This is a genomic window from Pandoraea oxalativorans, assembly GCF_000972785.3.
In the GTDB taxonomy this organism is placed as follows: Bacteria; Pseudomonadota; Gammaproteobacteria; order Burkholderiales; family Burkholderiaceae; genus Pandoraea; species Pandoraea oxalativorans.
The window spans coordinates 286,698-402,040 of record NZ_CP011253.3 but is presented as its reverse complement, the minus strand read 5'-3'; the positions used below and the strand labels follow the sequence as shown (position 1 = coordinate 402,040).

107 protein-coding genes, 1 tRNA gene and 4 pseudogenes (2 of these 112 cut by a window edge) are annotated in these 115,343 nt (G+C 63.4%); 72 read left to right on the top strand and 40 right to left on the bottom strand.

The window, feature by feature from the left end; genetic code table 11:
• Window positions 1–466, top strand: partial view of a hypothetical protein gene (locus MB84_RS01810; RefSeq protein ID WP_211279334.1) — the 3' portion only. The gene continues 65 nt to the left of window position 1, outside the view; only the last 466 of its 531 coding nucleotides appear in the window; its start codon lies off the left edge, out of view; the stop codon is at window positions 464–466.
• Window positions 467–601: 135 nt separating this feature from the next.
• Here MB84_RS01810 and MB84_RS01805 read toward each other — a convergent pair whose 3' ends face one another.
• Window positions 602–967, bottom strand: coding sequence for a hypothetical protein (locus MB84_RS01805; protein WP_046290525.1), 366 nt, complete (start codon window positions 965–967; stop codon window positions 602–604).
• Between MB84_RS01805 and MB84_RS29740 the strand changes: the two genes are divergently transcribed.
• The 4 genes from MB84_RS29740 to MB84_RS01790 all read left to right on the top strand — a co-directional run bounded on the left by MB84_RS29740 (window position 966) and on the right by MB84_RS01790 (window position 4,712).
• Window positions 966–1,199, top strand: a complete 234-nt coding sequence (locus MB84_RS29740) for a hypothetical protein (protein WP_157122610.1) — start codon at window positions 966–968, stop codon at window positions 1,197–1,199. The two genes, MB84_RS01805 and MB84_RS29740, sit on opposite strands and share 2 nt — an antisense overlap.
• The gene (locus tag MB84_RS01800; protein WP_245725461.1) at window positions 1,196–2,830 is read left to right on the top strand and encodes a TolC family protein; all 1,635 of its coding nucleotides are present in this window, start codon (window positions 1,196–1,198) and stop codon (window positions 2,828–2,830) included. Before MB84_RS29740 ends, MB84_RS01800 begins: the two co-directional genes overlap by 4 nt.
• Window positions 2,827–4,173, top strand: coding sequence for a multicopper oxidase family protein (locus MB84_RS01795; RefSeq protein ID WP_046290524.1), 1,347 nt, complete (start codon window positions 2,827–2,829; stop codon window positions 4,171–4,173). Before MB84_RS01800 ends, MB84_RS01795 begins: the two co-directional genes overlap by 4 nt.
• 113 nt (window positions 4,174–4,286) lie before the next feature.
• Entirely contained in the window at window positions 4,287–4,712 is a 426-nt protein-coding gene (locus MB84_RS01790) for a cupredoxin domain-containing protein (protein ID WP_046293305.1), read from the top strand.
• A 59-nt stretch (window positions 4,713–4,771) separates the two neighbouring features.
• Here MB84_RS01790 and MB84_RS01785 read toward each other — a convergent pair whose 3' ends face one another.
• Together MB84_RS01785 and MB84_RS01780 are read right to left on the bottom strand one after the other, a co-directional pair.
• On the bottom strand, window positions 4,772–5,356 hold the full coding sequence (locus MB84_RS01785; RefSeq protein ID WP_046290523.1) for an IMPACT family protein: 585 nt from the start codon (window positions 5,354–5,356) through the stop codon (window positions 4,772–4,774).
• A 15-nt stretch (window positions 5,357–5,371) separates the two neighbouring features.
• Window positions 5,372–6,241, bottom strand: coding sequence for a PhzF family phenazine biosynthesis protein (locus MB84_RS01780; RefSeq protein ID WP_046290522.1), 870 nt, complete (start codon window positions 6,239–6,241; stop codon window positions 5,372–5,374).
• 382 nt (window positions 6,242–6,623) lie between these two features.
• On the opposite strand from MB84_RS01780, the gene MB84_RS01775 reads away from it, so the two are divergent.
• Window positions 6,624–7,343 (top strand): pirin family protein, encoded by a 720-nt coding sequence (locus MB84_RS01775; RefSeq protein ID WP_046290521.1) that lies wholly within the window; start codon window positions 6,624–6,626, stop codon window positions 7,341–7,343.
• 186 nt (window positions 7,344–7,529) lie between these two features.
• Here the strand turns inward: MB84_RS01775 and MB84_RS01770 are convergent, their stop codons facing one another.
• Both MB84_RS01770 and MB84_RS01765 read right to left on the bottom strand, forming a co-directional pair.
• Window positions 7,530–8,024 (bottom strand): 6-carboxytetrahydropterin synthase, encoded by a 495-nt coding sequence (locus tag MB84_RS01770; RefSeq protein ID WP_084009560.1) that lies wholly within the window; start codon window positions 8,022–8,024, stop codon window positions 7,530–7,532.
• Window positions 8,025–8,028: 4 nt separating this feature from the next.
• Window positions 8,029–9,285 carry a GTP-binding protein gene (locus MB84_RS01765; protein WP_046290520.1) on the bottom strand — a complete coding sequence of 419 codons (1,257 nt, stop codon included), beginning with the start codon at window positions 9,283–9,285 and terminating at the stop codon, window positions 8,029–8,031.
• Window positions 9,286–9,852: 567 nt separating this feature from the next.
• Between MB84_RS01765 and MB84_RS01760 the strand changes: the two genes are divergently transcribed.
• The 5 genes from MB84_RS01760 to alkB all read left to right on the top strand — a co-directional run bounded on the left by MB84_RS01760 (window position 9,853) and on the right by alkB (window position 14,034).
• Entirely contained in the window at window positions 9,853–10,272 is a 420-nt protein-coding gene (locus MB84_RS01760) for a copper resistance CopC family protein (protein ID WP_084009981.1), read from the top strand.
• Window positions 10,272–11,261 carry a copper resistance D family protein gene (locus MB84_RS01755; RefSeq protein ID WP_046290519.1) on the top strand — a complete coding sequence of 330 codons (990 nt, stop codon included), beginning with the start codon at window positions 10,272–10,274 and terminating at the stop codon, window positions 11,259–11,261. Before MB84_RS01760 ends, MB84_RS01755 begins: the two co-directional genes overlap by 1 nt.
• A gap of 97 nt (window positions 11,262–11,358) precedes the next feature.
• Window positions 11,359–12,621, top strand: a complete 1,263-nt coding sequence (gene ada / locus MB84_RS01750; RefSeq protein ID WP_245725460.1) for a bifunctional DNA-binding transcriptional regulator/O6-methylguanine-DNA methyltransferase Ada — start codon at window positions 11,359–11,361, stop codon at window positions 12,619–12,621.
• A complete protein-coding gene (locus tag MB84_RS01745; protein WP_084009559.1) occupies window positions 12,618–13,349 on the top strand; it encodes a 2OG-Fe(II) oxygenase in 732 nt (243 codons plus the stop codon). Before ada ends, MB84_RS01745 begins: the two co-directional genes overlap by 4 nt.
• Before the next feature lie 25 nt (window positions 13,350–13,374).
• On the top strand, window positions 13,375–14,034 hold the full coding sequence (gene alkB / locus MB84_RS01740; RefSeq protein WP_046290517.1) for a DNA oxidative demethylase AlkB: 660 nt from the start codon (window positions 13,375–13,377) through the stop codon (window positions 14,032–14,034).
• Between the two features lie 45 nt (window positions 14,035–14,079).
• Here the strand turns inward: alkB and MB84_RS01735 are convergent, their stop codons facing one another.
• Entirely contained in the window at window positions 14,080–14,700 is a 621-nt protein-coding gene (locus tag MB84_RS01735; RefSeq protein WP_046290516.1) for an NAD(P)-dependent oxidoreductase, read from the bottom strand.
• A 71-nt stretch (window positions 14,701–14,771) separates the two neighbouring features.
• On the bottom strand, window positions 14,772–15,515 hold the full coding sequence (locus MB84_RS01730) for a DsbA family protein (protein WP_046290515.1): 744 nt from the start codon (window positions 15,513–15,515) through the stop codon (window positions 14,772–14,774).
• Between the two features lie 155 nt (window positions 15,516–15,670).
• Between MB84_RS01730 and MB84_RS01725 the strand changes: the two genes are divergently transcribed.
• Complete coding sequence (locus MB84_RS01725; protein ID WP_046290514.1) at window positions 15,671–16,591, top strand: LysR family transcriptional regulator; 921 nt, start codon at window positions 15,671–15,673, stop codon at window positions 16,589–16,591.
• A gap of 312 nt (window positions 16,592–16,903) precedes the next feature.
• A complete protein-coding gene (locus MB84_RS01720; RefSeq protein WP_046290513.1) occupies window positions 16,904–18,616 on the top strand; it encodes an acid phosphatase in 1,713 nt (570 codons plus the stop codon).
• Window positions 18,617–18,703: 87 nt separating this feature from the next.
• Here MB84_RS01720 and MB84_RS01715 read toward each other — a convergent pair whose 3' ends face one another.
• Window positions 18,704–19,159: a MarR family winged helix-turn-helix transcriptional regulator gene (locus tag MB84_RS01715; protein ID WP_046290512.1), complete on the bottom strand. Its 456-nt coding sequence runs from the start codon at window positions 19,157–19,159 to the stop codon at window positions 18,704–18,706.
• A gap of 196 nt (window positions 19,160–19,355) precedes the next feature.
• Here MB84_RS01715 and MB84_RS01710 point away from each other — a divergent pair, with 196 nt between their 5' ends.
• The 6 genes and pseudogenes from MB84_RS01710 to MB84_RS01685 all read left to right on the top strand — a co-directional run bounded on the left by MB84_RS01710 (window position 19,356) and on the right by MB84_RS01685 (window position 24,435).
• Entirely contained in the window at window positions 19,356–21,041 is a 1,686-nt protein-coding gene (locus tag MB84_RS01710; protein ID WP_046290511.1) for an FAD-dependent monooxygenase, read from the top strand.
• Between the two features lie 27 nt (window positions 21,042–21,068).
• Window positions 21,069–21,272 (top strand): hypothetical protein, encoded by a 204-nt coding sequence (locus tag MB84_RS01705; RefSeq protein ID WP_046290510.1) that lies wholly within the window; start codon window positions 21,069–21,071, stop codon window positions 21,270–21,272.
• A gap of 102 nt (window positions 21,273–21,374) precedes the next feature.
• Window positions 21,375–22,787 (top strand): MFS transporter, encoded by a 1,413-nt coding sequence (locus tag MB84_RS01700; RefSeq protein ID WP_084009557.1) that lies wholly within the window; start codon window positions 21,375–21,377, stop codon window positions 22,785–22,787.
• 107 nt (window positions 22,788–22,894) lie between these two features.
• Window positions 22,895–23,686, top strand: a pseudogene (locus tag MB84_RS01695) (NYN domain-containing protein); the annotation flags it as partial.
• A 102-nt stretch (window positions 23,687–23,788) separates the two neighbouring features.
• A tRNA-Val gene (locus tag MB84_RS01690) sits at window positions 23,789–23,865 on the top strand.
• 273 nt (window positions 23,866–24,138) lie between these two features.
• Entirely contained in the window at window positions 24,139–24,435 is a 297-nt protein-coding gene (locus MB84_RS01685) for a hypothetical protein (protein ID WP_046293300.1), read from the top strand.
• A gap of 179 nt (window positions 24,436–24,614) precedes the next feature.
• On the opposite strand, the gene MB84_RS01680 is transcribed toward MB84_RS01685, so the two are convergent.
• Window positions 24,615–25,514 carry a LysR family transcriptional regulator gene (locus MB84_RS01680; protein ID WP_046290508.1) on the bottom strand — a complete coding sequence of 300 codons (900 nt, stop codon included), beginning with the start codon at window positions 25,512–25,514 and terminating at the stop codon, window positions 24,615–24,617.
• Window positions 25,515–25,658: 144 nt separating this feature from the next.
• Between MB84_RS01680 and MB84_RS01675 the strand changes: the two genes are divergently transcribed.
• The 7 genes and pseudogenes from MB84_RS01675 (at window position 25,659) to MB84_RS01645 (ending at window position 34,255) form a co-directional block, all read left to right on the top strand.
• Window positions 25,659–26,345, top strand: a complete 687-nt coding sequence (locus MB84_RS01675; RefSeq protein ID WP_046290507.1) for a glutathione S-transferase family protein — start codon at window positions 25,659–25,661, stop codon at window positions 26,343–26,345.
• Window positions 26,346–26,434: 89 nt separating this feature from the next.
• Complete coding sequence (locus MB84_RS01670; protein ID WP_046293299.1) at window positions 26,435–27,412, top strand: pyridoxamine 5'-phosphate oxidase family protein; 978 nt, start codon at window positions 26,435–26,437, stop codon at window positions 27,410–27,412.
• A gap of 516 nt (window positions 27,413–27,928) precedes the next feature.
• Window positions 27,929–28,777: pseudogene (locus tag MB84_RS01665) on the top strand (DMT family transporter).
• Window positions 28,778–28,893: 116 nt separating this feature from the next.
• Window positions 28,894–29,790 (top strand): LysR family transcriptional regulator, encoded by an 897-nt coding sequence (locus MB84_RS01660; protein WP_046293298.1) that lies wholly within the window; start codon window positions 28,894–28,896, stop codon window positions 29,788–29,790.
• A 175-nt stretch (window positions 29,791–29,965) separates the two neighbouring features.
• Complete coding sequence (argG, locus tag MB84_RS01655) at window positions 29,966–31,300, top strand: argininosuccinate synthase (RefSeq protein WP_046290506.1); 1,335 nt, start codon at window positions 29,966–29,968, stop codon at window positions 31,298–31,300.
• 242 nt (window positions 31,301–31,542) lie between these two features.
• On the top strand, window positions 31,543–32,943 hold the full coding sequence (locus MB84_RS01650) for an HdeD family acid-resistance protein (protein WP_046290505.1): 1,401 nt from the start codon (window positions 31,543–31,545) through the stop codon (window positions 32,941–32,943).
• A gap of 139 nt (window positions 32,944–33,082) precedes the next feature.
• The gene (locus MB84_RS01645; RefSeq protein WP_052652853.1) at window positions 33,083–34,255 is read left to right on the top strand and encodes an alpha/beta fold hydrolase; all 1,173 of its coding nucleotides are present in this window, start codon (window positions 33,083–33,085) and stop codon (window positions 34,253–34,255) included.
• 266 nt (window positions 34,256–34,521) lie between these two features.
• Here the strand turns inward: MB84_RS01645 and MB84_RS31560 are convergent, their stop codons facing one another.
• The 5 genes from MB84_RS31560 to MB84_RS01620 form a co-directional block, all read right to left on the bottom strand.
• Complete coding sequence (locus MB84_RS31560) at window positions 34,522–34,692, bottom strand: DUF6726 family protein (protein ID WP_306592201.1); 171 nt, start codon at window positions 34,690–34,692, stop codon at window positions 34,522–34,524.
• Window positions 34,693–34,981: 289 nt separating this feature from the next.
• Complete coding sequence (locus MB84_RS01635; RefSeq protein WP_046290503.1) at window positions 34,982–35,263, bottom strand: DUF1653 domain-containing protein; 282 nt, start codon at window positions 35,261–35,263, stop codon at window positions 34,982–34,984.
• Between the two features lie 109 nt (window positions 35,264–35,372).
• On the bottom strand, window positions 35,373–36,164 hold the full coding sequence (locus MB84_RS01630; RefSeq protein ID WP_046290502.1) for a bestrophin-like domain: 792 nt from the start codon (window positions 36,162–36,164) through the stop codon (window positions 35,373–35,375).
• A 222-nt stretch (window positions 36,165–36,386) separates the two neighbouring features.
• A complete protein-coding gene (locus MB84_RS01625; protein WP_046290501.1) occupies window positions 36,387–36,884 on the bottom strand; it encodes a GNAT family N-acetyltransferase in 498 nt (165 codons plus the stop codon).
• Entirely contained in the window at window positions 36,871–38,955 is a 2,085-nt protein-coding gene (locus MB84_RS01620) for an ATP-dependent helicase (RefSeq protein ID WP_046290500.1), read from the bottom strand. Before MB84_RS01620 ends, MB84_RS01625 begins: the two co-directional genes overlap by 14 nt.
• A gap of 254 nt (window positions 38,956–39,209) precedes the next feature.
• Between MB84_RS01620 and MB84_RS01615 the strand changes: the two genes are divergently transcribed.
• The 3 genes from MB84_RS01615 to MB84_RS01605 all read left to right on the top strand — a co-directional run bounded on the left by MB84_RS01615 (window position 39,210) and on the right by MB84_RS01605 (window position 41,454).
• Complete coding sequence (locus MB84_RS01615; RefSeq protein ID WP_046290499.1) at window positions 39,210–40,148, top strand: DUF72 domain-containing protein; 939 nt, start codon at window positions 39,210–39,212, stop codon at window positions 40,146–40,148.
• 197 nt (window positions 40,149–40,345) lie between these two features.
• The gene (locus MB84_RS01610; protein WP_046290498.1) at window positions 40,346–40,918 is read left to right on the top strand and encodes a hypothetical protein; all 573 of its coding nucleotides are present in this window, start codon (window positions 40,346–40,348) and stop codon (window positions 40,916–40,918) included.
• A gap of 2 nt (window positions 40,919–40,920) precedes the next feature.
• Window positions 40,921–41,454: a hypothetical protein gene (locus MB84_RS01605; RefSeq protein ID WP_046290497.1), complete on the top strand. Its 534-nt coding sequence runs from the start codon at window positions 40,921–40,923 to the stop codon at window positions 41,452–41,454.
• 70 nt (window positions 41,455–41,524) lie between these two features.
• Here MB84_RS01605 and MB84_RS01600 read toward each other — a convergent pair whose 3' ends face one another.
• From MB84_RS01600 to MB84_RS01585, 4 genes and pseudogenes are all read right to left on the bottom strand, one after another.
• A complete protein-coding gene (locus MB84_RS01600; protein WP_046290496.1) occupies window positions 41,525–42,994 on the bottom strand; it encodes a catalase in 1,470 nt (489 codons plus the stop codon).
• 254 nt (window positions 42,995–43,248) lie between these two features.
• Window positions 43,249–44,406, bottom strand: a pseudogene (locus tag MB84_RS01595) (cysteine desulfurase family protein); the annotation flags it as partial.
• 142 nt (window positions 44,407–44,548) lie between these two features.
• On the bottom strand, window positions 44,549–46,057 hold the full coding sequence (locus MB84_RS01590) for a sensor histidine kinase (RefSeq protein ID WP_046290494.1): 1,509 nt from the start codon (window positions 46,055–46,057) through the stop codon (window positions 44,549–44,551).
• A gap of 22 nt (window positions 46,058–46,079) precedes the next feature.
• Window positions 46,080–46,778: a response regulator gene (locus MB84_RS01585; protein ID WP_046290493.1), complete on the bottom strand. Its 699-nt coding sequence runs from the start codon at window positions 46,776–46,778 to the stop codon at window positions 46,080–46,082.
• Window positions 46,779–46,922: 144 nt separating this feature from the next.
• Here MB84_RS01585 and MB84_RS01580 point away from each other — a divergent pair, with 144 nt between their 5' ends.
• The 4 genes from MB84_RS01580 to MB84_RS01565 all read left to right on the top strand — a co-directional run bounded on the left by MB84_RS01580 (window position 46,923) and on the right by MB84_RS01565 (window position 52,204).
• Complete coding sequence (locus MB84_RS01580; protein ID WP_046290492.1) at window positions 46,923–48,038, top strand: ABC transporter substrate-binding protein; 1,116 nt, start codon at window positions 46,923–46,925, stop codon at window positions 48,036–48,038.
• Window positions 48,039–48,221: 183 nt separating this feature from the next.
• Window positions 48,222–49,985 carry an ABC transporter permease gene (locus MB84_RS01575; protein WP_046290491.1) on the top strand — a complete coding sequence of 588 codons (1,764 nt, stop codon included), beginning with the start codon at window positions 48,222–48,224 and terminating at the stop codon, window positions 49,983–49,985.
• A complete protein-coding gene (locus tag MB84_RS01570) occupies window positions 49,978–51,048 on the top strand; it encodes an ABC transporter ATP-binding protein (protein WP_046290490.1) in 1,071 nt (356 codons plus the stop codon). Before MB84_RS01575 ends, MB84_RS01570 begins: the two co-directional genes overlap by 8 nt.
• Window positions 51,049–51,130: 82 nt before the next feature.
• Window positions 51,131–52,204 (top strand): porin, encoded by a 1,074-nt coding sequence (locus MB84_RS01565; RefSeq protein ID WP_084009555.1) that lies wholly within the window; start codon window positions 51,131–51,133, stop codon window positions 52,202–52,204.
• A gap of 177 nt (window positions 52,205–52,381) precedes the next feature.
• On the opposite strand, the gene MB84_RS01560 is transcribed toward MB84_RS01565, so the two are convergent.
• A complete protein-coding gene (locus MB84_RS01560) occupies window positions 52,382–53,479 on the bottom strand; it encodes a saccharopine dehydrogenase family protein (protein ID WP_046290488.1) in 1,098 nt (365 codons plus the stop codon).
• A gap of 433 nt (window positions 53,480–53,912) precedes the next feature.
• Here MB84_RS01560 and MB84_RS01555 point away from each other — a divergent pair, with 433 nt between their 5' ends.
• The 5 genes from MB84_RS01555 to MB84_RS01535 all read left to right on the top strand — a co-directional run bounded on the left by MB84_RS01555 (window position 53,913) and on the right by MB84_RS01535 (window position 58,227).
• On the top strand, window positions 53,913–54,383 hold the full coding sequence (locus tag MB84_RS01555) for a transglycosylase SLT domain-containing protein (RefSeq protein WP_046290487.1): 471 nt from the start codon (window positions 53,913–53,915) through the stop codon (window positions 54,381–54,383).
• A 263-nt stretch (window positions 54,384–54,646) separates the two neighbouring features.
• On the top strand, window positions 54,647–55,804 hold the full coding sequence (locus MB84_RS01550) for a porin (protein WP_046290486.1): 1,158 nt from the start codon (window positions 54,647–54,649) through the stop codon (window positions 55,802–55,804).
• A 193-nt stretch (window positions 55,805–55,997) separates the two neighbouring features.
• The gene (locus MB84_RS01545) at window positions 55,998–56,423 is read left to right on the top strand and encodes a DUF3224 domain-containing protein (protein WP_046290485.1); all 426 of its coding nucleotides are present in this window, start codon (window positions 55,998–56,000) and stop codon (window positions 56,421–56,423) included.
• Window positions 56,420–56,776, top strand: a complete 357-nt coding sequence (locus MB84_RS01540) for a VOC family protein (protein WP_046290484.1) — start codon at window positions 56,420–56,422, stop codon at window positions 56,774–56,776. The genes MB84_RS01545 and MB84_RS01540 overlap by 4 nt, the downstream gene beginning before the upstream one ends.
• A 230-nt stretch (window positions 56,777–57,006) precedes the next feature.
• A complete protein-coding gene (locus MB84_RS01535) occupies window positions 57,007–58,227 on the top strand; it encodes an ISL3 family transposase (RefSeq protein ID WP_046289972.1) in 1,221 nt (406 codons plus the stop codon).
• A 160-nt stretch (window positions 58,228–58,387) separates the two neighbouring features.
• Here MB84_RS01535 and MB84_RS01530 read toward each other — a convergent pair whose 3' ends face one another.
• On the bottom strand, window positions 58,388–58,867 hold the full coding sequence (locus tag MB84_RS01530) for a MarR family winged helix-turn-helix transcriptional regulator (RefSeq protein ID WP_046290483.1): 480 nt from the start codon (window positions 58,865–58,867) through the stop codon (window positions 58,388–58,390).
• A 128-nt stretch (window positions 58,868–58,995) separates the two neighbouring features.
• On the opposite strand from MB84_RS01530, the gene MB84_RS01525 reads away from it, so the two are divergent.
• From MB84_RS01525 to MB84_RS01470, 12 genes are all read left to right on the top strand, one after another.
• Entirely contained in the window at window positions 58,996–60,039 is a 1,044-nt protein-coding gene (locus MB84_RS01525) for a cupin domain-containing protein (protein WP_046290482.1), read from the top strand.
• Window positions 60,040–60,069: 30 nt separating this feature from the next.
• The gene (locus tag MB84_RS01520) at window positions 60,070–60,927 is read left to right on the top strand and encodes a fumarylacetoacetate hydrolase family protein (RefSeq protein ID WP_046290481.1); all 858 of its coding nucleotides are present in this window, start codon (window positions 60,070–60,072) and stop codon (window positions 60,925–60,927) included.
• A 39-nt stretch (window positions 60,928–60,966) separates the two neighbouring features.
• A complete protein-coding gene (locus MB84_RS01515; protein WP_046290480.1) occupies window positions 60,967–62,139 on the top strand; it encodes an FAD-dependent oxidoreductase in 1,173 nt (390 codons plus the stop codon).
• Between the two features lie 65 nt (window positions 62,140–62,204).
• Window positions 62,205–63,569, top strand: a complete 1,365-nt coding sequence (locus MB84_RS01510; RefSeq protein ID WP_052652851.1) for an MFS transporter — start codon at window positions 62,205–62,207, stop codon at window positions 63,567–63,569.
• Between the two features lie 139 nt (window positions 63,570–63,708).
• Window positions 63,709–64,788, top strand: a complete 1,080-nt coding sequence (locus tag MB84_RS01505) for a porin (RefSeq protein WP_046290479.1) — start codon at window positions 63,709–63,711, stop codon at window positions 64,786–64,788.
• Window positions 64,789–65,038: 250 nt separating this feature from the next.
• Window positions 65,039–66,466: a 3-isopropylmalate dehydratase large subunit gene (leuC, locus tag MB84_RS01500; RefSeq protein ID WP_046290478.1), complete on the top strand. Its 1,428-nt coding sequence runs from the start codon at window positions 65,039–65,041 to the stop codon at window positions 66,464–66,466.
• Window positions 66,466–67,098 (top strand): 3-isopropylmalate dehydratase small subunit, encoded by a 633-nt coding sequence (gene leuD, locus MB84_RS01495; protein WP_046290477.1) that lies wholly within the window; start codon window positions 66,466–66,468, stop codon window positions 67,096–67,098. Before leuC ends, leuD begins: the two co-directional genes overlap by 1 nt.
• A gap of 103 nt (window positions 67,099–67,201) precedes the next feature.
• A complete protein-coding gene (gene tnpA / locus MB84_RS01490) occupies window positions 67,202–67,636 on the top strand; it encodes an IS66-like element accessory protein TnpA (protein WP_052652849.1) in 435 nt (144 codons plus the stop codon).
• A complete protein-coding gene (tnpB, locus tag MB84_RS01485) occupies window positions 67,633–67,980 on the top strand; it encodes an IS66 family insertion sequence element accessory protein TnpB (RefSeq protein ID WP_046290068.1) in 348 nt (115 codons plus the stop codon). The genes tnpA and tnpB overlap by 4 nt, the downstream gene beginning before the upstream one ends.
• Before the next feature lie 51 nt (window positions 67,981–68,031).
• Window positions 68,032–69,576: an IS66 family transposase gene (tnpC, locus tag MB84_RS01480; protein WP_046290069.1), complete on the top strand. Its 1,545-nt coding sequence runs from the start codon at window positions 68,032–68,034 to the stop codon at window positions 69,574–69,576.
• An 11-nt stretch (window positions 69,577–69,587) separates the two neighbouring features.
• Entirely contained in the window at window positions 69,588–70,184 is a 597-nt protein-coding gene (locus tag MB84_RS01475; protein WP_046290070.1) for a plasmid pRiA4b ORF-3 family protein, read from the top strand.
• Between the two features lie 217 nt (window positions 70,185–70,401).
• Complete coding sequence (locus MB84_RS01470; RefSeq protein WP_046289972.1) at window positions 70,402–71,622, top strand: ISL3 family transposase; 1,221 nt, start codon at window positions 70,402–70,404, stop codon at window positions 71,620–71,622.
• 152 nt (window positions 71,623–71,774) lie between these two features.
• Here the strand turns inward: MB84_RS01470 and glmS are convergent, their stop codons facing one another.
• The 5 genes from glmS to MB84_RS01445 all read right to left on the bottom strand — a co-directional run bounded on the left by glmS (window position 71,775) and on the right by MB84_RS01445 (window position 77,483).
• Window positions 71,775–73,604, bottom strand: a complete 1,830-nt coding sequence (glmS, locus tag MB84_RS01465) for a glutamine--fructose-6-phosphate transaminase (isomerizing) (RefSeq protein WP_046290476.1) — start codon at window positions 73,602–73,604, stop codon at window positions 71,775–71,777.
• A 108-nt stretch (window positions 73,605–73,712) separates the two neighbouring features.
• A complete protein-coding gene (gene glmU / locus MB84_RS01460) occupies window positions 73,713–75,074 on the bottom strand; it encodes a bifunctional UDP-N-acetylglucosamine diphosphorylase/glucosamine-1-phosphate N-acetyltransferase GlmU (protein WP_046290475.1) in 1,362 nt (453 codons plus the stop codon).
• 161 nt (window positions 75,075–75,235) lie between these two features.
• The gene (ttcA, locus tag MB84_RS01455) at window positions 75,236–76,192 is read right to left on the bottom strand and encodes a tRNA 2-thiocytidine(32) synthetase TtcA (protein WP_046293294.1); all 957 of its coding nucleotides are present in this window, start codon (window positions 76,190–76,192) and stop codon (window positions 75,236–75,238) included.
• Window positions 76,193–76,205: 13 nt separating this feature from the next.
• Window positions 76,206–76,601, bottom strand: coding sequence for a dihydroneopterin aldolase (locus MB84_RS01450; protein WP_046290474.1), 396 nt, complete (start codon window positions 76,599–76,601; stop codon window positions 76,206–76,208).
• 21 nt (window positions 76,602–76,622) lie between these two features.
• Entirely contained in the window at window positions 76,623–77,483 is an 861-nt protein-coding gene (locus MB84_RS01445) for an SDR family oxidoreductase (RefSeq protein ID WP_084009554.1), read from the bottom strand.
• 267 nt (window positions 77,484–77,750) lie between these two features.
• Between MB84_RS01445 and MB84_RS01440 the strand changes: the two genes are divergently transcribed.
• The 3 genes from MB84_RS01440 (at window position 77,751) to MB84_RS01430 (ending at window position 80,362) form a co-directional block, all read left to right on the top strand.
• Entirely contained in the window at window positions 77,751–78,965 is a 1,215-nt protein-coding gene (locus tag MB84_RS01440; protein WP_046290473.1) for a class I SAM-dependent methyltransferase, read from the top strand.
• Window positions 78,966–79,017: 52 nt separating this feature from the next.
• Window positions 79,018–79,212 carry a DUF2905 domain-containing protein gene (locus tag MB84_RS01435; protein ID WP_044453465.1) on the top strand — a complete coding sequence of 65 codons (195 nt, stop codon included), beginning with the start codon at window positions 79,018–79,020 and terminating at the stop codon, window positions 79,210–79,212.
• 238 nt (window positions 79,213–79,450) lie between these two features.
• A complete protein-coding gene (locus MB84_RS01430) occupies window positions 79,451–80,362 on the top strand; it encodes a glutamate/aspartate ABC transporter substrate-binding protein (RefSeq protein ID WP_046290472.1) in 912 nt (303 codons plus the stop codon).
• A 126-nt stretch (window positions 80,363–80,488) separates the two neighbouring features.
• On the opposite strand, the gene MB84_RS01425 is transcribed toward MB84_RS01430, so the two are convergent.
• From MB84_RS01425 to MB84_RS01410, 4 genes are all read right to left on the bottom strand, one after another.
• Window positions 80,489–81,739, bottom strand: coding sequence for a multifunctional CCA addition/repair protein (locus MB84_RS01425; RefSeq protein WP_046290471.1), 1,251 nt, complete (start codon window positions 81,737–81,739; stop codon window positions 80,489–80,491).
• A complete protein-coding gene (locus MB84_RS01420; protein ID WP_046290470.1) occupies window positions 81,736–82,380 on the bottom strand; it encodes a glutathione S-transferase family protein in 645 nt (214 codons plus the stop codon). Before MB84_RS01420 ends, MB84_RS01425 begins: the two co-directional genes overlap by 4 nt.
• A 119-nt stretch (window positions 82,381–82,499) precedes the next feature.
• Window positions 82,500–83,450, bottom strand: coding sequence for a complex I NDUFA9 subunit family protein (locus MB84_RS01415; RefSeq protein WP_046290469.1), 951 nt, complete (start codon window positions 83,448–83,450; stop codon window positions 82,500–82,502).
• Between the two features lie 67 nt (window positions 83,451–83,517).
• The gene (locus tag MB84_RS01410; RefSeq protein WP_046290468.1) at window positions 83,518–85,524 is read right to left on the bottom strand and encodes a lytic transglycosylase domain-containing protein; all 2,007 of its coding nucleotides are present in this window, start codon (window positions 85,522–85,524) and stop codon (window positions 83,518–83,520) included.
• Between the two features lie 122 nt (window positions 85,525–85,646).
• Here MB84_RS01410 and MB84_RS01405 point away from each other — a divergent pair, with 122 nt between their 5' ends.
• Genes MB84_RS01405 through pxpA form a run of 4 tightly spaced genes read left to right on the top strand, consistent with a single transcriptional unit; the run spans window position 85,647 to window position 88,679 of the window.
• Window positions 85,647–86,210: a 5-formyltetrahydrofolate cyclo-ligase gene (locus tag MB84_RS01405; protein WP_046293292.1), complete on the top strand. Its 564-nt coding sequence runs from the start codon at window positions 85,647–85,649 to the stop codon at window positions 86,208–86,210.
• 3 nt (window positions 86,211–86,213) lie between these two features.
• On the top strand, window positions 86,214–86,876 hold the full coding sequence (pxpB, locus tag MB84_RS01400; RefSeq protein ID WP_046290467.1) for a 5-oxoprolinase subunit PxpB: 663 nt from the start codon (window positions 86,214–86,216) through the stop codon (window positions 86,874–86,876).
• Window positions 86,873–87,886, top strand: coding sequence for a 5-oxoprolinase subunit C family protein (locus MB84_RS01395; protein ID WP_046290466.1), 1,014 nt, complete (start codon window positions 86,873–86,875; stop codon window positions 87,884–87,886). Before pxpB ends, MB84_RS01395 begins: the two co-directional genes overlap by 4 nt.
• Window positions 87,887–87,938: 52 nt before the next feature.
• Window positions 87,939–88,679 carry a 5-oxoprolinase subunit PxpA gene (gene pxpA, locus MB84_RS01390; protein ID WP_065225828.1) on the top strand — a complete coding sequence of 247 codons (741 nt, stop codon included), beginning with the start codon at window positions 87,939–87,941 and terminating at the stop codon, window positions 88,677–88,679.
• Between the two features lie 88 nt (window positions 88,680–88,767).
• Here pxpA and MB84_RS01385 read toward each other — a convergent pair whose 3' ends face one another.
• The gene (locus MB84_RS01385; RefSeq protein WP_046290464.1) at window positions 88,768–90,294 is read right to left on the bottom strand and encodes a CoA-acylating methylmalonate-semialdehyde dehydrogenase; all 1,527 of its coding nucleotides are present in this window, start codon (window positions 90,292–90,294) and stop codon (window positions 88,768–88,770) included.
• Between the two features lie 39 nt (window positions 90,295–90,333).
• Window positions 90,334–91,662 carry an omega-aminotransferase AptA gene (aptA, locus tag MB84_RS01380; protein ID WP_046290463.1) on the bottom strand — a complete coding sequence of 443 codons (1,329 nt, stop codon included), beginning with the start codon at window positions 91,660–91,662 and terminating at the stop codon, window positions 90,334–90,336.
• A 329-nt stretch (window positions 91,663–91,991) separates the two neighbouring features.
• Here aptA and MB84_RS01375 point away from each other — a divergent pair, with 329 nt between their 5' ends.
• The gene (locus tag MB84_RS01375) at window positions 91,992–93,440 is read left to right on the top strand and encodes an aminotransferase-like domain-containing protein (protein ID WP_046290462.1); all 1,449 of its coding nucleotides are present in this window, start codon (window positions 91,992–91,994) and stop codon (window positions 93,438–93,440) included.
• Here the strand turns inward: MB84_RS01375 and MB84_RS01370 are convergent.
• From MB84_RS01370 to MB84_RS01335, 9 genes are all read right to left on the bottom strand, one after another.
• The gene (locus tag MB84_RS01370) at window positions 93,374–94,723 is read right to left on the bottom strand and encodes a TolC family protein (protein ID WP_169834973.1); all 1,350 of its coding nucleotides are present in this window, start codon (window positions 94,721–94,723) and stop codon (window positions 93,374–93,376) included. The genes MB84_RS01375 and MB84_RS01370 overlap by 67 nt on opposite strands.
• A 236-nt stretch (window positions 94,724–94,959) precedes the next feature.
• On the bottom strand, window positions 94,960–97,101 hold the full coding sequence (locus tag MB84_RS01365) for a peptidase domain-containing ABC transporter (RefSeq protein WP_046290460.1): 2,142 nt from the start codon (window positions 97,099–97,101) through the stop codon (window positions 94,960–94,962).
• A 13-nt stretch (window positions 97,102–97,114) separates the two neighbouring features.
• Window positions 97,115–98,365, bottom strand: coding sequence for an HlyD family secretion protein (locus MB84_RS01360; RefSeq protein WP_046290459.1), 1,251 nt, complete (start codon window positions 98,363–98,365; stop codon window positions 97,115–97,117).
• Between the two features lie 48 nt (window positions 98,366–98,413).
• Window positions 98,414–98,692 carry a hypothetical protein gene (locus MB84_RS01355; protein ID WP_046290458.1) on the bottom strand — a complete coding sequence of 93 codons (279 nt, stop codon included), beginning with the start codon at window positions 98,690–98,692 and terminating at the stop codon, window positions 98,414–98,416.
• Window positions 98,693–98,736: 44 nt separating this feature from the next.
• On the bottom strand, window positions 98,737–99,240 hold the full coding sequence (locus MB84_RS01350) for a pepsin/retropepsin-like aspartic protease family protein (RefSeq protein ID WP_157122608.1): 504 nt from the start codon (window positions 99,238–99,240) through the stop codon (window positions 98,737–98,739).
• A 126-nt stretch (window positions 99,241–99,366) separates the two neighbouring features.
• Window positions 99,367–100,536 carry a radical SAM protein gene (locus MB84_RS01345; protein ID WP_046290456.1) on the bottom strand — a complete coding sequence of 390 codons (1,170 nt, stop codon included), beginning with the start codon at window positions 100,534–100,536 and terminating at the stop codon, window positions 99,367–99,369.
• A 71-nt stretch (window positions 100,537–100,607) separates the two neighbouring features.
• Window positions 100,608–100,766: a hypothetical protein gene (locus MB84_RS29735; RefSeq protein WP_157122607.1), complete on the bottom strand. Its 159-nt coding sequence runs from the start codon at window positions 100,764–100,766 to the stop codon at window positions 100,608–100,610.
• A 236-nt stretch (window positions 100,767–101,002) separates the two neighbouring features.
• Entirely contained in the window at window positions 101,003–101,983 is a 981-nt protein-coding gene (locus MB84_RS01340; protein ID WP_046290455.1) for a GlxA family transcriptional regulator, read from the bottom strand.
• Window positions 101,984–102,010: 27 nt separating this feature from the next.
• The gene (locus MB84_RS01335; protein WP_046290454.1) at window positions 102,011–103,270 is read right to left on the bottom strand and encodes an MFS transporter; all 1,260 of its coding nucleotides are present in this window, start codon (window positions 103,268–103,270) and stop codon (window positions 102,011–102,013) included.
• Between the two features lie 303 nt (window positions 103,271–103,573).
• Here MB84_RS01335 and MB84_RS28685 point away from each other — a divergent pair.
• The 14 genes and pseudogenes from MB84_RS28685 to ureC all read left to right on the top strand — a co-directional run.
• Window positions 103,574–103,771: pseudogene (locus tag MB84_RS28685) on the top strand (DUF1059 domain-containing protein); the annotation flags it as partial.
• A gap of 332 nt (window positions 103,772–104,103) precedes the next feature.
• Window positions 104,104–105,300 (top strand): urea ABC transporter substrate-binding protein, encoded by a 1,197-nt coding sequence (gene urtA, locus MB84_RS01330; RefSeq protein ID WP_425415897.1) that lies wholly within the window; start codon window positions 104,104–104,106, stop codon window positions 105,298–105,300.
• Window positions 105,301–105,362: 62 nt separating this feature from the next.
• Window positions 105,363–106,985, top strand: a complete 1,623-nt coding sequence (urtB, locus tag MB84_RS01325; RefSeq protein WP_084009551.1) for an urea ABC transporter permease subunit UrtB — start codon at window positions 105,363–105,365, stop codon at window positions 106,983–106,985.
• Window positions 106,986–108,188 carry an urea ABC transporter permease subunit UrtC gene (urtC, locus tag MB84_RS01320; RefSeq protein ID WP_046290452.1) on the top strand — a complete coding sequence of 401 codons (1,203 nt, stop codon included), beginning with the start codon at window positions 106,986–106,988 and terminating at the stop codon, window positions 108,186–108,188.
• Window positions 108,185–109,051 (top strand): urea ABC transporter ATP-binding protein UrtD, encoded by an 867-nt coding sequence (urtD, locus tag MB84_RS01315; protein ID WP_046290451.1) that lies wholly within the window; start codon window positions 108,185–108,187, stop codon window positions 109,049–109,051. Before urtC ends, urtD begins: the two co-directional genes overlap by 4 nt.
• Window positions 109,052–109,053: 2 nt before the next feature.
• Window positions 109,054–109,755 carry an urea ABC transporter ATP-binding subunit UrtE gene (gene urtE / locus MB84_RS01310; RefSeq protein ID WP_046290450.1) on the top strand — a complete coding sequence of 234 codons (702 nt, stop codon included), beginning with the start codon at window positions 109,054–109,056 and terminating at the stop codon, window positions 109,753–109,755.
• The gene (locus tag MB84_RS01305; RefSeq protein ID WP_046290449.1) at window positions 109,755–110,597 is read left to right on the top strand and encodes an urease accessory protein UreD; all 843 of its coding nucleotides are present in this window, start codon (window positions 109,755–109,757) and stop codon (window positions 110,595–110,597) included. Before urtE ends, MB84_RS01305 begins: the two co-directional genes overlap by 1 nt.
• Window positions 110,598–110,897: 300 nt before the next feature.
• Entirely contained in the window at window positions 110,898–111,578 is a 681-nt protein-coding gene (locus MB84_RS01300) for an amino acid ABC transporter permease (protein ID WP_046290448.1), read from the top strand.
• Window positions 111,575–112,225, top strand: coding sequence for an amino acid ABC transporter permease (locus MB84_RS01295; RefSeq protein ID WP_046290447.1), 651 nt, complete (start codon window positions 111,575–111,577; stop codon window positions 112,223–112,225). The genes MB84_RS01300 and MB84_RS01295 overlap by 4 nt, the downstream gene beginning before the upstream one ends.
• Window positions 112,212–112,934 carry an amino acid ABC transporter ATP-binding protein gene (locus MB84_RS01290; RefSeq protein WP_046290446.1) on the top strand — a complete coding sequence of 241 codons (723 nt, stop codon included), beginning with the start codon at window positions 112,212–112,214 and terminating at the stop codon, window positions 112,932–112,934. Before MB84_RS01295 ends, MB84_RS01290 begins: the two co-directional genes overlap by 14 nt.
• Window positions 112,935–112,980: 46 nt before the next feature.
• Window positions 112,981–113,283: an urease subunit gamma gene (locus tag MB84_RS01285; RefSeq protein WP_039394912.1), complete on the top strand. Its 303-nt coding sequence runs from the start codon at window positions 112,981–112,983 to the stop codon at window positions 113,281–113,283.
• A gap of 77 nt (window positions 113,284–113,360) precedes the next feature.
• A complete protein-coding gene (locus MB84_RS01280; RefSeq protein WP_084009550.1) occupies window positions 113,361–114,056 on the top strand; it encodes a HupE/UreJ family protein in 696 nt (231 codons plus the stop codon).
• 28 nt (window positions 114,057–114,084) lie between these two features.
• Window positions 114,085–114,390, top strand: a complete 306-nt coding sequence (locus MB84_RS01275) for an urease subunit beta (protein ID WP_046290445.1) — start codon at window positions 114,085–114,087, stop codon at window positions 114,388–114,390.
• Window positions 114,387–115,343, top strand: the 5' portion of a protein-coding gene (ureC, locus tag MB84_RS01270) for an urease subunit alpha (RefSeq protein ID WP_046290444.1). It continues 744 nt past the right edge of the window; only the first 957 of its 1,701 coding nucleotides appear in the window; it begins with the start codon at window positions 114,387–114,389; its stop codon lies off the right edge, out of view. The genes MB84_RS01275 and ureC overlap by 4 nt, the downstream gene beginning before the upstream one ends.

Sequence of the window (115,343 nt, the reverse complement as noted above, 5' to 3'; positions counted from 1 at the left end):
CTGGCGCAAACTCCTCGTGCTGTTGCTGTTGTGCGTAACCATGCCGCTCCAGGCCATGGTTGCGCTGCGCACGCATTGCGCGCCGGAATCGCCAGCGGCTTCGATGCAGCGCCCGTCCGTTGCGACAGTCGACGCCATGGCAAACATGGCGATGCATCACGCGACGATGTCCGGCGACACGGTGTCCGGTATGCACCATCACAGCGACGATAACGCAGCGACGGTCACGGCCAGCGACACGGGCAACGCCACGCATGCGTCATCGCCGACACCTCAGACATCGCACATTCAACACGCCAATTGCTCAGCCTGCGCGGCGTGCGTTGTCTGCACCGCTCTGCCGCAAAGCGTCGTGCTACGCGTGCCGGACGCGCAGCCGTCCGCCGCCATTCCGTTCCTTCGCACGTCGGCGGACAGCGCCATCGTCGCCGTCCTCGAACGTCCTCCCAAAGCCCTCGCCATCTGACGGTTTCGCATTGCGACCTGTGTCGCTGCGGCATTGCCTGATGCCCGCACGCCCCAGTCGATGCCCGCCGTCTCCGTTCCCCCGTCAGACTGATTTACGAACCGCGTCGTGACTGGCACGGCTACGTCCGCTGCGTCACTTCGTCACGTGCGTCGTGAATCGCTCTGCCCGATGAACGTGCGGTGCCATGCCGGGCGCGCAGCCTTCCAGTGCTCGCGTCACGTCGCCCGGCATCGCCAGATCGACGAGTTTTTCGATGACGTTTCTTTCCTTACGACGGCACGCCTGCTGTGTACCCGTCGCGCTATCGCTGTGGGGCGTGAGTTCGCTCCCCGCCGTGGCCGCTGAACCGGCGACAACAACAGTCGTCTCCGACGATCCCGCGTCTCCCGACGCCCCTGCCGGACCGCCACCCGCCGCCGTACTGAGCGACTTCGCCCGGCCCGCGCTGTCCGTCGCGACAAGCGACTGGCGCATGGTGAACGCCAGCGTTTCGAGCATGTCCGGGATGTCCGGTGCGGGTCATGACATGACGAGCCACAGCGGGCAGGCCACGCGTCCACCCGCCCAGACCGGCCACGCAGCGATGGGGCACGCCATGCCGACGGCCCCTTCGTCTGCGCCCGTGGCAACTGGCCACGAAAACATGGAACACGCCATGCCGATGACGTCGCCTCCCGGCGTGCCCGCCGATCCGCACGCCGGTCATGGCGCAAAGGGAGGGCTGCAATGACGAGCGCTCATTTGTCGCCCATGACAGCGGCGGTCTCCACGTCTCTCACACGCAACGCCACAGCATCCCGAGCGCATCGTCGCGTTGCCTATACGGCCCGTCGCGCACGTCGAACGCCGCTGGTTATCGCCGCGATTGCCACACTGGCACTGTCCGGTTGCGCAACGTTCAGCGACGACGGCGGCTTTGCGCCGGTCGCCGACGCCACACAGCAGCGCCTCGGGAAATCGGCCGTCTGGGCGCGCGACGACGCAGCTTCACAAGCGCTCGCCAAACAGCGCGACGACTTGCTGGCACGCCCGCTCGATATGGACACCGCCGTCCAGCTCACGCTGCTGAACCATCGCGGCTTGCAAGCGACGTACGCAGAACTCGGCATTGCCGAAGCCTCGCTCGTTCAGGCGGGACGTCTGCCCAATCCTCGCTTCACCTTTCAGCGCGTGCAAGGCGGTGGCGACGTCGGCATCGAACGCACGTGGGGTATCGACTTTGTCCGCGTCCTGACGATGCCGCTCGCGTCGCGCGTCGAAGCGCGCCGGTTTGCACAGGTGCAGGCGCAGGTCACACAAGCCATCGTCGCGCAGGCGACGCTCACGCGCCGCGCATGGATCGACGCCGTTGCGGCACAGGAACGCGTGCAGATCCTTGAGCAGACGAGCCTCGCCACGCAGGCCGCCAGCGAACTCGCCGACGGCATGGCGCGCGCAGGCAATTTCAGCGCCATGCGACGCACGCAGGAGAACCTCGTGTACGCCGATACGGCCGCGCGTCTCGCACGCGCCCGCGAGCAGGCGAGCGCGGCACGCGAACAGTTGGCACGGCAAATGGGCCTCTGGGGTCAGCAACTGAGCTTCACTTTGCCGCAACGTCTGCCCGCGTTACCGGCGACGCGCCCCGCTTCGGCCGACGCCGAAGCGCTGGCCATTCGCGAACGTGCCGACGTGCGTGCCGCACGCGCTGCGCTCGATGCCACCGCGAGCGACCTCGGCCTGACCCGCGTTACGCGCTTCGTCAACGTGCTGGACACGGCGTATCGCGACAACAGCGCCACCGGTTCAGCCAGCGAGCGCGGCTATGAAATCTCGCTGGAAGTGCCGCTATTCGACTGGGGCTCGACACGCATCGCCGGGGCCGAAGCGCGCTATCGCCAGAGCATCGACCATCTGGCCGACACGGCCGTTGCCGCACGCGCGGACGTTCGCACCCGTCGCGCGCAGACGCTCGCTGCGTGGGACATCGCCGAGCACTACCGCACGACCCTTCTGCCGATGCGTCAGCGCGTGTCCGACGAGTGGCTGCTGCGCTACAACGGCATGCTCGCCAGCGTCTTCGACTTGCTGACGGACGCGCGCGAGCAACGCGACACGGTCCTTGGCTACATCGACGCGACGTCCGATTACTGGCTGGCCGACGCAGCTTTTCGCGAGAGCCTTGGCGGCGGGATGCCCGAATCGTCGCTATCGCGCTCGCCGACAGAAGCCACCGCGCCAGTCGCCTCGCCCGCGTCTACTGCGCCATCCGCACCCGCCACACCGCCTGGCGCGCCGCCTGCCACATCGCCTGCCGCACCGCCTGCCACATCGCAGCCTGCTTCATCACATCAAGCTCAACGACACGGAGGTGGCGCATGACTTCGCGCCGACGATTCCTGCGTGACGCCAGCCTCGCCGTCGTGGGCGCGGCGGCTGTCGAACGCACCAGCCTCGCCGCGCTGCCGGACGCCGCCAGTCGCAGCGACGCCAGCACCGCCAAACCGCTCGCCCCGCCCAACGGACGCCCCTACCGCCCTGTCGCCACGCTCAACGGCTGGACGCTCCCGTGGCGCATGCGCAACGGCGTCAAGGAATTCCATCTGGTCGCCGAACCCGTAGTGCGTGAAATCGCACCGGGCATGCAGGCCAATCTCTGGGGTTACAACGGTCAGAGTCCGGGCCCGACCATCGAGGTCGTCGAGGGTGACCGCGTTCGTCTGTACGTGACGAACCGGCTGCCGGAGGCCACGAGCGTGCACTGGCACGGCCAGCGTCTGCCCAACGGCATGGACGGCGTGGCCGGTCTCAACCAGCGCGCCATCGCACCGGGCCAGACCTACGTCTACGAGTTCGAGGCGAAGCGCCCCGGCACCTTCATGTACCACCCGCACGCCGACGAGATGATGCAGATGGCCATGGGCCTCATGGGCTTCTGGGTCACGCATCCGAAAGACCCGTCGTTCATGCCGGTCGATCGCGACTATGTGTTCCTCATCAACGCCTACGCCATCGACCCGGGTACGCGCACGCCGCGTGTGAACGAGATGACGGACTTCAATCTCTGGACGTGGAACAGCCGTGCGTTTCCGGGCATCGATCCGCTGGTGGCGCGTCAGGGCGACCGGGTGCGTATCCGCATCGGCAACCTCACGATGACGAATCACCCGATTCATCTGCACGGTCACGAGTTCAAGGTTACCGGCACCGACGGCGGCTGGGTGCCTCCCACCGCGCAATGGCCGGAAGTCACCACCGACGTGGCCGTCGGACAGATGCGCGCCATCGAGTTCGACGCCACCGAGCCAGGCGACTGGGCCTTGCACTGTCACAAGTCGCACCACACGATGAACCCGATGGGCCACGACGTGCCGACCATGCTCGGCGTGAATCAGCGCGAGATCGCGAAAAAGATCACCCGCATCATTCCCGACTACATGGCGATGGGCGAAACCGGCGCATCGATGAACGGCATGGAAATGCCGATTCCCGAAAACACGCTGCCGATGATGACGGGCACCGGCCCCTACGGCCCCATCGAAATGGGCGGCATGTTCACCACCCTCAAAGTGCGGCAAGACCTGCCGCGCGACAGCTATCGCGATCCCGGCTGGTATCGCGCGCCACGAGGCACCGTCGCGAGTCCCTGGCAAGGCAGCACTTCAGCGTTACCCTCTACCCATCGCCCGCCCGCAAGCGCGGGCAAAACCGGAGTCAAATCATGACGCGTCCGCACTTCCCTTTGCACCTCCCTTTGCACATCGCATCGCTGTTCAACCGCTCGGTTGCCGCCCCCCTCATCCTTGGCGCCACCACGCTCTTACTCAGCCTGCCTGTGATGGCCGACGACCCGCACGCCATGCATATGCAGCACGGCCACAGCAGCGAGGCGGCGGCCATCGGCGAGCCCGGCAACGACGCGCAGGCGACCCGCACGGTGGATGTCGACATGCGCGACACCATGCGCTTCTCACCGGCCACGCTGACCGTGAAGCGTGGCGACACGGTGCGCTTCGTCGTCACGAACAACGGCAAGATCCGTCACGAACTGACGCTGGGCACGGCGGCGTCGCTCGCAGAGCACGCAAAGATGATGCAACAGATGCCGGGCATGACCCACGCCGAGCCGAACGCGGTGACGGTCGAGCCCGGTCAGCGCAAGACGCTGGTGTGGCACTTCACGCAAGCCGGAACGGTGGATTTCGCCTGCCTTGAGCCGGGGCACTTCGAAGCGGGCATGCGAGGGGTTGTGAACGTTCGCTAATGCACGATGTGCACGACGAGGCGACGGCGAGCGATCGCCAGTGATGGCGACCCGCCCCGTCAGTCGTCGCTTCGCACGAGGCCGCCGCTGAGCGCTTCGGTGGCGTCGGCCTCGAACGCTTCGACGTCGCGCACCTTGAGCCGCAGGCGCAGGGTGACGGCGTCATCGTAAGCCGCGTCGAGCACCTCTGCGGCGTGACGTTCCGCTATTCGGCGCAGCGTCGCCTCGTGGGCAAACGAACAGCGGTAACGGGCTTCGACTGTCGGTTCGACGGCAGTGAGCGTTGCGAGCTTCAGCGCTTCGCTCACCGCCTGTCCGTACGCGCGCGTCAGCCCGCCTGCGCCCAGCTTGATCCCGCCGTAGTAGCGCACCACCACCGCGAACACGTTCGCCAGTCCCTTGTGCATGAGGACGTTGTACATCGGCTTGGCGGCGGTGCCTCCCGGCTCGCCGTCGTCGTCGAATCCCGACGCCCCCTCGCACAACAGCACCCAGCAGTAATGCGTGGCGCTCGGATAGCGCACCCGCAGTGCATCCAGCGCGCGCATGGCCGCCTCGCGCGACGTCACAGGCATGACGATGCCGATAAAGCGGCTCTTTCTAATTTCCAGCTCGGTCTCTACCGGTGCTGCCAAAGCGTACATACGGCGGTCGTCCCTTTACAGCGTGACCTCGCCACGGGCGATTTCAATGACGTTGCCACCGACACGGATCTCGCGATCTGCCGTGACTTCGAGCGTCAGGCGGCACACACGCTCGATGGCGTCGCCCTGCGACACGCGCGCACGCACGGGCAACGGATAACCCTGCCCGATCAGCCAGCCGCCCAGATTGGCGCATGCCGAACCCGTGCCCGGATCCTCGCTGACACCGCCACCCTGCGTGGTGAAGAAGTAGCGTGCCGTGACCTGCAACTCGTTGCCTTGACGGTCGTCGATGGAGAACACATAACCGGTCTTGCGCTCGAGGCTCGAGAGCGGCCAACGCTCGAGCTTGGCGCTATCGGGCTGGGCGCGTGCAACGGCGTCGGCATCGCGCACCGGAATCAGCAACTGATCGGCTCCGGTATCGACCCACTGCGGCGATTGCGCCAGATCGTCACGGCTCAGGCGCACGAGCGCTGCGATATCCGAATCCGCTTCGGTGGCTTTCTGGATCTTCGGCTCGCCCGACGACGGTGCGGTTAGCGTCCAGTGGTCGCCCTGCGCCTGCACGGGCACCAGACCAGCGGCGAACTGTAGCGTGACGTGATCGCCCAGGCCGCGCAGGGAACGCAGCACGTGCGCGGTACCGAGCGTCGGATGGCCCGCAAAACGCATTTCGTAGCCGGGGGTGAAGATGCGCACATGCGCGTCGGCCGCCTCCGAGGGAAGAATGAATGTCGTCTCGGACAGGTTGAACTGACGGGCCAGCAATCGCATCTCGTCGTCGCTCATGCCGCGAGCGTCTTCGAACACGCACAGCGGATTACCGCCGAACGTGGTTTCGGCGAAGACATTGACGATACGGAATGCGTAACTGCGGCTCATGGCGATGCTCCAGTAAGAGGTGGATCGTGACGGAATCGAACATTTGCACGGCCGCCCATGCCTCGTGAGCGCGGGGTGCCGCCGGTTGGCCGGTCGTCCGGCCTTTCAAAAGAAGGCTCGTAGTCTCGCACATCGCGCCGCCGCACGGGCGTCCCGTGCGGCGCTCAAGTCCACTTTCGGTGTTTTGTACCCCCTGCGTTCGGAATCGTCCGATGTCCGGGCGGAAAACGACACGCCTGATCGGCTGCCCCCAATTGACAACCATATTGAGACAATGATTCTCAAATCAGACGGATTGTGGTTCTCGCGGGGGACTCTAAAATGTCATTCATCGAGGCCAACACAGCCTCCTAACTTAACGAAGAAGTGACAGGAGCCCATCATGCTGGACATCAGAAAAGCTGCAGACCGAGGCGTTGCCAACCATGGCTGGCTGAACTCGCACCACACGTTCTCGTTTGCGAATTACTACGATCCGAAGCAAGTCGGCTTCTCCGACCTGCTGGTGATCAACGACGACCGCGTGGCGCCGGCACAGGGCTTCGGCAAGCACCCGCACCGCGACATGGAGATCTTTTCGTACGTGCTCGAAGGCGCGCTCGAACACAAGGACACCATGGGTACGGGTTCCGTGATCGAGCCGGGCGACGTGCAACTGATGAGCGCGGGACGTGGCGTGGCGCACAGCGAGTTCAACCACTCGAAGACCGATTCGGTGCACTTCCTGCAGATCTGGATCGTGCCGAACCAGACGGGCATCGCACCGGAGTATCAGCAACAACGCTTCACGGCGGAAGAAAAGCGCGGCCAGTTGCGCAAAATCATCTCGCCGGACGGCAGCGACAACTCGCTGCACATCCATCAGGATGCGCGCGTGTACGCCGGGCTGTTCGACGGTGACGAATCCGCCACGCTGACGCTCGCGCCGAACCGCTACGCCTACGTGCACGTTGCACGCGGCAGCGTGAGCGTCAACGGTGTGGCGCTGGGTGAAGGGGATGGTGTGCGCGTGCGCGACGAGACGGCACTCACGTTGTCCGGTGGCAACGACGCCGAAGTGCTTGTGTTCGACCTGCGCCCGGTGGAAACGCCTGATTTCTAAGGCCCGGACCGCGCTGGTCGCTCAGGTCGGCAACAGTGGTCGTGGCGTACGGGCAGCTTCCCGCCGTGCGCCACACCCCGGGCACCGCCTTCCTTCGGTGTCCACGCGGCCGGTACCTCACGGTGCCGGCCGCATCTCTTTTTTAGTATCGACGCACGCGAATGTGCGTCGACGAGCACCCGCGCTTCATGCCTCGCGCATGGAGAGCGAGCAGGCGTCCCCGCGCGCATCGCGACTGACGGTGACGCGCGATAGCCCCACGAGATGCGGCGCGAGTGCCCGCCAGATAAACGCGCAGAGATTCTCCAACGTTGCGGGACCGAGTCCGGCGACATCGTCCAGCAGACGGTGATCGAGCCGCTCGCTCACGCGCGTGAGGGCAGCGTCGAGCTGCGCCAGATCGAGCACCATGCCCGACTCGCCCATCGGCGCGCCGGTCACTTCCACCGTTGCACGGTAGCTGTGGCCGTGGATGCGACGACTCGCGTCCATGCTCGGCGGATCGATGTCGCGGCGGTTCAGCGTGTGCGCCGCTTCGAACACAAAGCTGCGCGACAACGTGAACTGGGCGCGCGTCTCGGTGGTGGCATGCGTATGCGCACCCCGCGCTGACTGTTCAGGCGTTCGCGTGAGCGCGCGCCCACGCGCCGCGACGGGCTTGCCCGCGTGGGTACGACTCATGCGCTCACGCCTCGTCGGCCATTTCCAGCGGCAGCGCGTGTTCGTCGTCGCGCCACGCTTGGTCGCCCTGCGCGAGTTCGACGGCGCTCAGGCGGCAATCCCGGAAAGCCTTTTCAATGGCGTCGCGGTCCAGAACGCGCCCGATGACCACCACTTCGTTGATGCGGTCGCCCCACGGCGCTTCCCAGTTCGATTCGATGACCGTGCGTTGCGGATCGCCCACGGGCGGCCACAAATCCGGATCGGCCGCCGCCCACCACTGGCCGACCGACTCCAGCGTCGCCGTATTGCCCGCGCGCGAATACGCAAGCGCCCATGCCGGACGGTTGGCCGCCCAGACGTAGCCCTTCGCGCGAATCAGCCCGTCGAACGGCATCGACATGAACGCCGCGAAACGTGCCGGATGCATCGGCTCGCGCTGACGCAGTACGAAGCTCGTCACGCCGTAGGTATCCGCTTCGGAATCGTGTTCGCCGACGAGCGCTTGCGTCCAACCGGCCATCTGCTCCGCACGCACGGGGTCGAACAGGCCCGTGCCCAGCACTTCGTCGAGCGGCACCTGACCGCGCTCGCCCAGCACGATTTTGGCCGACGGATTGAGGCCGGTGATGAGAGCCTTCACGGCATCGAGTTGCAACGCGTCGACGCAATCGACCTTGCTCACCACAACCACGTCGGCGAACTCGATCTGCTCGGTCAGCAGCTCTGCGAGACGGCGCTCGTCCTCGTCGCCCGCGACTTCGCCGCGTTGCGCCAGCGTGTCCAGCCCGTTGAAGTCCTTCAGGACATGCAGGGCGTCGACGACAGTCACCATCGTGTCCAGACGCGCAATGTCGGCAAGCGATTGCCCCGCTTCGTCACGGAATTCGAACGTGGCGGCGACCGGCATCGGCTCGGCAATGCCCGTCGACTCGATCAGCAGATAGTCGAAGCGACCGTCCTGGGCAAGTTCGCGCACGGCAATCAGCAAGTCCTCGCGCAACGTGCAGCAGATACAACCGTTGCTCATCTCCACGAGGCGCTCTTCCGTACGGGACAGGGCGGCCCCGGCGTTGCTCGCGCCACGCTCGACGAACGACGCGTCGATGTTGACTTCGCTCATGTCGTTGACGAGGACCGCCACGCGCAGGCCGTCGCGATTGCGCAGCACATGGTTGAGCAGCGTGGTTTTACCTGCGCCGAGGAATCCGGAAAGGACCGTGACGGGCAGACGGCGATCGGTCGCGACGGTAGCGCCGACTTGGGAGAGAGGGTGAATCATGACAACAAAGTCCTGTGGTCTTATGGGGCAGGCGTTCGCCCGAAGGATGCGCGCCGACGTCGCCCCACTGGAGGCGGGTGCCGCCGCAACGGTGCCTGGGTTGACCGGTACGGCGAAGCATGACGCCGCTGGCGCGCGCCGTCGGGGGGACCGACGCAGCGTCACGCTTTTCGCAGGCGCGTCAGCGCGCATTCTTGGCGATGCCAGCCATTCACCGGACATCGCGTGGCCATCTCGGCAGCCCAACAAATGCAACCGAGTTGCAATATGGCGCGATGATACGGCGACTCTTTTGATTTTGCAACTCAGTTGCACATAACCCACGGATTTCCGTCCGGGCGCCCGACAGCGCCCCCTCCTTGGTAAGGGCGCGACACGATGCCGCGCAAGGCGTCCGGCGACGGAACCGGCGGGTCGCTGCGTCTGTCTGCAAGGTCTGCGATACTGCGCGAGCGGCGCGCTACGCGCGTCATGGCCACCGACGGTTGGCGCGCGCAGTTCGATCATCCTCGCGCGCCCCCGCTGCCCGGCGGCCGCTTTGCTCCCGTCTCTTTAGCCAAATTCGATATGCGCACTTCCAAAATCGCTTCCTCCGCTGCTCAGGCCCGTCGCGCGACCGGCGCGCTGCGGCGCGCCACGCAGGGTCTCACCGCTGCGGCCGTCATCGGGCTGGCCAGCCTGTCGCAGGGAGCCTGGGCGCACGCGCACATCGCGTCGAGCGAACCTGCCGCGCAGGCTACCGTCGAGGCGCCGAAGTCGGTACGCGTGACGTTCGACTCGGCGCTCGAAGGCGCGCTCTCGAAGCTCACCGTCGTCGACGCCAAGGGCAAGGCCGTCACGCAGGCCAAGCCCGAACTCGATGCCGCCCGCAAGACCCTCACGCTCGCCGTCCCGACACTCGCCGCCGGGGAATATCAGGCGAACTGGGTGGCCGTAGCGAGCGACGGTCATCGCACCCAAGGCAGCTTCAAGTTCACCGTGAAGTGATGCCGGCAGATCTGGCCGCCGGCACCTGGCAGCCCGCCACGGCGGGCTTGCTGAATCTCGCGCTGGCGCTGGCCCTCGGCGTGTTGCTGCTGCGCAGCCCGCACGCGGTACGCAGTGGCCTCACGCGGCGCGTGCTACCGGGGTTCGCGGCCGGGTTGTCCGTGCTCGCGTGGATCGCCTATGTGCTCGCAAGCACCGAGGCGATGACGGGCGGCGACTGGGACGATTCGTCGGCGATGTTCAGCGACGTGTGGGTCGTACTCACGCAGACGCATTTCGGTCGCGCGCAGTGGGTGGCCGGGCTCGGTGCAGCGCTGCTGTGCGCGGGCGCGTGGGCATGGTACGAAGCGCGGCGGCGTCTGCGCGCCGTCATGCCGATTGCCGACGATCCGCGCGACCGGCATCACCGGCGCGAGCATCTTCAGGAACGTTATGGCCGGTGGGTCTATGCCGCCGGTACCGTGATTCTTGCGCTGGCGCGCGCGAGCACGGGACACGCCGCAGATGCGTCGATGCCGTGGCTCGCCATCGGCGTGCATACGCTGCACGTGGCGGCAGCCGCATCGTGGACGGGCGTGGTGCTGATAGCCGGATGCGTGATCCCGGGCTGGCGTCACTGGCCCGTCGGCGCGCGTGCCGCCTACGGCGAACGGTTGTCGTCGGTCGCCACACTGGCGATGCTCGTCGCCCTCGTCACCGGCGCGTTCAACGCGTGGCGCACACTCGGTGAGAATGCGTCGCTCTGGTTCAGCGCGCAGAATGCCCCTTATCTGGCATGGCTGATCACGAAGTTAGTCCTCGTCGCATGTGCGGCGTTGCTGGGCGCGTGGAACCGCTGGCACTTTCTGCCGCGTCTGGCGCTCGACACCGGCGACACGACGCTTGATACGAGCGCTTTCGCACGCGTCGTCGCCATCGAAGCCCTCGTGCTGGTGATGGTGATGAGTTTCGCCGCGAAGCTCGGCACCACCATGCCGCCGGGCGTCTGACGAAGGACCTCGAATTCGATAGCAAGAAACGGAGCGCAGCATCGCGACCGTCTCCCTAGACTGAAAGCCAGTCATCAGCCCTCGGGAGATCCTTGCGATGCACTTCTATCCTATGACCGCCAAACGTCCGTCACCCAAGCACCGCGACCCGCACGACAACGATGCCTCGCACCGCATCTCGTCGGATATGGCGAATGCGTCGGATACGTCGCATACGTCGCATACGTCCGATACGTCGGATTCGCGCACGGGTCCGCAGACGTCCCGCTACGCCACCGACGACGCCAAATGGGCCGCCGTCGTGGCGCGCGACAAACAGGCAGACGGCGAATTCTTCTACTCCGTGCGCACGACCGGCGTGTTTTGCCGTCCCTCGTGCGGCGCGCGGCTCGCTCGCCGCGAGAACGTCGCTTTCCACACCGATCGAGCGGCGGCCGAGCGTGCAGGCTTTCGTCCGTGCAAACGCTGCAAGCCCGATCAGGGCGCGCTCGACGCGCGTCATGCGGCGCTGGTGACGGCCGCATGCCGCCGCATCGAAGCGGCCGACGTGCCGCCGTCGCTCGAAACGCTCGCCACCGAAGCCGGACTCAGCCCGCACTACTTTCATCGGCTCTTTCGCGCGGTGACGGGAGTCACGCCACGTGGCTATGCGAACGCCCGCCGCGCCGAGCGCGTGCGCGATGCGTTACCCGAGGCGGACAGCGTGACGTCGGCGTTCTACGACGCTGGCTTTAACTCCAACGGCCGTTTCTACGCCAGCGCCGACGCCCTGCTCGGCATGAAACCTGCGGCCTTCCGCGCAGGCGGCAACGCGGAGTCGATCCGCTTCGCCGTCGCGCAGTGCTCACTCGGGGCACTGCTCGTGGCGGCGACTTCGCGCGGTCTGTGCGCGATTTCGCTGGGCGACGACCCCGACGCGTTCGTACGCGAATTGCAGGATCGCTTCCCCAAAGCGGAACTCGTCGGCGCGGATGCCGAATTCGAGCGCTGGGTCGCGCAGGTCGTCGGCTTCGTCGAATCGCCGCACATCGGTCTGTCGTTGCCGCTCGACGTGCGCGGCACTGCGTTCCAGCAACGTGTGTGGCAAGCCTTGCGCGACGTACCTGCCGGTGAGACCGCGAGCTACGCCCAGATCGCCGAGCGCATCGGCTCGCCGCGTGCCGTGCGCGCCGTGGCGCAGGCGTGTGCGTCCAACACGCTCGCCGTGGCGATTCCGTGTCACCGGATCGTGCGCAACGATGGCGCGCTGTCGGGCTACCGCTGGGGCGTGGAGCGCAAACGCGCGTTACTCGTGCACGAGCATGGGGAACGTGGCGACCGACACGACAGCGACAATCGTTGCGCCAAGGTGAAGCTGTGAGCGCTCGCATCACGTCGCTCGACTGGGCCGCGCTGGAAGACGAACTGAACGATTTCGGCGCGGCGCGCATGCCGAATCTGCTGGGTGCCGACGAGTGCGCAGCGCTGCGCGAAATGTACGGAGAGACGAACGGACGCACCGGCACTACACCGACGTCCGAACGCTTTCGCAGCCGGATCGTGATGGCGCGCCACGGCTTCGGGCAAGGCGAGTATCAGTACTTCGCCTACCCGCTGCCGTCGCTCGTCGCCGAATTGCGCGAAGCGTTCTACGCGCCGCTGCGCGACATTGCGCACCGCTGGTACAAGGCCATGGGCATCGACACGCGCTATCCGCCGACGCATCGCGCCTACCTCGCGCAATGCCACGACGCCGGTCAGCGGCGCCCGACACCCTTGCTTTTGCGTTACGAAGCAGGCGACTACAATTGCCTGCATCAGGATCTCTATGGGGAGCATGTCTTCCCGTTGCAGGTGGCGATTCTGCTGTCGCAGCCCGGCGAGGACTTTACCGGTGGCGAGTTCGTGCTGACGGAGCAACGTCCGCGCATGCAGTCGCGTGCGGAAGTGGTGCCGCTTACGCGTGGCGACGCGGTGGTCTTCGCCGTGCATCACCGGCCGGTAAACGGCACACGGGGCGTGTACCGCGTGAACATGCGGCACGGCGTGAGCCGCGTGCGCAGCGGCCATCGCCTCACGCTCGGCGTGATCCTGCACGACGCCACCTGACACCTTCAGGCCCCATGATATCGCCATGACGCTCGACCTCTTCGGCAACGATGCCGACGACGACACCGCCCCCGTCCCGCATACCGACACGCTCGGTCCGGGCGCGTTCGTGCTGCGCGGCTTCGCGCGTTCGCGTCTCGCGGCGCTGCAAGCGGATATCGATGCGGTGATTGCGCAGGCCCCGTTGCGTCACTGGCTGACGCCGGGCGGCAAGCGGATGTCGGTCGCCATGACCAATTGCGGCGACGTGGGATGGATCAGCGACAAGATGGGCTATCGATACGGCACGCACGATCCGCTCTCGAAACAGCCGTGGCCTGCGATGCCAGCTTCGTTCGTCGCACTCGCAAGCGACGCGTCCGAGGCCGCCGGATATCGCAACTTCTCGCCCGACGCGTGCCTGATCAACCGCTATACGCTCGACGCGCGACTGACGTTGCATCAGGATCGCGACGAACGGGAGTTGGGCGCGCCTATCGTGTCCGTCTCGCTGGGCCTGCCCGCTGTCTTTCTGTGGGGCGGCCTGCAACGAGGCGACCGCACGCGGCGCGTGCGGCTGGAGCCGGGCGACGTCGTCGTCTGGGGAGGGCCCTCGCGACTCGTCTATCACGGCATTGCGAGCGTCGAAGGTAGCTTCGACGCCCAGGCCGTGCGTGACAACCTCACATTCCGGCAGGCGCGCTGATCGACGTGATTGCCACGCGCTTGAGCGTCACCTGCCTCCCGCGTCTCAGTAGCCGACAGTGAAACGGGCGCGCGGGTGCTGGTTCTTCTCCAACTCGTCGACCAGCGCAATGGCGTAGTCTTCCATCGAGATCCAGCTCTTGCCGTTCGCGTCGACGAGCAGGCCATCGCCACCGATGCGGAACTTGCCCGTGCGCTCGCCCGGCTCGAACAGTGCCGACGGCGACAGGAACGTCCAATTCAGCGACGAATCCTTCGGCTCGGTGCGCAGCACTTTCAGGAATACGCCACCGGCACTCGCTTCGGGCTTGTAGGCGTCCGGGAATTCCGGCGTGTCGATGAGCGCCTTGCCCGGCGCGATCTCGAGACTGCCCGCACCGCCGACCACCAGCAGGCGCGGTACGCCGGCACGCTTCACGGCGTCGACGAGTTTAGCGGCGTCCATCGAGACAAAGCGACCGGCGCTAATCACGGCGTCGTGACCGGCCAGCAGCGGCGCGAGCGACGACGGATCGGACGCGTCGCCCTTGACCACGGTGAGACCGTTCTCCGCTTCGACGCGCTCCGGACTCCGGGCGATGCCCGTGACCGTGTGACCACGTTGCAGCAGTTCTTCGGCAACGCGCGTTCCGACGCGGCCCGTAATACCAATCAGTGCGACTTTCATCAGGAGGCTCCTGTGGATGAGGGGGATGACTTGCGGGTGAAATTCAGGCGACGAGTGAGGCTCAATGAAACTCAGATCGCGCAGCCGTCGGGGCCGCACCGGGGTAATGCGCCAGCGTCGCCCGCGTCGCCAACTGCGGTGGGCTGCGCCGCCAGCAGGCGCTCGCGAAGCGCATCGCGCCACGCGTCCGGCTGACCGAGATAGCGACCGGGTTCGAGCCGTTCCAGTTGGCCTTCGATCTCCAGCGCGAACGTCGGGAAGCCGCTACCGCCCATGCGCGTGAGCCACGTGCGGCTATCGCGGAAGTGCTGCATGAGCGCGTTGGGGTCCTGTGCGTCGAATGCTTTGCCGAAAGCGTCTCGGTCCAGTCCGAGGTCCGCCGCGAGATCGATCAGCACGTCGCGATCGGCGATGCGTTTGCCGTCGACGTAGTGCGCGCGCTGCACGGCGGCGAACATGTCGAGGCCGCGTCCCGCCAGCGCTTCGGCCGCCAGCACTGCCGCCGTGGGCGGTGCGGAATCGAACACGGCGGTGCGATCACGAAGCAGGCCTTCGAAATAAGCGTCGCCGAACGGCTGGCCGGTCAGCGCTGCGATCCGGTGATCGTGCGGCATGACGTAGTTGCGCAACTGCGGCGTGACGGGTTGGGCATTCGGGCCCGCCATCATGCCGCCGCCGTGAAATGCGACGTCGAGACCCGCCACGTCGCGCGCGGCACGCACGAGGGGTGCTGCGGCGTAGCACCAGCCGCACAGCGGGTCGGCGATGTAATGCAGCGTGGCTTGATGAGCGCTTTGCGGTGTGGCTGACGTCATGGCGGGGTTCCTGTGTGTTGCAGCGCGCCGTCCGGGACCATTGCAAGCCCCAGAGAGGAAGATCGTGCGCTTTCCATGATTGCCATCGTAGTCGCGCCACTCGCGCAAAAAAAGCCCATAATATCGATCACTTTGTTGCATCGATCGAGCAAATCATGGACCGTCTGACGGCGATGCGGGTCTTTACGGAAGTGGCCGAGCGCGGCTCGCTGACGGCGGCGGCCCAGCGGCTCGATATGTCGCGGGCGATGGTCTCGCGCTATCTCGCGGAACTCGAAGCGTGGCTCGGCACCCGCCTGCTGCATCGGACAACCCGCGCGGTGAGCCTCACCGACGCCGGTAACGACGCCCTGCCGCGCTGTCGCGAAATGCTCGGCATCGCCGACGATCTGGCGTGCGCCTCGAACGCCGACAGCACGCCGCGCGGCTTGTTGCGCGTCGCGTGCAGCACGTCACTCGGGCAGGCGTTTCTGGCCGCAGCGGTCACGCGCTTCATCGTGAAGCACCCGGGCGTAGCGATCGATCTCGTGGTCGCGGACCGCACCGTCGATCTGGTCGACGAGCGCATCGACCTCGCCATTCGCGTGACGACCGAGCCGTCGCCGGGCCTCATCGCCCGCAAGCTTGCGACGTGCCATTCCGTCGTTTGCGCAGCACCGTCCTATCTGCAACGTCATGGCACGCCGAAGCGCGCCGAAGACCTCGCGCTTCACAACTGTCTCACGTACACCTACTTCGGCAAGAGCCTCTGGCAATTCACGCACGACGGCGTGCCGCTCGGCGTACCCGTGGGCGGCAATCTGTCGGCTAACGAAGTGAACGTGGTGTTCGCCGCAACGCTCGCCAGCGCAGGCATCTCGATGCAGCCGGTCTACTCGACGCTGCCGCACCTGCGCGACGGTTCGCTCGTCGCACTGCTGCCCGACTACGTGCCGCGCGAAATGACCGTCTATGGCGTGTACATCTCGCGCAAGCAGATGCCCAGCGCCCTGCGCGCGCTGCTCGACGATCTGGTGGAGCAATTCCAGACCGGACTCTTTCAGGACACGGGCTATCCGGGACGTCGGACCGTCTAGTCGATCCGGACGCGGCGCTTTTTGCGCGTCGTCACGCTCGTCGTCAAGTTAAGGTTCAGCGCGTCGCTCATCCGCCGAACCGGCGCGATCCGCAAGCGCACCGGCCTCAGCCTGTTTCACACTGCGTGACGCATCGACGATGTCACTGAAATGTCACATTCCCCGCGTAAAAACGTCGCTTGCCTCGCCCGCCCGGGCAAGCCGACACGTTAAGGTTCCGTAGCTTCCTGCGGGTCCTGCCCGTCAGTCCTTGCCGACCGGTTGCGGGCGCTCACGCGCGCCCCACTGCCCGACACGTCAAACAAGGACATCATGACGCACGACACTACGCCCCAGCCGCACGATCCGGCGCTCGACGCCGACCTCTCGCACGACGACGATCCGACGAATCCGCAACGTCGCCGCATTTTGCAAGGTCTGGCCGCCATCGGCGCCGCCGGTGCCGCAGGCGCTTCGCTGAGTGGCTGCGCAACCGAAGGCGGCGCCGGTGCACCGACTGCCGTCGCTGCGGGCGGCACGTTCGATGCCCAGCTCAAGGCCAATGTGAAGACGGTCGTCGTGATCTATCTCGAGAACCGCAGCTTCAACAATCTGTTCGCCGACTTCCCCGGTATCGAGAAGCCGCTGTCGAAGGTGACCGCATCGAGCTACACGCAGCTCGATCGCGACGGCAAGACGCCGATGTCGCTGCTCCCGCCGGTGTTCGACGGTCTGGTGCCGCGCGCGCAGATGATCGGCGGCAAGAAGTACCACATCACCGAGAAGGACATTGCGCGCCAGCCGAACGCACCGTTCATGCTCAAGGACGCCGAAGGCAAGCTGCTGCCGGAGTCGGTCATCACCCGCGATCTGTGGCACCTGTTCTGGCAGAACCAGATGCAGATCAACGACGGCGCGAACAACCAGTTCGCCGCGTGGGCAGACTCAGGCGGTCTGGTGATGGGTTACTACGGCGACACGGCCAGGACGCTCGACCTGTACAAGATCGCGCAGCAGTACACGATGTGCGACAACTTCTTCATGGCGGCCTTCGGTGGCTCGTTCCTGAATCACCAGTTCCTCGTGACGGCGCGTCCGCCGATGTATCCGAACGCCGCGCAGAGCCCGGCCAGGGACAAGATCGCCGTGCTGGCCGACGGCCCGCAGGGTGTGCGTCTCGCGGTTGCGCCCGACTCGCCCGCCTCGGCTGCCGACGGCAAGCCGAAGTTCGTGCGCGACGGTGCGATCACGCCGGACAACTTCGCCGTGAACACGATGATGCCCGCGTATCAGCCGTCGCCGATCAAACCGGCCGCCTCGGGCGACAAGCGTCTGGCCGATCCGTCGAACCCGGCCACGCTGCCGCCGCAGAACTACGCCACCATCGGCGACCTGCTGTCGACGAAGGGCGTGTCCTGGGCGTGGTATGCGGGTGCATGGCAATCGGCGCTCGATCACAAGGGCGGCGCGGACAAGCCGAACTTCCAGTACCACCATCAGCCGTTCAACTACTTCGCCCAGTTCGCACCGGGCACGGCGGCACGCGAGGAACACCTGCGCGATGGCGGCGAGGGCGACAGCCCGATCTCGAACAAATTCATCGCCGACGCGATTGCAGGCAAACTGCCCGCCGTCACGTTCTACAAGCCGCAGGGCAACCTGAATCAGCACGCGGGCTATTCGGACGTGGAGTCTGGCGACCAGCACGTGGCGAACGTGCTTGCGCATCTGATGAAGTCGCCGCAGTGGAACAACATGGTGGTCGTGATCACGTATGACGAGAACGGCGGCTGGTGGGATCACGTGGCGCCGCCGAAGGGCGACCGCTGGGGTCCGGGTTCGCGCATTCCGGCCATCGTGGTGTCGCCGTTCGCCAAGCGCGGCACTGTCGATCACACGTTCTACGACACCACGTCGATCCTGCGATTCGTCACACGTCTGCACGACCTGCCGACGCTCGAAGGCATCGCGTATCGCAACGCCGCCTTCGCGGCACGCGGCACGAACCCGCCGGGCGACCTGACGAAGACGCTGAACTTTGCGTAATCGAGTCAGCCGTCAGCGATAAAAAAGGGCACCTTCGGGTGCCCTACTTCATGGTGTCGACGCGCGCGGCGCGGTAGTGATGCCGACTCACTCCAACTCATCGAGCTCGTCCGAGCGCAGCAGCAGTTTGTCCAGCAGACGCTCGTACACGCGCATCTCGTCGTCGCTCAGTGCTTCGAACAGTCGTTCGTAATGCGTGCGTGCGGCGTCGATCACCACGCGCCAGACACGCTCGCCCTCCGGCGTGAGCGTCACTTTGACGGCACGGCCGTCATGCTCGTCCGGGGCACGGCGCACCAGCCCGCGCGTGACCAGCCCGTCCGCCCCACGGCTCGCCTGACTCTTGTCCAGATTCGCCCGGCGCGCCAGCTCCGAGTTCGACAATGCCCCGGCCGTGCCCACCGCCGCCAGCACGCGCGATTCCGCCAGACTCAACTGCGCACCGTCCGCGTACGACTGCGCGACGCGCCTGTCGTGCTGCTTCATCAGGCGGTGCATCTTGTACGTCAGAAACCGGTCGAGCGATTTGTGGGATGGCCGCATTTCAGTGTTTTCCCCTAGACGAAATGGGTCGATATTTGGTTGCGAACGCAACATTAGCACACTAGAATTGTTGCGTTAGCAACTAAATGCTCGATGACGTTCTTCGTCATTCGCGCGCAATGGCTGCGCTGCCTCCCCCGCTGACACGAGGCTTCGCCCCACACGCGCCGAGCGGCTTTTCGGGTGCCGCATCACCATGCATAAACCAGAGACCACCCCGCGCGCGTCGCTGTATCACACGTACCGCGTCTATCCCCACTTTGCACCGCAGAGCGACGCCCCGCCCGTGCCCGTCACCATCGTGGGCGGCGGTCCGATCGGCATGGTCACGGCGCTGGCGCTGGGGCGTCACGGTGTGCGCTGCGTTGTGCTGCAGGCCGAACAGCAAGTCTCCGAAGGCAGCCGTGCGATTGTCTTCACGCGCCGCTCGCAGGAGATTCTGCAAGCGGTCGGCGTGGCCGATGCCGTCGTCGCCAACGGTCTGCCGTGGACGAGCGGCAACTCGTACTATCGCGGCCAGCGCGTGTTTCGCATGGAGTCGCCCGTCGATGACGACGACCGCTTCGCACCGCTCATCAACCTCCAGCAAAACGTGCTCGAGAGCTATCTCGTCGACGCCATCGAGCGCGAACCGCTCGTCGAAATGCGCTGGGGCAACAAGCTGATCGGACTGACACAGGACGTCGACGGCGTCGCGCTGCAAATCGACACGCCCGAGGGCGAGTACACGCAGCGCACGAACTGGCTCGTGGCCGCCGACGGCGCGCGCTCGACGGTGCGCTCCACGCTCGGCCTGCGCTTCGAAGGCGCGAGCTACGAGGGTCGCTTCGTCATCGCCGACATTCGCATCGATCTCGATCTGCCGACCGAGCGTCTTGCCTTCTTCGCGCCCGACTGGAACCCGGGCAACACTGTGCTGATGCATCGTGAACCGGGCGAGATCTGGCGGGTGGACTACCAGTTGCCCGTCGACGAGACGTCCGAACACGCGCTGCAACCGGAAACGATTCGCGCGCGCATCAACGCGCAACTCGACATGATGGGTCTCGGCGGCAAGCCGTGGGAACTCGACTGGTGCTCGGTGTACTCGGCGCGCGCGCTGACGCTGCCCGACTACGTACATGGGCGCGTGCTGTTCGCTGGCGACGCCGCGCACCTGCTGCCGATCTTCGGCGTGCGCGGGGCCAACACCGGTTTTCAGGACGCCATCGACCTGTCGTGGAAACTCGCGGCCGTCGTCAAGGGCGCGGCTCCGACGCCGTTGCTCGCGTCCTACACGCACGACCGAGTGGGCGCTGCACGCGAAATCATTTCGGAAGCGGGCAAAAGCACGCGCTTCATGACGCCGCCGTCGCACGGATTCCGCGTGCTGCGCGACGCCGTGCTCGACCTCTCGCTCGATCATGAATTCGTGCGTCCGCTGTTCCACTGGCGCACGTCGCGCGCACACGACTATCGTCACTCGCCGCTCAACTGCCCGAACGACGATAACGCGACGATGACGGCAGGACCGACCGTCGGCGCGCCGACGCCGAACGTGAAACTCGCCGAGAACGACTATCTCTACGATCATCTCGGCGCGGCATTCCATCTCGTGACGTTCGGCGATGCGCCGCTCGACGATGCGCTACGTCAGGCCATCGTGACGTGGCGCGAGCGTGGCGTGCCCGTCAAGGTCATCGCCTTTGCGCTGTCCGAGAACACCGTGGCGGGCGCCGACCTCACGTTGCCCGACCCGACAGGCCACGCCGCCGCCAAGTACGGCGCGGCAGATGGCACGGCATACCTCGTTCGCCCCGATCACCATATCTGCGCCCGTTGGTTGCAGCTCGACGCCTCGCGTCTGGCCAGCGCCCTTGCGCAGGCGACGGCGCTCGCCTGAACGCCCCGCTCTCCAAGGAAGCTCGTCATGACCGCTCAACAAACCGCCATCGCAGGCCTCGAAGACATTTACGACACGCTCGCGCTGGCCATCGACGCCGCCCCGGCCGACACGCGCGAGTTGCTGCTCGCCAAAGTCGTGCTGCTGCTCGCCAACGAGATCCGCGATCCCCAACGCGTGATCGATCTCATCGCGCAGGCCGCGCATAGCACGCAAATACAAGCCGCCTGACGTCGGCACATCGTTCCTTTCGGCGTCCGCCCCCGATGGCGGACCCCTCTTAAAACACCGCCACATCAGACAAGGCGGGGAGCGCTGGAGAAGACACCCATCATGAGTCGTATCACGCCCACTGCCGGTCTTGCCGGCGGTATTGCCGCATCCGTACCCGACGCGCGCGCCCGCGCAGACGCCCCGGTCCATCGCGTCGCCAGCGAGGCGATGGAGCGCGCCGTCGTGCGCAAGGTCTCGCGGCGTTTGCTCGGTTTTCTGTTCGTCCTGTTCCTGTTCTCGTTTCTCGACCGCATCAACGTCGGCTTCGCCGCCCTCACGATGAGTCAGGATCTCGGGCTTACGAGCACGATGTTCGGCATGGCCTCGACAGTCTTCTATCTGACGTACGTGCTGTGCGGCGTGCCGAGCAACCTCATGCTGGTGAAGTTCGGCGCACGTCGCTGGATCGGCGCGATTCTGATCGCGTGGGGGCTGGCATCGAGCGCGACGATGTTCGCGCATGACGCGACGAGCCTCTACCTGATTCGCGCCATCGTGGGCATTACCGAAGCGGGCTTCCTGCCCGGCATGTTGCTGTACATGGGCGACTGGTTCCCGTCTGCGGCGCGCGCACGCGCCAACGCGTGGTTCATGATCGCGATGCCGGTGACGTCCGCGCTCGGTGCAGCAGCATCGGGCTATCTGCTGCGCCTCGATGGCGTAGCGGGACTCGCAGGCTGGCAATGGCTGTTCGTGCTCGAAGGCTTGCCCACGGTGCTGCTCGGCCTCGTCACGCGGTGGTATCTCGACGACAAGCCGTCCGACGCACGCTGGCTGAGCGCCGCCGAGAAGCAGACGCTCGGTGCGATGATCGAACGGGATCGCGCCGATGCGACGGCACGGCAAGCGAGCGCAACATCGGCAATCAACACGCGTGCGAACACCAGCATGTGGCGCGCGATCTGCACGCCGAGCGTGGCGAAGTTCGCGCTCGGGTACTTCTGTCTCGTCAACACGCTCTCGCTGGCGTCGCTGTGGATTCCGCAGATCGTGAAAAGCTTCGGCACGACGAGCAGCAACGTCACCATCGGTCTGCTTGCCGCTATCCCGTCCGTGTGCACCATCGCAGGCATGATCTGGTGGGGACGCCGCTCCGACCGACTGCAGGAGCGACGCTGGCACCTCGTGCTGCCGATGCTGTTCTCCGCAGCAGGCTGGGTCGTCACGTGCTTCGCGCCGGAACCGTCGCTGCGTCTCGCGGGGGTGGCGATGGCGTCGACCGGCGCGTACACGGCGATGGCGATCTTCTGGACGGTGCCGGATCGCAGCCTCGCGCCGCACACGCGCGCGCTGGGGCTGGCCGTCATCAACGCGGTCGGCAACCTCGGCTCGGCACTGAGCCCGATCGTGGTCGGCGTGCTCAAGGACTGGACGCACTCGTTCACCTCGGGGCTGATGTTCGCGGCCGTGAGCCTGCTCGTCGGCATCGGCGTGTTGTGGTTCGCGCCGCTGGGGCAGCGCGGCACGCGTTAGCCTCTGCCCAGCATTTGAGGCATGGCGGTCACCGTTCCGGGTCATAATGCAAAGCGTCCAACCGATCCGAAAGATCCGACACATCTTTGCGTCCAAGGAACTCCGCCATGCCCGTGACAACACCGGTGGCCGCTCAGGGCCCCACGCTCGTCGTACTCATCGACGCCGATAACGCCGCCCCCGCCATCGTCGAAGGTCTGCTCACCGAAGTCGCCAAGTACGGCGTCGCCAGCGTGAAGCGCATCTACGGCGACTGGACCAAACCGAATCTCGACGGCTGGAAGAAGTGCCTGCTCGAATATTCGATCCAGCCCATCCAGCAGTTCCGTTACACCGTCGGCAAGAACGCCACCGACAGCGCCATGATCATCGACGCAATGGATCTGCTCTACACGGGGCGCTTCGACGGCTTCTGTCTCGTCTCCAGCGACAGCGACTTCACGCGGCTGGCGTCTCGCATTCGCGAACAGGGCCTGATCGTGTATGGCTTCGGCGAGCGCAAGACACCGCAGCCCTTCGTCACCGCCTGCGACAAGTTCATCTACACCGAACTGCTGCGCCAGGACGATGAGCCGGACGACGACGAAGCGCCCACGCCGCGCAAGCGTCGCAGCGCCGCCGAACTCAAGCGCGACACGCGGCTCGTGCGGCTACTGCGCACGGCCGTCACCGGCGTGTCGGACGAAGACGGCTGGGCCAGCCTCGGCGCGATGGGCAGCCACATCGCGAAGCAGGCGCCCGACTTCGACGCACGCAACTATGGCTTCGGCAAACTGAGCGATCTCGTCGCGACCATCGGGCTGTTCGACGTGGAGCAGCGCTCCGGCAGCGGCGGCAACAAGGGCATCTGGGTGCGTATCAAGCCGAAGCGGGGCGCCTCGGGGGCCGCCCCCAAGCGGGGAGAATGAGCACGCGACGGGGCATCCACGCGCGTTTCGTTAAGATTTTTTCGCGAAACGCTTGCCAGCTTCAGAAATACCCCATATACTCGCGGTCTTTCTAGGCTCGTAGCTCAGTTGGTTAGAGCACCACCTTGACATGGTGGGGGTCGTTGGTTCGAATCCAATCGAGCCTACCAACGATTAAATGCAAAAGGCGTCACGCGAATTTCGTGTGACGCCTTTTGTGTTTTCAGCGACCGATTTTCTCGCCGACCGCCGCTCGTCAGCCGCTCTGCTCGTCGCGGTCCGCGCGCCTCGCCGTCCCGTCCACCGGCGTTACAAAACGACACATCCCCAACACACTCGTAGCACCTGCTACCCGAGGCCGTCGCTAGACTGGCATCAACGGTTTCGACAACGTGGCCATCGCCACCACCGAATCAACAAAAGCTGGACTCATGGAGGACACCATGAAACGCATTCTGATCATCGCTGCCCTTGGCGCTGCCGCCGCCGTCGCTTCCACCGCCGCTTCGGCGCATGTGGATGTCGGCCTCTATCTCGGCGTGCCTGCACCGGTCGTCGTAGCGCCGCAGCCCGTCTACGTCGCACCGGAACCGGTGTATGTGGCCCCGCGCCCGGTGTATCGCGCACCGCAACCGGTCGTGTACTACGGTCGCGACCGTTATGACGACTGGCGCGAACGTCGCTGGGAAGAGCGTCGCCACGATCGCGGCTGGCACCGTGGCTGGCGTGATCGTGACTGATCGTCGTCTGAACCGATAAAAGAACGAAGCGGCCCGCCGGTTGGCGTCGGCGGGCTTTTTAGCGGGAAGCGGCCCCGTCGCTTTCCGCGTTCTTTTGTCTGAGGCTCGCTCGTCGACCGGTTCGACGCCGGGTCACTTCTGCCCCCTCACTTCAGCACCATCACTTCAGCACCTTCACTTCAGCGCCACCGCATCGCCACGTCGGGCAACGCGCGCTTCATCCACTCCACGAACGCGCGCGTGCGCGACGGCAACAGGCGCGCATGCGGATAGACGATATTCACCGGTCGCGCCGGTCCTTCGTAGTCCTTGAGTACGCGCACGAGCCGCCCCTCGTCCATCGCCTGCGCCACCTGATACGACAGAAAGCAGCCGTAGCCCATGCCGTCGACACACGCTTCGACCGCCGTCATGCCGTGGCTGATTTCGAGATTGCCGTCGACGGGCACGACGAACTCCCGCCCTCCTTCCCAGAAACGCCATTGGCCGTAACCGCCGCCATGCGAGAGGATGCAATTCTTGCCGAGCAGATCGCGCGGATGCGTCACCTCGCCCTGCTCGGCAATGCACGCAGGACTCGCGACCACCACGCGGCGAATCGCTCCGATGCCCTGCGCGACAAGCGTAGAGTCGTCGAGCGGCGAAATCCGGATGCCGACGTCGATGCCCTCTTCCCATAGATTCACCACGCGGTCGTTGAGCAGAAGCCTGCATTTGACGTTCGGGTATGCGCGCAGGAACCGGAACATCGCCGGGGCGACGTGCATCTGCCCGAACAGCACCGGGGCGGTGACGACCAGCGTGCCGCTCGGCGCCTCGTGACGCGCCGCCAGTCGCGCCTCGGCCTCGTGTAACTCGCTGAGGATCTGACGGCAGGTCTCGAGGTAGGTGCGCCCCTCTTCGGTGAGGGCGATGCGGCGCGTCGTGCGATTGAGAAGCCGCACTTCCAGGGAAGTTTCGAGCGCCGCCAGCGTGCGCACCACGGCGGGCAGCGACGAATCGAGCGAGCGTGCCGCCGCACTCAGGCTGCCCTGATCGACGATGGCCACGAACGTCTGCATTGCGCGAAGTTTGTCCATGCGGCGCATGATTACTCCGATTTTCGGAGTAGTCAAATCAGGTTCATGCCATTTATCCGGAAATCGACCGGATAGACAATTCGGGTACTGCGTGACGGTTCCGACGCCGGGGCTGCCGCATCCACTCACCCACGGAGATGCCCGATGACCCGCCCCACCGACGTTCACGCCTACGCTCCCGCCCGTCCTGCACGTCCGGTCAAGCTCTACCGTTTCGCACTCTCGGGCCACTGCCATCGCATCGAACTGATGCTCAATCTGCTCGACTTGCCGTATGAGACCATCGACGTCGATCTGGCGGCCGGTGAGAACAAACAGCCTGCGTACCTCGCCATCAACCCGTTCGGTCAGGTGCCTGCCATCGACGACGACGGTGTGATCCTCGCCGATTCGAACGCGATCCTCGTCTACCTCGCAACCCGTTACGACGCGCAGCAAGCCTGGCTGCCGCACGATGCCGTGGCCGCTGCTCGCGTGCAACGCTGGCTGTCCGTGGCCGCTGGCGATCTCGCGTTCGGCGCGGCCGCGGCGCGCGTGGCAGTCGTTTTCAACCGTAGCGTCGATACGACCGCAATGATCGAGCGGGGTGTGTTGCTGCTTACGCGTATCGAAGCGCATCTCACCGCACCCAACGCCTCGCCGTTCGTCACGGCCGCAACGCCGACGATTGCCGACGTCGCGCTGTACTCATATCTGGCGCACGCCCCCGAAGGCAACGTGTCGCTGCAACCGTACCCGGCCGTGCGCGCGTGGTTGGCCCGCGTCGAAGCGCTGCCGCGTTTCGTGCCGATGCCGTCGACGGCGTGTGGTCTGAACGCTGTTGCCGCATGAAGGCTGAATGAACGCCGCTCGCGTCGGCGGTGCATCGTCCGATGCACTAACGACACTCGCGAGTGCCGCGCAAACCGAAGGAGAGCATCATGAACGCCCCCGTCCCGTCACCGCTTCAACTGGAATCGCCGTTTCACGCGGGTGAAATGTATGTGCAGACGCTCGCGGGCTCGCGTGAGCAGATGGCGGAGGTGGGGTCGCGCGTGATTCGGCTCGCGATGCCCGATCAGCATCGTCAGTTCTTTGCGCAGTTGCCGTTTCTCGTCATGGGCGGGCTGGATGCCGACGATCAGCCGTGGGCCACGCTGCTCAGCGGCACCCCCGGCTTCGCGCAATCCCCCGACCCGACGCTGCTGCGCGTGAATGCCCTTCCCCCGCGAACCGATCCGCTGTACGGCGCGGTGACGTTGGGCGCTCCGATCGGCTTGCTGGGGATCGAGCCTTCGACGCGCCGACGCAATCGCGTCAACGGCGCCATCGACGAGGTCGATGCGCAAGGATTCACACTGCGGGTCGCCCAGAGTTTCGGCAACTGCCCACAGTACATCCGCAAGCGTGAAGCAACACCGCAAGCGCACGATGCACCGCCCGTGGCAGAACCGTCGCAAACCTCGCTCGACGACGAAGCGCGGTGGCAAATTGCGAGCGCCGACACGTTCTTCATCGCAACGCATTACGCAGGGGATGGCACCACGGCACGCAGTGCAGGCACCGACGTCTCGCATCGCGGCGGCAAGTCGGGGTTCGTGCGCGTGGAAGACGCCAACGCACTGGTGTGGCCCGACTTTCGCGGCAATTCGTTCTACAACACGCTGGGCAATCTGCACGCTAACCCACGCGCCGGGCTGGTCTTCGTCGACTTCGTGTCGGGCGACTTCTTGCATGTCGCGGGCGACGCCGACATCCTTTGGCACGATGAAACGCAAAGCGGCTTCGAGGGCGCGCTGCGGCTGGTGCGTCTGCATGTGCGCGAAGTGCGACGCGTACGAGGTGCGCTAGCGGCCGCCTGGCGCGACGGCGAGGCATCGCCCAGCGTCGAGCGCACGGGCACGTGGCCGACTGCCTGAGATCGATGACCCCGGGCGCTTGCCCGTGTCAGCCCCTCCGTGTAAAGTGTGTTCACGCTCGTCGAGTGACGGGCGTGAGTCGACACCAGGCTCAATACGCATTCGATTCCTCCATCGACCCATGACTGCTTACGCATCCGTCCGTCTCGCCGTATCGCCGCCGCAACGCGGTGTCGGTGCTCGACTGCGCGGACGTTTTGCAGCCGTCGCACCTCCCCCGCCGTTCGGCGTGGCACCGCCCGCCGTGGCAGTCGTCGACGTCGTCCTGGCCTTCGTGGCCTGACGCCACGCACGGCTCGCTGGGTGTAACTCACCCGGCACAACACTTTTTCGTTCGAATTTCAGCGGGTTCCGGCGGTCTGCGCGCATTGCGCCAGCCACGATGACCTTGTGTCGATGTCTCGATGCTGTCCCGGGTTGTGTGCCCCATCAGGCACGCGACACGAGCGGTCTCGTGACGACGTTGCGACGCAAGCATCGCGCGACCCACCGGGCCCGCTGCTCAGGGGAAGATCGATGCAACTCGATGGTCTTGCATTGCGCCGACATGGCGCGACGCTCTTGTTTGTTCTGCTGTGGAGCGGCGGCGCACTGGCCGCCAAATGGGGGCTGGCGCACGCGTCGGCGTTTGCCTTTCTCGTCATCCGTCTGGGGGTCGCGTTCGCGGCGCTCACGCTGATCGCGCTGACACGTCGCCAATAGTGGCCCGCCCCCGGTACCGGCTGGCAGGTGGCGGGCACCGGTGTGCTGCTCATCGGCGGCTATCAGGCGTCGTATCTGCTGGCGCTCGCCAGCGGCATCACGCCGGGGGCGCTGGCGACGGTGCTCGGCGTCCAGCCGATTCTCACGCTCGTCGCACTGGAGCGTCGTCATAGTGCGCGACGTCTGCTGGGGCTGGCGGTCGCGTTGGTCGGGCTGGCGCTCGTCGTCGCACAAAGCCTGATGTCGGCGCGGCTATCGGCGGCGGGATCCGCGTGGGCGCTCACCGCGCTTGCCTGTATGACGCTCGGCACGCTCGCGCAAAAAGGGTCCCGACAAACGCCCCTCGACGTGCTGCCGCTGCAATATGCCGTCGGGCTGGCGCTGGCCTTGCTCGTCGCGCCGACACAACCGTGGCACAGCGACGGCACCTTAGGCTTCTGGCTGCCGCTGCTCTACATGGGTCTCGTGATTTCGGTCGGTGCGACGCTACTGCTCTACCGAATGATCGCGTCAGGCAATCTGGTGACGGTGACCAGCCTGTTCTATCTGGTGCCCGTGGTGACCGCGCTGCTCGACTGGGGCATCTTCGGGCATCGGCCGACGGCGCTGGCCGTCGCGGGCACCGCCGCGATTCTGATGGGCCTGCGGCTGGCGCTGCGGTAGCTTCAGTCGCGAACTCGGCGGCCATCTCGGCTAAGATTGTCTTTCTCAGGGTGACAATGCGCATCGAAGTGCGCTCGTTGTCACCCATCCTTATTTTGACGACGGAAATCCTGCCGATGGACCTGCTCGACGACATGCGCATCTTCGTCAGCGCCGTGGACGCCATGAGCTTTACCGGCGCGGCGGCGAAACTCGGCCTCTCGAAGCAGTTCGTGAGCCGCCGCATCTCCTCGCTGGAGCAATCGCTCGGGGTACGTCTGCTATTGCGTACGACCCGGCGACTGGCCGTGACCGACCTCGGCCGGGTTTATTACGAGCGCGCCCGGCGCATCCTCGAAGAGGTGGAAGCCGCGAATCTGGCGGTGAGCAGTCAGGGAGAGCGTCCGCGCGGCAACTTGCGGGTCTCTGCCCCGATGTCGTTCGGCACGATGTTCCTCAGCTCGGCGATTCCGTCGTTTCTCACGACGTATCCCGACGTCACCATCGAACTCGAACTGAACGACCGCACGGTGGACATCGTCGGCGAAGGCTACGACGTGGCGGTGCGCATCGGCGCGCTGGCCGACTCGTCGCTGATCGCCCGCACGGTCGCGCCCATGCGCATGGTCACGTGCGTCAGTCCGCGCTATCTCGAAACCCACGGTGCGCCGCAGACGCCCGAAGATCTGAGCGATCACACGTTGCTGCCCTACGGTCACAGCCAGCGCGTGAGCTGGCATTACGCGCGCGACGGGCAGCCGCTCGAGATTCCGGTGGCCGGACGGCTTCGCGTGAACAACGGCGAGCTGGCGCGCGATGCCGCAGTCGCCGGGCTGGGCGTGACGTGGCTGCCGGTGTTTATCGTCGCCCCCGCCTTGCTGGGCGGTCGTCTCGTGACGGTGCTCGACGACTTCGAGCCGCCGCCGTCGTCGATTTATGTCGTCTACCCGCAGCATCGTCAGGCTTCACTCGTGATCCGGGCGTTTTCGGACTTTCTGGCGGCCGCGTGCGGCGTCGCGGGCACGCAGTGGTGAACGGCGAAGGATGACAGCGTGGGAATGTTGTCCCGGCGTGCGGGAATCCGAGCGGCATGGGGCATGAATAGCGGATAAGGCATGATCGGATCGCGCCCAAAAGGCCATCAGACTTGACCATCCATAGCCCGGACGGGGATACTTGACAGGTTAAAAACCCAGCTTTTTCACGCCGATGACCACGATTCTGCAACACATTCCCACGGGACAACGGGTCGGCATCGCCTTTTCGGGCGGTCTCGACACCAGCGCTGCGCTGCTTTGGATGCGCCAAAAGGGCGCGATTCCCTACGCTTACACGGCCAATCTGGGTCAGCCGGACGAACCCGACTACGAAGAAATCCCGCGTCGCGCGATGGGTTACGGTGCCGAAAACGCCCGCCTGGTCGACTGCCGTGCGCAACTCGTGGCCGAAGGCATCGCCGCCCTGCAATCGGGCGCGTTCCATATCTCGACGGCCGGCGTCACGTACTTCAACACCACGCCGATCGGCCGCGCCGTCACGGGCACGATGCTCGTGGCTGCCATGAAGGAAGATGGCGTCAATATCTGGGGCGATGGCAGCACGTACAAGGGCAATGACATCGAGCGCTTCTATCGCTACGGTCTCTTGACCAATCCGGACCTGCAAATCTACAAGCCGTGGCTGGACCAGACGTTCATCGACGAACTCGGCGGCCGCAAGGAAATGTCGGAATTCCTGATCGCCAACGGCTTCGACTACAAGATGTCGGTCGAAAAGGCCTATTCGACGGACTCGAACATGCTGGGCGCGACGCACGAAGCCAAGGATCTGGAACACCTGGACTCGGGCATCAAGATCGTTCAACCGATCATGGGCGTGCCGTTCTGGCGTGACGATTGCGCGATCAAGGCCGAAGAAGTCACCGTGCGCTTCGAAGAGGGTCAGCCGGTGGCGCTTAATGGCAAGACGTTTGCCAACGCCGTCGAACTGTTCGAAGAAGCCAACCGCATCGGCGGCCGTCACGGCCTGGGCATGAGCGACCAGATCGAGAACCGCATCATCGAAGCCAAGAGCCGCGGCATCTACGAAGCTCCGGGCCTCGCGCTGCTGTTCATTGCTTACGAGCGCCTCGTGACCGGCATCCATAACGAAGACACCATCGAGCAGTACCGCGAGAACGGCCGCCGTCTGGGCCGTCTGCTGTATCAGGGCCGCTGGTTCGACCCGCAGGCGATCATGCTGCGCGAGACAGCCCAACGCTGGGTGGCCCGCGCCGTGACCGGCGAAGTGACCATCGAACTGCGTCGCGGCAACGACTATTCGCTGCTGAACACGACGTCGCCGAACCTGACGTACAAGCCTGAACGCCTGACGATGGAAAAGGGCGACTCGGTCTTCACGCCGCTCGACCGTATCGGTCAGCTCACGATGCGTACGCTCGACATCGTCGACACGCGCGAAAAGCTGATGACGTACGCCAAGGCCGGTCTGCTGACCTCGACCAGCGACGACGCACTGCCGCAGCTCGAGGGCAAGAAGGACTAAGCAGTCATCCGGCGCATCGCTCGCGAGGGCGGTGCGCCACGTGTTACCTGTTGCAACAGGCGGCGCGCCCCGAAAGGAGCGCGCCGCCTTTGTTTTTGGCCTGTCACGAGTGACGCGCTAATATACGAGCGAAAATGCGAACAAAAATAGGCCGCATCCCAAATTAATTGAAACCCTCCCCGCGATCGGGGTGCGCGTCGGCCCTGGACCCCGGGGCGCGCGCATGCGTCGGAGACCCTGCGTTGGTACGTCTGATTCTGTTATTGCTCGGCGTGAATTATTTGCGTCGCCGGGCCAGAGCGCTGATCTGGATCGGCGCAATCTTCTTCGCCTTCGGCATGGCGTTGATCGTCGACGCACTCGACGGCGTCGTGCACTTCCCACTCAAGATCTTCGCGTGGCTGCTGCTGCTCGAAGGACTGGCGACGCTCGCTATCGCCACCATCGGGGTGGGCGGTCAGCGCCTCGTACGGGGACTCAAAGGCGGCACCTTTACCGTCGCGGCACTGCTGGTCCTGCTGTTCGATCAGCACAACGGCAACTTCTGGTTGTCGATGCTCTTCGGCACGCTGTTCTTCGCCGACGGCCTGCTGCAATGCATCGCAGCGTATGTGGTGCGCTATCCGCGCTGGGCATGGGCGATTGCCGGCGGTGCGCTGGAAATCGTCGTCGCGATCTTCTTCTATCAGCCGTACCCGACGCACTACAAGGGCACGCTGCCGTACGCCATCGGGCTCGGACTCGTCTTCACCGGGTGGAACGTGCTCGTGCTGGCCATGCGGGCGCGTCGCATGCGCAGCGATTTCCGCGTCGAACAGATTCTCGGCAGCCCCGAGGACAAGCGCCGCCTGTGGAGCGAGCGCCCCCGTGCACCCCGCTGGGACGGCCCACCCGCCGACTCCGAGCCAGCGCTCACGGTGCACGTGTGGACGCCTTCGGGGTCGTCCAAGGCACCGGCACGCCGTCATCCGGTCATCGATCGCTACATTGCGGCCGTTGACAAGAACGGCGTCATTTCGACGGGACATGCGGCGCTGGAGAGTCACGAAGGCGTGTACGTGAGCCTGTACCCCGCTAAGGAAATCGACCGCTCGCCGGACCAGTTCGGACAGTTGCTGCGCGCAACGCGCGAGAACGACGTGCCCGGCACCTTCCAGCCGGACTACGCCACGGAATCGAAAGCGTGGTGCCCGTCGACGGTCAAGGTGCGCATTCGCAATTACAGCCCGCAGCAATTGAGCGCTTTCTGGCAGACGTATCGGCAGAACACCACCTATAACCTCACGCACCGTAACTGTTCAAGCAGTGTGGCCAAAGCGCTCGAAGCCGCGATCGAGGGCCGTGTGGGACAGCTGCACGACGGCGGTGACGCTGGCTGGTGGACGTTCGTCCGCCTGTGGCTCACGCCCGAACTGTGGGTGGCGGCCCAACTGCGCAAGCGAGCGAAGACGATGGCCTGGACACCGGGCCTGGTGCTCGATTACGCGCGTGCGGTGAGCATGCTGGTGGATCCGCGCCCGTTCGGCTGGATTACGATGACGTCGCTGGCGTTGCGCCGCATGCGTCGCTCGCGCCGCGCATGGCGCGAGGCCGAGCAGGCCGCCTCCGAAGCCCAGAACGCGTCGCACGCCTCTCAGGGCTGACGTCGGATCGAGACTTTCCTGGGAGGACGGTGTAACGTCACCCGTATTGGTACACGCAACAGCAGCAGGCGCCCGGGCAATGCGCAAGCGCTGCCCGCCCAAGCTTCGGACGCATCACCCGATACGAGGACAGTTCAACATGTTCATTCGCCTGTGGCGCTATGTCAGTGCCGCCCTGTTCGCCAGTCTGGTTATCGGTCGCGCCGCACACGCGATCACGCCCGAGGCCGCGCCCGTCACCATTCCGCACGGCGCGATGGTCGAGCGACAGCCGCTGACGGCCGACTACGGGCTCCCCGAAGCCGGCGAGCAATTCAGCATCCGTTACAGCTCCATCGACGGCGTCGGTGGCATCGAGGCCCGCGAAGACACGGGCGCAGTCTTCCTGCCCAAGGGGCCGACACCACCCGGCGGTTGGCCGGTCGTGGTCTGGGCCCACGGCACGGTCGGCATTGCCAGCAAGTGCGCGCCGTCGCTCAACGTGCGCAGCACCCGCGATATTCAGTATCTCGGCACCTGGCTGTCGCTCGGCTTTGCCGTCGTCGCTCCCGACTATGCGGGCCTTGGCTCGCAAGGGCTGCATCACTATCTGCATGCCCGCGCCGAGGCGTATAGCGTGCTGGACAGCCTGCTCGCCGCCCGCAGCGTCTTTCCATTGCAGAACCGTGTGATCTTCGTCGGGCAATCGCAAGGGGCCCACGCAGCGTTCGCCGCAGCGGGCTTTCAACCGACGTACGCCCCGGACGTGAAAGTGATCGCCACCGTTCTCACCGGCACGCCGTATTTCAACGCACAGACGTCCGCTGCCACCCTCTTTGCGGGTCAGCCCGATCCGGGCGCACCGGACCCGAAGATTCCGTACGCGATGTACCTCTTCCTCTCGGCAGCCGACCACAATCCGTCGCCGAATCCCGCGAAGTACTTCTCTGCGCAGGCGTTATCGGTGCTTGATGAGGCCCGCACGCTGTGTATCGATGCACTGACCGATCGCTCGACAGCCGCGGGTCTGAACGCCGGGAACAGCATGCAGCCGGGTGTCCAGAAGCTGCTGGACAGCCAAATGCCATCGCTGCGCTATCCGACGCTCAGTCTCAAACATCCTGTATTCATCGGCATGGGAACGCAGGACATCGACGTGCCGGTCATCATGCAAAAGGCATTCGCACGGGATGTCGCCAAGGCGGGCACGAAGACCGCCGTGCGCGTGTACGACGGCCTCGATCACGATGCGACGGTCAACCCGTCCCTGCGCGACTCGGTGCCGTTCGTTCTGCAACTGATGTCGGCGAAAAGGCGTGCAAGCGCACAATAACTAGAGGAACGACTCGGGAAACGACCGAGCGAGACGAAGGCGCATCGTTGGAATGCATCGAAACAAGTCATTGATTTATTGATACTTTATTTTTCGTTGCGCCTACGCAACATGAGGACGCTTACGTAAAAATACATATGGTGCGATGCAACACATCACCCTATACTGAATTCGTCTCCTCCATGTCTCCTCCTGATATGGATTAAGCCCGCAACGCGCGGGCTTTCTTTTTTTCTGCGAGCGATTTCTGCGCTCAGCTTCTGCGATCAGTCGATCGCGGCCGCGCACGCATCCGTCGGTGTCGCGAGCGCGCCTCCCACCCCCGGAATGATCTTCAGGCCCGCCGACACCACACGGCACGGTGCCGCCAGCAAGCCACATCCCGCCACCGACGTCACGAACGGCAGAATCGCGAACAGCGCCCACCAACGACGCAAATTGCGCGGAGCGGGCTTCGATGCCTGTCGACCGCCGAGGTCCGAATCGTCAAAATCCACCGCACGGCGGGGGTGACGGAGGGCGAATGCATCGCTCGCGTCAGTCGTACGGGCCGTATGGGCGTGAGGGGTCGCGATGGCCTTTCGGCTCATCGTATGAAACGTCGTCATGGGGGGCGTCCTGAGAGGGGCTAGGTGCCGGAAATACCGGCGGTTCGGGTGAGTTCTGTCAGTTGAGAGGTCGGGCCATCGCCATACGGTCTTCGACGGTGCGCAGCGAGCGAATCCGTCACGCCGCCGGCGTCGTATGACCGATGTACGTGAAGCGCGGCACCGGGCCGCTCTCGGTCATCACCGGTTCGTTCCAGATGCGCAGCAGCCGCGTGCTCATCGGCAAGCCCTCACGCGGATAGAGCCGTGTGTAGACGACGACAGGTTCGTTCGTCTCGTCGGCACGGGCAATGCCGAGCGCGAGATAGCAATTCCCCTTGTAGTGACGGTAGACACCGGGGCGAAACGCCTCGATTTCGGGCGTCGATTCCGCCGACGCCGCTGGCACATTCGACAACATCGTTCTCTTCTCCTGCATTCCTGCCTACGACTGCCGCGCGCAGCCGCGCCTGCGACACCCTGCGCGAGCGTCGAGTGCCGACGCTTCAATGCCTCGGGGCGTCAGGACCTCAGCGCGGCACCACGATTCCCACCGACTTCGCCAATGGCGCGGGCGAAATACCCGAGGCCCCACGAAACGGCTCATCCAGATTCACGATCAGTGCGACCACCATGCCGATCGCGCCCATGTGAATCGCGATGATGAGATTGCTTTTCCACGTCCCCGGATAACGGCCGTTCATCGCCATCGCCGCGAGCAGGAACAACGAGATGACCCACCAGAACATGCCCGGCACCGTCTTCGTCGCGTTTTCGAACCGCCCCTGTCTCGCCTCTTCGAGCCGATCCAGCAACGTACGAATCGAACTCGCGCTGTCTTCATGCCGCGCAATGACGCGCCGCGTGGCGCCGACAAACGCCGTCAGCGCAGATTCGGTGCTCGGCGAAAGATCCGGATCGGCGGTACTCAGCGTTTTCCATTCGTCCGTGACGGCGGAGCTCACGTAGCCGCGCAGCAGCACACGTGCCGACTGCGCTTCGGCATCGCCCACCGCTTTCAGCTCACGATCAAGGCGCCGCACCACGGACGCTTCGTGCAACGCCTGATCGTCGGCATGACCAAGATTGGCCCGCACGTCGGTCAACACGTGGGCGAGCACAAAGACGATGAATGCCAGCAGGCTCCCGTGGACCACATCGGCCACCGTGCCGCGCACCTCCGTCGGGTCGGCAAGACGGTCGAACAGCATGACACGCGCGAGCCAGGCGACGACAACGGCAAGCAATGCCGTGCCGAGCGCCAGGCCGACGAGCAATAGCCCCGTCGGCAGCAACGTCATCCGATCCACCATCCATTGCATCCCTGTCTCCCGGCATCTGCATCGTCGCGACGACAATGCCACGACAACCCCACGACAACCCATTTCTGCGGTATCCCTCGGGCAGCGTGAGCGCAATGCTCCGCCGCCGATGCGGCGACTATACCTGATGCACGGAAGACGGCAACTTTAGAAAATTTCCGCGCCTGACATCGGAAACGTGACGAAAGATTTCGCGACACCGCGCGACGCAGAAGACCGCACCTAAAGCGCTTTCGTGAGCAGTACCGTGGTGAAGCCGCTGTCCCACGCCTCGTCGGGATAGGTAGCCACTTCGCAATACCCGCAGCGGATATAGAACGCGCGGCTCTGCACGTTGAACGTGTCGGTTTCAAGTCGTGCAAGCGGGTGGCCAAGCGACCGCATTTTCGCTTCCGCGTGCGCGAGCAGCAACGCACCGACACCGCGTCGCTGCTGCGACGGCGTCACGTGCAGGGCATCGATGAAATCGCCCACCACGTGCACCATGCCGACGATATCGTCATCCGACGCAATCGGCACAGCCACCACGAATTCAGGCCAATGTGCCTGCACATAGGCTCGCGTGCGTTCACCGGAGGCGAATGCCGCCGCCACCTCCGGACGCAGCATCGGCGCCCATGTCGTGCGATACGTCTGCATGAGAAGGTGCGTCACCGCATCGACATCGGACGCACGCGCCTCGCGCAGCACGATGTCCGGACAACGTTCAGGACCAGGCATTGCGAAGCTTCCTTGCGACGTCGATGTGCACCGCGACGTCGCCAACCGGCCCGCGCGGCACATCGTCCTCGCGCGGCTTCGGGAAAATGTCGTACAGCGGCAGCATCTTGTCGGACACGAAACGGCTGCGCGTGCCGTACACGTGGCGATCGCCCAGTCCGGTTTGCTGGTGGACGTAGAACCGCTGCGGCACAACGAGTTGCAGCGACTCTTTTGCACGCGTCATGGCCACATAGAGCAGACGTCGCTCTTCCTCGATGTCTTCTTCGTCACCGGTGCTCATATCGGAGGGGATACAGCCATCGACCACGTTGAGCACGTACACCGAACGCCACTCCTGCCCCTTGGCACTGTGAATCGTCGACAGGATCAGGTAATCCTCGTCGAGGAGCGGCGGACCGGATTGCGCACTCGTAGCGTCGGGTGGATCGAGCGTCAGCTCGGTCAGGAATTGCTCGCGCGAGCCGTACGTGTTGGCGATACGCGCGAGTTGTTCGAGATCGGCCTGACGCACGACGGCGTCGTCGAAACGTTGGGTGAGCAGCGGTGCGTACCAGCGCAGCGCCAGGTCCACGTCCGCCGGCCACGCCAGCCGTGCGTCGTGCAGCGTCATGAAGACTTCGACGAACGCTCGCCACTGCGTCGCGGCACCCGACGGTGGCCTGAACTCGACCAGCACCTGCGCGGGTGTCGCGGACTGCGCCATGGCATCGAGCAACCGCGTGGCGCTCACAGGCCCGATACCGGGGACCAACTGCGCAACGCGAAAACCCGACAACCGGCTCGCCGGGTTATGCGCCCATCGCAGGATCGACAGCATGTCCTTCACGTGCGCCGCTTCGAGAAACTTCAACCCGCCGAACTTCACGAAGGGAATATTGCGACGCGTGAGTTCCAGCTCCAGCGCCGCGCTGTGACTGCCCGTGCGAAACAGCACGGCCTGTTGCGTGAGTCGCGTGCCGGTCTCACGTTGCGCCAGCACCTGATCGGCGACCCAGCGCGCCTGCCCCGATTCGTCGCTCACATTGACGAGTTGCGGCAGTCGCTCCGATGCCCGGTCCGTCCACAACGCCTTCGCATAACGCTCGTTCGACTCGGCGATCACAGCGTTGGACGCATCGAGAATCGGCTGCGTCGACCGGTAATTGCGCTCCAGCGTCACCACGTGCGCCGACTCGGCGAACTGGCCCGGGAAATCGAGGATGTTGCGGATCGTCGCCGCGCGAAACGCGTAGATCGATTGCGCGTCGTCGCCCACGACGGTCAGGCCGCGCCCGTCCGGTTTCATCGAGAGAAGAATCTGCGCCTGCAAGCGATTGGTGTCCTGATACTCATCGACGAGCACATGATCGAAGCGGGCATCGAGTTCGCGCGCTAGTTCCGGTGCGCCCATCGTCTCGGCCCAATACAGCAGCAGGTCGTCGTAGTCGAGCACGTGCTGCGCTTGTTTCGCGTCGACATAACCGCCGAAAAGCTGCTTGAGTTGCGCTTCCCATTGCGCACACCAAGGGAAATGCCTGGCGAGCACTTCGGCCAGCGGCGCCTGACTGTTCACCACGCGCGAATAAATCGACAGACACGTGCCTTTGAGCGGGAAACGCGACTGCGTCGCGGAAAAACCAAGGTCGTGCCGGACCAACCCGAGCAGGTCCTCGGCGTCGCTGCGGTCATGGATGGTGAACGCGTCCGATAGCCCGATACGCGGCGCGAAATCGCGCAGCAACCGTGCGCCGATCGCATGGAACGTACCTGCCCACGGCAGCGACGGCGGTTGTGTCGACGACAACCCCAGCACCTTCTGCAATACGGCCCCCACGCGCCGCTCCATCTCCCCGGCGGCACGTCGCGAGAAGGTGAGCAGCAGGATCCGGTTGGGGTCTGCGCCGCGCACGATCAGATTCGCGACCCGGTGCGCGAGCGTACTCGTCTTGCCGGACCCCGCCCCGGCAATCACGAGCAACGGACCGCCGGGTGCGCCATCGTCGCCTACACCGAAGTCGACGGCTTCACGCTGACGGTCGTTGAGTTCGGCCCACGGATCGCGGGCGGCGGCAGACGGGTGTTCTGACATGCGGGTTGGCGAATGAACGGCTGTAAAACGGTCGATGACCGACAGGAATAGGGGCTAAAGCAAGGGCAAAAGCAAGCAAACAAGCTAGGCCGCGCAGCGCCTCGCTGGCATCGATCGGGTTTAGGTACGCTCAAAGAGTACTGTATATTTATACATTATAACGATGGGTTTTGCGCCCATCGAGCCCCTTGCGAAATTCGGATGAATCCTCGCTGTCACCCGCTTCGACAGCCCGCCCCCCGCCCACGGCCCCTATGACAATCCGCACCGGCACGTCGTCCTGGACCGATCCCACGCTCATCGCGTGCGGACGGTTCTACCCACCGGGCGTCGATACCCCGGCCGCGCGCCTGCGCCACTACGCATCGAAGTTCGATCTAGTCGAGGTCGACAGCAGTTACTACCGATTGCCCGACGCCGACATCGCCTGGCGGTGGACACAGCGCACGCCCCCCGCCTTTCGCTTTCACATCAAGGCGTTTCGCGCCTTTACCGGGCACAACACGCCCCTCGCCGCGTTGCCGTCCGATATCGCGCAGGCGTTACCGTCACGTGACGCTCAACACCAGCGCCCATCGCCGGACAGCGCACAAATCGCCGCCGCCGACCTTCCCGTCGAGTTGCGTGACGAGTTGTGGCGACGCTATCTCGAAGGCGTCGAGCCGTTGCGCCAAAGCGGGCAACTGACGGCCATCCACTTCCAGTTCTCGCCAAGGGTGAAGAACGACCGCGCCGGACGTGCCCTCGTGTTCGAGACGGCGCGACGACTAGACGGCGAGCGCCACGCGATCGAATTTCGCCACCGCAGCTGGTTCGATACGCCATCGCGCGAGGCGGCCACCCTCGCCATGCTGCGCGAGACGGGCGCGGCGCACACCATCGTCGACAGCCCCGCCGGGTTCGACAACACCGTGCCCGCCGTGTGGGCCACGACGCGCGACGACCTGTGCGTCGTGCGTCTGCACGGACGCAATGCCGCTGCATGGAACCGCGGGAGCATAACAGCCTCATCGGGTCGCTTCGTCTACGAGTACAGCGCGAGTGAATTGATCGACATTTCAGCGCGTGTCGAACGGATCGCCGCGCTCGCCGACGACACCCACGTGCTCTTCAACACCAATCACGAAGATCAGGGGATGAAGAACGCGTCTGCGTTTCAACGCGCACTCGCCGATCTGGCTCGCCTGCGTTAAGGACGAAGCGCTTTGCCGGAGGCGTGCCACCTGCGTGCCGCAGTGGCGATGCGATCAGGAAGCGCGCGCACTCTCCATAAGTGACATTTCTTGGGACGAAATGCCGAACCCGATCGGCGAATTCCGATAAATCGACCGCTTGCCACTTCTGCCCGGCCCGCGCCCCTAGAATCGCCCTCAGATTCACGGAGGACAGCATGGTGGCGGACAGGGAATATGTCGAACGGGTGAGGGATTACGGGTGGGAGGATATCGGCGATTTGTGGCAGAAAGTCCAGCAATGCTCAACGCCCGGATGGGACCCCGGAAAAGCGCTTGAGTATCTGGTGCTGAAGGGGTTTGAATTGAGCGGGGCACAAGTCAGATGGCCCTACAGCGTCGACCTTCTTGGAACAAAGAACGTTGAACAGATCGACGGGGTCGTGTACGTGGCCAACATTGCCGCGATGATTGAATGCAAAGACTATTCGACGCCCGCAAGTCGGGCGAGCCGGAAGTTGGCATACGGTCCCATTGCGAAATTGCAAGGACAACTCGCGCGGCGTCCTTCTGCGCTGATCGGCTGTCTGTTCACCACGGGAGAATTCAGTCGATCAACGCTTGCGTTGATCAACTTCACCAAACCATCAACCATCTTGTGCTGGACCGGTCACGACATCGACCATTGTGTCCGTCGAAAGGACTTCTGCGAAGCGCTGAAAAGCAAGCTTCGTGCGTGCATAGAAGATGCTACGCATTGCCGCATCTCACAAGATCACAACGGAGCGTGACTATGTTGAAGCGAAATATCGTGTGCCCATCATCGGACGGCGCAAAGCTTCTCAAAGCCTGGCTACCGCAACACGTTGTAGACTCGTCGATATTCTATCTGAGCAAGAGTCAGACGCTCGCCGACTGCCATGCCGCCCCAATCCTCCGGGAGAACGAACTACAACTTCTGCTGATTCGCAACGCCTATACCTATCATGAGGAACTGATACTGGACATGGAGGGCGATTCAGAGGAGATGCTGTCTCTGTATTCGTCGGAGCGACGATTCGAGGTGGAGGTCGTAGCGCCCGCGCTTGAATGGATGCTCTTCGAGACACCGGAAATCTTCGAAGCCATCTTTCGCGACAGGGCCACGTCCCGGCTCCAGTTAATTGGTTCCTATGAGCCTGATCGAGCGATACGGGAAGCCGGGACAACCGTCGACGGCATCATTGCTCGCCTCAATGACAAGACTCGTGAACTGTTGCGCGCGACGCCCACGGCACAGCGAATCCTCAAGCGGATTACCCAGCTCGACGAGAAACCTTTCACATAAAAAAGCGAGGACGATGCAAAGCATCGTCACTCGCCGTCATCGGCATCGATACAGCATTACCAACTGCGCGTCACTTCTTCCCAGCCTTCACCGCCTGCTCGATCCGCGCGCCGACATCCGGATCGACCTGCTTCCAGTAGTCGAACGCGCGCTCCAGTACCGGACTGCGGACACCGCCGAGCAGCGCACCGGAGACCGTTTCGACGAGACGCGTACGGGCCGCTTCGTCGAACACGTTACGCACGAGGTCGCCCGGCTGCGAGAAGTCGTCATCGTCCTTGTGCAGCGTGTAGGCACTGCGGACCATGGCGCCGTCGGATTCCCAGCCGTCTTCGGCCGCACCTGTCTGATCGGCGTAGGGACGTCCACCGCTGTTGGGCACGTACACCGGGGCGTTACCGCTATGTTCGTAAGCCATGTGACCGTCGAACATATACGTCTGCACCGGCACCTTCGGGCGGTTCACCGGCAGTTGGTGGAAGTTGGTGCCGATGCGATTGCGCTGCGCGTCGTTATAGGCGAACGCACGGCCGAGCAGCATCTTGTCCGGCGACAGACCGATGCCCGGCACGGTGTTGCCCGGCGAGAACGCCGCTTGCTCGATCTGCGCGAAGAAGTTCTCCGGATTGCGGTTGAGCGTCATCTTGCCCACCTTGATCAGCGGATAGTCCTTGTGCGACCACGTCTTCGTCAGATCGAAGGGATTGAAGCGGTACTGCTTCGCGTCCGCGTACGGCATCACCTGCACCGACAGGATCCAGCTCGGGTTGTCGCCACGCGCAATGGCGTCGAACAGATCGCGACGGTGGAAATCGGCGTCCTGACCGGACATGGTCGCGGCTTCGGCATTGGAGAAGAACTCCATGCCCTGCTGCGTGTGGAAGTGATACTTGACCCAGAATTTCTCGCCACTGGCGTTAACCCACATGTAGGTATGCGAACCATATCCGTTCATGTGACGCCAGGTGCGCGGCAAACCGCGGTCGCCCATCAGGTAGGTCACCTGATGCGCGGACTCCGGATTGTTCGTCCAGAAATCCCACTGCATGTGGTTGTCGCGCAGGCCCGAGTCCGGCAGACGCTTCTGGCTGCGAATGAAGTGCGGGAATTTCATCGGGTCGCGGACAAAGAAGACCGGGGTGTTGTTGCCAACGAGGTCGTAATTGCCTTCGTCGGTATAGAACTTGAGGGAGAAACCGCGCACGTCGCGCCAGGTATCGGGACTACCGGCTTCGCCCGCGACCGTGGAGAAACGCGCGAGCATGTCGCCCTTCGCGCCCTTCTTGAACAGCGACGCCTTGGTGTAACGGCTCACATCTTCCGTGGTTTCGAAAATGCCGAAGGCACCTGCGCCCTTGGCGTGCGGCTGGCGCTCGGGGACCTTCTCCCGGTTGAAGTGCGCCATTTGTTCGAGGAAATGAACGTCATGCAACAGGAGCGGGCCATCCGCGCCGACCGAAAGCGTGTTTCGGTCGCTTGCCGCCGGTGCACCGGCACCGGTCGTCGAGCCGGTGTCCGGACGGTCTTTCTCTTTGCTCATACATACCTCCGACATGAAGGTGGGTGGGGAGAGGGAAAGAATAGGAGTCAGCAATATCGCAAGTCGTTCAAAGCATAATACAAGACGGCGAAATGCACTCCCTGGCATCCGGCGCATTGAATATTCGTCGACTTGCGTTGGATCAACCGTCTCTGCCTATTCTTACGTCCCTCACCCCGCCTGTCGCGAGGTCTACAGCGTGGAAAACCCGTCAGGCACCGAAGGCGCTAACCGCGATGCCCCCAACGGTATTACGCCGCCAGCGCGCGGCACTGGCAAACCACGCGCGCGAAGCACGCAATCGCAAAATCGACGGACGCCTCGGAAGTAAATCGTCCAAGACTCAGACGCACGGTGCGCCTCGCCGCTTCGCTGTCCAAACCGATGGCGCTCAGCACGTGCGACGGTTGCCCGGACGCCGAATTGCACGCCGACGTGGACGACACCGCGAGATTGGCGTTGAGCATGAACGTGAAGAAACCGGGGTGGCGGATCGTCAGGCTGAGTGTATGGGGAATGCGGCGAGCATTCGCGGCGTTGTGCACCACGCCATCGAGGCCCCGCACACCGTCGAGCAGACGCTGGCTCAGCGCTTCGATACGAACGGTGTCGACCGTCATGTTTTGCATCGCCAACTCGCACGCCGTGCCCATGCCGACGATCTGATGCGTCGCCAGCGTGCCCGAGCGCAAACCGCGCTCGTGACCGCCACCGTGCATTTGCGGCGCGATGCGCGAAATTGCGTCTTTGCTCACATACAGAGCACCGATGCCCTTCGGGCCATAGACCTTGTGTGCCGACATCGACAGCATGTCGATGCCCATGGCCTTCACGTCGATGGGGGTCTTGCCGAGCGCCTGCGCGCCGTCCACATGGAGCAGTGCGCCTGCCGCATGCACCACCTTCGCGATGGCCGCCACGTCGGTCAGCGTCCCCAGTTCGTTGTTCACGAGCATGACCGACACCAGCCCCGTATCCGGACGCAGCGCCGCCGCCACGATGTCGGCCGTGATCTCGCCGGTCGTCGAGGGCTTCACATAGGTGACGGGCACACCGCGCTTTTCCAGACTCGCCATCGTATCGAGAATGGCCTTGTGTTCGAGCACGCTGGTGATCAGATGCGGGCGCGCATGTCCCAACTCTGCATAGCCCTTGAGCGCGAGATTGTTCGATTCGGTCGCGCCGGACGTCCAGACGATCTCGGCCGCATCGGCACCGATCAGCGATGCGACCTGCGAACGCGCGCGCTCCACAAGACGGCGGGCGCTCACACCTGCGGAATGCGAACTGGACGCGGGATTACCGAACACGCCGTCGATGCCCAGACAGTCGGCCATCGCCGCGATGACGGAGGCGTCCGCCGGCGTTGTCGCAGCGTAATCGAAGTAGTGAAGTGTTTCGTTCTCGCGCATGATGGGCCCCCGCCAAAAAAGAGTGCGTCGATCGTACGCGCGGCAACGGGGAAAAGGCTTGCAGAATTACCCTTCGTTATGCGGCTTCATGGAATATCCTTCCCACGGAATAGCATAAAGAGGAAATTTCATCCTTCGAAGGTTAGGCGGTCTCGTTTGCCGGGAATCGGACGGTGACTTCCAGACCTCCCCCCGGGGCTTCGCCCAGCGTCACGACGGCGTGATGTTTGCGCGCGATTTCCTTGACGATGGCGAGTCCGAGACCGGAGCCGTCGACGGTAGATTGGGTGAGCGCGGCGGACTCGCGACGATAGAAGCGTTCGAACACGGCGTCGCGCTCGTGCGCCGGGATGCCGGGGCCGTTGTCGACGACTTGAAGCGCCGGGCCGTCCAGGTTGTCGTGCCCGCCATTCGACGCTTGCGAAACGTTTGCAACGTCCGCACCGCCTCCACGGCCCGCCTGCCCACCGCGCCGCGTGCGCACGGTGATCGTCGCGCCATCCCCCGCATAGCGAATGGCGTTGTCGATCAGGTTGCCGCACAACTCGGCGAGCAACTCACGTTGCGCCAGCACCATCACGGCGCCATCGTTCTCGAAGCCGAGATCGATCCCGCGCGAGCGCGCCACCGGCGACCAGTCGAGTGTGACGCTGCGCGCCGCCTCATCGAGCCGGGTCGGCACCATCGCTACGGGCGGGCCGTCCTCCGCTTCCAGACGCGACAGCGAGAGCAACTGCCGCACGCTCTTCGCCGCCTGTTTCACCGCCTGATTGAGGCGTTCGACGCGCTCACGCGCCTGTGCGCTCAAGGACTCGCGCAGCGTCAGCTCGGACTCCGCCTGGATGATTGCCAGCGGCGTCTTCAACTGATGGGCGGCGTCCGCGAAGAAGCGTTGACGCGACGCCTGCATGCGCCCCACCCGTCCCACGTACTGGTTGATGGACTCGACGAGCGGCTTGACTTCGGTCGGCAGGTCGACGTTCTCGAGCGGCGTGGTGTCGTCCTCCTCTCGCGCGGCGACCTTGGCCGACAGTCGGTTGAGCGGACGCAGGCCGCGCGTCACCCCGAGCCACACGATCGCGAGCGCCAGCACCACCAGCAGCACTTCCTGCTGAAGCGCACCGGTCAGAATCTGGCGGGCAAGTTCGTGACGCGCCTCGGTCGTCTCGCCGACGACGATCCACGCGACGCGCGTCTTCGCGTTCGGTACGTCGTGCACCGGCAACTGAAGTGCGCCCATGCGCAACGTCTCACCGCGATACGTCGCGTCGTAGAAGGCCGTGTGATAGGGCTCCGGCGTGACTCCTGCGGGCGGCAACGGCAGATCGTGATAGCCGGTCACCGCCCGGCCGTCGTTATCGCCCCCTTGCGCGCCGTCGCCGCCCTCGCGAATCACGTAGTAGATCTTGCCGCCACGATCCGATTCGAACATCTCCAGCGCGAGATACGGCAGATTGACCTGGACCTCGCCGTCGATCAGTTGCGTGCCTTCGCGAATCGACTTGATCGAGAACTCCAGCGAGCGGTCGAACGCCGAGTTGGCTGCACTCATCGCGCGCTGATACGTCAGCCAGGTGTCGAGCGCGAGCAGTCCCAGCAACGGGAACAGCAGCCAGAGCGCCAGTTGACGGCGAAGATTCGGTTGCGGCATGACAGAGCGATGCGTCTGAAAATCAGTCGACAGAAGGTACTGGCGGGGCGAGATCGGTCTTCTCTTCAAGCAGATAACCCAGCCCGCGCAATGTGACGATCGCCACGCGACTGCCTTCGAGCTTCTTGCGCAGGCGGTAGACGTAGATCTCGATGGCGTCCGGATTCACGGACTCGTCGATACCGAAGAGCTTCTCCGAGAGCGCTTCCTTGTTGATGGCGCGTCCGCCTCGCAGAATCAGCACTTCGAGCACGGCGCGCTCACGCTTGGTCAGCGCAAGCAGCTCGCCATCGAGCCGGAAGCTGCGCTCAACGCCATCGAACACGAGCGGCCCGCACGTCACATCCGCGCTTTCGTGATGTTGAGAGCGACGGATCAGCGCGCGCGCCCGCGCTTCCAGTTCGTCGAGTTCGAACGGTTTTGAAAGATAATCGTCGGCCCCGAGATTGAGACCCTTGACACGGTCTTCGAGCGAGCCGTGTGCAGTGAGGATCAGCACGGGCACCCGGTTACGGCGCGCGCGCAGTCGGCGCAGGATCTCAAGCCCGTCCAGTCGCGGCAGCCCCAGATCGAGAATCACGAGCGAATATTCCTGTGTGCGCAGCACGTGATCGGCCGCTTCGCCGTCGTGCATGCAATCGACGGCGAAGTTCGCCTGCGTCAGCGCTTCGGAGAGCGATTTGGCCAGACTCGGATTGTCTTCGACAAGCAGGATGCGCATGAGAACTAGGGAAATCCATGACCCGAAAATCGGGGCTCAAGCCGGATTCGACACGAAATCGAAAGCGAATTGAAAGTTTCGGCAAATTAACATGCGCCACGCGAAAACGACAAACCCCTCGCAAGGGGTCTTCCGGAGGATGACATGAAGCAAACGATAACGCCCCGCGCCCTGCTCGCGACGACGACGCTCGGTGCAGCGCTCTTCACGGCAGCGCTCCCGGCCGCCCACGCTCAGGTGCCCGCCGGCTATCCGGCGAACTATCAGGCGACCATCGACGCCGCGAAGAAGGAAGGAAAACTGATCGTCTATTCGGTGACGGACACCGCGCTGGTGCGCCCGCTCATCAAGGACTTCGAGTCGATGTACGGCATCAAGGTCGAGTACAACGACATGAACAGCACGGAGTTGTACAACCGCTACATCAGCGAGTACGCCGCGCACAGCACCAGCGCCGACGTGCTCTGGAGCTCCGCCATGGACCTCCAGGTCAAGCTCGTGAACGACGGCACGATGGCGAGCTACGAATCGCCCGAAGCCGCCCACATTCCGCAATGGGCGCAGTACCAGAAGCAGGCCTACGGCACGACGTACGAGCCGCTCGCCATCGTCTACAACAAGCGTCTGTTGCCTGCGGGCGAAGTGCCGCAAACGCGCATGGAACTGATCAAGCTGCTGCAGACGAATGCGGCCAGATTCAAGGGCAAGGTCACCACCTACGACATCGAAAAGTCGGGCGTGGGCTTCAACTATCTGACACAGGATGCACGCGTGAACCCGGAAGTGACGTGGGAACTCGTCGGCGCAATGGGTGCACTCAACCCCAAGCTGCAATCGAGCACGGGCGCAATGATGGAGCGCATCTCGTCGGGTGAAAACCTGATCGGCTACAACATTCTCGGCTCGTATGCGTTCGCCAAGGCGAAGAAGGATCCGTCCATCGGCTACGTCTATCCGCGCGACTACACGCAGGTCGTGAGCCGTCTTGTGACGATCTCGAAGCAGTCGAAGAACCCGAACGCAGCCAAGCTGTGGGTCGACTATCTGCTCTCCAAGCGCGGCCAGACGCTGCTCGCCAATCAGGCCAACTTGTACTCGATCCGTGCGGACGTCGACGGCGAAACCTCCATGGCGAACCTCACGCAGCAACTCGGCGCAGCGCTCAAGCCGATCCCCATCGGCGCGGGCTTGCTCGTGTATCTGGATCAGTCCAAGCGCCTTGAATTCCTCAAGCGCTGGCAGCAGTCGATCAAGCGCTGATTCAATCGTCATAAGCGTCGATAAGCGCCCACCGAACCAGCCGCACCGTCTTCAGTTTTTCTAAGCCCCAGGCCTCAAGTCCGGCGGCCGCGCCCTCACCTCGTCTCATGACGACGTAACGCGCGGCCCGCCTCTGCCCAAGCCTTTCTCGATATGCGCCCTGCGGGGTGCAGGGAGACCCTCATGCTGTCGTCCTCTACTGCCAACCGCGCAGCGGCCCCTGTCGGCCGTCCGCCGACGGGCGCCGCCCCTCACGTCGCGGCCCCCTGGCGCGCGCTCGCGGCCACTTCGCGCTGGCTCGTCATCGCCGTGCTCACGATTGCGGTGTTGCTGCCCCTGTCGTTCATCGTGTTGCAGAGCCTGCTCTCCGCACCGTTCTTCGACGCCAGCCGCACGTTCGGCATCGACGGCTACCGCTTCATCTTCACCGATCCCGACTTCTGGTCGGCTGTGAAGAACTCTTTCATCATCGCGTTCGGGATGCTGTTCATCTCGATCCCGTTCGGCGGCATTCTCGCTTTCCTGATGGTGCGTACCGACCTGCCTGGCCGCCGCTGGCTCGAGCCGCTGCTGCTCACACCGGTGTTCGTCTCGCCGATGGTGCTTGCGTTCGGTTACGTGGTGGCGGCCGGTCCCGTCGGCTTCTACTCGGTCTGGTTCCGCGAACTGACGGGCCTCGACGCCCCGTGGTCGGTCTACTCGATCTTCGCGATCACTGTGATCGTCGGTCTCACGCACGTGCCGCACGTCTATCTGTACTCGTCGGCCGCACTGCGTAATCTCGGCTCCGACGTCGAAGAAGCCGCCCGCGTGGCCGGCGCCCGCCCGTTTCGCGTGGCGCTCGACGTGAGCCTGCCGATGACCATGCCTGCGCTGCTGTTTGCAGGCGTGCTCGTGTTCTTCCTCGGCTTCGAAGTCTTCGGTCTGCCGCTGGTGCTCGGCGATCCGGAGGGCCATCTGGTGCTTGCCACCTACCTCTACAAGCTGACCAACAAGCTCGGCGTGCCGTCGTATCACCTGATGGCGGCGGTAGCGATGTGCATCGTGGCCATCACCTTCCCGCTGGTGCTGTTGCAGCGACACCTCCTCAAGCGCGCTAACAAGTTCGTGACGGTCAAGGGCAAGGCGGGGCGTCAGACGGTGTTGCCGCTGGGCATCTGGCGCTGGGTCGCGCTGGCCATCGTGACCGTGTGGCTGATCGTGACGGTGTTCGTGCCGATCTCCGGCATCGTGCTGCGCTCGTTCGTCACGCACTGGGGCGAAGGCGTCGCGCTTGGCGAAGTGCTCACGCTCGCGAACTTCACCGAGCTGTTCGAGCAGGACAACCTCGTGCGCGCCATCGTCAACACGCTGGGCATCGGTGTGATCGGCGGCGCGCTGGCTGTCGGCTTCTACTCGCTCGTCGCCTTTGCCGGTCATCGCCGCAACGACTGGGCCGCGAAGCTGCTCGATTACCTCGTGCTGCTGCCGCGCGCCGTGCCGGGCCTGCTCGCCGGTCTGGCGTTCCTGTGGATCTTCCTGTTCGTGCCGGGACTGCGCGAACTGAAGAACTCGATGTGGAGCATCTGGGTGGCTTACACGGTGGTGTGGCTCGCCTACGGCATGCGCCTGATCCAGAGCGCGCTGCTGCAAGTCGGCCCCGAGCTGGAAGAGGCGGGGCGCAGCGTCGGCGGCACGCGCAGCCGCGTGAGCCTCGACGTCACGCTGCCGCTGGTGCGCTTTGGCCTGCTCGCTGCGTGGCTGCTCATCTTCATGATCTTCGAGCGCGAATACTCGACGGCCGTCTACCTGCTCTCGCCGGGCACGGAAGTCATCGGCTCGCTGCTCGTGTCGCTGTGGGCGACCGGCGCGGTCGATCAGGTCGCCGCGCTCTCTGTCATCAACATCGCGATGGTCGGCGCCGGTCTGGGCGTGGCGTTGCGCTTCGGAGTCAAATTGCATGGATAAGCTCATCGTCGACAATCTTTTTCTGAGCTACGGCGCCAACCCCATCCTCAAGGGCGTGTCGTTCGAACTCAAGGCCGGTGAAGTCGTGTGCCTTCTCGGCGCTTCGGGCAGCGGCAAGACCACTTTGCTGCGTGCCGTGGCTGGCCTCGAACAACCGTCGCAAGGCCGCATCGCGCTCGACGATCAGGTCTTCTTCGACGGCGCCAAAGGCATCGATTGCCCGGTCGAGCAACGCTCGCTCGGCCTAGTTTTCCAGTCGTACGCGCTGTGGCCGCACCGCACCGTGGCGGACAACGTCGGCTACGGGTTGAAGCTGCGCAAAGTGGGCGCGGCGGAGCGTCGCGAGCGGGTGCAGAACGCCCTCGATCAACTGGGCCTCGGTCATCTCGCCGAACGCTTCCCGTTCCAGCTCTCGGGCGGTCAGCAACAGCGCGTCGCCATTGCCCGCGCGCTCGTCTACAACCCGCCCGTCATTCTGCTCGACGAGCCGCTCTCGAACCTCGACGCCAAGCTGCGCGAAGAGGCCCGCGCATGGCTGCGCGAGCTGATCGTGTCGCTGGGTTTGTCGGCGCTGTGCGTCACGCACGACCAGACCGAAGCCATGGCGATGTCGGACCGCATTCTCTTGCTGCGCAACGGTCGCATCGAGCAGGAAGGCACACCGGCAGAACTGTACGGCTCACCGCGCTCGCTCTACACGGCGGAATTCATGGGAAGCAATAACCGCATCGACGCGACGGTCAGCGCTGTCGACGGCGATCTCGTCACCCTTGCGGGCGACGGCTTCGCATTACAAGCGCGCGCACGCGACACGCTCGCCCCGGGTCAGGACGCGCAGGCCCTCATTCGTCTGGAGCGCGTGCAGGTGGCCGATGGCCCGGGCCACAACCGCGTGAACGCCCAGCTCGTCACGTCGATGTATCTCGGCGACCGCTGGGAGTACCTCTTCCATTGCGGCGCGTTGCGCTTTCGCGCGTTCGGTCACGTCCCGCGCGAACCCGGCGACCACTGGGTGGAGTTTCCCGCGAATGACTGCTGGGCGTTCGCGCAATCGAACGGCTAAGGGAGATGTAGCCACGCTTTTCATGCGACGCGCGGGCGCTCTCCCGCGCAACACCACGAGAAAGAGAAGAGAGGAGACAACAATGAAACGAAGCAGTATGGCGCGCGCCGCCCTGATCGCTGTGGGTGCACTGGCCGCTCAGGCGCACGCCCAATCGAACGTGACGATTTACGGGATCGTCGACGCCGGTGTCGAGTATGTGAATCACGCCGCCGATAACGGCGGCGCAATGCGTGCGGTCTCGGGCGGCAAGAACACGTCGCGCTTCGGTTTCAAGGGCACGGAAGATCTGGGCGGCGATCTCAAGGCCGTGTTCAATCTCGAGAGCGGCATCAACGTCGTGAACGGCCAGTTCGACGACGGCCCCGGCGCGATCTTCGACCGCCGCGCCACCGTCGGTCTGTCGCACAAGATGTGGGGCCAGTTCACGCTCGGCCGCACGTTCACCACGACTTACGACTACATGCTCCAGTTCGACCCGATGGGCTATGCGCCGAACTACTCGTGGGCGACCAGCGCTACGGCCACCGGCGCACGCAAAGACGGTTTGTTCTCCCGCTCGGCCAACGCCGTGCGCTACGACGGCGAGTTCAACGGTCTGAAACTCGGCGCGATGTATGGCTTCGGCAACGTGGCCGACAGCATGAAGACGTCATCGAAGTACGACTTCGCCATCGGCTACGAGAACGGCCCGTTCGCCGTCGTCGCAACGTACGACCGTCAGAACGGCGCGGGCAACAGCGTCACGCCCGCCGACACGACGGACTACATTCAGGGGATTCACGCAGGCGTAAGCTACCGCTTTGGCGGGGCCAAGGTGATGGCCGGGTATCGCAACTACAAGAAGACGTTCGTGACCGCAGGCACCGCGTCGCTGCGCAGCGACATGTACTGGCTGGGCGCATCGTATGACTTCACCCCGGCGTTCGCCCTGTATGGCGCGATCTACCATCAGGACATCAAGGACGCGAGCGACGCCGATCCGACGCTCATCTCCCTGCGCGCGCAATATGCAATGTCCAAGCGCACGGCGCTGTATCTGTCCGGCGGCTATGCCTTCGCGAAGCACGGCCAGAAGGTCAGCCTTTCACGCGACCTGACGGGTGCAGCCGATACGCAGGTCGGCGTAACCGCGGGCATTCAGCATCGCTTCTAAAGCGCCGTAACGACGTTTCGCATCGCTTCAAAACGCATTACATCGCTTTACACCGCTTCAAACCTCTTCGCATTCGCGTCAGCCAATGCGTTTCCTCAACGACGGCCCGCCGCTGGCGGGGCGCACCGCTTGTCGGGCCGTCGTGCTTTTTTCCGTCGCCTGGTGACATCCGCAACGTCAGGAAAGCGATTCGATATGCGTCGAGTGCGCGTAGACCTGCCCGAAACGATTCGCCAGAAAATCCGGCAAAGCGATCTGTTCCTGACGCACGAACCCGCGCTGCGGGAGTTGCTTCGCGAAGAACATGTCGACGGCCGCGCAAATGGCCGACGCCGTCGTGATCTGGATGGCGCTCGCGCTGTGTCCGTTATTGCGTTCCGCGAAGATCTTGCGTGCGAACACTTCCTGCGTGAGCACGCCGCGACGAAGTCCGTTCACCACCACAAAGATGAGCACCACATCCTGCAAAGTGCTCGGAATCGCGCGTTTGAGAATCGTCTTGATCGTTTCCTGATCGTCCTTCAGACGCAGCTCGTTCAACAGCACCTTCATCAGCGCACCGTGCCCCGGATAGCGCACCGACTTGTAGTCGAGATCGCGCACGCGCCCGGCCAGCGTTTCGCATAACGTGCCGAGACCGCCCGAGGTATTGAAAGCCTCGTATTCCACGCCGTCGAGCGAGAAGTGTTCGAGGTCTTCCAGCGGCTGCACACTCAGGCGCGCGCCATCGCGAATTGCCTCGCACGGCTGACAGTACTCGTTGATCAGCCCGTCGACGCTCCACGTCAGGTTGTACTTCAGCGAGTTGGTCGGAAAGGCGGGCAGCGCACCCACGCGCATCTTCACCGAGTCGACGCGGTCGAACGCCGCCGCGAGATGATGCGCTGCAATCGCGATGAAGCCCGGTGCGAGGCCGCATTGCGGCATCAGCGCTGTCGATGCACCTTCGGCCAGTTGCGCAATCGCGTGCGTGGCCGCCACGTCTTCGGTCAGATCGAAGTAGTGGCAGCCCGCCGCCACGGCGGCGGTTGCCGCGCTCGTGGCCATCGTGTACGGCAAGGCGTTGACGACGGCGTCGAAACCGGTGAGCGCGCGTTGCAGCGAGCCAGTGTCGTTGCCGGTGAGTTCGACGAATGCGTGCGCATAGTCGCGCACCGCTTCATAGGACTGCGCGCTCCGGTCGAATACCGTCACCCGGTAATCGCCGCTGTCGTGCAGCAAACGCGCGATGGTCTGGCCGATATGTCCCGCACCCAGCAAGGCGATCTTCTTCATGTTTTTCCCCATTCAGGAATGCCGGTCGACGCGTCGTCACGGTTTGCCGCGCGACGCGGTATGCCTCAATTCTAGGGAGAGCGCATGATGAAATGTAGCGTTAATTCGTCAATAACCACTCTATATATGACGATATGTCGTGTATTTAAACTCATATCGTCATAGCGAAGACGCCGCGCCACGATAAACACGTTGAACCTGAAAGTTCACGCACGGCGCGCGCACGAATGAGCGCGTTCTGAAAGCCGAAGCGGCACGCGCTTCTCGATAATCTCGTCCACCCGCGCGGTCGTAGCACTGTCAGGAGTCTCTATTTGTCGTCCGCTCCGATCTCCCAACTACTTCGTCCTCCGCGTCTCGTTCGCCCTGTTCGTCCCTGCGTCTTCAACGGCGAAGACCATCGTCTATGGCGTCCGGGCATGCACACCACCTTATGAATCTGTTCGCCTGCGCCGCAGCAGCGGTCGTCGTTGCGCTCATGTCAGCCCCCGCGCAAGCGGACTGTTGGGACGTCGCCGCCGATCGCTACCATCTCGATCCGCTGCTGCTGTACGCCATCGCACAAGTCGAATCGAATCTCGACGTGAACGCCAGCAACGTCAACCGCAACGGCACGCACGATATCGGGCTGATGCAGATCAACAGCGCCCACCTGCCGACGCTCTCCCGCTACGGCCTGACCGAGCGCCGATTGCGTGAAGACGCCTGTGCGTCGATCGTCACCGGCGCGTGGATTCTCGCGGGTTTCGTGCGTCAGTATGGGTATGGCTGGGAAGCCGTGGGCGCGTATAACGCTGGCGGCGGTGAGGCACGCGCCACGCTGCGCCGGCGCTACGCCGACAAGGTTCGCAAGCGCTATGCGGTGCTGGTGGCCGAGCGTGAAAGGCTTGCGACGCTGCGGTGACGTTCTTGCGCAAGCGGTCTGCACGTTGGACCTCTTGCGGATTCCTTTTTACGGCATTCATGTGTCATGAAAATGAATTTGAGGACATTCGCGGAAAAGTGCCGCGATGCGTTGCATCGAGCAGACATGACGCGTCTCTTTTCGTTAATACACCTATGTAATTTAAGCCTCGTTCGATATAGTTCGGCCCGAACCCACGGGGCGCCCATCCACAGGCGAAGGGTTCGAATTGATTAATAAGTTATCGATAGAGGATTCGACCGATGAAAAAGACGCAACTGGCCGCCGCACTGGCTGGCGCGATCGCAGCCGCTGCAGCAGGTACTGTGCATGCGCAAAGCAACGTTTCGCTGTATGGCGTTCTCGATGGCGGGCTGGCCTACGTGAGCAACGTCGGCGGTAGCAAGAACTTCACGACGGCCGACGGCCTGCAATCGGGTAACCGCTGGGGCCTGAAGGGTTCGGAAGATCTGGGCGGCGGCACGTCGGCCATCTTCACCCTGGAGAACGGCTTCAACATCACGAACGGGGCACTGGGTCAGGGCAGCCGTGAGTTCGGTCGTCAGGCATTCGTCGGTCTGTCGAACAAGACGTTCGGTAGCGTGACCATCGGTCGTCAGTACGACTCCGTGGTGGACTTTGTGAGCGGCCTGACATCCGCCAAGCAGTTCGCAACCAAGCTCGGTGCTCACGTCGGCGACGTTGACAACCTGTACAACTCGTTCCGCATCAACAACTCGATCAAGTACACGAGCGCCAACTACGCCGGCTTCTCGTTCGGCGGCCTGTATGGCTTCTCGAACCAGGCAAGCAGCAGCACGGCTGGCAGCGGCTTCGCGAACAACCGCGCATGGAGCCTGGGGGCGAGCTACGCCAACGGCCCGTTCAAGTTCGGTATCGGCTACCTGGAAGTCGGCACGCCGAACGGCGCGAACACCGGCGGCGCAGTGGCTGGCGACTACAGCGGCGACTTCTACTCGGCCAAGGTCGGCACGGCAACGGTCGGCGTGGACAAGCAGCGCGTGTTCGCCACGGGCGGCAGCTACAAGTTCGGTCCGGCCAACGTTGGCTTCGTCTACAGCAACACGCAGCTGAAATACGTTGGCGGCACGGGCGCACGCGTATCGAACTACGAACTGAACGGCACATACAACCTGACGCCGTCGCTGCTGCTGGGCCTGTCGTACACGTACACGGACGCCAGCACGCGTAGCGCCACGCTCGCCAACCTGAGCCCGAAGTACCACCAGGTCAACGCCGCAGTGGACTATCTGCTCTCGAAGCGTACCGACGTGTACCTGGTCGGTATCTATCAAAAGGCAGCGGGCGACGCCACGGCCGCATCGATCAACGGTGCGGGCGGTGCGTCGAGCACGAAGACGCAGACGGCCGTGATCTCGGGCCTGCGCCACAAGTTCTAAGCCAAACGCTTCGCGAGACGTTTAGCCGTTGATTTTGAGTACTCCAGTATTTGAAGGGGGTTCCGAAAGGGACTCCCTTTTTTGTTAGGGTCCGGGGAATTAACCCAATTCCGGCTTGCATCCTGCGCAAGTTTGCGTACACTCGATACTGTACAAAAACACAGTATTTGTATTCGACTGGAGGAGTACAAAAGTGAATCAAACCGCCAAAGGGCTTTTCGATGTTCAGCTCGGGCCGGAAGCGTTGAGTGCCGTTGCGCAGGACACCGGATTTAGCCGTCTCTCGCTGGACAAGACGTATCACGGGGATCTGAGTGCAACCGGTCAGGGAGAGATGCTGGCGTTTCGCAGCGGTACGCCCGGCTCAGCGGGTTACGTCGCCATGGAAACCGTGCGCGGCGCACTTCATGGACGCAACGGAACGTTTGTGTTGCAACACAGCTCGACGATGACGCGCGGTGTGCCCACGCAGTCCATTACCGTCGTGCCCGATTCCGGCACCGATGCGCTGACAGGCCTGACCGGCAGCCTCGTCATCGAGATCACCGAAGGAAAGCACGCTTACGACTTCCGCTACGCGCTTCCCGACGAACCGACTTCCGCAGGAGAGCCGACATGAGTCACTCGGGCCGCGATCGCCAGATCGACAACATCGAATTCAACGTCTCCGATATCGCGCGCAGCAAGGCGTTCTACGGCAGCGTGTTCGGCTGGACCTTCACCGACTACGGTCCGACCTACACCCAATTCAGCGACGGTCGCCTCACGGGTGGCCTCACGACGGGAGACGCCATTCGCCCCGGTGGCCCGCTGGTGATCCTCTACGCGGACGACCTCGCCGAAACACGGCGCCGTATCGAAGCCGAAGGGGCAACGATCAGCCGCCCCGTGTTCTCGTTTCCCGGCGGTCGCCGCTTTCACTTCCTCGATCCCGACGGTTACGAACTCGCAGTCTGGTCGGCAGCGACTTAGGTTACCGATGTCCGGGAACGACGCACGTCGACATCGCTGAACCCACAAAACAAACGAGGCACCCGCATTAGGTGCCTCGTTTCGAGCTGGCCGAAGGCGTCGGTGAATGTGACCTGCCCCCGGTTTTAGTCCGACACGCTTTTAAAAGGTTCATCGCGCAATAGCGTGGAGGGATTTGACAAGTTTTCGTACTCTTGATGGCAGGAATTTGCCATCAGGAGTGCGTGGAGATGCTGGATCGCAAGCTGCTGGAGTCGCTGGGAGGCTGGCAGGGCTATGCCGTCGAACGCGTGGAGTGGCCCGAGGGCACAGGGCGCACGCTGTCGATCTATTTGAAGCCAACCGCCAAGGTGATGCTGTGCGAGCAGTGCGGCGCACGATGTCGCCAGGTCCATGAGACCACGGTGCGCCGGGTGCGAGATCTGCCGTTATTTGAGTACCGGGTTGTTCTTCATGTTCCACGCCGGCGCTTGTTGTGTGAGCAATGCGGTGGCCCGCGCCTGGAGCGGCTTACTTGGCTGGGTCGCTACCAGCGGGTGACGGATCGGCTTGCGGCGGCCTGCAGCCAATTGCTGCAATCGAGCAACGTGCAGGCGGTGGCGAGGTTCTTCGAGCTGGGTTGGCATACCGTCAAGACGCTGGACAAGGCCCGGCTCCGAGCGTCAGTGCGCGAACCGGATTGGTCCAGGATCGAGTATTTAGCGATGGACGAGTTCGCCCTGCATAAAGGGCATCGGTACGCGACGGTAGTCGTCGATCCGATCAGCAGGCAGGTGCTGTGGATCGGCCCAGGACGCTCACGCGAGACGGCTCGGGCGTTCTTCGAGCAATTGCCGCGTGGGGTCGCCCAACGCATCAAGGCCGTAGCCATCGACATGACTACGGCCTACGAGTTAGAAATCCAGGCCCACTGCCCACGGGCGGAGATCGTCTATGACTTGTTCCATGTCGTGGCCAAGTACGGACGAGAGGTCATTGATCGGGTGCGCGTGGATCAGGCCAACCAACTGCGCCAGGACCGTCCCGCGCGCCGGGTCATCAAATCGAGCCGCTGGCTGTTATTGCGCAACCGCGACAAGCTAGACCGGCAGCAGGCCGTCCGGCTCGACGAATTGCTGCAAGCCAACCAGCCGCTGCTGACGGTCTATGTCCTGAGGGACGAACTCAAGCGGCTCTGGTTCTACCGAAGACCTGCCTGGGCAAAACAAGCCTGGCACCACTGGTGCGAGCAGGCCGAGCAAAGCGGAATAGCCCCCTTGAACACCTTCGCTCAGCGTCTGAAAGGCTATCTGCATGGCATCCTGGCCAGATGCCGACATCGTCTAAACACCAGCATCGTTGAGGGCATTAACAACACTATCAAGGTCATTAAGCGGCGCGCCTACGGCTACCGAGACCAGGAATACTTCTTCCTCAAAATCCGCGCCGCCTTCCCCGGTAATGCTCAATGAACCTTTTAAAAGCCGAGGGTAAAAACTGCTGTTCTTCATGCGCCCGAGCAAACTGCTCGAGCGTCAGGTAGCGAAAGGACCTGACGCCCTAGGTGTATGCACGCCTGAATCGACGGCTCTGCGGGACTGGTTGCGTTGATACCAGTACGGAAGGCTGCGCTCAAATATCGCGTTTCGGTGACGATACCGGAACGCGGCTAATCTCATTGTTCGCTTCTACCACGCGTTGAAGCATCTTGATGAACGTCGCCTTTTCGGCTTCGGTCAGTCCCTTAAGAATGCGAGCCTGAGCGCGTTCCGTACCCGGATACATTTGCTCCAGCAGGGCTGCGCCTTCGGGTGTGAGCGACAAGAGCTTCGTTCGTCGGTCGGTTCCCGTCGACCGACATACCAGTCCCTTCGCTTCGAGGCGTTCGACCACACCGGAGATGGTGTTGCGGTCGAATCCGATTGCCTGCGCAAGCCTAAGCTGGTCGATGTTGGGATAGGCACGGATGGCAGCCAGGGCGCCGTACTGAACTGGCGTCGTGTCGAATTCTGCGGTCTCTTCCAAAAACACCGTGATGCCGATTTGCTGGAGGCGGCGGATGAGGAATCCGGGCTTGTTGTACAGAATCTGTTCGAGGCTGATGTCTTCCATGTCTCATTCTTATAGGCGCTGACGTTCGTAGCGCATGGTACCTCAGGTTAACCCCACTACTGATAATCACTATTGTGATTATCATATCGGTGATTAATTTGGCAGACTCGAACGACGAAGGATTTGAGATGGAACACGAGACGACTGAGCTCTCAAGGGAATACCGCGGTGCGCTGGCCGACGCCAAGCTGACGCCACTCTGGGAGCATCTTTCGAACGCCTTGCCACATGGCCTCCCGGCGGGACTTACGTCGGCAAACCTCTGGCGTTACCAGGACGTCCGCCCCCTTTTGCTACAGGCCGGTGAGCAGGTTCCGGTCGAGAAAGCCGAACGTCGCGTGCTGGTCCTGAGTGACCCCGGCCGGGGTCAGGCCGCGATGCAGGCTACCGGCGGGATTTACGCGGGCATTCAGCTCATTCTTCCGGGCGAGACCGCGCCAACCCACCGCCACTCTCCGAGCGCGGCACGCGTCGTAATTGAAGGAAAGGGCGGCTTTACAGTAGTCAACGGTCAACGTTGCGACATGGAGCCGGGGGACGTGATTCTCACGCCTTCGGGCCAGTGGCATGACCACGGCCACGATGGTGTCGGCCCGTTCACGTGGCTCGACGTGCTTGATTTGCCGGTATTTACAGCAGTCGAGTCTTCGTACGCGGAGCCGGGGCGTGCAAGCTGCAACCAGGAAGACGGTCAGGCCACGATGCAAAGCCGTTTTCGTTCGAATGGCCTTGCCGTGGCGCACTCGCTTCAGCGCACCAATCCGTATCCAATGCTGCGGTTCCCGTGGAAGACAACACGTGCAGCGCTCATCGAGCTTGCCGATAACGTGGCGCAAGGTGAGTCCGTTGAACTGTCGTACGTCAATCCGGAGACGGGCGAGAGCTGCCTGCCCATTTTGGGTTTCACCGCAATCATGCTTCCGGCAGGCCAGGACCTGACGCCTGCACGTCGGTCTCCCGGCGCGGTATTCCATGTTGTAGAGGGCAGCGGCGAGTCCAGTGTGGACGGAAAGACGTTCGCTTGGTCTGCCGGCGACACGTTCACCGCATCCACGTTCGCTCAACTGTCTCATCGCGCAGATACCGCGAAGGGCCCCGCGTTCTTGCTACGTATTGACGACGCCCCTCTTCATAAAAAGCTCGGCTTCTTCCAGGAACGGAAGTCTGCTTGAGCTCGCGCCAACCCAAGTTCGGAGTAAAAAATGCGTATTTGCCGTTTCAATAACGACAGGCTCGGTCTCGTCCAGGATGACGAAGTGCTCGACATCACCGCTGCCATCGAATGCCTTCCTGCACAGCGCTGGCCGGTGTCCTATTGCGACCCAGTCATTGAACATCTCGACCAGATTAGGAAGTTGGCCATCGAGCTGGCCCCGAATGCAAAACGTTTCGCGCTCAGTGACGTTGTGCTTAACAGCCCCGTCAGTATCGCAAGCAAGCTTCCCGCCGCACCTGTGAACTACCTCAAACACATGGCCGAGGCGCAGAGCGACCCCACGACGTTTCACGCGCATCACCTCAAGAAAATCGAAGAGGTCGGACTGTTTCTTAAGGCCAGCAGTTCGCTGGTGGGGCCGGGCGACGGTGTGGCGTTGCGCCATCTTGAGCGTCGTAATGACCATGAACTCGAACTTGCCGTCGTCATCGGCAAGACCGCCGACCGTGTGAGCGAAACGGACGCCATGCACTACGTAGCGGGCTATGCAATCGGGTTGGATATGACCATTCGTGGGCCGGAAGAGCGCTCGCTGCGCAAATCCATTGACACCTATTCCGTACTGGGCCCGTGGCTCACGACGGCTGACGAAGTGGGTGACCCGAGCGCGCTCGAAATCGAGCTTCATGTGAACGGCGAATTGCGCCAGAAAGCCAATACACGTGACCTCGTCGTGAACATTCCGAAGCTCATTTCCTGGGCGTCGAGCTACTACACCTTGTTGCCCGGGGACGTCATTTTTACGGGTACTCCCGACGGTGTGGGTCCTGTGATTCCGGGGGATGTCATCACGGCGTCAATCGAGAAGGTCGGTCAGATGCAAGTGAAGGTCCGTGCCGCGTGAGGCCGGACTAAGAATGAGCGCAGCAGAAGGGGGAACGGAATGAGCAATATCAAATCGGTAGCCACACTCGTGGTCGGTGGCGGGATTGGCGGATTGGCGGCGGCACTTGCCCTGGCACAGCGAGGCCGCAAGGTGCACGTGATCGAGCGTGCGCCGGAATTCAAAGAGGTAGGTGCAGGCCTTCAGCTTGCCCCTAACGCTTCGCGAGCGCTGGCCCGCCTGGGCGTTCTGGACAGTGTCTGGAAAACCGCTGTATTCCCTCAACAGTTGGTGTGGATGGACGCGCCGTCGGGTGAACACGTGACATCGCTGGACCTCGGCGAGAAGTTCCGGGGCCTCTATAAGCATCCTTACATCGTCATGCACCGTAGCGACCTTCTCGAAGCGCTTCTGCAGGCGTGTCAGGCCAACGTGAATATTTCTCTTGAAACCAACAAGCACGTCATTGACGTGATGGATTTGGGGGATGCAGCCGAGGCCCGTTGCGCCGATGGGTCGGCGTATCGGTGCGAACTGCTTGTCGGGGCCGACGGTTTGCACTCGGTGGTCCGCAGCGCTTTGGTTGGCGCAAGTGAGCCGGTGTGTTCGCAATATGTCGCATACCGCGGGACGATTCCAATGGACCGTATGTCGACCCATGCCGGTGTCGACAACGTGATGATGTGGACTGGTCCCAATATGCATCTGGTCCAATATCCGGTTCGTCGAGGAGAGCTCTACAACCAGGTGGCAGTTTTCCGAACTTACAACTATGTGCCCGGCAGCGACGACTGGGGCACACAGGAAGAGCTGGTACGCCGCTTCGCGGATGCGTGTCCGGATGTGAAGGACGCCCTGACGATGATTGCGACGAATCGTCGCTGGCCATTGTTCGACCGCGAACCCATCAGAGAGTGGACGCGCGGTCGTATCGTCCTTCTTGGCGACGCCGCGCATCCGATGCTTCAGTACCTGGCACAAGGGGCTGCCCAAGCACTCGAGGACACGCTCGCCTTGGCAGATGCTGTGGCCGAGCATGAACACGACCTCGCACGCGCACTGGAAAAGTACACCAGCGTGCGTCGTCCGCGTACGGCACGAGTGCAGCACACCGCTCGCATCTTTGGCGAAATCATCCACATGGAGCCCGTTGGCGCAGAAGTGCGAAATGAACTTCTCGCACACCGACCGGGTGATGAGTTTTCGGCAGTCAACTGGCTCTACGCAGCATAAGCACCAGATAAGCGAGGCATGAGCCTCGCTGCATCAAAACAAATCAAATAAAACTGGAGACAACCATGCAGCACAGTGCACCTCAGAGTGCGACCGGGCTCGGCGCGCTCATTCAAGACCGTAATATGTCGTTCTTTCAAATCGCGGTTGTAGCGGTTTGTGTAGCAATCAACATGCTGGATGGCTTCGACGTGCTTGCGCTTGCGCTTACGGCACCGTCGATAGCCAAGGAGTGGGGTCTGAATCCTGCTGCTTTGGGCGGACTATTCAGTGCGAGCATCGCGGGCATTGCGGTGGGCTCTATTACCATCGCTCCGCTGGCAGACAAGTTCGGCCGACGCACGACCGTGCTGACGTGTCTTGTGATTTTGTCTGTCGGCATGTTTGCATCAGCGTTCTCCGCCACGGTCCTGCAACTTGCGGTCTTGCGCTTCGTTACAGGCCTGGGAATTGGCGGAGTGCTGCCGAGCATTAACACGTTGGTCGCGGAGTATTCATCGAAGCGTCGCCGCGACCTGAACATCAGCATGATGACGGTAGGGTATTCGGTCGGCGCCTCCATCGGAGGGCTGCTCGCCGTATATCTCGTATCGCACTACGGTTGGCACTCCGTTTTCCTTGCCGGAGGCGCGCTGTCCACGTTGATGTTCCCAGTGGCATTGGTGTTTCTGCCGGAATCGCTGGATTTTCTTGTGACGCGCCGCAAGCCGGGGGCATTGGAAAAGGTCAACCGGGTATTGGGAAAACTTGGCCACTCGCCCGTAAGCGAGCTCCCCGTGCCGGTCGCCGGCGACGTGCGCCCAACATTGGCGGGCTTGTTCCGCGGTGAGCAGGGCCGAACCACCGCCATCTCGTGCGCGGCGTTCCTGCTTGTCATGATGACCTTTTATTTCCTTCTCAACTGGATGCCGAAGATGCTCGTCGACATGGGGTTGAGTGTGTCGAGCGGAATCTCCGGTTCTGTCGTGATGAACCTGACCGGGGTCGTCGGAGGTGTTGCGCTGGGGCTCGCGACGGCACGGTTCGGACTGAAGCGCATGGCTATCGTGTACTTCGTCGCGTGCTTTGTATGCATGGTCGTGTTCACGCAAATCGCGCCGACCACACTGAATTTGATTGTCATGGCAGCGCTGGTTGGCTTCTTCTCGAATGGTGCCGTCGTGTGTCTATATGCTCTGGCTCCCCGAGTCTTCGCGCCGGAATATCGCGCAACCGGGACCGGGCTAGCACTCGGCTTCGGTCGACTCGGCGGCACGATTGGTCCGGCACTCGCGGGTGTGCTAATCGCCGCCGACTGGTCTCGCCTGGCGTACTCCGCGGCACTGACGGCACCTCTGCTGCTGGCATGCGGTCTCTTCGCGGTGCTTCTGGCGGGAGAGGTACGAGCCGGGACGAAAGCACGCGCTGTGCCGTCATCGGCTTCGCAATAAACGGTGCTCCTGCACCTACTGGTCGCGCATATTCCCTGACGTGCGGGCTTCGGATGCGCTACAAGGGCAGCGCCATCCCGCGCTTCGTCATCCACGTATTACTCGATTGAACCTAAAAATCAAAAAACTGGGGACAGCAATGAAATTCAGACTCGCAATGGCAGCAGGCCTCGCGCTGCTTACCACGACGGCAAATGCACAAAGCAACGTGACGCTGTACGGCATCATCGACACCGGCGTTGTCTATTACAACCAGGCGGCGGCTGGCGGAAGTTTCGTTGGTGTGCCGACGCTGACCGGCGAACTACCGTCCCGATTCGGCTTGCGCGGCGTTGAGGACCTGGGAGGCGGGCTTAAGGCGGTGTTCACACTCGAAAACGGATTTCAGCCGGGCACCGGTAGCCTCAATTACGGCGGTCGTTTGTTTGGCCGTCAGGCCAACGTTGGTCTTGCGGGCGAGTGGGGCACGGTGTTGATTGGTCGCCAGAACAATATGAGCTTCTTCGCGACGCTCAATGCCGACATTATCGGGCCATCGAATATGTCGATGGCGAGCTTCGACCCGTATCTCGCGAACACACGTAGCGATAACGCCGTGAGCTACATGGGCAAGTTCCATGGCGTGACTCTGGGGGCTACCTATAGCTTCGGGCGTGACACTGCAAACGCCGGTGGCCCGTCGGCGACGGGGTGCCCTGGCCAGGTCGCAGGTAATTTCCGCGCGTGCAAGCAGTACACCGGGCTCATCGGATATGACTATCAAGACTTTGGCATCGCGGCATCGTATGACCAGATGCGCGGGAACGTAGGCGCGGCTGCCCCGCTCACCAGCGCGGCATACACCGATTCCCGAGGCATTGTGAACGCCTATTACAAGCTGTCGTGGGGACGAGTCGGCGGCGGATGGATTCACCGCAACGTCGATGCGGGTGCCGCCTCACTGCAGTCGGACATTTACTTTCTCGGCGCGACCTATTTGCCGACCATCGAATGGGCATTGGACTTCCAGGCGCTCCGCTACCAGGTGAAGTCGAAATCAAACGCCACCTTGCTCGTGAGCCGTGCAACTTATTCGCTGTCCAAACGCACGTCCGTCTACGGAATGGTGGGATGGGTGGGCAATAGCGAAAACGGCAGCGTTCCGATTTCGGCTGGCGGCTCGGTTGTGACCGGGGCGAACCAATTTGGAACGATGCTCGGAATGCAACATCGCTTCTAAAAGGAAGCATGGGCCTGGACATCTACGCAATTCATTGCTGATGGGAATGGCCCCGGCGCACTTCCGAGACTGTCAGCCGAGGCTGCGCCAGCTTAGTTGGCACCGATGCGCTTAGTCTAGCCGCGGAACTCGTCGCTGGGGTTCTGCGGCTTTACTTTTAGTGATGCTAACTGACGTGCAACGGGCAGATGAACGCGAACTGGAGCGCATCCGTCCGTCGGCGAGCGCATAAACCAGCAAGGAGCCAAATATGGGGCACACGCTATACGACAAGATATTCGACGCTCATGTCGTTCGTACGGAAGCGGATGGAACTTCGCTGCTATATATCGACAGGCATCTTATCAACGAGGTGACCAGTCCGCAGGCGTTTGAAGCGATGCGGTTGGAGAGTCGACCGGTCTGGCGCGCCAAAGCGAACTTGGCCGTGGCGGACCACAACGTCCCGACAACGAATCGGACTGCGGGCATCGAAGATGAAGTCTCGCGGACCCAGGTTGCAGCATTGGAAAGAAAGGCCGCTATGACTGGAATTCAGCACTTCGGCATGGGCGACCCTTCTCAGGGCATTGTTCACGTCGTCGCGCCGGAGGTCGGAATCACGCTGCCAGGGATGACGGTAGTCTGCGGTGATTCTCATACCAGCACCCATGGGGCACTGGGCGCACTTGCCTTTGGGATTGGCACGTCAGAAATCGAGCACGTACTCAGCACGCAAACGTTGGTGACACGTCGAAGCCTGAACATGCGGGTGACGGTGGAAGGTCGCCTACCGGATGGGTGCTCTGCAAAAGATGTGGCCCTGTCGATAATCGGGCGCATCGGTACGGCGGGAGCGACAGGCCATGCCATCGAGTTCGCAGGAAGCGTCGTACGAGCTATGTCGATGGAAAGTCGAATGACGCTATGCAATATGTCGATAGAGGCCGGCGCGAGGGCGGGACTCGTTGGTGTTGACCAAACGACGCTGGACTATTGCCGCGAACGACCGTGTGCACCCAAGGGAGATGAATGGATTCACGCGTCACACGAATGGACGGATTTGCGCTCTAACGACGACGCGCGATTTGACGCTGAAGTATTCATCGATGTGAGCACGTTGCGACCACAGGTCACTTGGGGGACTTCACCCGAAATGGTGACTGACATTCTCGGCAATGTGCCGGATACGGCGACTATTGTCGACGACACAAAACGAGCGGCGTACGAAAGCGCTCTCGAGTACATGGGCCTAAAAGCGGGGACGCGAATGACCGACATCCCCGTGGACAAAGTATTCATTGGGTCTTGCACCAATAGTCGAATCGAAGACTTACGAATTGCGGCAGATGTGCTTCGCAAACTCGGAGGCCGTCTTGCGCCAAATGTGCGTTTGGCACTCGCTGTGCCCGGGTCGACGTTGGTAAAACGCCAGGCTGAAAGCGAGGGGCTGGACAAGGTGTTCCTGGAAGCGGGCTTCGAGTGGCGCGAAGCGGGCTGCTCCATGTGCCTGGCGATGAACGCGGACAAGCTGGAACCCGGCGAGCGCGCTGCGAGTACGTCGAACCGCAACTTCGAAGGACGTCAGGGAGCAGGCGGCCGAACGCACCTGGTAAGCCCTGCGATGGCAGCCGCGGCGGCTCTAAAGGGGCGATTTGTGGACGTCCGCCAAATTATGAACATGGATGGAGGGAAATAGTGGAGCCGTTTGTTCGACATACAGGGACGGTCGTGCCCCTCATCCGCGATAACGTCGACACTGACGCGATCATTCCGAAGCAGTTTATGAAGTCGATTGAGCGAACCGGATTTGGAGCGCACCTTTTTGATGCCTGGCGATATCGAGATGAAGGCTATTACGGCAAGCCAGCGAGTGAGAGGGTCGTCAATACGGAATTCGTGCTCAACGAACCTGCATACGCGGACGGTTCGATACTGCTGACCGGCCGAAACTTCGGGTGCGGCAGCTCACGAGAACATGCGCCTTGGGCGCTATTTCAGTACGGGTTTCGAGTACTGATTGCCGTGAGTTTTGCGGACATATTCTTCAACAACTGCTGCAAGAATGGACTGTTGCCGATTGCCCTTCCCGAAGACGTCATTTCGGAATTGGCGGGTTACGCTTCGGAGAAGCGTGGTAGTTCGCTGACAGTAGATTTGGACTCACGCCTAGTATTGCTGCCGTGCGGGCGAACTTTTGAATTTTATATTCCCGATAGCCAACGGCACGCTCTGCTTGAGGGCCTTGATGAGGTTGGAGCAACGTTATTGCATTCACCCGAAATTCGCGAGTTTGAACGGCGTCGCATGGAGATGTGTCCTTGGTTGTAATGGCGGAACCGCTTGCGCGAGAAGCCGTATCGTCGTAAGCGTGACTTGAAGGCCGCATGGACAAAGGTTCCTGCGGTGTCCAAAGTGATGTCCGTTACTTCAAGTGGTGGGGACTACTTTGGACACACGGAATGTAAAGCCTTCGAACCGTAAAGGCAGACCGAATTACACACCAGAGTACCGACGGCAAGTTGCCGTCGCGGCATGCGAGCCGGGTATTTCGGTGGCCAAGCTCGCGCAGGTGCACGGGCTGAATTCGAATATGGTGTTCAAGTGGCGTCGGCAACTGCGAGCGGGACTTTTTGAAGGGACGGGGCACAGCACAGCGGTGTTGCTGCCCGTAGCGCTACCTGATGCACCGAGCGGCGAGAGAGCAGAACCGGTGTCGCCCGCTCTACAGTCTGTCGAGCCACATCGCGAGAGCGTGCCGGCAGCATCGGGCATCGAAATTGAACTAAACGGTGCCCGTGTACGTGTCACGGGCATGGTCGACCCCGTGCAGTTGCGCCTCGTGCTGCGCTGCCTGATGCCAGCATGATTGCGCCGCCAAGCGGTACCCGCGTTTGGCTGGCAGCGGGCATTACCGATATGCGCCGTGGCATGGATGGGCTTGCCGCACTGGTGCAGTCAGCACTCGGACGTGACCCCTTCTCGGGGCACATCTTCCTGTTTCGCGGGCGTCGCGGTGACCTCATCAAGATTTTATGGTGGAGCGGCGACGGCATGAACCTGTACGCGAAACGACTCGAGCGCGGACGCTTCGTGTGGCCACAAGCGGATTCAGGAACGGTCCATCTATCTGCCGCCCAACTGTCGATGCTGCTCGAGGGGATTGATTGGCGGCATCCCGAGCGGACGTGGCAGCCGACGCACGCGGCGTAAAGGGGGAAGCGAGGGTCCACAAACCCGTGGGCTTCATTTACACTGGCACGCATGCCAGCTAGCCATCTGCCCGATGACATCCCCGCACTCAAGCGAATCGTTGCTTCGCGCGACGAGACCATCGCACAGTTGCTGGCCGAGATCTCGCGACTCAAGCGTTGGCAGTATGGGCGGTCATCGGAGCGCATGACCGAACTGATGGACCAGTTGCAGCTCGCGCTCGGTGAACTGCCCGCTGCTGAATCGGCCATGACCGCGACGTCGAAGGTGCCCGATGCTGATACGGCTGCTGATACATCAGCCACAACGAACGTTGTCCCGCTGCGCCGCAAGTCGCGGCACTTCCCTGCCCATCTTCCTCGCGAAACGGTTGTGCATGCGCCGTCAAACTGCGGATGCCCGGAGTGCGGCAAACAGATGCGAGCACTCGGCGAGGACGTCTCGGAGGTGCTCGACTATGTGCCCGGCTACTTCAAGGTACTGCGTCACGTCCGTCCGAAGCTGAGCTGCCCGCGCTGTGCCGCAGTCGTGCAGGAGCCGGCACCTTCGCGGCCGATAGCACGCTCGATGGCGGGTGCGGGGCTGCTCGCACAGGTCGTCGTCGCGAAGTACGCTGACCATACGCCGCTCTACCGGCAGGCCGGCATCTATCGACGCGCGGGCATCGAACTGGATCGGGCAACACTGGCTTCGTGGGTGCGTGAAGCAGCTGCGCTGCTGCAACCGCTGTCCGATGCACTTGGTCGTTACGTGCGCGATGCAGACAAGATCCATACCGACGACACGCCCATGCCTGTGCTGGAGCCGGGGCGTGGCAAGACACGCACGGCGCGCCTGTGGACCTATGTGCGCGATGACCGCCCGGCAGGAAGCCGTGCGCCACCAGCAGTCTGGTACAGGTACTCACCCGACCGCAAAGGGGAGCGACCTCGGGAACATCTGGCGGGCTACACGGGAATCCTGCAGGCAGATGCCTTCAGCGGGTATGACGCCCTGTATCGTGACGGCACGGTCATCGAGGCCGGATGCTGGGCGCATGCGCGGCGCAAGTTCTACGACCTGTACAAGCTGGACAGCTCACCGATTGCCGAAGAAGCACTGCGCCGCATCGGGGCGCTATATGTTGTTGAACGCGAGGTTCGCGGCCAGACGCCGGACGTGCGCCTGTCTGCGCGTCAGCAACGCTCGGCACCGTTGCTCACCGAGCTGAAGGCTTGGCTCGAACACTCGCTCTCACAGGTCTCGACGAAGTCGGGGTTGGCCAAGGCGATCAGATACTCGCTGGGGCACTGGCACGCACTCACACACTATTGCGAAGACGGGCGCGTCGAGGTGGACAACAATACGGCGGAGCGTGCGATCAGGCCGCTGGTCCTCGGCAGGCGCAATTATCTGTTCGCAGGCTCAGACGGCGGCGGCGAAAGCGCGGCGGTGATCTACAGCCTGATCGGTACTGCACGCCTGAACGGCTTCGATCCGTTTGCGTACCTGCGCACGGTGTTTGAGCGCATCGCCGATCATCCCATCAACCGCATCGACGAGTTGCTGCCGTGGAGCCTGATGTCAGCCGAACACGTCGAGCAGCACGCCGCCTGAGAATCAATCCGATGGTCCACCCCCTCAGACCTGCTGTGCGCCGAGTCAAGGCGCCAGTGCCCGATTACGTACTGCGCGTTGAGCTGAAGTACATCAAGCCTGCGATTTGGCGCCGAATCATCGTTCCCGGTTCGATCCGGCTGGGCAAGCTGCATGTCGTGCTACTGCTGGCCATGGGCTGGGAGGGCGGGCACCTGCACGAATTCGTCTTCGGCGAAACCAACTATGGTGAACCGGATGACTTCGGGTTCGAGAGCGATCCGCCAATGCTCAATGAAGCACGGGTCACGCTGGCGAAGGCGCTGGGCGGGTTGAAGTCATTCACCTACGTCTACGATTACGGGGACAACTGGCAGCATCGGATCAAGGTCGAGAAGGCGCTGACGCCTGATCCAGACATGCGCCGGCCGCTGTGCCTGGACGGGCAGAATGCGTGTCCACCGGAAGACGTCGGTGGAGTTCCAGGATATGCCGACTTCCTCGAAGCGATCACCGATCCGACGCACGAGGAACACGACCACTTCCTCGAGAGGTGTGGCGGCAGCTTCGATCCCGCCGCTTTCGATCTCGTGCTGACGAATCAGCGGCTCTCAGAGGTCAAGCTCTGATCGTCAAGACGGCCTTAGAGTGACGCTTACGTATCGTCTCCTTGGGGTCGCATCAACAGCGTCGTCTCATACGGACGTCAGTGCCACCGCCTGCGCCCTATAAATCTCGAGCGCTCGCTGCGCAAAAAAAAAAAGGTTCATCGCGCAATAGCGTGGAGGGATTTGACAAGTTTTCGTACTCTTGATGGCAGGAATTTGCCATCAGGAGTGCGTGGAGATGCTGGATCGCAAGCTGCTGGAGTCGCTGGGAGGCTGGCAGGGCTATGCCGTCGAACGCGTGGAGTGGCCCGAGGGCACAGGGCGCACGCTGTCGATCTATTTGAAGCCAACCGCCAAGGTGATGCTGTGCGAGCAGTGCGGCGCACGATGTCGCCAGGTCCATGAGACCACGGTGCGCCGGGTGCGAGATCTGCCGTTATTTGAGTACCGGGTTGTTCTTCATGTTCCACGCCGGCGCTTGTTGTGTGAGCAATGCGGTGGCCCGCGCCTGGAGCGGCTTACTTGGCTGGGTCGCTACCAGCGGGTGACGGATCGGCTTGCGGCGGCCTGCAGCCAATTGCTGCAATCGAGCAACGTGCAGGCGGTGGCGAGGTTCTTCGAGCTGGGTTGGCATACCGTCAAGACGCTGGACAAGGCCCGGCTCCGAGCGTCAGTGCGCGAACCGGATTGGTCCAGGATCGAGTATTTAGCGATGGACGAGTTCGCCCTGCATAAAGGGCATCGGTACGCGACGGTAGTCGTCGATCCGATCAGCAGGCAGGTGCTGTGGATCGGCCCAGGACGCTCACGCGAGACGGCTCGGGCGTTCTTCGAGCAATTGCCGCGTGGGGTCGCCCAACGCATCAAGGCCGTAGCCATCGACATGACTACGGCCTACGAGTTAGAAATCCAGGCCCACTGCCCACGGGCGGAGATCGTCTATGACTTGTTCCATGTCGTGGCCAAGTACGGACGAGAGGTCATTGATCGGGTGCGCGTGGATCAGGCCAACCAACTGCGCCAGGACCGTCCCGCGCGCCGGGTCATCAAATCGAGCCGCTGGCTGTTATTGCGCAACCGCGACAAGCTAGACCGGCAGCAGGCCGTCCGGCTCGACGAATTGCTGCAAGCCAACCAGCCGCTGCTGACGGTCTATGTCCTGAGGGACGAACTCAAGCGGCTCTGGTTCTACCGAAGACCTGCCTGGGCAAAACAAGCCTGGCACCACTGGTGCGAGCAGGCCGAGCAAAGCGGAATAGCCCCCTTGAACACCTTCGCTCAGCGTCTGAAAGGCTATCTGCATGGCATCCTGGCCAGATGCCGACATCGTCTAAACACCAGCATCGTTGAGGGCATTAACAACACTATCAAGGTCATTAAGCGGCGCGCCTACGGCTACCGAGACCAGGAATACTTCTTCCTCAAAATCCGCGCCGCCTTCCCCGGTAATGCTCAATGAACCTTTTAAAAGCCGGGACACTGATTGTGTCTCCGGCCTGATTTCATGGGGCGTCTCCGGGAGTCTGCCCGCCCTTTTTCAGAAGGCGTTTTCCCTGCCGGGAAATACGTTTCTATTTCTTCTGAACAGTGAACACCCGCCCCTTCGTCACATCACTCCACCGTGACCGACTTCGCCAGGTTACGCGGCTTGTCGACGTCGGTGCCACGAGCGCAAGCGGTGTGATAGGCGAGCAGTTGCAGCGGCACGACGTGCAGAATCGGCGACAGCTGGCCGTAGTGCTCCGGCATACGGATCACATGGAGGCCTTCGGCATTCGCGATCTCCGTGTCCGAATCGGCAAACACATACAACTGTCCGCCACGGGCACGGACTTCCTGCATGTTCGACTTGAGCTTCTCCACCAGCGCGTCGCGCGGGGCCACCGTCACAACAGGCATCTGATCCGTCACCAGTGCCAGCGGACCGTGCTTCAGTTCGCCCGCCGGATAGGCCTCGGCGTGGATGTACGAGATTTCCTTGAGCTTGAGTGCGCCTTCCAGGGCAATCGGGTAGTGCAGACCACGACCCAGGAATAGCGCATTTTCGCGACGGGCAAACTCTTCGGCCCAGGCAATGATCTGCGGCTCCAGCGCCAGCACGCTGTGCAGTGCCGACGGCAGGTGACGCAACTGCGTGAGGTAATCCGCCTCCTGCGCCGCGCTCAGACGACCGCGCAACTTCGCAATCGTCAGCGTCAACAGGAACAGCGCGGTGAGCTGCGTCGTGAACGCCTTCGTCGACGCCACACCGATTTCCGTGCCCGCACGCGTGAGGTAATGCAACGCGGTCTGACGCACCATCGCGCTCGTCCCCACATTGCAGATCGCCAGCGTGTTCGTCATGCCCAGCGATTGCGCGTGCTGCAGCGCCGCCATCGTGTCGGCCGTCTCGCCCGATTGCGAGATCGTCACGACCAGCGTTTTCGGATTCGGTACGCTGTCGCGATAACGGTACTCGCTCGCCACTTCAACCTGCGTCGGAATCTGTGCCAGCGACTCCAGCCAGTACTTCGCCGTCATGCCCGAGTAGTAGCTCGTGCCGCACGCCAGAATCAGAATCGAGTCGACGTTGCCGAGCATCGCTTCGGCCTTCTCGCCGAAGAGCGTCGGCGAAATTCCTTCGACGCCTTCCATCGTGTCACCGATGGCACGCGGCTGCTCGAAGATTTCCTTCTGCATGTAGTGACGATACGGCCCCAGCTCGACGGCACCCGTGTAAGCCTGAACGGTGCGCACTTCGCGCTCGACAGCCGCATCGTTACGATCCACGATCTTCACACCGTCCAGCGTGAGTTCGACGACATCGCCCTCTTCCAGATAGATGAACTGATCGGTTGTGCCAGCTAGCGCCAACGCGTCCGACGCGAGGAAGTTTTCGCCCTCGCCCACACCGACCACGAGGGGCGAACCCGCACGTGCACCGATGACGCGATGCGGCTCCTGCTTGCGAAACACGGCGATGGCATAGGCGCCATGCAGACGACGCGTCGCCAGACGAACCGCCTGATACAGATCGCCTGCCGCACCATTGGACAGAATGTGGTGAATCAAATGGGCGATGACTTCGGTGTCGGTTTGCGACACGAACTCATAGCCAAGACCCCGCAATTCGTCACGCAGGCTTTCGTGGTTCTCGATGATGCCGTTATGAACCAGCGCCACTTCGTCACGCGAGAAAATCGGGTGCGCATTGTTCGTGACCGGCGCGCCGTGCGTTGCCCAGCGTGTGTGGGCAATACCCGTCTCGCCCGTCAGTTGCGTTTGCGCAAGCTGCTCGTCGAGGTCAGCCACGCGCGAGACGCTGCGTGCGCGTTGCGGCACACCATCCTTGAGCACAGCCACGCCACAGGAGTCGTAGCCACGATATTCGAGACGACGCAAACCTTCGACCAACACCGGTACAATATTCCGCCGCGCCACCGCGCCGACAATGCCGCACATATTCGCCTTCCTCAGTGCCAGAAACTCTGGCTCGTTCTATCGGATGAGATCCGTGTTTATTCACCAGCGCACGTCAATGGAGCGCGCGCCAGCACATAACCGCCGATTTTACTGCTTCTGCTTACGCGGGCGGACATAACCCGTCTTTGCTTCCTGCGTCTTGCCGTTGAGCACCAGTGCGTCTTCCGGCGTGTCTTTCCAGACGGTCGTGCCTGCGGCAATCGTCGTACCGCGCCGAACCGTGACGGGCGCTACGAGCTGCGTGTCCGAACCGATGAAGACATCGTCCTCGATAACCGTGCGGTGCTTGTTCGCGCCATCGTAGTTGCAAGTGATCGTGCCCGCACCGATATTCACGCGCGCGCCCACGGTCGAATCGCCGACGTACGCCAGATGATTCGCCTTCGAACCCTTCGCCATCGATGCGTTCTTCACTTCCACGAAGTTGCCGATGTGCACGTCGTCCGCCAGATCGGCACCGGGACGCAGACGTGCATACGGTCCGATGACGGCATCCGCCCCGACCACTGCGCCGTCCAGATGGCTGAACGCTTCGATACGGGTGCCCGCACCGATCGTGGTGTTGCGAATGATGCAGTTCGCCCCGATGGTCGCGCCGTCGCCGATCGCGACCTTGCCTTCGAAGATGCAGTTCACGTCGATGGAGACGTCGGTGCCGCAGACGACTTCCCCACGGACATCGAAGCGCGCAGGATCGATCAGCGTGACGCCAGCCGCGAGCAGCGCGCCCGCCGCATTGCGCTGATAGTCGCGCTCCAGTTCGGCCAGTTGCGCCTTGTCGTTCACGCCGTTCGGCTCCCACGCAAACGTCGGCTGCGTGGTGACGACGGGCACGCCGTCCGCCACCGCACAGGCGATCACGTCGGTCAGGTAGTACTCGCCCTGCGCATTCTGATTCTTCAGGCCGCCGAGCCACGCCTTGAGCGCGCGCGTCGGGGCGACGACGATACCCGTATTGATCTCGCGAATCGCCAGCTCGGCCTCATTGGCGTCTTTCTGTTCGACGATACGCTGCACGTTGCCTGCCGCATCGCGCACGATGCGGCCATAGCCCGTCGGGTTGTCGAGATCCACGGTGAGCACGCCCAGCTTGTCGTTGCCCGCCGCATCGAGCAGCCCTTGCAACGTTTCGACGCGCGTGAGCGGCACGTCGCCATAGAGCACGAGGGTCGGCACCGATTCGTCGAGCTGCGACGCCGCTTGCTGCACGGCGTGCCCTGTCCCCAACTGCTGCGCCTGCTCTGCGAACAGGATGTCCTGCGCAGACACGGCTTCGCGCACGGCGTCGCCACCGTGCCCGATCACTACGATGAGCTTGCCCGGCGCAAGTTGGCGCGCGGTCGCAATCACGTGCGAGAGCAGCGGGCGGCCGGCCAGCGGCTGCAACACTTTGGGCAACTTCGAGCGCATGCGCTTACCCATGCCGGCGGCGAGAATCACAATATTCATGGCGTCGTGACGTTTCGAAAGTGGGAGGCTTGTGTCAGTGTGTCGGGATTTCGCGTCCCCGGCCGATGACAGCGCGGGGATCGCCGGGGACGCCGTCCGGCGCACGATTCGGTTCGCAAAATGCTCGCCGGTCGTACGTCAGCCGTCGATGTCGATGTCGATCAGTCGTCGAATTGCGTCAATTGATTGATGCGGATGATGCCCGCATCGTCCTCATCGCCGCAGGGCGCTTCGTCGAAGGCAATGTCGCCGAGCGGATCGGGTTGCCCCGTCGCACGCAAATTCCGGAAGTCGTGAAGGTTCGTGTCCATCAGATGCGACGGCACCACGTTCGACAACGCGCTGAAAATCGACTTGATGCGCCCCGGGTGTTGCTTCTCCCACAGGCGAATGAGCGACTTCATCTCGGCGCGCTTCAGGTTTGGCTGGCTGCCGCACAACGTGCACGGAATGATCGGGAATTGCTTGTACTCGGCATAACGTTCGAGGTCCGGTTCGCGCACATACGCGAGCGGTCGGATCACCACGTTCTTGCCGTCGTCCGATTGCAGCTTCGGTGGCATGCCCTTGAGCTTGCCGCCATAGAAGATGTTCAGGAACAGCGTCTCGATGATGTCGTCGCGATGGTGGCCAAGCGCGATCTTCGTCGCACCGAGTTCGCCAGCCACGCGATACAGAATGCCGCGACGCAGACGCGAGCACAGCGAGCAGGTGGTCTTGCCTTCGGGCACCACGCGCTTGACGATGGAATACGTGTCCTGATTCTCGATGTGGAAGTCCACGCCGATGGAACGGAAGTAATCCGGCAGCACGTGTTCGGGGAAGCCGGGCTGCTTCTGATCGAGGTTGACGGCAACGATGGAGAAGTCGATCGGGGCGCGCTCGCGCAGCTTGAGCAAAATGTCGAGCATGGCGTAGCTGTCCTTACCGCCGGACATGCATACCATCACGCGATCGCCCTGCTCGATCATGTTGTAGTCGCCAATGGCCTGCCCCGTCAGACGGAACAGGCGCTTTTCAAGCTTGTTGTTCTCGAACGCGAGCTTCTGCACTTTCTTCACGCTGTCGGCGGCAGCGGCATTGCCGGTCGCGGCCAGTGGCGCGCCGGTCTCGGGCATGACGGCACTCATGTCAGGCATCCTTCATCTGAAACACTTCGATGCCGACCGAGTGGCAATCGGGGTAGACGTCGGGCTTCTCGGTCGACACGCCCACGGCACGCACGCGCGGATGCGCCAGCAGCGCACGCGCGACGTCGTCGCAAAGGGTTTCCTGCAGGTGGATGTGGCCCTGCCCCACACGCCTGGCGATGGTCTCGCGCATGAAGTCGTAGTCCACGACTTCGTCGAGCTTGTCTTCCGTGGGCGTGCTCTCGGCGAGCGGGACGAACAGTTGCACGTTGATCAGCACGCGCTGCTCGCCACGCTTTTCGTGATCGTGCACGCCGATGTTGATGAACACCTCGTAGTCGCGCAGGAACATGCGACGGCAGTCCATCAGGCGGGGGTGGGAAAGAGCGCTATGCATTTTGAAGACTCGTAATGACAATCAACGAGACCGGTCGGCATCGGCCGGCTCGGTCAGAAATTTCACGTCGCGCGACGAACTCGCGAGATGTTGGCCACCGTCCACATACAACACCGTGCCAGTAACGGCTGGCGCCTGCGCCAGATAGGCCACGGCTTCGGCGATGTCTTGCGGCGTGGACGACGCGCCCAGCGGTGTCGACGCATGGGCGGCGGCAAAGCCTGCCGGCGTCTGGTCTACGGACACGAGCGTCACGCCGGGGGCGACGCCAACCACACGCAAGCGCGGAGCAAAGGCTTGCGCGAGCAAGGTCGTCGCCACGTCGAGCGCCGCCTTCGACAGCGTGTACGACAGGTAATCGGGGTTCGGATTCGCCAGCTTCTGGTCGAGTAGATTGACGACGACGCCGCGCCCGGTCTCACCCAGCGCCACGTGCATCTCGCGCGCCAGCACCAGCGGCGCGCCTGCATTGACGCGCATGTGGCGCTCCAGCGCCTGATAGCCGAAATCATCGGCGCAATCGTACTCGAAGCGCGACGCATTGTTCACCAGACACGTCGGCACGCCCAGCGCCTCACGACAACGCCCGATCAGGGCGATGGTCGCGGCTTCGTCGGCGAGCGACGCCTGCAGCGCGACCGCCCGGCGACCCATCGCCTCGATGGCGGCCACCGTTTCAAGCGCCTCGTCGTGCGAGCGCTCGTAGTGCACGGCGACGTCCCAGCCCAAGCTCGCGAGCTTCAGCGCGATGGCGCGTCCGATGCGGCGCGCGCCGCCCGTCACCAACGCAACGCGCGACGCATACGACGCGTGCGGCACGTCGGACGTGCGAGCGGCGTCGTTGGCGTCGGGGACAGGGCGTGGCGTCGATGCAACGGTCATGCGGCGAATTCCTGTATCAGAGCGGGCGGATGAACGAACTTCGGGTGGTCTGAGGCGTCAGCGGCAGCGGGACACGGCAGCCTGCGATTTTCCGGCAGCGCTTCGAATCGAGGTCGAGCAGAGGCCGGGCGTTGCGCAAACTGGTGAAAAACACGCAAAAACAATCGAAAACCAGCAAAAATCGGCGCAAAACACGTCGAAATTGCCTGCAGACGCACTATCTCAACCATAGCAGCCAGTCCGCACCGTCTCCGTTACAATGCCCGCATGAATCAGGCCGCACCGAAACCCCATAGTTTACCCGTTCCGGAGACGGACGCGCTCGAACACTCGCGCCGCCTCACGGCATATCTTGCCGACGCCATCGGCGCTAACGGCGGCTGGTTGCCGTTCGATCGCTTCATGGAACTGGCCCTGTACGCGCCCGGCCTCGGCTATTACGCCGCCGGCGCCGCCAAGTTCGGACGCCTCGCCGCCGACGGCAGCGACTTCGTCACCGCACCGGAACTCACGCCGCTCTTCGCGCGCACGCTCGCGCGCCAGATCGGTGAAATCTTCGAACAAACGGGCGACGCACAGGTACTGGAATTCGGTGCCGGGTCCGGACGCCTCGCCGCGGATCTGCTGCTCGCCCTCGACGCCGAAGGCACGCCGTGCGGGCAGTACTCGATCATGGAACTCTCGGGCGAGCTTCGCGCCCGCCAGCGCGCCACCATCGAGAAGGCCGCACCGCACCTGCTGGATCGCGTAACGTGGCTCGATCGGTTGCCCGACGCCTTTCACGGCACGATGATCGGTAACGAGGTCCTCGACGCCATGCCGGTGCGCCTGTGGGCGCGCCGTCCGGATGCCAGCGCAGAGCCTGTCTGGTTCGAGCGCGGCGTTGTGCTCACGCCTGAAGGCTTCGCGTGGGAAGAGCGGCGCTACACCGGCCCGCTGCCGCAAGCGCTCAACGCATTGGCCGATCTGCCCCCGACGCAGGAATACCTGACGGAAACGCACGAAGCGGCCTCGGCCTTCGTGCGCAGCGTCGCCCCCTTGCTGGCGCGCGGCGTGCTACTGCTGATCGATTACGGCTTCCCCGCGCGCGAGTACTACCATCCGCAGCGCGCCGGCGGCACGCTCATGTGCCATTACCGTCACCATGCGCACGACGACCCCTTCTATTACCCCGGCTTGCAGGACATCACTGCACACGTGGAGTTTTCGGGCATCGCCGACGCCGGTGTGGAAGCCGGTCTCGATCTGCTGGGCTTCACGTCGCAGGCGCGTTTCCTGATGAATGCGGGCATCGTCGATCTGATGAGCGCGCTCGACCCGACCGATCCGGAGACGTTCATGCCCGCTGCCGCTGCCGCACAGAAACTGCTCTCCGAGGCGGAGATGGGCGAGCTCTTCAAGGTCATTGCCTTCGGACGCGCGATGGACGAATGGGCCGGTCTGGTCGGCTTCGTCAATGGCGACCGTAGTCACGCCCTCTGATCCGCTACGCCGACATCACGTCCAAATCACGCCTAACCGAGAGGTCGCCCCGATGTTTCGCTGGATGTTCACCATCTTCTTCGCGATCTGCGTCCTCTCGGCTGCCGCTCCCTGGCTGACCAAACTCGGCATCGGCCGCCTGCCCGGTGACGTGCGTCTGCGCTGGCGCGGGAAGGAAATGGTCTTCCCGTTCGCCTCGACCGTGCTGCTCTCGCTCGTCTTCAACCTGCTGATTCGCTTGCTGTAACCGCCGCAACACCCGTTGCAACGCCGTTCGTCAGCGGCGCCTCGCCCGTCCCCGCCGCACAGCCCCATCTTCCCCGTAAGTCTCCGTCATCGGTTCGCCGCGCCGTCACGTCTCACGCCGTGAGGCACTCCCTGTGGTTTTCCGGGTTAACTATGATTTGATCATTTGTTGCAAACAAATTAACATGAAACAAATGATTCAATCATGAATCAGGGAAAGACCATTTCAGGAGCAGGACATGATCAAGACGCGATTGACCGGGGTGATGCGCGGGGTGCTGGCCGTAGCGATGACGTTGGCGGCCGGTGCGGCGCTGGCGCAGGGCGCATCGGAGACGCTGCAAAAGATCGAAAGCAGCGGCGTGATTTCCATCGGCCATCGCGAATCGTCGATTCCGTTCTCGTATTACGACAACGGTCATAACGTCATCGGTTACTCGCAGGACCTGTGCAACAAGGTCGTCGACGCCGTCAAAACGCGTCTGAAGAAGCCCGATCTGCACGTTCGCTTCATTCCCGTCACGTCGCAGAACCGCATCGCGCTCGTGCAGAACGGCACGGTCGACATCGAGTGCGGCGTGACGACGAACCTCACGGCGCGCCAGTCGCAGGTCAATTTCTCGGACACCTTCTTCATCGCGGGCACGCGCCTCCTGACGAACAAGAACTCCGGCATCAAGGACTTCCCGGATCTGGCGGGTAAACCCGTGGTGACTAATGCCGGCACGACCTCGGAGCGCATCCTCAACAAGATGAACAACGAGAAGAAGATGGGCATGAATGTCATTTCCGGCAAAGACTACGGCGAGTCGTTCACCATGCTTCAGGGCGGACGCGTTCAGGCCTTCATGATGGATGACGTATTGCTCGCCGGTGCGCGCACGATGGGCCGCAATCCCGACGATTGGATCGTGACGGGCAAGCCGCAGTCGTTCGAAGCGTACGGCTTCATGATGAAGCACGGCGACACCGAGTTCAAAAAGCTGGTGGACGACACGCTCGCTGGCGTGATGAAGAGCGGCGAGATCAACACCCTGTACAAGAAGTGGTTCGAGACGCCGGTGCCGCCGAAGAATATCAACTTCAACTTCCCCATGAGCGAGCAGCTCAAGCAGTTGTACGCGAACCCGAACGACAAGGCGTTCGAGTAAGCCGGACGAGCGCGGCGGGAAAATGACACGTTAGCGACGCAAACGACGCTAACGACGCTAACGACGAGGGGCATGTGAGATTCGAAGTTCTCGCATGCCCCTCTGTCATTCGGTCCGGCGAATGGCTTAGCTGTCGTCGCCGCCTAACCCGGCCGCCTCGACGGCATCGATGCGCGCGGCCTGAACCGCTTCGCGAATCTTGCCCGGGTTGTCCGCGTACTGACGCGCCACCGCCCCGGCATCGATGCTGCGCGCCGCGTCCAGCGCGGCGAGCAAACGCTCGCGCTGAGGATACGGCGCCGTCGCGAAGTCACCGCCACGTCCCCGTGCATCCGCTTCGCACGCTTGCAGCACTTCGACGAATCGCTCCGGTTTGCGCAGCGCGTCGCACCGCTCCAGCAGACGCACCAGCGCCCCCGCCCCGAACTTCTGACTCGCGTGGATGTTGCCGTGCTCACGCGCCACGACCTGCGCCAGTTCACGGCACTCGACCGGCACGCGCAAGCGCGCGCACAACGGGCCGAGCAAACCGACGCTGCGCCCTTCGTGTCCGATGTGACGCGGCAGAACGTCTTCCGGTGTCGTGCCCTTGCCGAGATCGTGCGTGAGCGCGGCGAAGCGTACCGGCAGCGAATAGCCCTGCTGCGCGGCGTAGTCGAGCACCATCATCACGTGCACGCCGGTGTCGACTTCCGGGTGGTAATCGGCACGTTGCGGCACACCCCACAACTGCGCGACCTCCGGCAGAATCCGCACGAGCGCCCCTGCCTCACGGAGAACGTCGAACATGCGCGACGGCCGATGCCCCATCAACCCGCGTGAAATTTCCTGCCAGACACGCTCGGCCACCAATGCGTCGACTTCGCCGTTGGCCGTCATCGTCTGCATCAGCGCCATCGTCTCGTCGGCGACGGTAAAGTCGGTGAAACGCGCAGCAAAGCGTGCGCAGCGCAGAATACGCACCGGATCTTCCGCAAACGCTTCACCAACGTGACGAAACACACGGGCGTCCAGATCACGTTTTCCACCGTACGGGTCGACCAGCACGTCGGACAGACTGTCGTCCGGCAGCACTTCGCGCGCCATCGCGTTGATGGTGAAGTCGCGCCGGATCAGATCCTCTTCCAACGTGACTTCCGGTGCGAAGTAGAACGAGAAGCCGTGATAGCCGCGCGCCGTTTTGCGCTCGGTGCGCGCCAGTGCGTACTCGGCTTGTGTTTTGGGATGCAGAAACACCGGGAAGTCGCGCCCCACTGGACGGAAGCCCTGTTGCACCATCTCTTCCGGCGTTGCACCGACCACGACATAGTCGCGGTCTTTCACGGGCAGTCCCAGCATGGCGTCGCGAATCGCGCCGCCGACGGCGTAAATCTTCATGGGCGTACGTCGTAAAAGGCGACGCTCTGCGTTTCCGCACGTCCCGCCGCCACCCACGCCTGCACGGCAGGCACTTCGCGAATGCGCTCGGCATACGCCTGCGCGTGCGCCGACAACGCAGGCTCGAACGTCGTAAAGCGCATCACGATGGGGGCATAGAACGCATCGGCAATCGAGAAGTCGCCGAAGAGGAACGGACCTTCATAGCGCGCGAGACAGTCTTCCCAGATCGCTTCGACGCGACGGACGTCGGCGAGCGCCTCGGGCGTCGCACCGGCACCGGGCCAGTGGGCCGCGACGTTCATCCACATTTGGGTGCGCAACGCGGTGAAACCGCTGTGCATCTCGGCACAGACGCTGCGGGCATGTGCGCGGGTGCCGAGCGACTTCGGCCACAGCGGCAAATGCGGATAGGCGTCGGCCAGATACTCGCAGATCGCGAGCGAATCCCAGACCGTGATGCCGTTGTCGATCAGACAAGGTACCTTGCCGGTGGGCGAATAACGCAGGATCTGTTCGCGCGAATCGGGCTGCGCGAGCCACACATTCTTCTCGTCGAACGCGATGCCGAAGTGCTTGAGCAGCACCCAGGGACGCATCGACCACGAGGAGTATTTTTTGTTGGCGATGATGAGTTGCATGAGGACCTTCTTTGCCCGCGCAGCGCCTGAGCGCCGCGCGTTGGCGTGTGATGGCGAATCGATGAAACCGATGAAGCGGTGTTGCGGCCGACGGTGTTACGTCGGCGGTTCGGTCGGGCCTAGCGCCCGGCGAAGCGGCGATAGTCCGCCATGCGCTTTTCCCAGTTGCCGCCGTTGAGATAGTCGACGGCGATCTCCAGACCGTTCGGCGTCAGATCGAGTTCCGGGGCCAGCGGGCCGGTCAGGACGTTGTCGACCGTCATCGAGTCGAGATTGTCGCGCGTGATGATCGGCTCACCCGGCAGCTTCTCGAAGATCGCCGCCTGAAGCCGTGCGGTGCTGTCCGGCAGCGGCAGGATGGGACGCTCGCAGCCGCACGCCGCGCCCGCAAAACGCACGAGCGCTTCGAGCGTGTACACGTCCGGGCCACCGAGTTCGTACGTCTTGCCGAGGGTGGCGTCGCACTCCAGCGCCCGCGCAAACGCTTGCGCCACGTCCGACACGTAGATCGGCTGGAAGCGCGCGTTCGCGCTGGCCAGCGGCACGACCGGCAGACGCCGTTGCAGCTTCGCAAACGTATTCAGGAAATGGTCGCCGGGGCCGAAGACCACCGACGGACGGAAGATCGTCGCCGCAATGCCCGACTCGCGGACAACCGCCTCGCCGTCGCCCTTCGAGCGCTGGTACATGCTCGGCCCGTTCGAATCTGCGCCGAGCGCGCTCATATGGATCAGCCGGGTAACGCCACGGTCCTTGCAGGCTTGCGCGATCTTGCGCGGCAGTTCCACGTGTGCCCGTGCAAACGCGCGGCCGTAAGGCGTGCCGCGGTCGCTATGCAGAATACCGACGAGATTGATGACGGCGTCGCTGCCTGCGATCACGCGCTCAAGGGCGCGCGGGTCGTGCACGTCGCACTCGACGAGTTCCACGCCAGGCAGCACACCGAGCGCCTTCGCGGCTTCGACACGCCGCGTCGGCAGACGCACAGCGTGTCCCAGTGTGACCAGCCGGGCCACCAGATGGCTGCCGATGAAACCGGTGCCACCGACGACACAAACGTTATAGCGCATGCGTCACCTCCGCGTTATGACTGTGGGTTCGCGGACCCGGCCACACCCCGAGGACAGCCATTGGCCGTCACTGGGGCAGGATGACGCCGAGCCGCTCCTTGAGCGATTGCGGACGGCCCGTGATGATGGCCGAGTAATACGTCGTATTCGACAACACGTTCTCGACATACTGACGCGTCTCGTTGAACGGAATCGTCTCAGCGAAGATCGCGCCTTCGACCGGGCGGTCGAGGGTGGAGCGCCACGTGCGCGGCCGTCCCGGACCGGCGTTGTAACCGGCCGACGCGAGCACGGCCGAGCCGTCGAACTTACTGTAGATATCCGACAGATAGCTCGTGCCCAGACGGATATTGGTATCGATGTCGTGCATCATGCCCGGGCTGTAGTCGATGCCGATCTGCTTGGCGACCATCTTCGCCGTGGCAGGCATCACCTGCATCAGGCCACCGGCCCCGGCGGACGAACGGGCATTGATGATGAAACGCGACTCCTGACGGATCAGGCCGTACGCCCAGGCCTCGTCGAGATCGACGATCTTTGAGAAGCGATCGACCTTGTCGCGGAATGGCATCAGATAGCGCAGCGAGAAGTCGTGCTCCACTTTCGTGCGATCCGCCGTATTCACTGCGCGGTCGAACAGTTCGATACCGTTGGCGTACTGCGCGGCGGCGATCAGCTGACGGTCGGTCATGCTGCGCAACTCCCAGTTCCACTCGCGGTTGCCTTCGAAACGCAGTCCCATATCGTAGAACTTGGCGGCACGCAGGAAACCGGCGTTCGAGCGGTTGGCGTCGATCTCGGCACGGGTGACGACCGTGCGCGGCGGCAGCATCGTCTTGTTGCCCAGTTCCTCGTTCGCCAGTTGACCGTAGAAGTTCGGTTGCGACGCGATCTTCTGGAACTGCGCACGCGCGGCGTCGCCCTGCCCGGCTTCGCGCAGCGCGCGACCGTACCAGTAGGTCCAGACACCGTCGTCGCGCAACGCGGCCGGCATCGCTTCGATGCCCGTGCGCACAAGATTCCAGTCACCCGCGCGCAACGCCGCGCGAATCTTCCATTCCTGCGCCGTGTTCGAGAGCTTGGCGCTGCCCGCCTGACGATACCAGTTGATCGCCATCGGGTTCTGCGAGAGCGCGCCACGCATGCCGATCGCGCCCCAGCCGATGGCGCGTTCGTCCTGCGACAGGCTGCCCGCGATACTGCTGAAGCTGCTCGCCGCGAGCATGGCGTCCGAGCGGGCCATGCGCACGGTGGCGAGCAGCGCCAGTTGACGCGACGCCTCCGAGCCATCCACGCCACGCGCCAGAATCTGCGCCGGACGCGTCGCCGCCATGTCGAGCAGCGTGTCGTCCGGGCGCGCCGCACCCAGCGCATCGGCAATCTGCTTGCCCACCGAGGTGTAGTTCTCCTCGTAAGCCAGACGAATCTGATGCCAGACTTCCTGACGCGGCAACTGGCCGCTCGCGGCCAGAGTATTGATCATGTCGATGCAGCCCTCGCCGTAGTTCTTCGGCGTGGTCAGCAGATCGATGGCGGCCTGTGTAACGCTCTCCCCTCGCGAGGCACGCGACATCAGCGCGTAGCACTTGACCTGGGTGTCGTCGTCGAGGGCGAACTTCGGATATTCGGCGTCGAACGTGCGCCAGTCGTGGCGCTTGCCGAGCACGAGCAGCCAGTCGTTGCGCATGCGATCGGCAATGGCCTGACCGTCATACGTGCGCAAGAAGGCGCGGATATCGTCGTCGGGTGCGTCGAGCAGCGCCTTGCCCGAACGGTCGAACATGCGCGGCTTGATCTGGAAATACTGGACGTACGACGGCACGTCGTAGTCGGTGAGCATGGCGGCGAGCGCGGCGGCGCGCGGTGCGTCGTTGCTGCGGGCCGCTTCGCGCAGTTGGACGAAGATGTCGTCCGGCGAGCGCTGCGACAGCGCATCGGCCGACGGCGCCGAGCGGCTTGCTGCCGATTGCGCCTTGGGACGGCCTGTCGCCTGGGTCGTGCTGCAGGCCACCAGCGCGGCAGCGGTCAGGACGAGCGCGGCGGCGCGATATACTCGGGTCAAACGTTCGGACATCTTCGTGGAGCGTCGGGTAAAAAGTGAATTCAAGCATAGCACGGGACCCCGCCCAATCGGCGGCCCAGACGTCTGGAAATGGGGCTGACGCAAGGCCCGCGAACGCGCGCCCGAAAGCCCTGCTGCGCCGCGCGTTGCTCGACGCCCGGAGCACCCTCGACTCACGCGCCGAGCGTGACGCCGCACTCGCCGCCCGGCTGGCCGAAGAACTCTCGCGCCGCGCGCCGCGCTGCGTCGGCTTCTACTGGCCCATTCAGGACGAATTCGACGCCCGCGACGTTATCGCCGCGTGGCTGGCCGCCACCTCACCCGATCAGTCCAGACTCGCAGCTCTGCCGGTCGTGACCGCACCGGCCACGCCGCTCGTCTTCCATCGCTGGACGCCCGACACCCCTATGATGGAAGGCCGCTACCGCATTCCGGTCCCGCGCGACACCGAGGTGCTGGTCCCCGACCTGCTGCTGGTGCCCTGCGTCGGCTTTACGCGAGACGGCCTGCGCCTCGGCTACGGCGGCGGCTTCTACGACCGCACCCTGTATGCGATGAAACCCGCACCGCAAACGCTCGGCATCGCCTACGACCTTCTCGAAGTTCAGGACCTCAGCGCCGAAGCGCACGATCTGGCGCTCGACGCCATCGTGACGGAATCGGCCACCTACGCCCGCCCTCCCGGCAACCCACGCTAATTCATGACAACGCTCAAGATCCTGCCGCTCGGCGACAGCGCGCTCGTGTGTGAAGCGGGCACCAGCCCGACGTCTGCCAATCTCGCCACACAGCGCCGTGTCTGGCACGTGGCGTCGCTGGCCCGCGACTGGCCAGACGTGCGCGAGGTCGTGCCCGGCATGAATAACCTCACGCTGCTCTTCGACCCGCTCGCCACCGACATCGACGTGCTGAGCGAACGGTTGCGCGACGCCTGGCAAACGCAGCCCGCCGCAGGAGAAGTCGGACGCGATATCGAGATTCCCGTCCACTACGGCGGCCAGCATGGTCCCGATCTCGCGGACGTCGCCAAACACGCGCGCCTGCAACCGAAGACCGTCGTGCAGCGCCACACCGCACCGGAATACATCGTCTACTTCCTCGGCTTCCAGCCGGGCTTCGCCTATCTGGGCGGTTTGGACGATTCGATCGCCGCGCCACGTCGCGCGGAGCCCCGATTGTCCGTGCCTGCGGGTTCGGTCGGCATCGGCGGCAATCAGACCGGCATCTATCCGCTCAACTCGCCGGGCGGCTGGCAGATCATCGGCCACGCCACCAGCGCCTTGTTCGACCCCGCTGCGACGCCCCCCGCCTTGCTGGCGCCGGGGGACCGCGTGCGCTTCACTATCGCGAGTCTCGACCTGTGATCGACATCCAGCGTGCCGGCCTGCTCACTACCGTTCAGGACCTGGGCCGAACCCGTCAGCGTGCATTCGGCGTCGCCAGCGGCGGCGCCCTCGACCCGCTCGCCTGCGCCGTCGCTAACCGGCTCGTGGGCAACGACCGGAACACCGCCACCCTCGAAATCACGATGGGCACGTGTGTGATGCGTTTCACGTCGGCCACCCTCGTCGCACTGACCGGCGCGGATTGCCACGCCGATCTCGATGGCACCCCCGTGTGGTCGTGGTGGCGCTTCCCCGTCGCCAAAGGCCAGACGCTGACGTTGCGCCCCTCGCGCTTCGGCATGCGCACCTATCTGGCCGTGGCTGGCGGCATCGATGTGCCCGAAACGCTCGGCTCGCGCAGCACCGATCTGAACGGCGGCTTCGGCGGCTTCGAGGGTCGCGCGCTGCACGACGGCGACCGCATCGCCATCGGCCACCCGAGCGCCACCGCACGCAAGGCCGAGCCGCTGGGCGTGCGCCCGCCGCTGTGGCTGTCCGACCCGCTCGCACACCGCGTACGCGTGTTGCCCGGTCCGGAGTACGACGACTTCACGTCCGTCACGCACAAAAGCTTCTGGGAAAACCCGTGGCAGGTCACCCCCAACAGCAACCGCATGGGTTACCGCCTGGCCGGGCCGGAACCGCTCGCGCGCAAGAAGAACCGCATGCACGATCTGCTCTCGCACGGCGTGTTGCCGGGGGTGGTCCAGGTGCCGCCGTCGGGACAGCCGATCATTCTGCTGGCCGACGCGCAAACGACCGGCGGCTACCCGAAGATCGGCACGGTGATCACGGCCGATCTCTGGCGGCTCGGGCAGGCCCGGCTCGGCAGCACGCTGTACTTTTCGGAATGCACCGCTGCCGAGGCGCGCGAAGCGCTGCGCGAGCAACTGCGCTATCTTGACCAGATCGAACGCGCACTCGCGTGGCACGACCGCGGCATTCTGAGCACGCCGAAGGTGGCGGCCATTACGCGCAAGCGCACTTGAATACGCAGAATCGAACACGCAGGACAAGGCTGTCCCCGCAGGAGAACGCATGATGAAGATCGACCTGAACGTCGACCTCGGAGAAGGTTGCGATTACGACGAAGCGCTGCTCGCGCTGGTCAGCTCGGCCAATGTAGCGTGCGGCTGGCATGCGGGCGACGCCGGCACGATGCAGCAAGTGGTGCGCTGGGCGCTGGAGAACGGCGTGGCCATCGGCGCACACCCCAGCTTCCCCGACCGCGAAAATTTCGGACGCACCGAGATGCAGCTCCCGCTCGACGAAATCCGCGCAGGCATGCTCTACCAGATTGGCGCGCTCGCCGCGATGGTGCGCGCGCAGGGCGGCTGGCTCACGCACGTGAAGCCGCACGGGGCGCTCTACAATCAGGCAGCGCGCGACCCCGCGCTGGCCGAAACGCTGGTCGAAGCGATCCGCGCTTTCGATACCGATCTCGCCGTCTACGGTCTGGCAGGCGGCGAACTGGTGAAGGCGGCGCGCTCGGCGGGCATGCACGCCGTCGAGGAAGTGTTTGCCGACCGTGGCTACAACCCGGATGGTTCACTCGTCAAACGCGGCACGCCAGGCGCGCTGATCGAGCGCGAAGAGGATGCGCTCGCACAAACGCTGATGATGGTGCAGGCGCAACGCGTGCGCGCCATCGACGGCACGCTCGTCCCGATTCACGCGCAGACCGTATGCCTGCACGGCGACGGCGAACACGCGCTCGAATTCGCACAGCGTATCCGCAGCTTCCTGCTGGACGAAGGCATCGAGATCGCACCGGTGCGCTGACACATCAAACGATCGTGGTCGACGAATAAAAAACGCCGTCGCCGGGCATCCCGGGACAGCGTTTTTGCTTTGCTTCGAAGTTGACGACTTACTGACCGAGCGTCGGCATGACGAGCGACGACGTGGCATTCGCCGGACGTCCTTCCGACCAGCGGCGCGTAACCACCTTCGAGCGCGTGTAGAAGCGCACCGACTCCGGCCCGTAGATGTGCTGATCGCCGAACAGCGAATTGCGCCAGCCACCGAACGAAAAGTACGAGACCGGCACCGGGATCGGCACGTTCACGCCGACCATGCCGACTTCGATTTCGTCCTCGAAGCGACGCGCGGCCCCTCCCGACGTCGTGAACACCGCCGTGCCGTTCGCGTACGGATTGCGGTTGATGAGCGCAATCGCCTCTTCCAGCGTGTTCACACGCACAACCGACAGCACCGGCCCGAAGATCTCGTTGCGATAGATCGACATTTCCGGCGTAACGTTATCGAACAGGCACGGACCGATGAAGAAGCCGTCGTCGCGCTGGGCGACCTTCAGGCCACGGCCGTCCACCACGAGCTTCGCGCCCTCGTCCACGCCCGCATCGACGAAGCCTTTCACCTTGTCGCAGTGCACACGCGTGATGAGCGGTCCCATTTGCGCGACGGGGTCGGTGCCGTCACCGACCGGCAGCGCCTTCGCAGCTTGTGCGAGACGAGCCACCAACGGGTCGGCCACGTCGCCCACGGCGACGGCCACCGAGATCGCCATGCAACGCTCGCCCGCAGAACCGTACGCAGCGCCGATCAGTGCGTCAACGGTGAAGTCGAGATCGGCGTCCGGCATGACTACGCCGTGGTTCTTCGCGCCGCCGAGCGCCTGCACGCGCTTGCCGTGTGCCGACGCCGTGCTGTAGATGTACTGCGCAATCGGCGTGGAGCCCACGAACGACACCGCGTTCACGTCCGGATGCGTGAGCAGCGCATCGACGGCTGCCTTGTCGCCGTTCACGACGTTCAGCACGCCGTCGGGCAGACCGGCGTCCTTGGCCAGACGCACCAGCAGCAGCGCCGCCGACGGCACCTTCTCCGACGGCTTGAGCACGAACGTGTTGCCGCACGCCACGGCCATCGGGAACATCCACAGCGGCACCATGGCCGGGAAGTTGAACGGGGTGATACCTGCACACACCCCCACCGGCTGATGGATCGAGTACGTGTCGACGCCGGTGCCGACTTGCGGTGCGATCTCGCCCTTGAGCAGATGCGGGATACCGATGGCGAACTCGACCACTTCGATACCGCGCGTGACTTCGCCACGGGCATCGTCGAGCGTTTTGCCGTGCTCCTGCGTGATCAGTTGCACGAGGGCTTCGCGGTTCGTCTCAAGCAACTCGCGGTACTTCATCATCACGCGAGCGCGCTTCATCGGCGGCGTGGCGCGCCAGCCCGGCAGCGCGGCACGCGCGGCAGCCACTGCCGCAGCGACGTCCTTCGCACCGCCCAGCGCTACCTGACGAATCACTTCGCCGGTGGCGGGGTTCGTCACTTCGCCAAAGCGCAATTCGGCTTCGCCCGACGCGACGCTTGCGCCGCCAATCCAATGCTCGATACGTTCGGTGCTGACTCGTTGGTTCATGTCGATTTCCGTGAATACTGTGTGAATGCGGATGCCCGCTTATGCGGTCTCGCGAATGGCTTCCGAGACGATGCCGAACAACTCGTCGATCTGCGCTTCGCTGATGATGAGCGGCGGCGAGAACGCAAGGATGTCGCCGGTGTAACGGATCAGCGCACCCTTCTCGAAGCACTTGACGAAGATCTCGTGCGCACGTGCGCCGGGCTTGCCGTCGCGCGTCGACAGCTCGATACCGCCGACCATCCCGAGGTTGCGAATGTCCACGACGTTCGGCAGGTCGCGCAGCGCGTGGATCGACTTTTCGAAGTGCGGGGCGAGCTTGGCGGCACGCTCGAACAGGCCGTCGTTCTTGTAGACGTCGAGCGCAGCGCAGGCAGCGGCGGCGGCCAGCGGGTGACCCGAGTACGTGTAGCCGTGGAAGAACTCGATGGCGCCCGTGTTACCGGCGTCGACGATGGTGTCGTGCACGCTCGTCTTCACAGCGACGGCCCCCATCGGCACAGCGGCATTGTTCACGCCCTTGGCCATCGTGATGATGTCCGGCGTCACGCCGAAGTACTGCGCGGCGAACGGCTTGCCGAGGCGGCCCAGGCCCGTAATCACTTCGTCGAAAATCAGCAGAATGCCGTGTTTGTCGCAGATCTCGCGCAGCTTTTGCAGATAGCCCTGCGGCGGCACCAGCACGCCGGTGGAGCCTGCCAGCGGCTCGACGATCACGGCGGCGATGGTCGACGCGTCGTGCAGCGTGACGATGCGCTCCAGTTCGTCGGCCAGATGCGCGCCCCACGTCGGCTGCCCCTTGGTGAAGGCGGCTTCCTTGATGTTGAGCGTGTGCGGCAGATGGTCGACGGCAGGCAGCAGTTGGCCGGAATACGCCTTGCGGTTCGGCGAGATGCCGCCGACCGAGATGCCGCCGAAGCCCACGCCGTGATAGCCGCGCTCACGTCCGATGAGGCGCGTGCGCTGGCCTTCGCCGCGCGCGCGGTGATAAGCGAGCGCGATCTTGAGGGCGGTGTCCACGGACTCCGAACCCGAGTTCGTGAAGAACACACGGTCAAGGCCCTGCGGCGTGATCTCGGCGATCTTGGCGGCCGCTTCGAACGCTTTCGGGTGCCCCATCTGGAACGTCGGTGCGAAGTCCATCTCACCGGCCTGCTGGCGGATCGCTTCGACGATCTCGGTGCGGCAATGTCCGGCGTTCACGCACCAGAGACCGGCGGTGCCGTCGAGAATCTGACGATTGTCCGACGACGTGTAGTGCATGCCTTCGGCCTTGACCAACAGGCGCGGCGAGCTTTTGAACTGACGGTTGTTGGTGAACGGCATCCAGAATGCCGTCATATCGAGATTCAGGTCTTTCATGTTCATCGCGGGGTCTCCCCAGGGGCATGTCACGATCAGGAGGTCCCGGGTTGGCGACGCAAAGCCGCTCCTCGGGTGGATGGGATCGATGCTACGAGAGGCGAACCGGTACAGACATGTACAGTCACTCGGAAAATGGTTATTCTGTATCGGTCAATCGTCTCAACTGTATTGGCAACAGCCGATGGAGCGGACACCCGCCCGCCCCGCGCCACGTGGGCCGGGGCCGAATACGATGCCGCTCGGGATTTACCCGTACACCGCAGATTGAGTGTTCAACGGAGTGCGTATTGCGCACGCTCGCTCGTCGTTCTTACCCATACTTTCGTCAAACCATGGTCCAGCCGCTCGCCTTTACCCTGAACCGCGCGCAACCCGAAGCGCTCGTCGACCAGATCGTGCGGGAGGTCGAGCGGGCGTTACAGCGTCAGACGTTACACGCGGGTATGCGCATGCCGTCGATCCGATCGCTCGCGAAGGCGCACGGCATCAGTACGTTCACGGTGGTGGAGGCGTATGACCGGCTGGTCGCGCACGGCACGCTCGTGGCCCGGCGCGGTGCGGGGTTTTTCGTGGCGGGGGCGGCGGATGCGCGCGAGGCCGGTTCGGCCAACCTCGGCGGGCGTCTGTCGATGGGGGCCGCCGCGAGCGAAGTCACCAATGCCTGGTTGCTCTCCGAAATCTTCGCGGACGACTCCATCGCAGTGAAAAGCGGTTGCGGCTGGCTCCCCGACAGTTGGCTCGACGAGGACGGTCTGCATGGCGCGCTACGCTCGCTGTCCAAGGGCCCCGGCGCGCATTTCGCGCACTACGGGCATCCGCACGGTTACGGACCGTTGCGTCAGTGGCTCACGCGCCGCCTTGGCGAGTTATCCATCGACGCGCCGCCCGAGCAGATCGTACTCACGCACGGCGCCACGCAGGCACTGGATCTCGTGGTGCGCACGTTGCTCAAGCCGGGCGACACGGTGCTGGTCGAAGCCCCGGCGTATTGCAATTTGCTGGCGGTGTTGCGTCTGGCGGGACTGAACGTCGTGGGCATCCCCCGCACGGAAGCGGGGCTGGACCTCGCTGCGCTGGAGCAGGCGGCGCAGACGCATCGCCCGCGCGCACTGTTCATGAATCCGGCGTTGCAGAATCCGTTGGGGACGTCGCTCACACCGGCGTCGGCGCATCGTATCTTGCAGTGCGCGGAGCAGCATGGGTTCTGGATCGTCGAAGACGACATCTATCGCGAGCTTGCGCCACCGGGTACGCCGTCCCTGGCGGCGATGGATGGCTTGTCGCGCGTAATCTACGTCTCCAGTTTTTCGAAGACGATCTCGCCATCGGTGCGCGTGGGGTATCTGACGTGTTCGCGCGATCTGGCGCATGAGATTGCGCGCAGCAAGATGGTGGCGGGGCTGACGTCGTCCGAGATCAACGAGCGCATCGTCCACGCGATCCTGACCGAAGGACGTCACCGCAAACACATCGAACGTCTGTCGGATCGCCTGACGCGCTCCCGTGCACGCCTCATCGCCCAGTTGCAATCGCATGGCGTGACGCTGCTGGCGCAGCCGGAAGGCGGCATGTTCGTGTGCGGCAGCCTGCCGGACGCCACGCAACCTGCACGCGAGCTGGCAGAAGCGGCGCTACTGGAGAGCATCATGCTCGCGCCAGGCGAGTTCTTCCTCGCCCACAACGAACCCTGCCACTGGTTCCGCTTCAACGTCGCCTACTCGGACGATGCACGTCTGTTCCGGTTTCTGGATAAGGCTGCGGCGGGGAAGTTGGCGGCGTGAGCCCGTTGTTCGACGCCCTCCCGTATCGTCAGCGTTTCCCCTGCCGCACTGTCCAGTGCGCCGAGACTTGCCGCCAGCGCCAACCTTTCAAGATGCCAACGCGTGCGCGAGGCCCGCAATGTGTCTTGTGCGTCGGCCAGCGCTGTTTGAGCGCTGATGATCTCCTCGATGCTGCCCACGCCTTCCCGATAGCGCTCACGGGCGATGTCGCGCGATTGTCTGGCATCGCCAGACAAACGAACCTCGACACTTCGTCGCCGTGACAACGAAAGCAGCGCGCGATGACGCCGCCAGATTTGTGACGTCACCTCACGCAATACGCCTCGTTTGCGCTCGGCGGCCAGATCGACACGCGCCTCCGCTTCCCGCGCGCGGTGCTTTCGGAGGCCTCCGTCGAAAAGCGGAATGCGAATCCGAATGCCGATGCTCGCGCGCAATCCGGGACGGACATCGTATGACGTGCCGAACGATTCCGAACCATCGACGCCGGCCACCAGCGTCAATGTCGGCCCCCACGCATGGCGCGCAGCATCTGCTGCCGCCTTCTCGGCAAGGATCTCGGCATTCGCTTTGCGCAACAGCGGATGGCGGCGCTCCAGATCCGCCATCATCACGTCGACCGGTGCGGGTGGCGAGGTTCCGGCAGCGCCTTCCGCCCCGTCATCGCCAAGCGTGAAAATCGTATCCAGCGGTGCGCCGACAAGCGAGGCGAGTTCGCTACTCCGTGCGACGACGTCGGCCACCGCGTCCAGACGCAGCAATACGTATTTGCCGTGTGCCGTGCGGGCACGCAGCACCTCGACCAGTGCCCCAGCACCCGCGTCGAATCTGGCGCAGGCCGCCTTGAGGATCTGCTGCGAGAATAGCTCGCCGTCGCGCGCAATGCGCAATCTTGCGTACGCGTCACGCGCCAGGTAGTGCGCCTTGGCGACGTCGAAAATCGCCTGTTGAAGACTCACGTCGGTCAATGCTTCGGCAATTTCCAGACGATACTTCTCGCGGTCCAGGAGCGCGTCGCGCTCGCCAACATCGAACAACAGCCAGCTTGCGCCGACTTCCCCGGAAGCCTCGCGCCCCGAACCGGCACGCCGGGAAACGCCACCCGGTGTCGCTAACGCGTCACTCGTCATCGACACGTCCGCGCCAGCGCTGGCCGATGGCAAGTAGGCGGCCCGCGCGACCGTGACGCGTGCTGCTCGCGCCCTCACTTCCGCCCACGACTGCGCAATCTGAGGATCGCGCTGCAACCCTAGACGGATCGCCTGCGTCAGAGATAACGGCACTTGCGCGTCGTGCCTATCGACGCTCGCTACTGTTCCGTCTCCCGAGAACTCGACCGCAGCGTCAGCCGCACCGACTGCCCGAACGTTGACTGGAAAATCGGTCGAAGCGCGTGTCGACATCCCGGCGGGGCTATCGTCTGGCACACATTGGGCCTGCAACATCGGGCTCAGCGCCCCCACAGCGAGCGCGGCGACCGACGCGGCAAGACGGCGAGTGGCTCGCACGTTCCTGCCCCTCACCGTCTCAGGCCGGACTGAGATTCGGCGCCAGCGCACCCATCTCCTACCACCTTGCCGTCGAGCAATTGAATCACCCGGTCGGCACTGGCAATGGTCTGAGGACGATGCGCGATGATGATGCGCGTCATGCGAAGCGACCGGATGGCCGCGTTGACGCGCTGCTCATTGTCGACGTCAAGGTGACTCGTCGCCTCGTCGAGCAATAGGATGGTGGGACGCTTATAGAGAGCGCGCGCAAGCAGGATTCGCTGCTTCTGACCGCCAGAGAGCACGCTCCCCATATCGCCGACGAGGGTGTTGTATCCCATCGGCATGGCCTCAATGTCGTCGTCCACACACGCCTGACGGGCACACTCATGGATCCACGGCACGTCCGCCTTAGTGTCGAAGAGGCTGATGTTTTCTGCGAGCGAACCTGCAAACAGCACGTCGTCTTGCATGACTGCGCCGATCTCGCGCCGAAGTTGAGAGATATCCGACTTCTTCACCGCACGACCGGCGAGCGTGATGGTCCCTGCCGAGGGAGCGAACACGCCTAGGAGCAGATGGGCCAGAGTCGACTTTCCGCTGCCAGATGGCCCGACGATCTCCACCGACTCGCCCGCACGCACGCAAAACGTGACGTCCTCCAGCACATTCGCTTCATGCTCGCTATGGCGAAACGCCAGCCCGTCGACGGCCAGCGCCACTCCATCGTTCGTCGCTCGTCGCGGCGGCGTCTGCGCGTCGACCTCCGGTGCATGCAGAGCGATGTCAGCGAGTCGCCCAGCCTGCACACCCAGCATCTTGAACTCAGCCAATTTGTCGATCAACGACGTCACACGCGCTTGAAACTGCGTCTTATAAGCCAGCAGCGCGATGAGCGCCCCAACGCTCAGCCCACCCTCGATGACCGACGTGGCGGCGGCCCAGATGACTACAATGTTCTCCGCTCCTGTCAGGAACGCGTTGGTATGCCGATTCAATAGCGTGAGTTTCTGAATGCGAACATCTGCATTGGCCTGCTGCACCAGCAGCGCCAGCCACGCCAATTGCCGTTCGTCTTCGCGGGAAAAGAGTTTGATGGTTTTGATACCGCGCAGCGTCTCCAAAAAATGGCTTTGCTGAAGCGACGCCTGTACGAGATGTTCCTCCGTCGCGCGGAACAGCGGCCGGTAAGACACCATTCGCTGCATTGCGTAGACCACGACGAACCCCGCAACCAGCACGCCCAACATCGGGCTATAGGCGAAGATCAGGATGAGAGTCAGAGCCGCCAGCATGCCGTCCAGCCATGCCTCGACGAAGGAGGTCGTCAATGTACGCTGAATTTCATCGACCGCCCCAAAACGCGACAAAACATCGCCAAGATGCCGTTTGACGAAGTAGCTCACCGGCAGACGGACCATATGCGCGAAGAGGTTGGCCCGCCACTGTACATTCCAGGCGACGCCGAGCCGCATGACCAACCAGCCGCGCAGCACGCCGATGGCATGCTGCAAAAGGAGCATAAATCCGAATCCCAGGGCGAGTGTCGCGAGTAGATTTCTGTCGGCCGACAGCAGTGCGTGGTCGATCACCCATTGCAGATAGAACGGGGAGACGAGCACGAAAATCTCCAGCGAGATCGCGAGCACGAAGAGCTGCGCGACCGATGCTTTCAAGCCCGTGATCGTGCCAAGCACGTGCGAGACGTGGATCTTTCGCCGTTCGTCGCGCGTCGCGAAATCGTGGTCGGGCCAAAGCTCCAGCGCCACACCTGTGAATGCATCGGAGAGTTCACCGTGAGCCACATGCCGCCGTCCGCGCGCCGGATCGTGAATCACGGCACCTTTTCCATCGACACTGACCAGCACCACGAAATGATCGAAATTCCAGTGCAGAACGCAGGGCAGGCGAAGTTGCCCAATTGCTGCCAACTCCAGACTCACGGCGCGGCTCGCGAGACGCATCTGCTGCGCGATTTTCACTAGGCTTGCGAGCGTCGCACCCATCTGGGAGATCGGAAAGCGGCTACGCAGCGAACGAAGATCGGCGTGATAGCCGTGAAAACTTCCGATCATGACGAGACATGCAAGCCCGCATTCTGCCGCTTCCGTCTGGAGCACCGTGGGAATACGATCCTGGAACAATGCGTCGAGGTAATTCCATTTCGTCATATTGTCACCTGGCTTAAATCCGCTCCCCGAGACTCCTCAGCGGATGCAATGCCCACTCATAGAGTCGGCGCGTCTCACGCATGATGTCGGCGTCGAGCATCATTCCCGCGCGCAAGGGGAGCTGCCGACTTCGAGACGACAGCGCATCGCCGATGCCGACCTTCACGAGATAGACCGGCACCTGTGCCCCATATCGCCCCTCGTAAGCGTCGACGTCGGCGAGCTCCGAATGCGGCAGCGCGGCTTCAGATACCGACGTGACGACGCCGACAAAATGCCCGTACTGCTGATAGGCGAACGCACGGTAACGCAGATGCACGCGGTCGCCCCGCCTCAAAAACCCCACCGCTTGGCTGCGCACGTACAAATGGGCTTCGAGCGACACATCGGCGGGTAGGATCGAAGCGACCGGCGTCGATGTGGAAACGTTCTGTCCAGTTTCTGCAACAATAGCCGTAGCAACCCCGCTGACGGGAGACACGACGGAGAACTCCCGCTTTCCTTCACTCTCGACCCGCTCCTGCTCCACCTTGGCCAATTCGCGCAGACTGTTTGTAAGTTCGCGATGCTGCGCCAACGGCATCGACTCAAACACACGGCGCGCCTCGGATAAGGCGCGTACGGCCACGACCCGCTCGCGCTGAAGTGCGCTCAGCCGCGCGTTCTGCTCCAGATATTGCGCGTGCTTCTCTTGTGCACGCTCGCGTGACACGAAGTCCTGTGCAAGCAATCGGGTGTATCGCTCGTGGTTCTCCTTCGCGAGTGCGACGCGATGCGTTTGATGACGAATTAGCGCGTCAAGTTTGACGATTTCGTCCTTGCACGTATCGACAGTCGTCTGCTGCGCGTGGCGGGTGATGGAATGTACACGCTGCATCTCTTCGATATCCGCCTTCAGCGATGCCGCCCGAGCCGCAATCTGTCCCGTCACCGAGGCGTGAACCCCCTCACCCGCGCGCTGCTGACGCTCGGACGAAACCACGTACAGCACATCACCCCGACTCACCCGTTGCCCTTCGCTGACAAGACGCGAGGTCACAACTCCCGACTGAGGTGCGTAGATTTTCGCCACACCGGACGCTGGCATGAGCCGTCCGACGACCGCGACCCGATGCGTGTAGGTACCGAATGCCAGAAAGGCAACGACAACGCAAGCCGCCAGCGCCGCACCGACCGCGCCCACTTTGATGGGCAAAGGCTGCACGAGCAGAACGTCCCCCAACCATCTGGGATGTCCCGCCGCCAACGCTTCGTCACGAAACATGGCAGCGGGGGCAAAGGAAGTGAACGAGACGGAGACATGCGAGCGACATCAATTCAACTCCGTTTCCGTCGCCTTCTCGATGAACACAAAGCGATGGCGATCTCCGTCGTGAAAAATGACACGCTCCCGGAGCACGTCCATGCCGATAGCGCCGAACGTCACGACGCCTTTCTCCGACATTGCAGGCACGGGGACAACCGGATGCGCATCAATGTGTCGCCCGTTCACCGTAAGGTCCACCAGACGGGTTTGCCCTGCGTTCGGCACGATGTTTCCCAGCAAATCCAGTTGTTTCGTACGTTGCGCCCCCAGAGGGGCCTTCAACACGAGACTTTCGAGCAGAGTCGTCCGAAAGGCTCCGGAATCGACAACTACGGGAACCCGTCCCCCCGAACGCCGAGCGGAATCGCCATGACACGGTGAGGATTGGGGATTTCGCCAAGCACATCGAGCCGGTATCGGCCTGCGCCGCCGGGATCGAACCGCTCGCTGACGAAGAAGCAGTCGTCCTTGAAGTCGATGAGCGAAACTTTTTCTTGCGCCAGAAACTGTGGACTGACAATGCCCGAGTAACCCAGTGCCATCAACGGCGTTTCGTCGATCACATAGAACCTCTGGAGATGCTGTCGATTCGCCCCGTCGGTAAGCGAAAGCATGACGTTGCTCGCCTTTGTGGCCGATGCAATGGCGTCGAGCGTTTGCAATGATTCGCCAGTCGGCAGGGAGGCGCTATCCAGCAGGCGTGTGTCCCACAATACATGGGCATTGGAGCCGGTATCGAGCAACATCTTCGCCGACCTATCGTTCACCAGCACGTCGATATACGGGTCAGTCTTCTGTTCTGGATCGCCGTACTGAACCGTCGCAGCGAACACCGGTGCAACTTCCGGCCACGCGGCGCTGCACTGATGTACCCGGGCGTGAGCGCGTGCCGCGCCGAAAATTGCCAACGCCGCAACGGCCACCCAAACAATGCGTCTGATGCGATGAAGTGCCTTCATTCAGTCGACCTCCACGAAATTTCGGCTGATCTCCTCAATCGCAACCCCGCTCAGTGCAAGATATTCCGCGCCCTTCTCGTAGTTCGCCTTCAGGCATTCGCAATAGACGGTGTGCTGGTCTGCAACCCCATTCTTGCAGCGATGCAGGGGCGTGTCGGAACGGGTGGCGATTTCGCAGATTTCACGCCACAGGCACGTACGGCAGGCCACGGCCGTGGTTCGGCGTGCGAGCATCGCGCTGACGGTCGCGTGCCAGGCCAGGAATTCTGAGAACGTGGACGATGCGACGTTCATGCGTGCGTAGAAAACGTCCGGAATGACGTTTCTCAACGTATCGTCATGTCCGATGTCGCCACCGCTCGACAACGTGAACACAACGCTGCTTCTCGCGTCCCGCCAGATGACATCCTTGCGCGGTTCGTCGGCGAGAATCGCATCGAGCATCCGATCGATTGAGCGAATGCGAACAGTCCCCCGGGGATCGTCCGCCCAGCAATCGAAGAGCGCCTGCGTGAACCATTTGAGCGCCATCACATCGGCGGTGCGGACAGAATCGTGCGACTCGTCCGGCAACAGAAACTGAAGATTGTAGATTCCCAACGTGCGTGTCAACGTGTCGTAGACCAGCCGCGCATCGAACTTGGGATTCATGACGCAGATTGCTCCAAATCCCGAAATGAGTCCCGTATCGGCAGCAGCCTTGATCAACGCGATCTTCTCCACAGTACGGTCATAGGTCCCCATTCCCTGCTTATCGACGCGATTCTCGTCGTGATAGATCTTCGGGCCGTCGATGCTCACACCGATGTATACCCCCAGTCGCGAGAATAAGTCGAGCCACGCTTCGTCGACGAGCATGGCATTGGTCTGCACGGTGAACTGCACCGACTCGGCGTCGCTCAATCCATTCTTCAGGGTCGTCACGAGGGCTTCGAAACGTTCACGCTTCATCATCAACGGCTCGCCTCCGTGAAGGTCGATCTGGAATGTAGTCTCACGAAGGTTCGGAGACGACCTCAGGAACGTGACGAAGTCCTCCGCCGTCTGTTGCGTCATATAGGGCGGATTCGACGCGTAGTCCTTGTTTTCCTTGTTGAAGAAGTAGCAATACTTGCAATCGATATTGCAGCGCTCCGAGACCTTCAAGATCACTTCGACGTACTGTTTCATACCTCCTCCCCCTGAAAACGGGCACGCGCCAATGGGCGCGCGCCCCGTTTCGAACGAATCAGACCGTCGCCTTACATGGCGCGGCTCCATGTCGCATTCACGAACACGTTGCCACCGCGTGCGCCTGAGATCCGTTCAAGTTCGCTGGCCGGAATTTCCTTGATCGAACCTGCTTCATTCGCGGCCTTCTGCTTTTTGGCCAGTTGCTCGATGAATGCCTTCGTAGTCATGAGAAATCTCCTTGAATCCCGCCGGAAATTCGTCTCGTTGATGGCGGGGACGTCAACAAGACGCCCCACGTCTCGCCGTGCAGATGAGCCAGATTGGCATGACGTGCGGGTGACGAAGAGTATTAACCGAGAGAGGTTTAGATTGAAATCAGAGAATTCCGAAAAATGCTAGCGCAGCGCGAAGCACGTTGCTTCGCATGGCAAGGGAGGAAGAGAAAAGACGGAATGCGGGGAGGTCAGACGCTAAGCCCAAACCGCTCCCGATACGCCACAGGCGTCACACCATACTGACGTTGAAACGCGCGGCGCAGGTTCTGTTCGTCGCCGAAACCGACGCGTGCGGCGATGCGTTTGAGCGACGCATCCGAATCGAGCAACGCGAAGCGCGCCGCCTCCAGACGCATGCGCTCCACCGCCTTCGCAGGTGTCGATCCCGTGCGCGCGAGATAGCTTCGGGCGAACGTCCGGGGGCTCATGTTCGCCTGCTCCGCCAGCCGCATCACCGACAGATCGCCGTCCAGCCGCTCGGACATCCACGCATGCAGATCGCCGAACGGCGCGCCTGCCGCCACCTGCTCCTGCAACGGCGGACTGAACTGCGACTGCCCGCCCGCACGCTTGAGAAACACCACCAGCCGACGCGCCGCTTGTAACGCCACATCCACGCCGCAATCGTCTTCGATCAACGCCAGTCCGAGATCGATGCCCGCCGTAATCCCGGCCGACGTCCACACCGGATCCTCACGCACATATATCGGATCGGACTCGACCAGCACCTCCGGATAGCACGCCTGCAACATCGCCGTATCCAGCCAGTGCGTCGTAGCACGCCGTCCATTGAGCAGCCCCGCCGAAGCCAGTACGAACGCGCCCACGCACACCGAACACACGCGCCTCACGCGCGGTGCGTAATCACGTAACCAGTCACCCACCGGCCCCGGCACCGCCGGACGATGCGCCACCGCACCGCCTACTGCCACCAGCGTGTCGACGTGCATCGCGTCCAACGCCCGCATCGGCTCCGTGTGCAGCGTAATGCCCGACCCCGTCTCCACCGGTCCGCCGTGCTCCGACACGACCACCGTCTTGTAGGGCGCGTCCTGCCCCCGCTCCGTGAAGTTGCGGATGACGGCGTGAAACGCGTCGAGCGGTCCCGCCAGATCCAGCAGAACGAACGGCGGCACGAGAAGAAAGGCGACGAGGCGAGGTTGGCTCATGATGAACGGTCAGTCGATATCTCAACATCAAGCCGTCGCATGCGCCGGACGGCGCTTCGCATCGACGGCGTACCACACGGTCGCAAGCGCCGCGATCGCGAGCAACGGGAACGTCGCCTGATTGATCGTGGCCCAGCCGAAACGCGCCAGCAATTGCCCCGCGAACAGACTCGCCAGCGCAGTGCCCGCAAAGGTGATGAACTCGTTCGCCGCCTGCGCACGCGCGCGCTCGGCCGGACGGTACGACATCGTGAGCAACGTAGTGCCGCCCACGAACATGAAGTTCCAGCCGACGCCGAGAAACGCCAGCGCCGCATAGAAGTACGCGAGACTCGTCGACATCAACGCGAGCACACCGCACAGCGCCGACATACCGATACCGAGCAGCAGTACCGGCACCACGCCCCAACGCTTCACGAGATGACCCGAGAAGAACGACGGCGCGTACATGCCGACCAGATGCCACTCGATGATGTGTGCGCCGTCGTCGATGCTGTGGCCGCACGCGACGGCGGCAATCGGTGTCGCCGTCATCACGAACATCATCACCATGAAGCCGATCAGATTGTTGGCCAGCGCCGCCACATAAATCGGCTGCCGCATGATTTCGCCGAGCGCGCGCGCCGGAAGCTCCGCCCCACCGCCCGCTGCGTGCACCGGCAAGTCGCGCAGGAAGCCGACGAGTAGCAGCAACGAGATGCCCGAGAGAATCGTCACGACGAGATACGAACCGGCGAACGTCACCGGTGCGAGCCAGTCTTTGCTGCCCGCTGCGAGCGCCGGTCCGATCACGGCAGCCAACACGCCGCCCGTGAGCACGACGGAGATGGCGCGCGGTTTGTCTTCGACCGGCACGACGTCCGCCGCCGCCAGCCGGTAGTAACGCGCAAACGCCTGAAACACGCCCACGCAAGCCGTCCCCGCGCAGAACATCGCGAAGTGCTTCTCGTAAATCGCCATGACCGACACAAGCCCCCCCACAGTGCCGAACAACGCGCCAAGCGCGAAGCCGAGCCGCTGGCCGAAGCGCTGAATCAGCATCGACGCGAAGATCGTCGTGATCGCCGACGCGACGGTAATGAGCGAGAACGGCAGCGTCGCATACCCCTTGTCGGACGCCAGCATGTAGCCGACGAGGCCGGTCAGCGTCAGGTCGACGGACAACGCCGCCGTATAGAGCGCCTGACAGGCCGCGAGTACGGCCGCGTAGCGTCGGCCCAGTCGACGGCGCTGGTGCTCGGCAGGGTCGGAAGGTGGCGCGGAGCGCCCGGCAACGGTATCGGTCATGGTGTGATGTCGAGTGAGTGAGAAGTCTTCAGTCGCCGTCATCTTGCCGTCAGCCTATTTGGCACGAATGCCAATCATGCATCAAAAAATGCCAGAGCGGCATGCCGGACGCCCTCCGGCGGGGCATTCCCGCGCATCGATCTGCCGTGCGTACCTGACACGCGACTCGCCCCCCCGAGAACAGGTCTCGTTACTGTCATCTCACTGCCTGCGGCCTATACTTTTTTAACCCCTTCGGGTGGCGTTCAGCGCACGCGGTGGTTCATGCATGCGTCATCGGTCCGTTTGTGCGAGGAGAGCATCATGGCTCGCAAATTCATCGATTGCCGGGAATTCCCCAGCGAAATGAACTGTTCGGTCGCGCTTTGCGCAGACTCCGAAAGCGAATTGCTGGAGGCGGCCGTGCAGCATGCGGTCACGGTTCACAAGCACGCCGATTCGGCAGAACTTCGATCGCTTCTGACATCCCTTTTTCATGACGGCACACCACCAGTAGCGTCGCCACGCAAAGCCTGCCCCCCCGGCGCGCGAACGGACATGTTCGCGCGCCAAATCGGTGCGCACCAATACGGCGCGCCGTCGCACCACTGTGTCTCGCGCTCACAGCGGGCCTTCTGCGCATCTATCTTCCGTCTCCCGTGCCCACGCCATCCGCCCGCCATCCGCACGCTTCGGCACGTGATGGCACATAGTGGCAGGGCGCTGGCACGACCCTTGCGTTAATTCCCCGATACCGGATCGACCGGTCTAACCAGGAAAGGGGAAGACGTACCATGAAACGACGCACGCTACTCCAGATGGCGGCCCTCTCGGGCGCCGCATCGCTCACCGGCATGGCGCCCAACTTGTTCGCGCAGAGCAAGCAGCCCATCAAGATCGGTATCCTGCATTCGCTCTCGGGCACGATGGCCATCTCGGAGACGTCGCTCAAGGACGTCGCCCTCATGACCATTGCCGACATCAACGCCAAAGGCGGCGTGATGGGCCGACCGCTCGAAGCCGTGGTCGTCGACCCCGCCTCGAACTGGCCGCTCTTCGCCGAGAAAGCCCGCCAGTTGCTCACCAAGGACAAAGTCGCCGCCGTCTTCGGCTGCTGGACGTCGGTGTCGCGCAAGTCGGTGCTGCCTGTCTTCGAAGAACTCAACGGCCTGCTCTATTACCCCGTGCAGTACGAAGGCGAAGAGATGTCGAAGAACGTCTTCTATACGGGCGCTGCTCCGAATCAGCAGGCGATCCCGGCAGTCGAGTATCTGATGGGCAAGGAGGGCGGCAGCGCCAAACGCTTCTTCCTGCTCGGCACCGATTACGTCTATCCGCGCACGACCAACAAGATCCTGCGTGCTTTCCTGCACTCGAAGGGCGTCGCCGACAAGGACATTCAGGAGGTCTACACGCCGTTCGGTCATAGCGACTACCAGACCATCGTCGCGAACATCAAACAGTTCGCGCAGGGCGGCAAGACCACCGTCATCTCCACGATCAACGGCGATTCGAACGTGCCGTTCTACAAGGAACTCGGCAATCAGGGCATCAAGGCGACGGACGTGCCGGTCGTCGCATTCTCCGTGGGCGAAGAGGAACTGCGTGGCATCGACACCAAGCCGCTCGTGGGGCATCTGGCCGCGTGGAACTACTTCATGTCGGTCAAGAATCCGACCAACGAAGCGTTCAAGAAGGAATGGTTCGCGTACGTGAAGGCCAAGGGCCTGCCCGGCGGCGACAAGCGCGTGACGAACGATCCGATGGAAGCGACGTTCGTGGGCATGCATATGTGGAAGCAGGCCGTCGAGAAGGCGGGCAGCGTCGATGTCGACAAGGTGCGCACCGCCATGATCGGCCAGACGTACAAGTCGCCGGACGGCTTCGACATGGTCATGGACGGCAATCACCACCTGCACAAGCCGGTGATGATCGGCGAAATCCGCCCGGACGGTCAGTTCAACGTGGTGTGGAAGACGAAGGCGCCGGTGCGTGCCCAGCCGTGGAGCCCGTTCATCGCGGGTAACGAAGGCAAGCCCGACAAGGTCTGATCTTCCTTCCATTCCTTGCGCCGGAGCCGCCCACCGCCCTCCGGCGCATGCAGAGGTTTCGCATGATAACGATAAGACGCTGGACCGCTGCCGCCCTTGTCCTGGTTTCGCTGGGCGCCGCGCTGACTCTCTCCCACCCCGCACGTGCCGCCGTCACCGACGCCGACCTCACCGCCCTCGCGGGCGACGACTTCGACGCCAAGGCACAAGCCATCGATCATCTCGCCGCCGACGGTTCGCCGCAGGCGGCCGCCCTCCTCCAGGCACTGGCCGACGACTCGGCCGTGACCGTGGGAGAGCGCCTCGCCATTCAGAAGGACGACAAGTACGTCGATCCGATCACGGGTGCGCCGGTCAAGGCCGACGACGCCGGGTCGCTCACGCTGAACAACGTGCTGCGCGCCAAGGTTGCGACGGCTGCTGCCGCCGGTGCGCTGCTCTCGAGCGATCGCGACGCCCGTGCGCAAGCCATCGACACGATGTTGCAGAACCCGTCGCCCGCATTCAAGACGCTGATCGAACAAGCCCGTCAGAAGGAAACCGATCCGGCATTGCGCAAACGTCTCGATCAACTCTGGGCGCAATCGTCCCTGCACGACACCGATCCGAAGAAGCGTCGTGAAGCCATCGATCTGATTGCTGCCGCCGGCGATCCGCAGATGCGCGATCTGCTGCTGCCCATCGTCGCGAAGCAGGCCGACGGCACGTACGCCGAACCGGACGCCACCGTGCGCAGCGCCGCCGACATCGCGCTCACGCAACTCGCCGCCGCACAGCGGCGCAGCGAGTTCTTCGGCACGGTGTTCGCCGGTCTGTCGCTCGGCAGCGTGCTGCTACTGGCAGCACTCGGGCTGGCGATCACCTACGGCCTGATTGGCGTCATCAACATGGCGCACGGCGAGTTTCTGATGGTCGGCGCGTATGCCACCTATGTCGTGCAGACGCTGTTCCAGCGCTTCCTGCCGGGGGCGTTCGACTTCTATCTCGTCGCCGCCGTGCCCGCTGCGTTCGTCGTCGCGGCCGCGCTCGGTTTCGTGCTGGAGCGCACCGTCATCAAGCATTTGTACGGACGTCCGCTGGAGACGCTGCTCACCACGTTCGGTATCAGCCTGTTGCTGATTCAGGCGGTGCGCACGCTGTTCGGCGCGCAGAACGTCGAGGTCATCAATCCCTCCTGGATGAGCGGCGGCGTCGCCGTGCTGCCGAATCTGATGCTGCCGTACAACCGAATCGTGATTCTGGCGTTCGCGCTGGTCGTGGTGGCGCTCACGTGGTCGGTACTCAATCTCACGCGCCTCGGCCTGTTCATTCGCGCTGTGACGCAGAACCGTTCGATGGCCGCGTGCGTGGGCGTGAAAACGGGTCGCGTGGACAGCTACGCCTTCGCCTTCGGCGCAGGCATCGCCGGTCTCGGCGGCTGCGCACTCTCACAGATCGGCAACGTCGGCCCGGACCTCGGTCAGAGCTACATCATCGATTCGTTCATGGCCGTGGTGCTGGGCGGTGTGGGTCAACTCGCGGGGACGATCGTCGGCGCATTCGGCCTGGGCATCGCCAACAAGCTGCTCGAACCCGTGTGGGGCGCCGTGCTTGCGAAGATCGCCGTGCTGATCCTGATCGTGCTGTTCATCCAGAAACGCCCGCAGGGCATGTTTGCGCTCAAAGGGCGCAGTGCGGAGGCCTGAATGCAGACGTCGAACTTTCTTCCCGAAGGTGTCGCCCCGACGACGCCACTGGACGTGCCCGCGCGCGCCCGTCTGCTGCCCAGACACGTCGCCCCGGTGCTGCTGGCCTTCGTGCTGGCCGTGATGGTGATCGTGCCGGTGTGTGCGCTGGTGCTGCCCGCTACGCATCCGTTGCATCTGTCGGCTTATGCCATGACGCTCGTCGGCAAGATCATGTGCTACGCGATTGCTGCGCTGGCGCTCGATCTCGTGTGGGGGTACTGCGGCATTCTGAGCCTCGGGCACGGCCTGTTCTTCGCGCTCGGCGGCTATGCGATGGGGATGTATCTCATGCGCGGCATCGGACGTGACGGCGTGTATCACAGCGATCTGCCCGACTTCATGGTGTTTCTGGACTGGAAGGAACTGCCCTGGTACTGGACCGGCACCGAGCACTTCGCCTGGGCGATGTTCCTCGTGGTGGCGCTGCCGGGCGTGGTGGCGTGGATCTTCGGGTATCTGGCGTTCCGCTCGCGCGTGAAGGGCGTCTATCTGTCGATCATCACCCAAGCGCTCACGTTCGCCGCCATGCTGCTGTTCTATCGCAACGAGACCGGCTTCGGCGGCAACAACGGCTTCACCGACTTCAAGCGTATTCTGGGCTACTCGATCACTTCGGCGAACACGCGCACCGTGCTGTTTCTGGTGACGTTCGCCGTGCTGGTCGGCGCGTTCCTGCTGTGTCGCGCGCTGGTGGTCTCGAAGTTCGGACGCGTCGTCACCGCCATTCGCGACGGCGAGTCCCGCGCCATGTTCCTCGGCTATCGCCCGCTCAGCTACAAGCTGTTCGTCTGGACGCTGTCGGCCATGCTGTGCGGCATTGCCGGTGCGCTGTATGTTCCGCAGGTCGGCATCATCAACCCGAGCGAGATGGCCCCGGTCAACTCCATCGAAATGGCGATCTGGGTCGCCATCGGCGGACGCGGCTCGCTCATCGGTGCGATTGCCGGTGCATTCATCGTCAACGGTGCGAAGAGCTTCTTCACTGCATACTTCGCCGAATACTGGCTGTTTTTCCTCGGCGCAATGTTCGTGCTGGTGCCGCTGCTGCTGCCGCAGGGCGTGATGGGTCTGGTCACGCAACTCACGCACAGGCGCGACCGCCAAGCCCCGCTCGCTGCCGAAGGCGACGTGCCCCATCCCGTTTCCGGAGACCGCGCATGAGACCCGATTACGACATCAGATGGCAGCAGGCCGATGCGCCGGAGGCTTCCGTCTCGGTCAGCGGCGACGCGACGGGCATGTCGCACCTCGTGGTGCCCGGCGAAATCGACACGTCGCACGGCCTGATCCTGTATCTTGAAAACATTTGCGTGTCGTTCGACGGCTTTCGCGCGCTGAACGATCTGTCGCTGTCCATCAAGACCGACGAACTGCGCTGCATCATCGGCCCCAATGGCGCAGGCAAAACGACGATGATGGACGTGATCACGGGCAAGACGCGCCCCGACTCGGGACGCGCCTTCCTCGGTCAGACGCTGGACCTCACGCGTCTGGACGAACCGGCCATCGCGCAGGCAGGCGTTGGGCGCAAGTTCCAGAAGCCGACCGTGTTCGAGCATCACAGCGTCTGGGAGAATCTCGAACTCGCATGCGCCGGAGACAAGCGTTGGTTCCGCGCGCTGTGGGCCATGCTGACGCCGACCATCAAACGTCGTGTCGAGGAAGTGCTGGCGCTCACGCATCTGGAACATCAGGCGCATGTGCGTGCGGGTCAGTTGTCGCACGGTCAGAAGCAGCGGCTGGAGATCGGCATGTTGCTGATGCAGCAGCCGCAGTTGCTGTTGCTCGACGAACCTGCCGCAGGCATGACCGACGAAGAGACCGCGCAACTGGCCGAGCTGCTCAACCGTCTGCGTGGACATTGCTCGATGATGGTGGTCGAGCACGACATGGCGTTCGTCGCCGCGCTCGCGGGGCAGACCGGCGTCGTGACGGTGATGGCCGAAGGGCGGGTGCTCGCCGAAGGCACGCTCGACGCCGTGCAACGCGACGAGCGCGTGATCGAATCGTATCTGGGACGCTGACCATGCTGGAAATTCACGCACTCAATCAGTTCTACAGCGGCAGTCACATCCTGCGCAACGTGGAGTTCACGGTGCCCGACGCACAACTCACCGTACTGCTCGGACGCAATGGCGTGGGCAAGACCACGCTCCTCAAATGCCTTATGGGCGTGGTGCCGGTGAAGTCGGGCAGCATCGCGTGGCGGGGCAAAACGCTGACGTCGGCCCCGTCCTATGCGCGCGTATCGAGCGGCATGGCGTACGTGCCGCAAGGGCGCGAGATCTTTCCGCGTCTGAGCGTCGAAGAGAACCTGCTGATCGGCGCCGCAAGCCGTCCGTCGCGCGAAGCGAAGCGTGGCGTGCCGGACGACATCTACGAACTATTCCCCGTGCTGCGCGACATGAAGCAGCGACGCGGCGGCGATCTGTCCGGCGGGCAGCAGCAGCAACTCGCCATCGGACGCGCGCTCATGAGCGAGCCGCAACTGCTGATTCTGGACGAGCCGACGGAAGGCATACAACCGTCGATCATCAAGGACATCGGTCGCACGCTGCGACGTCTGGTGGACGAGCGTGGCATGACGGTGCTGCTGGTCGAGCAGTACTACGACTTCGCGCTCGAACTTGCGGACCACTATCGCGTGATGAGCCGCGGCGCCATCGTCGCAAGCGGGCTGGGCAAGGACATGGAAGCCGACGGCGTGCGGCACATGGTGGCGGTGTGATGGCGTCGACGGAAACCGGCTGGCACGCCGAGCTGACGCTCGGCTTCGAGCGCCATGACGCCCGCACGGTGCTCGCGACGCGCCGTCATCAGGGGCCGCTCGTCGTGCAGAAGTCGTTGCATCCGGAAGGCCCCGGCATCTGCCATGCGGTCGTCGTGCATCCGCCTGGCGGCATCGCGGGTGGCGATGCGTTGTCCATCGATATCGACGTCGGCCGCGATAGCCACGCTGTGCTGACGACGCCCGGCGCGACGAAGTGGTACAAGTCGCAAGGCCGCTTCGGCACGCAGGACATTACGCTGACGGTGCACGACGGCGCGAAGCTCGACTGGCTGCCGCTGGAGAACATCGTGTTCGAGCACGCGGATGCGCGTCAGCGCGTGACCGTGCGGCTGGGCGAGAACGCGACCGTCATCGGCTGGGACGCGACGCTACTTGGTCGTCAGGCGGCGGGGGAACAGTGGACGCAAGGCCGCTGGCGCTCGAACTTCGCCCTGCGCGACGCGCAGGATCGCCTGCTGTGGGCGGAACAGGCGGTGCTCGGGGCGGACGATCCGCAGCGCACCGGCGCGACCGGCCTTGCGAGCTTCCCCGTCTTCGCGGCGCTCTGGGCGGTCGGACCGGCGTGTACACGTGAGTTGGCCGAGACCTTGGCCGAGGGACTGCCGTTCAGCGAGGACATTCGTGCCGGTATCACGTGCCTGCCCGGCAACGTCCTCGTCCTGCGCGTGCTCGGTCGCGAGATGGAGGCGGTACGCCAATTGCTGATCGCCCATTGGCTCAAGCTCCGTCCGGTCGTGCATCAGGTACCGGCGGAACCGCTTCGGATCTGGGCGACGTGAGGGCGTTGCCGACGCACCAATACGGTGAATGCGTCGGCATCCTGCCTTCGATACCCACCCCATTCGGACGAATGCGCACCAACATAGGGCAAACCGAAAAATCGCCGATCGGTCAGCCCATCGCCCGCCGCATTGACCGACGTACCCCGCCGCGATTTCCCGCCCACCTGCGCACCACTCGGCAGCGTCAGGCACGAATCCTGCTACCCCACTGTATCGACCGGTCTGACCAGACGCGCCGATCCTTTGCATCCCCCTTTTCGCTCCCTTTTCGCTCCCTTTTCGCCCCCATGCCGCCTAATGCACTACGTCCTTGATTTCGCCGACCTGCGGCAGTACTTCGCGCTGTTCGTGCGCGGCGCCGCGCTGACGATTGCGCTCACGGCCGTCTCCACGGTCATCGGCGTGGCCATCGGTGCGCTGTGCGCCGCTGCGCGCGAGGAAGGCTCGAACGCGCTCAGGTTTTTCGCCGGACTGTATGTCGAACTGTTCCGTAATACGCCGTTCATCGTTCAACTGTTCTTCATCTTTTTCGGGCTGCCCAGCGTCGGCGTTCATATCGACGAGACGAGCGCCGCCATCATCGCCATGAGTCTCAACCTCGGCGCGTACGCGACCGAGATCATTCGCGCCGGCATGCGTGCCGTACCGCGCGGGCTATCCGAAGCCGGTCTCTCACTCGCCATGACGCGCGGGCAAATCCTGCGTCACGTAATCCTGCCGCAAGCGTTCGCCAAGGTGTTCCCGGCGCTCGCCAGCCAGATCGTCATCGTGATGCTCGGCTCGGCCGTCGTCTCGCAAATCTCGGTCCCCGATCTGTCGTATGCGGCCAACTTCGTGCAGTCGCGCACGTTCCGCGCCTTCGAGAGTTATCTGATCGTCACCGCGCTGTATCTGGTGCTCGCCATCGCGCTTCGTCGTGTGCTGATGCGCGCCGCACGCCGACTGTTTCGCGGCATGGTTAAGGGAGGCGCGCGATGATCGAGTTTTCAATAGCGGACATGTTGCGCGGGCTGATTCTCGCCGGACGCTGGACGCTCGCGCTCTCAGCCATCGCCTTCGTGTGCGGGGGACTGGTCGCGCTGCTGCTTCTGGTGATTCGCGTCGGACGTGTGCAGTGGGCCGCGCGCGCCGTGGCGCTGTACATCGAAGTGTTTCAGGGCACGCCGCTGCTCATGCAGCTCTTCCTGGTGTTCTTCGGGCTGCCGCTGCTCGGTCTGGAAGTGTCGCCGTGGGTCGCGGCGGCCGTGTGTCTCACGCTCTACACGAGCGCTTACCTCACCGAAATCTGGCGCGGCTGCGTCGACGCCATCCCGCACGGTCAGTGGGAAGCGTCGTCCAGCCTGGCGATGCGTTACGGCGAACAGTTGCGTCACGTGATCCTGCCGCAGGCGCTGCGCATCGCGATTGCGCCGACGGTCGGCTTCTCGGTGCAGGTCGTCAAGAGCACAGCACTCGCCTCGATCATCGGCTTCAACGAACTCACCAAGACCGGCACCATGCTCACCAATGCGACGTTCCAGCCGTTCACCGTGTACGGCCTTGTCGCGCTGCTCTACTTCGCTGCCTGCTATCCGCTGTCGCTGTGGGCGCGTCATCTCGAAAGGAAACTCCATGCCGCTAATTAAAGTCCGGGGCATGCAAAAGCGCTTCGGCGAGAACCCCGTGCTGCGCGGCATCGACATGGAAGTCGAGCGCGGTCAGGTTGTATCGATCATCGGCAAGAGCGGCTCGGGTAAGAGCACGCTGCTGCGCACGCTCAACGGTCTGGAACGGTTCGAGGCGGGTAGCGTGGACGTGGACGGCGTACTGGTCGGCGCACGCGACACCGATCTTCGCGCGCTGCGTCTGAAGGTCGGTATGGTGTTCCAGCAGTACAACCTTTTTCCGCATCTGACGGCGGGCGAGAACGTGATGCTCGCGCAGAAGGTCGTCAAGAAGACCGCGAAGCACGACGCCCGCGAAGTCGCCCGCACGATGCTCGCCAAAGTGGGGCTGGCCGACAAGTTCGACAGCTACCCGTCGCAACTCTCGGGCGGTCAGCAACAACGCGTGGCGATTGCGCGTTCGCTCGCGATGCACCCTTCGGTGCTATTGTGCGACGAGATCACCTCGGCGCTCGATCCCGAACTCGTCGCGGAAGTGCTCAAAGTGTTGGAAGACCTCGCCGCCGAAGGCATGACGCTGATTCTCGTCACGCACGAGATGCGCTTTGCACGTCATGTATCGGATCGTGTGGTGTTCATGCATCAGGGGAAGATCTGGGAGTCCGGCGACCCGGAACAGCTCTTCACGCAACCCGCAACGCCGGAATTGCAGCGGTTCATCGCGCAATGACATTTCACCCTTTGCTCACCCTTCGCACCGAAATTCACTCGTCACGATGAAGCTCACTCCCCGCGAAAAAGACAAGCTGCTCATCTTCACCGCCGCCCTGCTGGCCGAGCGCAGGCGCGCGCGCGGCCTGAAGCTGAACTATCCGGAGGCCGTGGCGTTCATCAGCGCCGCACTGATGGAGGGCGCGCGCGACGGACGCACCGTCGCCGATCTCATGCACTACGGCACGACGCTGCTCACACGTGACGACGTCATGGAAGGGGTGCCCGAAATGATTCCCGACATTCAGGTCGAAGCCACGTTTCCCGACGGCACCAAGCTCGTCACCGTGCATCACCCGATTCCGTAATGTGACAGTACGCAAGCATCGCCTGTCATCGATCACCATCGACAACAACACTTCGCTGCACTTTAAGGATGCCCCCCATGGCCCGCCTCGAAAACACGATTGACGCGCACATCGCGCTTGCCGTCTCTGCCCGCTCTACCGACGCGGGTCGTCCTCGCCGCCATACGGCCCATACAGCCCTCACGGCCCGCGCCCGCGTGGCGACCGGCCTTGCGCTGCTTGCCACGTCGGGTGTCGCGCTGGCCCACCCGGGGCATCCGGGTCACGACGCCGTGAGCAGCTTCGCCGCCGGTTTCCTGCACCCGCTGACCGGCGCGGATCACCTCTGCGCAATGATCGTCGTGGGGCTATGGAGTTCGCTGACGTCCAAACGCGTCTGGGCGGCACCGCTCGCCTTCGTTGCCATGCTGGCAGCCGGTGGCCTGCTCGGGATGATGCACTGGTTCGCGTTGCCCGGCGTGGAGCCGATGATCGCCGTTTCGCTGCTCGTCCTCGGCCTCATGCTCGCGACGCGCGCGCAACTGCCGGGATGGGCGGGCGCAGCGGTCGTCGGCACGTTTGCCGTCTTCCACGGTTTCGCGCACGGCGCGGAGTTGCCCACGGAGGCCAGCGCGACGCATTACATGGCCGGTTTCCTCGTCGCGACCGGCATGCTGCACTGCCTCGGCATCGCTGCCGGTGTGGCGCTGCGCCATCGCACGGTGTGGGTACCGCGCGTGCTGGGTGCAGGGGTGCTCGCCTATGGCGTAACGCTGCTCGCAGCAGCAGCCTGACGTCGGTTGCTGCCGCCAGGAGACGCCCATGATTCCCGGAGAACTGCTCCCCGCCGCTGGCGACATCACGCTCAACGAGGGGCGTGAGACCCTCAGCGTGACTGTGGCCAACACCGGCGACCGTCCGATCCAGATCGGCTCGCATTTCCACTTCTACGAAGTCAACGACGCCCTGCAATTCGACCGCGAAGCGGCGCGCGGCTTTCGGCTGAACATCGCCGCCGGTACTGCGGTCCGCTTCGAACCGGGGCAACAACGCACGGTAGAACTCGTCGCGCTGGCGGGGGACCGCCGCGTTTATGGTTTCGCGGGTCGCGTCATGGGGGCGCTATGAAGATCTCTCGCCGCGCCTACGCGGAAATGTTCGGCCCGACCACGGGCGACCGGTTACGTCTGGCCGATACGGAACTCATCGTCGAAATCGAACGCGATTACACGATCTACGGCGAAGAAGTGAAGTTCGGCGGCGGCAAGGTGATTCGCGACGGCATGGGGCAATCGCAACGCACCCGTGCGGACGTGGTCGACACCGTCATTACCAATGCCGTCATCATCGACCATTGGGGCATCGTCAAGGCGGACATCGGCCTGAAGGACGGACGTATCTGGGGCATCGGCAAGGCCGGCAACCCCGACATCCAGCCCGGCGTGACGATCCCGCTCGGGGGCGCGACGGAAGTCATCGCCGGTGAAGGCATGATCGTCACGGCAGGCGGCATCGATTCGCATATTCACTTCATCTGCCCGCAGCAGATCGAGGAAGCGTTGTCCTCGGGTGTGACGACACTGCTCGGCGGCGGCACCGGTCCCGCAACAGGCACCAATGCGACCACCTGCACGCCGGGGCCGTGGCACATGGAGCGCATGTTGCAGGCCGCCGACGGCTGGCCCATCAACCTCGGCTTTCTCGGCAAGGGCAACGTCAGTCAGCCCGCACCGTTGATGGAACAGATCGAAGCCGGGGCGATCGGGCTGAAGTTGCACGAGGACTGGGGGTCGACGCCTGCGGCCATCGACGCCTGCCTCTCGGTGGCCGACGCGACCGACACGCAGGTCGCGATTCACACGGACACGCTGAACGAAGGCGGCTTCGTCGAAGCGACGGTCGCGGCCATCAACGGGCGCACGATCCACACGTATCACACCGAGGGGGCGGGTGGCGGTCACGCGCCGGACATTCTGAAGGTGTGCGGTGAGCCGAACGTGCTGCCGTCGTCCACCAATCCGACACGGCCTTACACCGTCAACACGCTCGACGAGCATCTCGACATGCTGATGGTCTGCCAT

Coding starts and splice junctions, on each gene's coding strand:
- MB84_RS01725 (WP_046290514.1), top strand. CDS start 15,671: ATGGACCGTCTGACGGCGATGCGGGTCTTTACGGAAGTGGCCGAGCGC.
- MB84_RS01615 (WP_046290499.1), top strand. CDS start 39,210: ATGACAATCCGCACCGGCACGTCGTCCTGGACCGATCCCACGCTCATC.
- MB84_RS01590 (WP_046290494.1), bottom strand. CDS start 46,057: ATGCCGCAACCGAATCTTCGCCGTCAACTGGCGCTCTGGCTGCTGTTC.
- urtA (WP_425415897.1), top strand. CDS start 104,104: ATGGCGCCCAACTTGTTCGCGCAGAGCAAGCAGCCCATCAAGATCGGT.
- MB84_RS01555 (WP_046290487.1), top strand. CDS start 53,913: ATGAATCTGTTCGCCTGCGCCGCAGCAGCGGTCGTCGTTGCGCTCATG.
- MB84_RS01450 (WP_046290474.1), bottom strand. CDS start 76,601: ATGCATAGCGCTCTTTCCCACCCCCGCCTGATGGACTGCCGTCGCATG.
- glmU (WP_046290475.1), bottom strand. CDS start 75,074: ATGAATATTGTGATTCTCGCCGCCGGCATGGGTAAGCGCATGCGCTCG.
- MB84_RS01645 (WP_052652853.1), top strand. CDS start 33,083: ATGTTCATTCGCCTGTGGCGCTATGTCAGTGCCGCCCTGTTCGCCAGT.
- MB84_RS01735 (WP_046290516.1), bottom strand. CDS start 14,700: ATGAAAGTCGCACTGATTGGTATTACGGGCCGCGTCGGAACGCGCGTT.
- MB84_RS01290 (WP_046290446.1), top strand. CDS start 112,212: ATGCCGCTAATTAAAGTCCGGGGCATGCAAAAGCGCTTCGGCGAGAAC.
- MB84_RS01585 (WP_046290493.1), bottom strand. CDS start 46,778: ATGCGCATCCTGCTTGTCGAAGACAATCCGAGTCTGGCCAAATCGCTC.
- MB84_RS01515 (WP_046290480.1), top strand. CDS start 60,967: ATGAGCAATATCAAATCGGTAGCCACACTCGTGGTCGGTGGCGGGATT.
- MB84_RS01575 (WP_046290491.1), top strand. CDS start 48,222: ATGCTGTCGTCCTCTACTGCCAACCGCGCAGCGGCCCCTGTCGGCCGT.
- MB84_RS29735 (WP_157122607.1), bottom strand. CDS start 100,766: ATGACTACGAAGGCATTCATCGAGCAACTGGCCAAAAAGCAGAAGGCC.
- MB84_RS01795 (WP_046290524.1), top strand. CDS start 2,827: ATGACTTCGCGCCGACGATTCCTGCGTGACGCCAGCCTCGCCGTCGTG.
- MB84_RS01625 (WP_046290501.1), bottom strand. CDS start 36,884: ATGCCTGGTCCTGAACGTTGTCCGGACATCGTGCTGCGCGAGGCGCGT.
- MB84_RS01510 (WP_052652851.1), top strand. CDS start 62,205: ATGCAGCACAGTGCACCTCAGAGTGCGACCGGGCTCGGCGCGCTCATT.
- MB84_RS01470 (WP_046289972.1), top strand. CDS start 70,402: ATGCTGGATCGCAAGCTGCTGGAGTCGCTGGGAGGCTGGCAGGGCTAT.
- MB84_RS01375 (WP_046290462.1), top strand. CDS start 91,992: ATGGTCCAGCCGCTCGCCTTTACCCTGAACCGCGCGCAACCCGAAGCG.
- MB84_RS01565 (WP_084009555.1), top strand. CDS start 51,131: ATGAAACGAAGCAGTATGGCGCGCGCCGCCCTGATCGCTGTGGGTGCA.
- ada (WP_245725460.1), top strand. CDS start 11,359: ATGCACTTCTATCCTATGACCGCCAAACGTCCGTCACCCAAGCACCGC.
- MB84_RS01785 (WP_046290523.1), bottom strand. CDS start 5,356: ATGTACGCTTTGGCAGCACCGGTAGAGACCGAGCTGGAAATTAGAAAG.
- MB84_RS01660 (WP_046293298.1), top strand. CDS start 28,894: ATGGACCTGCTCGACGACATGCGCATCTTCGTCAGCGCCGTGGACGCC.
- MB84_RS01420 (WP_046290470.1), bottom strand. CDS start 82,380: ATGCAACTCATCATCGCCAACAAAAAATACTCCTCGTGGTCGATGCGT.
- MB84_RS01410 (WP_046290468.1), bottom strand. CDS start 85,524: ATGTCCGAACGTTTGACCCGAGTATATCGCGCCGCCGCGCTCGTCCTG.
- MB84_RS01755 (WP_046290519.1), top strand. CDS start 10,272: ATGCCGGCAGATCTGGCCGCCGGCACCTGGCAGCCCGCCACGGCGGGC.
- MB84_RS01275 (WP_046290445.1), top strand. CDS start 114,085: ATGATTCCCGGAGAACTGCTCCCCGCCGCTGGCGACATCACGCTCAAC.
- MB84_RS29740 (WP_157122610.1), top strand. CDS start 966: ATGTCCGGGATGTCCGGTGCGGGTCATGACATGACGAGCCACAGCGGG.
- MB84_RS01415 (WP_046290469.1), bottom strand. CDS start 83,450: ATGCGCTATAACGTTTGTGTCGTCGGTGGCACCGGTTTCATCGGCAGC.
- ttcA (WP_046293294.1), bottom strand. CDS start 76,192: ATGCCCGAGACCGGCGCGCCACTGGCCGCGACCGGCAATGCCGCTGCC.
- MB84_RS01765 (WP_046290520.1), bottom strand. CDS start 9,285: ATGATTCACCCTCTCTCCCAAGTCGGCGCTACCGTCGCGACCGATCGC.
- MB84_RS01720 (WP_046290513.1), top strand. CDS start 16,904: ATGACGCACGACACTACGCCCCAGCCGCACGATCCGGCGCTCGACGCC.
- MB84_RS01775 (WP_046290521.1), top strand. CDS start 6,624: ATGCTGGACATCAGAAAAGCTGCAGACCGAGGCGTTGCCAACCATGGC.
- MB84_RS01440 (WP_046290473.1), top strand. CDS start 77,751: ATGAATCAGGCCGCACCGAAACCCCATAGTTTACCCGTTCCGGAGACG.
- glmS (WP_046290476.1), bottom strand. CDS start 73,604: ATGTGCGGCATTGTCGGCGCGGTGGCGCGGCGGAATATTGTACCGGTG.
- MB84_RS01550 (WP_046290486.1), top strand. CDS start 54,647: ATGAAAAAGACGCAACTGGCCGCCGCACTGGCTGGCGCGATCGCAGCC.
- MB84_RS01445 (WP_084009554.1), bottom strand. CDS start 77,483: ATGACCGTTGCATCGACGCCACGCCCTGTCCCCGACGCCAACGACGCC.
- MB84_RS01475 (WP_046290070.1), top strand. CDS start 69,588: ATGGTCCACCCCCTCAGACCTGCTGTGCGCCGAGTCAAGGCGCCAGTG.
- MB84_RS01680 (WP_046290508.1), bottom strand. CDS start 25,514: ATGGACAAACTTCGCGCAATGCAGACGTTCGTGGCCATCGTCGATCAG.
- MB84_RS01505 (WP_046290479.1), top strand. CDS start 63,709: ATGAAATTCAGACTCGCAATGGCAGCAGGCCTCGCGCTGCTTACCACG.
- MB84_RS01345 (WP_046290456.1), bottom strand. CDS start 100,536: ATGAAACAGTACGTCGAAGTGATCTTGAAGGTCTCGGAGCGCTGCAAT.
- MB84_RS01685 (WP_046293300.1), top strand. CDS start 24,139: ATGAAACGCATTCTGATCATCGCTGCCCTTGGCGCTGCCGCCGCCGTC.
- MB84_RS01600 (WP_046290496.1), bottom strand. CDS start 42,994: ATGAGCAAAGAGAAAGACCGTCCGGACACCGGCTCGACGACCGGTGCC.
- MB84_RS01770 (WP_084009560.1), bottom strand. CDS start 8,024: ATGAGTCGTACCCACGCGGGCAAGCCCGTCGCGGCGCGTGGGCGCGCG.
- MB84_RS01340 (WP_046290455.1), bottom strand. CDS start 101,983: ATGAGCCAACCTCGCCTCGTCGCCTTTCTTCTCGTGCCGCCGTTCGTT.
- MB84_RS01540 (WP_046290484.1), top strand. CDS start 56,420: ATGAGTCACTCGGGCCGCGATCGCCAGATCGACAACATCGAATTCAAC.
- MB84_RS01620 (WP_046290500.1), bottom strand. CDS start 38,955: ATGTCAGAACACCCGTCTGCCGCCGCCCGCGATCCGTGGGCCGAACTC.
- MB84_RS01710 (WP_046290511.1), top strand. CDS start 19,356: ATGCATAAACCAGAGACCACCCCGCGCGCGTCGCTGTATCACACGTAC.
- leuC (WP_046290478.1), top strand. CDS start 65,039: ATGGGGCACACGCTATACGACAAGATATTCGACGCTCATGTCGTTCGT.
- MB84_RS01580 (WP_046290492.1), top strand. CDS start 46,923: ATGAAGCAAACGATAACGCCCCGCGCCCTGCTCGCGACGACGACGCTC.
- MB84_RS01285 (WP_039394912.1), top strand. CDS start 112,981: ATGAAGCTCACTCCCCGCGAAAAAGACAAGCTGCTCATCTTCACCGCC.
- MB84_RS01430 (WP_046290472.1), top strand. CDS start 79,451: ATGATCAAGACGCGATTGACCGGGGTGATGCGCGGGGTGCTGGCCGTA.
- MB84_RS01635 (WP_046290503.1), bottom strand. CDS start 35,263: ATGTTGTCGAATGTGCCAGCGGCGTCGGCGGAATCGACGCCCGAAATC.
- alkB (WP_046290517.1), top strand. CDS start 13,375: ATGACGCTCGACCTCTTCGGCAACGATGCCGACGACGACACCGCCCCC.
- MB84_RS01760 (WP_084009981.1), top strand. CDS start 9,853: ATGCGCACTTCCAAAATCGCTTCCTCCGCTGCTCAGGCCCGTCGCGCG.
- urtD (WP_046290451.1), top strand. CDS start 108,185: ATGAGACCCGATTACGACATCAGATGGCAGCAGGCCGATGCGCCGGAG.
- MB84_RS01630 (WP_046290502.1), bottom strand. CDS start 36,164: ATGCAATGGATGGTGGATCGGATGACGTTGCTGCCGACGGGGCTATTG.
- MB84_RS01610 (WP_046290498.1), top strand. CDS start 40,346: ATGGTGGCGGACAGGGAATATGTCGAACGGGTGAGGGATTACGGGTGG.
- MB84_RS01300 (WP_046290448.1), top strand. CDS start 110,898: ATGCACTACGTCCTTGATTTCGCCGACCTGCGGCAGTACTTCGCGCTG.
- tnpC (WP_046290069.1), top strand. CDS start 68,032: ATGCCAGCTAGCCATCTGCCCGATGACATCCCCGCACTCAAGCGAATC.
- MB84_RS01700 (WP_084009557.1), top strand. CDS start 21,375: ATGAGTCGTATCACGCCCACTGCCGGTCTTGCCGGCGGTATTGCCGCA.
- MB84_RS01560 (WP_046290488.1), bottom strand. CDS start 53,479: ATGAAGAAGATCGCCTTGCTGGGTGCGGGACATATCGGCCAGACCATC.
- MB84_RS01525 (WP_046290482.1), top strand. CDS start 58,996: ATGGAACACGAGACGACTGAGCTCTCAAGGGAATACCGCGGTGCGCTG.
- pxpA (WP_065225828.1), top strand. CDS start 87,939: ATGAAGATCGACCTGAACGTCGACCTCGGAGAAGGTTGCGATTACGAC.
- MB84_RS01385 (WP_046290464.1), bottom strand. CDS start 90,294: ATGAACCAACGAGTCAGCACCGAACGTATCGAGCATTGGATTGGCGGC.
- MB84_RS01670 (WP_046293299.1), top strand. CDS start 26,435: ATGAACGCCCCCGTCCCGTCACCGCTTCAACTGGAATCGCCGTTTCAC.
- MB84_RS01780 (WP_046290522.1), bottom strand. CDS start 6,241: ATGAGCCGCAGTTACGCATTCCGTATCGTCAATGTCTTCGCCGAAACC.
- pxpB (WP_046290467.1), top strand. CDS start 86,214: ATGACAACGCTCAAGATCCTGCCGCTCGGCGACAGCGCGCTCGTGTGT.
- MB84_RS01520 (WP_046290481.1), top strand. CDS start 60,070: ATGCGTATTTGCCGTTTCAATAACGACAGGCTCGGTCTCGTCCAGGAT.
- MB84_RS01435 (WP_044453465.1), top strand. CDS start 79,018: ATGTTTCGCTGGATGTTCACCATCTTCTTCGCGATCTGCGTCCTCTCG.
- MB84_RS01425 (WP_046290471.1), bottom strand. CDS start 81,739: ATGAAGATTTACGCCGTCGGCGGCGCGATTCGCGACGCCATGCTGGGA.
- MB84_RS01570 (WP_046290490.1), top strand. CDS start 49,978: ATGGATAAGCTCATCGTCGACAATCTTTTTCTGAGCTACGGCGCCAAC.
- tnpB (WP_046290068.1), top strand. CDS start 67,633: ATGATTGCGCCGCCAAGCGGTACCCGCGTTTGGCTGGCAGCGGGCATT.
- MB84_RS01605 (WP_046290497.1), top strand. CDS start 40,921: ATGTTGAAGCGAAATATCGTGTGCCCATCATCGGACGGCGCAAAGCTT.
- aptA (WP_046290463.1), bottom strand. CDS start 91,662: ATGAACATGAAAGACCTGAATCTCGATATGACGGCATTCTGGATGCCG.
- argG (WP_046290506.1), top strand. CDS start 29,966: ATGACCACGATTCTGCAACACATTCCCACGGGACAACGGGTCGGCATC.
- urtC (WP_046290452.1), top strand. CDS start 106,986: ATGCAGACGTCGAACTTTCTTCCCGAAGGTGTCGCCCCGACGACGCCA.
- MB84_RS01790 (WP_046293305.1), top strand. CDS start 4,287: ATGGCCGACGACCCGCACGCCATGCATATGCAGCACGGCCACAGCAGC.
- MB84_RS01360 (WP_046290459.1), bottom strand. CDS start 98,365: ATGTTTCGTGACGAAGCGTTGGCGGCGGGACATCCCAGATGGTTGGGG.
- MB84_RS01805 (WP_046290525.1), bottom strand. CDS start 967: ATGCTCGAAACGCTGGCGTTCACCATGCGCCAGTCGCTTGTCGCGACG.
- urtB (WP_084009551.1), top strand. CDS start 105,363: ATGATAACGATAAGACGCTGGACCGCTGCCGCCCTTGTCCTGGTTTCG.
- MB84_RS01715 (WP_046290512.1), bottom strand. CDS start 19,159: ATGCGGCCATCCCACAAATCGCTCGACCGGTTTCTGACGTACAAGATG.
- MB84_RS01705 (WP_046290510.1), top strand. CDS start 21,069: ATGACCGCTCAACAAACCGCCATCGCAGGCCTCGAAGACATTTACGAC.
- MB84_RS01295 (WP_046290447.1), top strand. CDS start 111,575: ATGATCGAGTTTTCAATAGCGGACATGTTGCGCGGGCTGATTCTCGCC.
- urtE (WP_046290450.1), top strand. CDS start 109,054: ATGCTGGAAATTCACGCACTCAATCAGTTCTACAGCGGCAGTCACATC.
- MB84_RS01530 (WP_046290483.1), bottom strand. CDS start 58,867: ATGGAAGACATCAGCCTCGAACAGATTCTGTACAACAAGCCCGGATTC.
- MB84_RS01800 (WP_245725461.1), top strand. CDS start 1,196: ATGACGAGCGCTCATTTGTCGCCCATGACAGCGGCGGTCTCCACGTCT.
- MB84_RS01675 (WP_046290507.1), top strand. CDS start 25,659: ATGACCCGCCCCACCGACGTTCACGCCTACGCTCCCGCCCGTCCTGCA.
- MB84_RS01335 (WP_046290454.1), bottom strand. CDS start 103,270: ATGACCGATACCGTTGCCGGGCGCTCCGCGCCACCTTCCGACCCTGCC.
- MB84_RS01365 (WP_046290460.1), bottom strand. CDS start 97,101: ATGACGAAATGGAATTACCTCGACGCATTGTTCCAGGATCGTATTCCC.
- MB84_RS01305 (WP_046290449.1), top strand. CDS start 109,755: ATGGCGTCGACGGAAACCGGCTGGCACGCCGAGCTGACGCTCGGCTTC.
- MB84_RS01535 (WP_046289972.1), top strand. CDS start 57,007: ATGCTGGATCGCAAGCTGCTGGAGTCGCTGGGAGGCTGGCAGGGCTAT.
- MB84_RS01730 (WP_046290515.1), bottom strand. CDS start 15,515: ATGACGTCAGCCACACCGCAAAGCGCTCATCAAGCCACGCTGCATTAC.
- MB84_RS01280 (WP_084009550.1), top strand. CDS start 113,361: ATGGCCCGCCTCGAAAACACGATTGACGCGCACATCGCGCTTGCCGTC.